Source organism: Rhodococcus sp. NPDC060086 (assembly GCF_042730275.1).
GTDB lineage: Bacteria > Actinomycetota > Actinomycetes > Mycobacteriales > Mycobacteriaceae > Rhodococcus.
The window spans coordinates 1-113,750 of sequence record NZ_JBHWWZ010000005.1 but is presented as its reverse complement, the minus strand read 5'-3'; the positions used below and the strand labels follow the sequence as shown (position 1 = coordinate 113,750).

Annotated in this window: 106 protein-coding genes; 53 read left to right on the top strand and 53 right to left on the bottom strand. The window is 66.5% G+C overall.

Going from position 1 to position 113,750, the window contains the following annotated elements; genetic code table 11:
- Positions 1-23: 23 nt before the first annotated feature.
- From ACFWB0_RS05405 to ACFWB0_RS05395, 3 genes are read left to right on the top strand one after another with little or no spacing between them, the layout of a single operon-like run.
- A complete protein-coding gene (locus ACFWB0_RS05405; protein WP_378489407.1) occupies positions 24-1,205 on the top strand; it encodes a PLP-dependent aminotransferase family protein in 1,182 nt (393 codons plus the stop codon).
- Positions 1,202-1,609 carry a DUF2628 domain-containing protein gene (locus tag ACFWB0_RS05400; RefSeq protein ID WP_378489406.1) on the top strand — a complete coding sequence of 136 codons (408 nt, stop codon included), beginning with the start codon at positions 1,202-1,204 and terminating at the stop codon, positions 1,607-1,609. Before ACFWB0_RS05405 ends, ACFWB0_RS05400 begins: the two co-directional genes overlap by 4 nt.
- Before the next feature lie 59 nt (positions 1,610-1,668).
- Positions 1,669-2,517: an ABC transporter permease gene (locus tag ACFWB0_RS05395; protein WP_378489405.1), complete on the top strand. Its 849-nt coding sequence runs from the start codon at positions 1,669-1,671 to the stop codon at positions 2,515-2,517.
- On the opposite strand, the gene ACFWB0_RS05390 is transcribed toward ACFWB0_RS05395, so the two are convergent.
- The 3 genes from ACFWB0_RS05390 to rfbB all read right to left on the bottom strand — a co-directional run bounded on the left by ACFWB0_RS05390 (position 2,505) and on the right by rfbB (position 7,140).
- Positions 2,505-4,028, bottom strand: coding sequence for a mannosyltransferase (locus ACFWB0_RS05390; protein WP_378489404.1), 1,524 nt, complete (start codon positions 4,026-4,028; stop codon positions 2,505-2,507). The genes ACFWB0_RS05395 and ACFWB0_RS05390 overlap by 13 nt on opposite strands.
- Positions 4,029-4,081: 53 nt before the next feature.
- Positions 4,082-5,986: a glycosyltransferase gene (locus ACFWB0_RS05385; protein WP_378489403.1), complete on the bottom strand. Its 1,905-nt coding sequence runs from the start codon at positions 5,984-5,986 to the stop codon at positions 4,082-4,084.
- A 146-nt stretch (positions 5,987-6,132) separates the two neighbouring features.
- The gene (gene rfbB, locus ACFWB0_RS05380; RefSeq protein WP_378489402.1) at positions 6,133-7,140 is read right to left on the bottom strand and encodes a dTDP-glucose 4,6-dehydratase; all 1,008 of its coding nucleotides are present in this window, start codon (positions 7,138-7,140) and stop codon (positions 6,133-6,135) included.
- 33 nt (positions 7,141-7,173) lie between these two features.
- Here rfbB and rfbA point away from each other — a divergent pair, with 33 nt between their 5' ends.
- From rfbA to ACFWB0_RS05365, 3 genes are all read left to right on the top strand, one after another.
- Positions 7,174-8,049, top strand: coding sequence for a glucose-1-phosphate thymidylyltransferase RfbA (gene rfbA, locus ACFWB0_RS05375; protein ID WP_378489401.1), 876 nt, complete (start codon positions 7,174-7,176; stop codon positions 8,047-8,049).
- Between the two features lie 5 nt (positions 8,050-8,054).
- Positions 8,055-8,636, top strand: a complete 582-nt coding sequence (locus ACFWB0_RS05370; protein WP_378489400.1) for a dTDP-4-dehydrorhamnose 3,5-epimerase family protein — start codon at positions 8,055-8,057, stop codon at positions 8,634-8,636.
- A 94-nt stretch (positions 8,637-8,730) separates the two neighbouring features.
- Positions 8,731-9,606: a DUF559 domain-containing protein gene (locus ACFWB0_RS05365; RefSeq protein WP_378489399.1), complete on the top strand. Its 876-nt coding sequence runs from the start codon at positions 8,731-8,733 to the stop codon at positions 9,604-9,606.
- A gap of 48 nt (positions 9,607-9,654) precedes the next feature.
- Here the strand turns inward: ACFWB0_RS05365 and ACFWB0_RS05360 are convergent, their stop codons facing one another.
- Complete coding sequence (locus tag ACFWB0_RS05360) at positions 9,655-10,134, bottom strand: GtrA family protein (protein WP_378489398.1); 480 nt, start codon at positions 10,132-10,134, stop codon at positions 9,655-9,657.
- Between the two features lie 128 nt (positions 10,135-10,262).
- Here ACFWB0_RS05360 and ACFWB0_RS05355 point away from each other — a divergent pair, with 128 nt between their 5' ends.
- The 3 genes from ACFWB0_RS05355 (at position 10,263) to ACFWB0_RS05345 (ending at position 14,427) form a co-directional block, all read left to right on the top strand.
- Positions 10,263-11,687 (top strand): FAD-binding protein, encoded by a 1,425-nt coding sequence (locus ACFWB0_RS05355; protein ID WP_378489397.1) that lies wholly within the window; start codon positions 10,263-10,265, stop codon positions 11,685-11,687.
- Positions 11,687-12,448: a decaprenylphospho-beta-D-erythro-pentofuranosid-2-ulose 2-reductase gene (locus tag ACFWB0_RS05350; protein WP_378489396.1), complete on the top strand. Its 762-nt coding sequence runs from the start codon at positions 11,687-11,689 to the stop codon at positions 12,446-12,448. The genes ACFWB0_RS05355 and ACFWB0_RS05350 overlap by 1 nt, the downstream gene beginning before the upstream one ends.
- A gap of 122 nt (positions 12,449-12,570) precedes the next feature.
- Positions 12,571-14,427: an arabinofuranosyltransferase gene (locus tag ACFWB0_RS05345; protein ID WP_378489459.1), complete on the top strand. Its 1,857-nt coding sequence runs from the start codon at positions 12,571-12,573 to the stop codon at positions 14,425-14,427.
- Here ACFWB0_RS05345 and ACFWB0_RS05340 read toward each other — a convergent pair.
- On the bottom strand, positions 14,405-14,839 hold the full coding sequence (locus tag ACFWB0_RS05340; protein ID WP_378489395.1) for a DoxX family protein: 435 nt from the start codon (positions 14,837-14,839) through the stop codon (positions 14,405-14,407). The two genes, ACFWB0_RS05345 and ACFWB0_RS05340, sit on opposite strands and share 23 nt — an antisense overlap.
- Before the next feature lie 125 nt (positions 14,840-14,964).
- Here ACFWB0_RS05340 and ACFWB0_RS05335 point away from each other — a divergent pair, with 125 nt between their 5' ends.
- The 5 genes from ACFWB0_RS05335 (at position 14,965) to ACFWB0_RS05315 (ending at position 18,044) form a co-directional block, all read left to right on the top strand.
- Positions 14,965-15,288: an SAV_915 family protein gene (locus ACFWB0_RS05335; RefSeq protein WP_378489394.1), complete on the top strand. Its 324-nt coding sequence runs from the start codon at positions 14,965-14,967 to the stop codon at positions 15,286-15,288.
- A complete protein-coding gene (locus ACFWB0_RS05330) occupies positions 15,285-15,560 on the top strand; it encodes a hypothetical protein (protein ID WP_378489393.1) in 276 nt (91 codons plus the stop codon). Before ACFWB0_RS05335 ends, ACFWB0_RS05330 begins: the two co-directional genes overlap by 4 nt.
- Positions 15,557-16,717 carry a hypothetical protein gene (locus ACFWB0_RS05325; protein ID WP_378489392.1) on the top strand — a complete coding sequence of 387 codons (1,161 nt, stop codon included), beginning with the start codon at positions 15,557-15,559 and terminating at the stop codon, positions 16,715-16,717. The genes ACFWB0_RS05330 and ACFWB0_RS05325 overlap by 4 nt, the downstream gene beginning before the upstream one ends.
- Before the next feature lie 161 nt (positions 16,718-16,878).
- Entirely contained in the window at positions 16,879-17,385 is a 507-nt protein-coding gene (locus tag ACFWB0_RS05320; protein WP_378489391.1) for a hypothetical protein, read from the top strand.
- Positions 17,386-17,534: 149 nt separating this feature from the next.
- Positions 17,535-18,044, top strand: coding sequence for a hypothetical protein (locus tag ACFWB0_RS05315; RefSeq protein ID WP_378489390.1), 510 nt, complete (start codon positions 17,535-17,537; stop codon positions 18,042-18,044).
- Between the two features lie 211 nt (positions 18,045-18,255).
- On the opposite strand, the gene ACFWB0_RS05310 is transcribed toward ACFWB0_RS05315, so the two are convergent.
- A complete protein-coding gene (locus tag ACFWB0_RS05310) occupies positions 18,256-21,033 on the bottom strand; it encodes an FAD-binding and (Fe-S)-binding domain-containing protein (protein ID WP_378489389.1) in 2,778 nt (925 codons plus the stop codon).
- An 82-nt stretch (positions 21,034-21,115) separates the two neighbouring features.
- Here ACFWB0_RS05310 and ACFWB0_RS05305 point away from each other — a divergent pair, with 82 nt between their 5' ends.
- The 3 genes from ACFWB0_RS05305 to ACFWB0_RS05295 all read left to right on the top strand — a co-directional run bounded on the left by ACFWB0_RS05305 (position 21,116) and on the right by ACFWB0_RS05295 (position 28,441).
- Positions 21,116-24,403, top strand: a complete 3,288-nt coding sequence (locus ACFWB0_RS05305; protein WP_378489388.1) for an arabinosyltransferase domain-containing protein — start codon at positions 21,116-21,118, stop codon at positions 24,401-24,403.
- Between the two features lie 167 nt (positions 24,404-24,570).
- The gene (locus ACFWB0_RS05300) at positions 24,571-27,759 is read left to right on the top strand and encodes an arabinosyltransferase domain-containing protein (RefSeq protein WP_378489458.1); all 3,189 of its coding nucleotides are present in this window, start codon (positions 24,571-24,573) and stop codon (positions 27,757-27,759) included.
- 40 nt (positions 27,760-27,799) lie between these two features.
- Complete coding sequence (locus ACFWB0_RS05295; protein WP_378489387.1) at positions 27,800-28,441, top strand: TetR/AcrR family transcriptional regulator; 642 nt, start codon at positions 27,800-27,802, stop codon at positions 28,439-28,441.
- Between the two features lie 4 nt (positions 28,442-28,445).
- On the opposite strand, the gene ACFWB0_RS05290 is transcribed toward ACFWB0_RS05295, so the two are convergent.
- The gene (locus tag ACFWB0_RS05290; protein ID WP_378489386.1) at positions 28,446-29,069 is read right to left on the bottom strand and encodes a TetR/AcrR family transcriptional regulator; all 624 of its coding nucleotides are present in this window, start codon (positions 29,067-29,069) and stop codon (positions 28,446-28,448) included.
- Between the two features lie 74 nt (positions 29,070-29,143).
- On the opposite strand from ACFWB0_RS05290, the gene ACFWB0_RS05285 reads away from it, so the two are divergent.
- A complete protein-coding gene (locus ACFWB0_RS05285; protein WP_378489385.1) occupies positions 29,144-29,554 on the top strand; it encodes a RidA family protein in 411 nt (136 codons plus the stop codon).
- Positions 29,555-29,637: 83 nt separating this feature from the next.
- Here the strand turns inward: ACFWB0_RS05285 and ACFWB0_RS05280 are convergent, their stop codons facing one another.
- The 14 genes from ACFWB0_RS05280 to ACFWB0_RS05215 all read right to left on the bottom strand — a co-directional run bounded on the left by ACFWB0_RS05280 (position 29,638) and on the right by ACFWB0_RS05215 (position 52,989).
- Positions 29,638-31,179, bottom strand: a complete 1,542-nt coding sequence (locus ACFWB0_RS05280; RefSeq protein WP_378489384.1) for an acyl-CoA carboxylase subunit beta — start codon at positions 31,177-31,179, stop codon at positions 29,638-29,640.
- 7 nt (positions 31,180-31,186) lie between these two features.
- Positions 31,187-36,130, bottom strand: coding sequence for a polyketide synthase Pks13 (gene pks13 / locus ACFWB0_RS05275; RefSeq protein ID WP_378489457.1), 4,944 nt, complete (start codon positions 36,128-36,130; stop codon positions 31,187-31,189).
- A gap of 50 nt (positions 36,131-36,180) precedes the next feature.
- Entirely contained in the window at positions 36,181-38,070 is a 1,890-nt protein-coding gene (gene fadD32 / locus ACFWB0_RS05270; RefSeq protein WP_378489456.1) for a long-chain-fatty-acid--AMP ligase FadD32, read from the bottom strand.
- A 536-nt stretch (positions 38,071-38,606) separates the two neighbouring features.
- Positions 38,607-39,563 carry a cutinase family protein gene (locus ACFWB0_RS05265; protein WP_378489383.1) on the bottom strand — a complete coding sequence of 319 codons (957 nt, stop codon included), beginning with the start codon at positions 39,561-39,563 and terminating at the stop codon, positions 38,607-38,609.
- Between the two features lie 31 nt (positions 39,564-39,594).
- A complete protein-coding gene (locus tag ACFWB0_RS05260; RefSeq protein WP_378489382.1) occupies positions 39,595-40,149 on the bottom strand; it encodes a DUF732 domain-containing protein in 555 nt (184 codons plus the stop codon).
- Positions 40,150-40,307: 158 nt separating this feature from the next.
- Positions 40,308-42,221, bottom strand: a complete 1,914-nt coding sequence (locus ACFWB0_RS05255) for an alpha/beta hydrolase-fold protein (protein ID WP_378489381.1) — start codon at positions 42,219-42,221, stop codon at positions 40,308-40,310.
- Positions 42,222-42,472: 251 nt separating this feature from the next.
- On the bottom strand, positions 42,473-43,483 hold the full coding sequence (locus ACFWB0_RS05250) for an alpha/beta hydrolase (RefSeq protein WP_378489380.1): 1,011 nt from the start codon (positions 43,481-43,483) through the stop codon (positions 42,473-42,475).
- 344 nt (positions 43,484-43,827) lie between these two features.
- The gene (zomB, locus tag ACFWB0_RS05245; protein ID WP_378489379.1) at positions 43,828-45,783 is read right to left on the bottom strand and encodes a flagellar motor control protein ZomB; all 1,956 of its coding nucleotides are present in this window, start codon (positions 45,781-45,783) and stop codon (positions 43,828-43,830) included.
- Positions 45,784-45,787: 4 nt separating this feature from the next.
- Positions 45,788-46,693: a decaprenyl-phosphate phosphoribosyltransferase gene (locus ACFWB0_RS05240; RefSeq protein ID WP_378489378.1), complete on the bottom strand. Its 906-nt coding sequence runs from the start codon at positions 46,691-46,693 to the stop codon at positions 45,788-45,790.
- Positions 46,690-47,181 carry a phosphatase PAP2 family protein gene (locus ACFWB0_RS05235; protein ID WP_378489455.1) on the bottom strand — a complete coding sequence of 164 codons (492 nt, stop codon included), beginning with the start codon at positions 47,179-47,181 and terminating at the stop codon, positions 46,690-46,692. The genes ACFWB0_RS05240 and ACFWB0_RS05235 overlap by 4 nt, the downstream gene beginning before the upstream one ends.
- 76 nt (positions 47,182-47,257) lie before the next feature.
- Positions 47,258-49,195 carry a glycosyltransferase gene (locus ACFWB0_RS05230; RefSeq protein WP_378489377.1) on the bottom strand — a complete coding sequence of 646 codons (1,938 nt, stop codon included), beginning with the start codon at positions 49,193-49,195 and terminating at the stop codon, positions 47,258-47,260.
- Entirely contained in the window at positions 49,192-50,412 is a 1,221-nt protein-coding gene (gene glf / locus ACFWB0_RS05225) for a UDP-galactopyranose mutase (protein ID WP_378489376.1), read from the bottom strand. Before glf ends, ACFWB0_RS05230 begins: the two co-directional genes overlap by 4 nt.
- Positions 50,413-50,486: 74 nt before the next feature.
- On the bottom strand, positions 50,487-51,242 hold the full coding sequence (locus tag ACFWB0_RS05220) for a MerR family transcriptional regulator (protein WP_378489375.1): 756 nt from the start codon (positions 51,240-51,242) through the stop codon (positions 50,487-50,489).
- A 190-nt stretch (positions 51,243-51,432) separates the two neighbouring features.
- The gene (locus ACFWB0_RS05215; RefSeq protein ID WP_378489374.1) at positions 51,433-52,989 is read right to left on the bottom strand and encodes a SpoIID/LytB domain-containing protein; all 1,557 of its coding nucleotides are present in this window, start codon (positions 52,987-52,989) and stop codon (positions 51,433-51,435) included.
- A 306-nt stretch (positions 52,990-53,295) separates the two neighbouring features.
- On the opposite strand from ACFWB0_RS05215, the gene ACFWB0_RS05210 reads away from it, so the two are divergent.
- Positions 53,296-55,353: an N-acetylmuramoyl-L-alanine amidase gene (locus ACFWB0_RS05210; protein WP_378489373.1), complete on the top strand. Its 2,058-nt coding sequence runs from the start codon at positions 53,296-53,298 to the stop codon at positions 55,351-55,353.
- 24 nt (positions 55,354-55,377) lie between these two features.
- Here ACFWB0_RS05210 and ACFWB0_RS05205 read toward each other — a convergent pair whose 3' ends face one another.
- A complete protein-coding gene (locus ACFWB0_RS05205) occupies positions 55,378-56,199 on the bottom strand; it encodes an HAD family hydrolase (protein ID WP_378489372.1) in 822 nt (273 codons plus the stop codon).
- Between the two features lie 4 nt (positions 56,200-56,203).
- Positions 56,204-57,019 (bottom strand): lysophospholipid acyltransferase family protein, encoded by an 816-nt coding sequence (locus ACFWB0_RS05200; RefSeq protein WP_378489371.1) that lies wholly within the window; start codon positions 57,017-57,019, stop codon positions 56,204-56,206.
- Between the two features lie 64 nt (positions 57,020-57,083).
- Here ACFWB0_RS05200 and ACFWB0_RS05195 point away from each other — a divergent pair, with 64 nt between their 5' ends.
- The 3 genes from ACFWB0_RS05195 (at position 57,084) to ACFWB0_RS05185 (ending at position 60,776) form a co-directional block, all read left to right on the top strand.
- Positions 57,084-57,902, top strand: coding sequence for a hypothetical protein (locus ACFWB0_RS05195; RefSeq protein ID WP_378489370.1), 819 nt, complete (start codon positions 57,084-57,086; stop codon positions 57,900-57,902).
- 54 nt (positions 57,903-57,956) lie between these two features.
- Positions 57,957-59,552, top strand: coding sequence for a Rieske 2Fe-2S domain-containing protein (locus tag ACFWB0_RS05190; RefSeq protein WP_378489369.1), 1,596 nt, complete (start codon positions 57,957-57,959; stop codon positions 59,550-59,552).
- 201 nt (positions 59,553-59,753) lie between these two features.
- Positions 59,754-60,776, top strand: coding sequence for an alpha/beta hydrolase-fold protein (locus tag ACFWB0_RS05185; RefSeq protein ID WP_378489368.1), 1,023 nt, complete (start codon positions 59,754-59,756; stop codon positions 60,774-60,776).
- 17 nt (positions 60,777-60,793) lie between these two features.
- Here the strand turns inward: ACFWB0_RS05185 and ACFWB0_RS05180 are convergent, their stop codons facing one another.
- Together ACFWB0_RS05180 and ACFWB0_RS05175 are read right to left on the bottom strand one after the other, a co-directional pair.
- Positions 60,794-61,756: a hypothetical protein gene (locus ACFWB0_RS05180; RefSeq protein ID WP_378489367.1), complete on the bottom strand. Its 963-nt coding sequence runs from the start codon at positions 61,754-61,756 to the stop codon at positions 60,794-60,796.
- Positions 61,757-61,780: 24 nt separating this feature from the next.
- Positions 61,781-62,965, bottom strand: coding sequence for an MFS transporter (locus ACFWB0_RS05175; protein WP_378489366.1), 1,185 nt, complete (start codon positions 62,963-62,965; stop codon positions 61,781-61,783).
- Between the two features lie 200 nt (positions 62,966-63,165).
- Here ACFWB0_RS05175 and ACFWB0_RS05170 point away from each other — a divergent pair, with 200 nt between their 5' ends.
- Positions 63,166-63,582: a PaaI family thioesterase gene (locus ACFWB0_RS05170; RefSeq protein WP_378489454.1), complete on the top strand. Its 417-nt coding sequence runs from the start codon at positions 63,166-63,168 to the stop codon at positions 63,580-63,582.
- Positions 63,583-63,601: 19 nt separating this feature from the next.
- Here the strand turns inward: ACFWB0_RS05170 and serS are convergent, their stop codons facing one another.
- Positions 63,602-64,864, bottom strand: a complete 1,263-nt coding sequence (gene serS / locus ACFWB0_RS05165) for a serine--tRNA ligase (protein WP_378489365.1) — start codon at positions 64,862-64,864, stop codon at positions 63,602-63,604.
- Between the two features lie 11 nt (positions 64,865-64,875).
- Positions 64,876-65,268: an ankyrin repeat domain-containing protein gene (locus ACFWB0_RS05160; RefSeq protein ID WP_378489364.1), complete on the bottom strand. Its 393-nt coding sequence runs from the start codon at positions 65,266-65,268 to the stop codon at positions 64,876-64,878.
- 47 nt (positions 65,269-65,315) lie between these two features.
- Between ACFWB0_RS05160 and ACFWB0_RS05155 the strand changes: the two genes are divergently transcribed.
- The gene (locus ACFWB0_RS05155) at positions 65,316-66,365 is read left to right on the top strand and encodes a septum formation family protein (RefSeq protein ID WP_378489363.1); all 1,050 of its coding nucleotides are present in this window, start codon (positions 65,316-65,318) and stop codon (positions 66,363-66,365) included.
- Positions 66,366-66,377: 12 nt separating this feature from the next.
- Positions 66,378-66,716 (top strand): metallopeptidase family protein, encoded by a 339-nt coding sequence (locus ACFWB0_RS05150; protein ID WP_378489362.1) that lies wholly within the window; start codon positions 66,378-66,380, stop codon positions 66,714-66,716.
- Between the two features lie 21 nt (positions 66,717-66,737).
- On the opposite strand, the gene ACFWB0_RS05145 is transcribed toward ACFWB0_RS05150, so the two are convergent.
- The 9 genes from ACFWB0_RS05145 to ACFWB0_RS05105 form a co-directional block, all read right to left on the bottom strand.
- Positions 66,738-66,899 (bottom strand): hypothetical protein, encoded by a 162-nt coding sequence (locus tag ACFWB0_RS05145; RefSeq protein WP_378489361.1) that lies wholly within the window; start codon positions 66,897-66,899, stop codon positions 66,738-66,740.
- 214 nt (positions 66,900-67,113) lie between these two features.
- A complete protein-coding gene (locus tag ACFWB0_RS05140) occupies positions 67,114-67,401 on the bottom strand; it encodes a putative quinol monooxygenase (protein WP_378489453.1) in 288 nt (95 codons plus the stop codon).
- Between the two features lie 86 nt (positions 67,402-67,487).
- A complete protein-coding gene (locus ACFWB0_RS05135) occupies positions 67,488-68,246 on the bottom strand; it encodes an SDR family NAD(P)-dependent oxidoreductase (protein WP_378489360.1) in 759 nt (252 codons plus the stop codon).
- Positions 68,247-68,269: 23 nt separating this feature from the next.
- Complete coding sequence (locus ACFWB0_RS05130; RefSeq protein ID WP_378489359.1) at positions 68,270-69,427, bottom strand: acyl-CoA dehydrogenase family protein; 1,158 nt, start codon at positions 69,425-69,427, stop codon at positions 68,270-68,272.
- Positions 69,428-69,453: 26 nt separating this feature from the next.
- Entirely contained in the window at positions 69,454-70,437 is a 984-nt protein-coding gene (locus tag ACFWB0_RS05125; RefSeq protein ID WP_378489358.1) for an NAD(P)H-dependent flavin oxidoreductase, read from the bottom strand.
- Positions 70,438-70,462: 25 nt separating this feature from the next.
- Entirely contained in the window at positions 70,463-71,086 is a 624-nt protein-coding gene (locus ACFWB0_RS05120) for a TetR/AcrR family transcriptional regulator (protein WP_378489357.1), read from the bottom strand.
- 35 nt (positions 71,087-71,121) lie between these two features.
- Positions 71,122-71,883, bottom strand: a complete 762-nt coding sequence (locus ACFWB0_RS05115; protein ID WP_378489356.1) for a 3-hydroxyacyl-CoA dehydrogenase — start codon at positions 71,881-71,883, stop codon at positions 71,122-71,124.
- A 28-nt stretch (positions 71,884-71,911) separates the two neighbouring features.
- Positions 71,912-73,105 carry a thiolase family protein gene (locus tag ACFWB0_RS05110; protein ID WP_378489355.1) on the bottom strand — a complete coding sequence of 398 codons (1,194 nt, stop codon included), beginning with the start codon at positions 73,103-73,105 and terminating at the stop codon, positions 71,912-71,914.
- Between the two features lie 115 nt (positions 73,106-73,220).
- Positions 73,221-74,021 (bottom strand): crotonase/enoyl-CoA hydratase family protein, encoded by an 801-nt coding sequence (locus ACFWB0_RS05105; RefSeq protein WP_378489354.1) that lies wholly within the window; start codon positions 74,019-74,021, stop codon positions 73,221-73,223.
- A gap of 172 nt (positions 74,022-74,193) precedes the next feature.
- Between ACFWB0_RS05105 and ACFWB0_RS05100 the strand changes: the two genes are divergently transcribed.
- Both ACFWB0_RS05100 and ACFWB0_RS05095 read left to right on the top strand, forming a co-directional pair.
- Positions 74,194-75,162: an NADPH:quinone oxidoreductase family protein gene (locus tag ACFWB0_RS05100; protein WP_378489353.1), complete on the top strand. Its 969-nt coding sequence runs from the start codon at positions 74,194-74,196 to the stop codon at positions 75,160-75,162.
- Between the two features lie 25 nt (positions 75,163-75,187).
- Entirely contained in the window at positions 75,188-75,982 is a 795-nt protein-coding gene (locus ACFWB0_RS05095; RefSeq protein ID WP_378489352.1) for an enoyl-CoA hydratase, read from the top strand.
- 54 nt (positions 75,983-76,036) lie between these two features.
- On the opposite strand, the gene ACFWB0_RS05090 is transcribed toward ACFWB0_RS05095, so the two are convergent.
- Together ACFWB0_RS05090 and ACFWB0_RS05085 are read right to left on the bottom strand one after the other, a co-directional pair.
- Positions 76,037-76,681 carry a TetR/AcrR family transcriptional regulator gene (locus ACFWB0_RS05090; protein WP_378489351.1) on the bottom strand — a complete coding sequence of 215 codons (645 nt, stop codon included), beginning with the start codon at positions 76,679-76,681 and terminating at the stop codon, positions 76,037-76,039.
- Positions 76,682-76,772: 91 nt separating this feature from the next.
- Positions 76,773-77,786, bottom strand: coding sequence for a LacI family DNA-binding transcriptional regulator (locus tag ACFWB0_RS05085; protein ID WP_378489350.1), 1,014 nt, complete (start codon positions 77,784-77,786; stop codon positions 76,773-76,775).
- Between the two features lie 106 nt (positions 77,787-77,892).
- On the opposite strand from ACFWB0_RS05085, the gene ACFWB0_RS05080 reads away from it, so the two are divergent.
- The 4 genes from ACFWB0_RS05080 to ACFWB0_RS05065 are packed head-to-tail and all read left to right on the top strand — an operon-like array spanning position 77,893 to position 82,439.
- Positions 77,893-79,251 carry an MFS transporter gene (locus tag ACFWB0_RS05080; RefSeq protein WP_378489349.1) on the top strand — a complete coding sequence of 453 codons (1,359 nt, stop codon included), beginning with the start codon at positions 77,893-77,895 and terminating at the stop codon, positions 79,249-79,251.
- Positions 79,248-79,718, top strand: coding sequence for a type II 3-dehydroquinate dehydratase (gene aroQ / locus ACFWB0_RS05075; protein ID WP_378489348.1), 471 nt, complete (start codon positions 79,248-79,250; stop codon positions 79,716-79,718). Before ACFWB0_RS05080 ends, aroQ begins: the two co-directional genes overlap by 4 nt.
- The gene (locus ACFWB0_RS05070; RefSeq protein WP_378489347.1) at positions 79,705-80,589 is read left to right on the top strand and encodes a shikimate dehydrogenase; all 885 of its coding nucleotides are present in this window, start codon (positions 79,705-79,707) and stop codon (positions 80,587-80,589) included. Before aroQ ends, ACFWB0_RS05070 begins: the two co-directional genes overlap by 14 nt.
- Positions 80,589-82,439: a bifunctional sugar phosphate isomerase/epimerase/4-hydroxyphenylpyruvate dioxygenase family protein gene (locus ACFWB0_RS05065; RefSeq protein WP_378489346.1), complete on the top strand. Its 1,851-nt coding sequence runs from the start codon at positions 80,589-80,591 to the stop codon at positions 82,437-82,439. The genes ACFWB0_RS05070 and ACFWB0_RS05065 overlap by 1 nt, the downstream gene beginning before the upstream one ends.
- Before the next feature lie 7 nt (positions 82,440-82,446).
- On the opposite strand, the gene ACFWB0_RS05060 is transcribed toward ACFWB0_RS05065, so the two are convergent.
- The gene (locus ACFWB0_RS05060; RefSeq protein WP_378489345.1) at positions 82,447-83,679 is read right to left on the bottom strand and encodes a CynX/NimT family MFS transporter; all 1,233 of its coding nucleotides are present in this window, start codon (positions 83,677-83,679) and stop codon (positions 82,447-82,449) included.
- A gap of 11 nt (positions 83,680-83,690) precedes the next feature.
- Here ACFWB0_RS05060 and ACFWB0_RS05055 point away from each other — a divergent pair, with 11 nt between their 5' ends.
- Both ACFWB0_RS05055 and ACFWB0_RS05050 read left to right on the top strand, forming a co-directional pair.
- Entirely contained in the window at positions 83,691-84,356 is a 666-nt protein-coding gene (locus tag ACFWB0_RS05055) for a FadR/GntR family transcriptional regulator (protein WP_378489344.1), read from the top strand.
- A gap of 33 nt (positions 84,357-84,389) precedes the next feature.
- Complete coding sequence (locus ACFWB0_RS05050; protein WP_378489343.1) at positions 84,390-84,872, top strand: Lrp/AsnC family transcriptional regulator; 483 nt, start codon at positions 84,390-84,392, stop codon at positions 84,870-84,872.
- A gap of 295 nt (positions 84,873-85,167) precedes the next feature.
- Here ACFWB0_RS05050 and ACFWB0_RS05045 read toward each other — a convergent pair whose 3' ends face one another.
- From ACFWB0_RS05045 to ACFWB0_RS05035, 3 genes are all read right to left on the bottom strand, one after another.
- A complete protein-coding gene (locus ACFWB0_RS05045) occupies positions 85,168-86,007 on the bottom strand; it encodes a mycofactocin-coupled SDR family oxidoreductase (RefSeq protein ID WP_378489342.1) in 840 nt (279 codons plus the stop codon).
- 92 nt (positions 86,008-86,099) lie between these two features.
- Positions 86,100-87,383 carry a cytochrome P450 gene (locus ACFWB0_RS05040; protein WP_378489341.1) on the bottom strand — a complete coding sequence of 428 codons (1,284 nt, stop codon included), beginning with the start codon at positions 87,381-87,383 and terminating at the stop codon, positions 86,100-86,102.
- Positions 87,384-87,387: 4 nt separating this feature from the next.
- Positions 87,388-87,630 carry a ferredoxin gene (locus ACFWB0_RS05035; protein WP_378489340.1) on the bottom strand — a complete coding sequence of 81 codons (243 nt, stop codon included), beginning with the start codon at positions 87,628-87,630 and terminating at the stop codon, positions 87,388-87,390.
- A gap of 136 nt (positions 87,631-87,766) precedes the next feature.
- On the opposite strand from ACFWB0_RS05035, the gene ACFWB0_RS05030 reads away from it, so the two are divergent.
- Both ACFWB0_RS05030 and ACFWB0_RS05025 read left to right on the top strand, forming a co-directional pair.
- A complete protein-coding gene (locus ACFWB0_RS05030) occupies positions 87,767-88,363 on the top strand; it encodes a TetR family transcriptional regulator (RefSeq protein ID WP_378489339.1) in 597 nt (198 codons plus the stop codon).
- Between the two features lie 144 nt (positions 88,364-88,507).
- Positions 88,508-88,711: a cold-shock protein gene (locus ACFWB0_RS05025; protein ID WP_132472693.1), complete on the top strand. Its 204-nt coding sequence runs from the start codon at positions 88,508-88,510 to the stop codon at positions 88,709-88,711.
- A 71-nt stretch (positions 88,712-88,782) separates the two neighbouring features.
- Here ACFWB0_RS05025 and ACFWB0_RS05020 read toward each other — a convergent pair whose 3' ends face one another.
- Genes ACFWB0_RS05020 through ACFWB0_RS05010 form a run of 3 tightly spaced genes read right to left on the bottom strand, consistent with a single transcriptional unit; the run spans position 88,783 to position 91,098 of the window.
- Positions 88,783-89,445 (bottom strand): histidine phosphatase family protein, encoded by a 663-nt coding sequence (locus tag ACFWB0_RS05020; RefSeq protein WP_378489338.1) that lies wholly within the window; start codon positions 89,443-89,445, stop codon positions 88,783-88,785.
- Positions 89,442-90,356, bottom strand: a complete 915-nt coding sequence (pheA, locus tag ACFWB0_RS05015; protein WP_378489337.1) for a prephenate dehydratase — start codon at positions 90,354-90,356, stop codon at positions 89,442-89,444. Before pheA ends, ACFWB0_RS05020 begins: the two co-directional genes overlap by 4 nt.
- Positions 90,357-90,411: 55 nt before the next feature.
- Positions 90,412-91,098 (bottom strand): hypothetical protein, encoded by a 687-nt coding sequence (locus ACFWB0_RS05010; RefSeq protein ID WP_378489336.1) that lies wholly within the window; start codon positions 91,096-91,098, stop codon positions 90,412-90,414.
- Between the two features lie 85 nt (positions 91,099-91,183).
- Between ACFWB0_RS05010 and ACFWB0_RS05005 the strand changes: the two genes are divergently transcribed.
- The 5 genes from ACFWB0_RS05005 (at position 91,184) to ACFWB0_RS04985 (ending at position 95,505) form a co-directional block, all read left to right on the top strand.
- The gene (locus ACFWB0_RS05005) at positions 91,184-91,951 is read left to right on the top strand and encodes a DUF2470 domain-containing protein (RefSeq protein WP_378489335.1); all 768 of its coding nucleotides are present in this window, start codon (positions 91,184-91,186) and stop codon (positions 91,949-91,951) included.
- A gap of 43 nt (positions 91,952-91,994) precedes the next feature.
- Complete coding sequence (locus tag ACFWB0_RS05000; RefSeq protein WP_378489334.1) at positions 91,995-92,801, top strand: CPBP family intramembrane glutamic endopeptidase; 807 nt, start codon at positions 91,995-91,997, stop codon at positions 92,799-92,801.
- Between the two features lie 37 nt (positions 92,802-92,838).
- On the top strand, positions 92,839-94,203 hold the full coding sequence (locus tag ACFWB0_RS04995; protein ID WP_378489333.1) for an LCP family protein: 1,365 nt from the start codon (positions 92,839-92,841) through the stop codon (positions 94,201-94,203).
- 32 nt (positions 94,204-94,235) lie between these two features.
- On the top strand, positions 94,236-94,781 hold the full coding sequence (locus ACFWB0_RS04990) for a ferritin (protein WP_378489332.1): 546 nt from the start codon (positions 94,236-94,238) through the stop codon (positions 94,779-94,781).
- Positions 94,782-94,950: 169 nt separating this feature from the next.
- Positions 94,951-95,505 (top strand): ferritin, encoded by a 555-nt coding sequence (locus tag ACFWB0_RS04985; protein ID WP_378489331.1) that lies wholly within the window; start codon positions 94,951-94,953, stop codon positions 95,503-95,505.
- Positions 95,506-95,589: 84 nt separating this feature from the next.
- On the opposite strand, the gene ACFWB0_RS04980 is transcribed toward ACFWB0_RS04985, so the two are convergent.
- The 3 genes from ACFWB0_RS04980 to ACFWB0_RS04970 are packed head-to-tail and all read right to left on the bottom strand — an operon-like array spanning position 95,590 to position 98,297.
- Entirely contained in the window at positions 95,590-96,504 is a 915-nt protein-coding gene (locus ACFWB0_RS04980) for a DUF5926 family protein (protein ID WP_378489330.1), read from the bottom strand.
- A gap of 9 nt (positions 96,505-96,513) precedes the next feature.
- Complete coding sequence (locus ACFWB0_RS04975) at positions 96,514-97,287, bottom strand: glycerophosphodiester phosphodiesterase (RefSeq protein WP_378489329.1); 774 nt, start codon at positions 97,285-97,287, stop codon at positions 96,514-96,516.
- The gene (locus ACFWB0_RS04970; protein WP_378489328.1) at positions 97,284-98,297 is read right to left on the bottom strand and encodes a DUF4328 domain-containing protein; all 1,014 of its coding nucleotides are present in this window, start codon (positions 98,295-98,297) and stop codon (positions 97,284-97,286) included. Before ACFWB0_RS04970 ends, ACFWB0_RS04975 begins: the two co-directional genes overlap by 4 nt.
- 273 nt (positions 98,298-98,570) lie before the next feature.
- On the opposite strand from ACFWB0_RS04970, the gene ACFWB0_RS04965 reads away from it, so the two are divergent.
- Positions 98,571-99,503: an LLM class F420-dependent oxidoreductase gene (locus tag ACFWB0_RS04965; protein WP_378489327.1), complete on the top strand. Its 933-nt coding sequence runs from the start codon at positions 98,571-98,573 to the stop codon at positions 99,501-99,503.
- A gap of 1 nt (position 99,504) precedes the next feature.
- Here ACFWB0_RS04965 and ACFWB0_RS04960 read toward each other — a convergent pair whose 3' ends face one another.
- The 3 genes from ACFWB0_RS04960 to ACFWB0_RS04950 all read right to left on the bottom strand — a co-directional run bounded on the left by ACFWB0_RS04960 (position 99,505) and on the right by ACFWB0_RS04950 (position 102,028).
- Positions 99,505-100,098 (bottom strand): hypothetical protein, encoded by a 594-nt coding sequence (locus ACFWB0_RS04960; RefSeq protein ID WP_378489326.1) that lies wholly within the window; start codon positions 100,096-100,098, stop codon positions 99,505-99,507.
- A gap of 118 nt (positions 100,099-100,216) precedes the next feature.
- The gene (msrA, locus tag ACFWB0_RS04955; protein WP_378489325.1) at positions 100,217-100,885 is read right to left on the bottom strand and encodes a peptide-methionine (S)-S-oxide reductase MsrA; all 669 of its coding nucleotides are present in this window, start codon (positions 100,883-100,885) and stop codon (positions 100,217-100,219) included.
- A 9-nt stretch (positions 100,886-100,894) separates the two neighbouring features.
- The gene (locus tag ACFWB0_RS04950) at positions 100,895-102,028 is read right to left on the bottom strand and encodes an acyltransferase family protein (protein WP_378489452.1); all 1,134 of its coding nucleotides are present in this window, start codon (positions 102,026-102,028) and stop codon (positions 100,895-100,897) included.
- A gap of 258 nt (positions 102,029-102,286) precedes the next feature.
- Here ACFWB0_RS04950 and ACFWB0_RS04945 point away from each other — a divergent pair, with 258 nt between their 5' ends.
- The 8 genes from ACFWB0_RS04945 (at position 102,287) to ACFWB0_RS04910 (ending at position 108,946) form a co-directional block, all read left to right on the top strand.
- Complete coding sequence (locus ACFWB0_RS04945; RefSeq protein WP_378489324.1) at positions 102,287-102,910, top strand: superoxide dismutase; 624 nt, start codon at positions 102,287-102,289, stop codon at positions 102,908-102,910.
- Positions 102,911-103,007: 97 nt separating this feature from the next.
- Positions 103,008-103,868 (top strand): SMP-30/gluconolactonase/LRE family protein, encoded by an 861-nt coding sequence (locus ACFWB0_RS04940; protein ID WP_378489323.1) that lies wholly within the window; start codon positions 103,008-103,010, stop codon positions 103,866-103,868.
- Positions 103,869-103,975: 107 nt separating this feature from the next.
- Positions 103,976-104,497, top strand: a complete 522-nt coding sequence (locus ACFWB0_RS04935) for a peptidase (protein WP_378489322.1) — start codon at positions 103,976-103,978, stop codon at positions 104,495-104,497.
- A 252-nt stretch (positions 104,498-104,749) separates the two neighbouring features.
- Positions 104,750-105,448, top strand: a complete 699-nt coding sequence (locus ACFWB0_RS04930; protein WP_378489321.1) for a TMEM165/GDT1 family protein — start codon at positions 104,750-104,752, stop codon at positions 105,446-105,448.
- Positions 105,449-105,556: 108 nt separating this feature from the next.
- Complete coding sequence (locus ACFWB0_RS04925) at positions 105,557-106,018, top strand: MarR family winged helix-turn-helix transcriptional regulator (protein ID WP_378489320.1); 462 nt, start codon at positions 105,557-105,559, stop codon at positions 106,016-106,018.
- A complete protein-coding gene (locus tag ACFWB0_RS04920) occupies positions 106,015-107,289 on the top strand; it encodes an MFS transporter (protein ID WP_378489319.1) in 1,275 nt (424 codons plus the stop codon). Before ACFWB0_RS04925 ends, ACFWB0_RS04920 begins: the two co-directional genes overlap by 4 nt.
- Before the next feature lie 2 nt (positions 107,290-107,291).
- Positions 107,292-108,059 (top strand): SDR family NAD(P)-dependent oxidoreductase, encoded by a 768-nt coding sequence (locus ACFWB0_RS04915; RefSeq protein ID WP_378489451.1) that lies wholly within the window; start codon positions 107,292-107,294, stop codon positions 108,057-108,059.
- Positions 108,060-108,133: 74 nt separating this feature from the next.
- A complete protein-coding gene (locus ACFWB0_RS04910; RefSeq protein WP_378489318.1) occupies positions 108,134-108,946 on the top strand; it encodes an alpha/beta hydrolase in 813 nt (270 codons plus the stop codon).
- 53 nt (positions 108,947-108,999) lie between these two features.
- Here the strand turns inward: ACFWB0_RS04910 and ACFWB0_RS04905 are convergent, their stop codons facing one another.
- Both ACFWB0_RS04905 and ACFWB0_RS04900 read right to left on the bottom strand, forming a co-directional pair.
- Positions 109,000-109,389 (bottom strand): hypothetical protein, encoded by a 390-nt coding sequence (locus ACFWB0_RS04905; RefSeq protein ID WP_378489317.1) that lies wholly within the window; start codon positions 109,387-109,389, stop codon positions 109,000-109,002.
- Between the two features lie 52 nt (positions 109,390-109,441).
- Positions 109,442-111,037 carry a TM0106 family RecB-like putative nuclease gene (locus tag ACFWB0_RS04900; protein ID WP_378489316.1) on the bottom strand — a complete coding sequence of 532 codons (1,596 nt, stop codon included), beginning with the start codon at positions 111,035-111,037 and terminating at the stop codon, positions 109,442-109,444.
- 112 nt (positions 111,038-111,149) lie between these two features.
- Between ACFWB0_RS04900 and ACFWB0_RS04895 the strand changes: the two genes are divergently transcribed.
- From ACFWB0_RS04895 to ACFWB0_RS04880, 4 genes are read left to right on the top strand one after another with little or no spacing between them, the layout of a single operon-like run.
- A complete protein-coding gene (locus ACFWB0_RS04895; protein WP_378489315.1) occupies positions 111,150-111,836 on the top strand; it encodes a DUF6474 family protein in 687 nt (228 codons plus the stop codon).
- Positions 111,837-111,843: 7 nt separating this feature from the next.
- On the top strand, positions 111,844-112,338 hold the full coding sequence (locus ACFWB0_RS04890) for a hypothetical protein (RefSeq protein WP_378489314.1): 495 nt from the start codon (positions 111,844-111,846) through the stop codon (positions 112,336-112,338).
- Between the two features lie 32 nt (positions 112,339-112,370).
- Positions 112,371-113,042 (top strand): YcnI family protein, encoded by a 672-nt coding sequence (locus tag ACFWB0_RS04885; protein ID WP_378489313.1) that lies wholly within the window; start codon positions 112,371-112,373, stop codon positions 113,040-113,042.
- Positions 113,039-113,563 (top strand): copper resistance protein CopC, encoded by a 525-nt coding sequence (locus tag ACFWB0_RS04880; protein ID WP_378489312.1) that lies wholly within the window; start codon positions 113,039-113,041, stop codon positions 113,561-113,563. Before ACFWB0_RS04885 ends, ACFWB0_RS04880 begins: the two co-directional genes overlap by 4 nt.
- The last annotated feature ends 187 nt before the right edge of the window (positions 113,564-113,750 follow it).

The following is a 113,750-nucleotide window of genomic DNA, read 5'->3' as shown; positions in this document are numbered from 1 at the left end:
GACCTATATGACGGGAATCGCTCATGTTCTCCCAGCGCATCGCCACACTTCGACCGTCACCGATCCGCGAGATCCTCTCCGTCATCGACCGGCCCGGCATGGTGTCGTTCGCGGGCGGTCTCCCCGCGCCGGAAATGCTTCCGCCCCTGACCCTCTCGGCCGCACCTACCTCCCTGCAGTACGGGCCGAGCGAAGGCGATCCCGAACTGCGAGCCGTCGTGTCCGAGCAACTACGTGCGCTCGGCATCGACGCACCGACCGAGCGCGTGATGATCTTGTCCGGCAGTCAGCAGGGCATCGACCTCGTCGCGAAACTCTTCGTCGACCCCGGCACACCCGTCGCCGTCGAATCACCCACCTACCTCGCGGCACTGCAGGTGTTCCGCCTGTACGGCGCCGACTTCACCGACCTGAGCTGGAGCGCCGCGCCGGCGGCGCCACTCGCCTACGTCGTGCCGACCTTCGCCAACCCCACCGGACGCTGCGCGACGGACCACGAACGCGACACCCTCGCCCGCGCCTGCCTCGACACCGGTACGACGCTGTTCGAGGACGACCCGTACCGCGAACTCGCGTACGGACCGTGCGACCGCGCGCCCGTCACCGCACGCATGCGAGGCGGATCCTGGGTCTACCAGGGCTCGTTCTCCAAGACCTTCGCGCCGGGGCTGCGCCTCGGGTTCCTCGCGGCGTCCGAGGACCTGTTCTCTCGACTGGTGATGCTCAAGCAGGCCGTCGACCTGCACAGCTCCACCCTGTCGCAACAGCTCGTGCGCAGCGCCCTCACCGACCCGAGCTGGTCGAGCCGCCTCGACGGGCTTGCCTCGTTCTACCGAAAGCGTCGCGACGCCTTCGACGCCGCGTTACGCCGTCATCTCGGTGGGCTCGCCGAGTGGGAGACGCCCGCCGGGGGCTTGTTCTTCTGGCTCCACCTCACCCGCCCGGTCGACACCCGCGCGCTTCTCGCCACCGCAATCGACCGCGGTGTCGCGTTCATGCCGGGCGAGGAGTTCTTCCCCGACAACCCAGAGCTCGGCACCATGCGGCTGAACTTCAGCCACGCCGACGCCGAGGACGCCGAGCGCGGCCTCCGCGTACTGGCACAGCTGCTCAGAGAAACCGCCGACGCACCCGCACCACCCGTCACGTGCATAATGCAGCGGACGGTTCAGGGGGAACGGTCGAGATCCTGGGGGGATCCATGACGAATATCAGCACGCCCAGCACCGAGAAGTACGACGGCCTGAGCGACACGTGGCGCTTCCGGTTCGAATTCTTCGACAAGCACGGCCTGCCGGGGATGGTGAAGACCTCCCCCGACTACACGGCCGCCTTCCGGGCACTGTCGTTCGGGCAACGCATCAAGCTCAACTTCAACTGGATCGGTGCATTGTTCGGCGTCTTCTACCTGCTGTATCTGCGGCTGTGGAAGAAGGCGATCGTTCTCGTTGCACTCAGCATCTCCATCGGCATCATCAGCGTGCTACTCGACCTGCCGGGCAGTATCGACCGGATGGTCGCCTTCGGATTCGCGTTCTTCATCGCCTCACGCGTCAACACCTACCACTACCAGCGTCGGGCACTGGGCCATCACACCTGGGGCCTGTGAACCGTCTCCGCGACCACACCGAATCAGGCACGATTTCGCCGCGGGTAGGCTCGGGACCCGTGTCTGATGCCCTCACCGTCGATGACGAGCCGATCGAATCGTCCTCCCGCACGTTCAAGCGTGCATTCGAGGATCTCCGCGATGGTTTCTCGCATCGTGAGCTGTGGTTCCACCTCGGGTGGCAGGACATCAAGCAGCGGTACAAGCGCTCGGTGCTCGGCCCGTTCTGGATCACCATCGCGACGGGTGTGTCCGCGATCGCGATGGGCATCCTCTACGGCACGCTGTTCAACCTCGACGTCCCGACGTTCCTCCCGTACGTCGCGCTCGGGTTCATCATCTGGAACCTGATCAGCGGTTCCATCCTCGAGGGCGCGGACGTGTTCATGTCCAACGAGGGCCTGATCAAACAGCTGCCGACGCCGCTGAGTGTGCACGTGTACCGCCTGGTGTGGCGTCAGATGATCTTGTTCGCCCACAACATCGTCATCTACGTCGGCATCCTCATCGTGTTTCCGCAGCCGCTGAAATGGACCGCCATCGCGGCGATTCCGGCACTGGCGTTGATCGCGATCAACGCGGTGTGGGTGTCGCTGGTGTTCGGCATCCTCTCGACCCGCTACCGCGACATCTCCCCACTGCTCGGCAGTATCGTGCAGTTGCTGTTCTTCATGACGCCGATCATCTGGACCGAGCAGACCCTCGTCGGCACGGGCAACGAGGGCCGCGCCAAGATCGCCGAGATCAACCCGCTCTACCACTTCCTCGACATCGTCCGCACCCCGCTGCTCGGCGGCGACCAGCAGCTCTACCACTGGGTCATCGTCCTGGTGATCACGGTGCTCGGCTGGGGGCTCGCCCTGCTGGCGATGCGCAACTACCGCGCACGCGTCGCCTACTGGGTCTGAGTCGGCACAAGAGTCTGGGCCGGCTCCCACCGGATCAGCTGCAATCGGTGGATCGGTTCGCGGCCCGTGATCTCGAAGCCCGCCGCGTCCAGTTCGCGGTACGTGGCGGTGTCGGTGAACCGGTACGGCTCGAACCGCCACCACACGTTGTTCGGATGCCACAACCTCCACGCTGTATCGCGGTCGCGGTCGGCGATCACCCACAGCACCTCGCATCGCGTGGAGGCGCGTTCGGCCAGTTCGGTCGGCGATGCGTCACTCGACCACAGGTTGGTCCGCTCGACCGCGCTGAGCTCGAGCCCGACGTCGTCGAGACCGTCCACCGCATCCGGTCGCGCATCCATGACCGCTCGCGGTGACGTCGGCGCCCACGACACGTCCGGTTCGAACGCCACGCAGTCGCCGGCCTCCGACACCTCGATGAGCCGGTCTGCCGCAGCGCTGTAGTCCATCCCACCGGCTTTGCCGAATGGTTGACGCTGCGCAACATACGCCGGGGACACAGCCACAATCAGCGCGACGAACAGGACGACCATCGTCCACCAACGGGTCGCGATCCGGGCCAGTGCCCAGCCGACCAGCAGTGCCATCGCCGGCACCGTGAACGACAGGTACCGGTCGAGGTACATATTCCGCGACACCAGTGAACCCACCAGCAGCACCGCCATCGGCACAGTGAACCCCGGGACTGCCACCCAGAGCAGCATCCGATCCCCCGGCGTCACGCCTCTCCGCACCGCGACGACCGCCCCCACAGCAACGATCACCCCGCACAGCGCTGCCGCCCACGGCGCCTGCGGGAACCACTGGTCGACGAGGATCGTGCGTACCACCGTGACGTCGAGCGGCGGAATCCACGACACCTGATGCACCTGCGACGCCGCGAGGACCACGAACGGGCCCGCCGATGCGAGCCCCACCACTGCGGCGACGACGAACCGCACCCGGTCGCGCTTGTGCACCAGGACCGTCACCGCGTGCGCGAGGAGCACGGTCGCGGAGTACACGAACATCACCGTCGACACCGTCACCAGCAGTGCATACGGCACCCACCATCGCGCCCTGCCCGTCGTCGTCGCAGCCACCAGCAGCAGAGTGAGCACTGCGACGCCGGCGATCGCGAAGGCGTAGGAACGCGCTTCGGTCGCCGCCCACGTCACCCGCGGGGTGATCATGAACAGAATTCCCGCCGCGAGCGCGACTCGCCTCCCGGCAAGGATCTGCCCGGTCGCGGTGACGGCGGCCGCACCGCCGCCGAGCGCCACCGCACCCGGGATACGGGCCGTGAACTCACTGATGCCGACGAGAGAGAACCACCAGTGCAGGAGGAGGTTGTGCAACCCGTGCACGGCGTCTCGCAGTGTGTGCAGCTCGAACAGCGCCGCGACGGAACGATCGGCCGCAGAGATCGTGGCGGCCTCGTCCCACCAGAACGACGGCACCCACGAAAAGGCCGCACCTACGAGCACGGCTGCTCCCCCGATGATCAGGGGAAGCAGCCATGCTTTCATGAGAGACCGGCGGTGCCGTCTACTCGGCGGTGGCGTCCGATCATCGGTGCTGTCTACTCATCGATGCCATAGAGACGCGCCCAGTTCTCGCGGCTGGTCAGCTTGGGCATGGCGTCGTGCCACACCTTCTTCATCTGCGGGGCCTCCTTGCGCAGTCGCCAGCACACCTTCGCGGCGTGCTTCGCGAGTTCGACGGCGGTGTCCTTGTCGCGGCGGCGCACCCGCACCGCGTTCTGCGACGCGTCGGTGACCACGGCCGTGTCGAACAACGACACGTGCCACCAGTTCGCGAAGTGTGCCGGAACCGTCACCTGCCTGCGATCGACCTTGCCCCGGAACTGCTGCACCGCCCGCTTGACGAGGACGAGACTCTCGCGCTTCTTGTCGGGCTCGAACTCCCACACCTTCATCTGGGTGTGCGGATCCGATTCCTTGCCCACCTGCGACGCGGGGAGCGGCTTCGTCTCGGGGTAGCGGTCGCGCAACTCGCGCAGTTCGCGCAGCACCGTCTGACCGCCGTCGTAGAGGAAGTCCGGCCCGGCGAGGAAGTCCTCGGCGGCCTTGATGAAAGTGGCGGCCAGCCCGTACTGCATCGACACGATCAGCTCGCTGATCTTGCGGAACAGGTACTTCGAGATGTCGTTGCCGTCGAACCGCCCGTACAGCGCGGACACGACGAGACCGTTGCGGATACTGAAATATCGCGCCCAGTCGTCGTAGTCCTTGAGGTGGAAGTCGGCGTGCCACACACCCGCATTGGGCAGCGTGACCGTCGGATGCCCGGCGAAGCGGGCGCGAATCCCGTACTCGATGTCGTCCCACTGGAAGAACAGTGGAATCGGCAGACCGCACTCGGCGATGATCTCGGCGGGCAGCAGGCACGTCCACCAGCCGTTCCAGCCGGCGTCGAAGCGGGCATCCTGCTTCTTCTTGACGAGGTCGATGCCCATCTTCGCGCCCGGGGTGAGCTCGCCGGCGGTGATCTCGTCGAGCACCTCTCGCTCGGCACCGACGTGCAGCATCTGCGGGTTGCTCAGCGACAGCATCTGCGCGCCGACGATCGTGGGCTCCACCGTCATGTTCGCGAAGGCGTTGAGCCGCAGTACGGATTCCGGCTCGCACAGGATGTCGTCGTCCATGACGATCACGTTGGCGTGCGCCGAGTTGGGTGAGCCGGTGATCTCGTACATTCCGCGGGAGAATCCGCCCGCGCCACCCAGGTTCGGCTGCGTGAGGTAGATCAGCTTCTTGCCGAGCTTCTCCTCGACCTCGGCGAACGCGGGACGCGAACGCACCTGGTCGGTGCCCTGGTCGACGATGACCACCGCATCGATGTCGGCCATCGCATCGTCGTCGGAGGCGAGGGTGTCGACCGTGATGGTGCAGTCGTCGGCGCGGTTGAACGTGCAGATGACGACCGCGGCCGGTCGTAGGTGCTCGGGAGCGGCGACCGTCCAGCGGGCATCGGAGATGAGCAACGAGCCGTTGTCGGACTCCACGGAGAACCACATCGCGCCACCGTCGACGAACCGCTCGATGGGAAGCTCGAGATCGAGGTCGTCCGAACCCGATACCTTCTCGACGGTGACGACGCGCTCGCGACCGCGGGCATCGGATGCCCACACCGTGAAGGTCGCGCTGCCCGACGAGGCGTAGGTGAGCTGAAGATTCACCGTCTTCACGGCGGTCCAGCGCTGCCAGAAGCTCGCGGCGAACCTTCCGAAGTAGGTGTTGGTGTGAGCGGTCGCGCCCTCGGCGAGCTGAAGTCCGTGCCGGTCGGCGGCGGCGTCGCCCTTGGTGACCACGTACATCTTCTCGGGTACACGCGACGAGAGGGACCCGAACAGTCCGCGTTGGACGATCAGCCGGTCGCGGCGTGTGGGCTCGACGAGAGCATCCTCCAGCGCGTCGACATTGCTTCCGTCTGTTGTCGTGTCGCCGGCAGGTGCCTGCTCCATCGAGTAACTCCCCGATCTCGTCGATCCTGTTGGTCCGGATGCGACATTAGCAGCGAGAACACCGCGGCCCGCCCGTCACGTGAGAGTTGCGACCGATTGGTGACGATCACGAAATATGCGTTGTTTGCCCATTAGGAGGCCTGCGCTCAGGATTCGAGGGTGCGCTCGGTTCGACCGTAGGCGGCTTCGGTCGCGTCCTTGGAAGGCCGCCACCACGCCTCGTTCGCGCGGTACCAGGCGATGGTCGCGTGCAGGCCGGAGCGGAAATCCTGGTAGACCGGCTGCCAGCCGAGTTCGGTCTTCAACCGGGTCGCGTCGATCGCGTAGCGCAGGTCGTGACCCGGCCGGTCGGTGACGAAATCGAACTCGCCCGGGTCCTTGCCGCACAGCTCGAGAACGGTCTCGACGACCGTGCGGTTGTCCGTTTCGCCGTCGGCACCTATGAGATAGGTCTCGCCGATCACTCCCTTGTCGATGATCGTCCACACCGCGCGGTTGTGGTCGTCGACGTGGATCCAGTCGCGCACATTGGTGCCGCTGCCGTACAGCCTGGGCCGCACTCCGGTGAGCACGTTCGTGATCTGGCGGGGGATGAACTTCTCCACGTGCTGGTACGGGCCGTAGTTGTTCGAGCAGTTCGAGATCGTGGCGCGTACCCCGAACGAACGGACCCAGGCGCGGACGAGCAGGTCGGAGCCCGCTTTGGTCGACGAGTACGGGCTCGACGGGTTGTAGGCGGTGGACTCGGTGAACTTCGCCGGGTCGTCGAGCGGGAGGTCGCCGTACACCTCGTCGGTGGAGATGTGGTGGTATCGCACGTCGTACTTGCGGACAGCTTCGAGCAGCGCGAATGTGCCGATGAGGTTGGTGTGCACGAACGGCGACGGGTCGTGCAGGGAGTTGTCGTTGTGGGATTCGGCGGCGAAGTGCACCACGAGGTCGGTGTCGGCGACGAGCCCGTCGACGAGGTCTGCGTCGGCGACGTCGCCGCGGATGAAGGTGATCTTGTTCTTCACCGGGTCGAGGGAATCGATGTTGCCGGCGTAGGTGAGCTTGTCGAGGACGGTGACGGCCACGTCGGGGCGGTCGGCGACGGTCTGGTGGACGAAGTTCGCGCCGATGAATCCGGCACCCCCGGTGACGAGCATCTTCATGGCGCCAACCCTACCCATGGGACACTGACCGGCATGCGCGGAATCATCCTGGCCGGCGGGACCGGTTCGCGGCTGCACCCCATCACCTTGGGCATCAGCAAGCAACTGACTCCCGTCTACGACGGGCCGATGATCTACTACCCCCTCTCGACGCTGATGCTCGCCGGAATCCGCGACATTCTCCTGATCACCACCCCGCACGACGCCGACCAGTTCCGGCATCTTCTCGGCGACGGATCGCAGTTCGGAATCGAGATCACCTACACCGTCCAGGAACAGCCCGACGGGCTCGCACAGGCATTCGTCCTGGGCGCCGACCACATCGGCACCGAACGTGTCGCGCTGGTGCTGGGCGACAACATCTTCTACGGCCCCCGGCTCGGTACGCAGCTCGAGCGATTCTCCGAGATCGACGGCGGAGCGGTGTTCGCCTACCGGGTTTCGGATCCGTCGGCCTACGGTGTGATCGAGTTCGATTCCGGCGGTCGCGCGCTGTCGCTGGAGGAGAAGCCCGTCGACCCGAAGTCCCACTACGCGGTGCCGGGCCTGTACTTCTACGACAACGATGTCGTTGAGATCGCTCGGTCGCTGAAGCCTTCCGCGCGTGGTGAATACGAGATCACCGACGTCAATCGCGCATACCTCGAGGCGGGCCGACTCCAGGTCGAGGTACTGCCTCGCGGGACCGCATGGCTCGATACCGGCACGTTCGATTCCCTGCTCGATGCGTCGAATTTCGTGCGCACCATCGAACAGCGGCAGGGTTTGAAGATCGGTGTGCCCGAGGAAGTTGCGTGGCGACGCGGGTTCATCACCGACGACGAGCTCGCTGCTCTGGCACATCCGCTGGTGAAGTCGGGTTACGGCACGTATCTGCTGGATCTTCTCGCGCAGGGAAAGGACCTCTGAACCAGATGGATTATCGCGAACTGAAGATCGCGGGCGCGTGGGAGATCACGCCGAAGCAGTTCGGTGACGACCGGGGCGTGTTCCTCGAATGGTTCAAGCAGGCCACGTTCGCCGAGGAGACGGGCCGGGAACTCGATCTCGCCCAGGCCAATTGCTCGGTGTCGGCGGCGGGAGTACTGCGCGGAATCCATTATGCGGACGTGCCGCCGGGGCAGGCGAAGTACGTGACGTGCGCGTCGGGGTCGGTGCTGGATGTCGTCGTCGATCTGCGGGTGGGGTCGCCGACGTTCGGGCAGTGGGATTCGGTGTTGCTCGACACTGTCGATCGTCGTGCGATCTTCCTGTCCGAAGGGTTGGGGCACGGGTTCCTGGCGTTGGAGGACCATTCGACGGTGATGTACCTGTGCTCGACGGGTTACGACCCGGCGCGTGAGCACGAGGTTCACCCGCTGGATCCGGCGATCGGGATCGAGTGGCCGACCGTCGGACACGGCGGTCGCCGGCTCGAGTACGAGTTGTCGGCGAAGGACCGTGTCGCACCGACGCTCGCCGAAGCGCGTGCTGCGGGGCGTCTCCCACATCTGTAACACCTTGGTGGGATTGTGCCCACTGAGCGGGCAAAAACCCACCAAAACTATGTACTGCAGGAACCGTTCGGTGCGCCACTGCGTCGAACAAGGTATGAGCCGCAAAGTAATCCACTCGATCATGTCTCGTCAGGACGGCGTCGTCACTCGCGTTCAGGCCCTCGAAAGCGGCATGAGTTCGTCTGCCGTAGCCCGACACGTCCAGTCCGGCGAGTGGTGCACGCTCGCTCCGGGTGTCTATATGCGCGCCGATAGGGAAGAAACTCCCTCGGTTCTGCTACGCGCAGCGGTGTACGGAGCCGGGTTCGACGCAGTCGCCTGGGGGCCGAGCGCTGCGTGGTGGCACGGTCTCCTCGACGAACCACCGACACGACACTATGTGACCGTCCCTCACCATCGGACGCGTCCTCGCCACCACAGTATCTGCATCCGCCGCCGTGATCTGCCGTGGAAAGACACTGTGGTGGTGCGAAACCTCCCCGTCACTGCCCTGGAATTGACCGTCCTCGAAGCCTCCGTCGAAATGCCCAACGGGTCCGTGCTCATGGACCGCGCACTACAACGGCATACGTCACTCCCCCGACTCGAGCGCGCCCATCGCAGAAACTCGCGGCGTCACGGCGCACGTGCGGCAGCGCGACTGCTGTGCTCTGCCGGCGACGGCGGGCACTCGGAAGCCGAACGGATCCTCCACCGCCTCCTGCGGGCTGCGGGCCTGATCGGGTGGCGCGCACACGTCCGGAGTTGCGGCTACGAGCTCGACGTGGCATTCGAGGCGGAACGTGTCGCTATCGAAATCGACGGCTGGGCCTGGCACCGCGACTCCAACCGCTTCCGGATGGACGCCGAGCGCCAGAACGTCCTCGTCAACGCGGGCTGGCACGTCTTACGCTTTACATGGCACGCACTGAACGACGATCCAGAGGGTGTGCTCAGGCAGATCGAACACGCTCTGATCCGCCGTGCCTGAGATCTTGGTGGGATTGTGCCCACTGAGCGGGCAAAAACCCACCGAAGTTCAGCGGATCCGGAAGATCACGACCCTTTGCACGACGAAGTTGATGACCGTCGCCACGCCCTGGGCTACGACGAAGGCGAACGGGGTGACCCACCACGCCTCGGCCAGCGACTCGTTGAGCACCCTGTTTATACCGACCTGAGCGGCGAAGGTCACCGCGTACAGGATCACGACAGCGACGAAGCGCACACGGCTCGGCTCGGCCTTGAAAGTCCAGCGCCGGTTGATGAGGTAGGCGGTGGTGGTGCCCGCGACGAAGGAGACGGCCTTCGCCGCGTCGCGCGTGACGCCCAGCGCCATGAGCAGCACGTACAGGCCGTAGTCGACGATCGCCGACAGTCCACCGGTGAGCACGAACCGCACCAACTGCGTCTTGAGGTCGAGCGCGTCGTCAGCGGTCGAGTCGGTCAGCGGCAACTCGGGAGCGAGCGGAGCGTGATGTTCCGGCAGCGGCTGCAGATGGTCGTGGGGTTCGGGCACGGAGTCGAGGGTAGCGCCCGTCCCGGCACAACCCGCACCGCCACAACATGGAGATTCTCACCAAAATACGACGAGTGACCTACGGCATCTTGCCGGGTAGTGAGCAAACGCGGGTAGCCTCTACCCCGATGTCTACGACAGCTGAAGAGCAGGCGAGCGAGCCTCTCACCACCCAGACACGCACCCTGACCGGATGGGGGCGCACCGCGCCGACCACCGCAGAGGTGCTCTCCACACCCGACGTCGAACTGATCGCGAAGGCCGTCGCGCAGGTCGCAGAGCAGAACGAGTCGAAGCCGACACATCTACGTCGCGGTGTCATCGCGCGCGGCCTCGGCCGTTCCTACGGCGACCCCGCACAGAACGCAGGTGGGCTCGTCGTCGACATGACGGCGCTGAACAAGATCCACAGCATCGACCGCGCCACCTGTCGCGTCGTGGTGGACGGCGGCGTCGATCTCGATCAGCTGATGCGCGCCGCGCTGCCGCTGGGCCTGTGGGTTCCCGTCCTGCCCGGCACACGCCAGGTCACGATCGGCGGTGCCATCGGGTCCGACATCCACGGCAAGAACCACCACAGCGCGGGCAGCTTCGGCAACCACGTGCGTTCGATCGACCTGCTCACCGCAGACGGTCAAGTCCGCACCTGCACGCCCACCGGGCGCAACGCCAAGCTGTTCTGGGCGACCGTCGGCGGTATGGGTCTGACCGGCATCATCCTGCGCGCGACCATCGAGATGACGCCCACCGAAACGGCGTACTTCATCGCCGACGGCGACGTCACCAGCGGCCTCGACGAAACCATCGCGTTCCACAGTGACGGCACCGAGAGCAACTACACGTACTCGTCGGCGTGGTTCGATGCGATCTCCGCCCCGCCGAAACTTGGCCGCGCCGCAATCTCCCGCGGCTCACTGGCAACGCTCGACCAGTTGCCCTCGAAGCTTCAGAAGAACCCGCTGAAGTTCGATGCACCACAGTTGCTGACGGTGCCGAACATGCTCCCCAACGGGCTCGCGAACAAGTACACCTTCGGGCCGATGACCGAGCTGTGGTATCGCAAGTCGGCGACGTACCGAGGAAAGACCCAGAATCTCACGCAGTTCTACCACCCGCTGGACATGCTCGGCGAGTGGAACCGCGCCTACGGTTCCAACGGCTTCCTCCAGTACCAGTTCGTGGTGCCACCCGAGGCCGTCGAGGAATTCAAGAAGATCATCATCGACATCCAGAAGTCGGGGCACTACTCGTTCCTCAACGTCTTCAAGCTGTTCGGTGAAGGCAACAAAGCACCCTTGAGTTTCCCGATTCCCGGCTGGAACATCTGCGTCGACTTCGCGATCAAGCCGGGGCTCAACGAGTTCGTGCGCGAACTCGACAAGCGCGTCCTCGAATTCGGCGGTCGCCTCTACACGGCGAAGGATTCGCGGACCGACGCGGAGACCTTCCATTCGATGTATCCGCGGATCGACGAGTGGCTCAAGGTGCGCCGCACGGTCGACCCCACCAACGTCTTCGCCTCCGATATGTCCAGAAGGTTGGAACTCCACTGATGATCAACGCCGTCGGTAACCCCCAGACCCTGCTGCTTCTCGGTGGCACCTCCGAGATCGGCCTGACGATCGTCGAGGAGTACCTGCGCAAGGCACCCGCCCGCGTCATCCTCGCGACGCTGCCCGGCGACCCGCTGCGCGACGCGTCCGTCGCCCAGGTGACCGCCGCGGGTGCGACGAAGGTCGACGTCGTCGACTTCGACGCGCTCGACACCGCAAGTCATCCGAAGGTCATCGACGAAGCCTGGCAGGGTGGCGATGTGGACGTCGCGATCGTCGCCTTCGGCCTCGACGGTGACTCCGAAGAACTGTGGCAGAACCAGGTCAAGGCAGTTCGGGTCGCGAACGTGAACTACACGGCGTCGGTGTCCGTCGGTGTGCTCATCGGCGAGAAGATGAAGGCGCAGGGATTCGGCCGGATCATCGCGATGTCGTCCGTCGCGGGTGAGCGCGTCAAGCGCGCCAACTTCATGTACGGCTCGTCCAAGGCCGGCCTCGACGGCTTCTACCTGGGTCTCGGTGAGGCGCTGCGTCCGTTCGGGCCGCGCGTGACCGTGGTCCGGCCCGGCCAGGTGCGCACCAAGTTCAGCGCGCACGTCGACGAAGCGCCGCTGACGGTGAACAAGGAAGATGTCGCCGCGCTCGCGGTTGCCGCGTCCGACAAGGGCAAGGAAATCGTGTGGGCACCGGGCCCGTTCCGGTTCGTGATGATCGTGCTGCGGCACATCCCGCGCGCCATCTTCCGCAAGCTTCCGATCTGACGGCACCGGCTTCACAACCGGAGCGCGCAGCTTCACTAGGCTCGGGTCCCGTGACAGTCGCCGCGAGTTCCACCGCCATCCCCGTCGCTCCGTTTCGGAAGATCGCGACGACCGCTGGTCGCATGGTTGCGGCCGTGGTCGTCGCGATCGTCGTTTCGGGGGTGGGGCTGTTCGCATTCGCGCGGGTTCAGTGGCCGGCCTTCAACTCGTCGAACGTCACGCAGGCCGTCACGACGGTCATGCAGTTCGTCGCACTGGCTGCGCTCGGATGTTCGATCTACCTGCTGCGTCGACGCAAGTGGGTGACGGGCGCGCGGGTGCTGTCGTGGGCGGCGCTGTCGGGTCTGGTCACGGCGACACTCGGTATGCCGTTGGCGGCGACCAAGCTGTATCTGCACGGAATCTCCGTGGACCAGGAGTTCCGCACCCAGTTCCTCACGCGACTGACCGACAGCGCCGCGCTGCGCGACATGAACTACGCCGACATGCCGCCGTTCTACCCGGCCGGATGGTTCTGGGTCGGTGGTCGTGTCGCGAACCTGCTGGGGATGGACGGCTGGGAGGCCTTCAAGCCGTACGCCATCGCTTCACTCGCGGTCGCGGCGGTCGTGGCGCTGGTGCTGTGGTCGGAACTCGTCCGATCGGACCTCGCGGTGCTGGTGGCGACGGCGTCGGCGGTGATCGTGCTGGCGTACGGGTCGCCGGAGCCGTACGGCGCGGTGATCGCACTGCTCATCGCGCCGGCGCTGGTGTTGGCCTGGGGCGCCCTCAACCCCGCGGGTAGCGGCACACGACAGGGGTGGGGAGCCGTCGTGGGTACCGGCCTGTTCCTGGGAGTCGCCGCGACGTTCTACACGCTGTACCTGGGCCTGGCCGCGTTCGCGGTGACGGTGATGGCGGTGGCCGCGGCGTTGCTCGCGAAGCGGGCCGGAGGGACGTGGCGCGATGCTGCGCCGGTGCTGGTGCGGTTCGTCACGATCGCGGCGATCGCGGCGATCGTCGCACTGATCGTGTGGGCACCGTTCCTGCTCGAGGTGCTCGGGGGTGGCTCGACCGCCGGATCAGGTTCCGCGACGCACTATCTGCCCGACACGGGAGCGAGCCTGCCGCTGCCGATGTTCCACCTGTCGCTGATCGGGTTGCTGTGCCTGCTGGCCAGTGTGTGGCTGATCGGGCGGGCAACGTCGTCGCGGCGCGCGCAAGCGCTCGGGCTCGGCGTCGTGTCGGTGTATCTGTGGTTCCTGGCATCTATGGCCTTCACCGCGATGGGCAACACGTTGCTCGCGTTCCGGCTCGAGGTGATCCTGCTGGTGTTGCTCGGTACAGCGGGTGCGTTCGCATTCGTCGACTTCTCGCGGTGGATCAGCCTCGCCTCCAGTGACAATCCGAATGTGCGGCGTGTGCTCGTCGCAGTGGGTGCACTCGGTGCGCTGGCATTCGCCCAGAGCATTCCGCAGGTCCTCGCAAACGAGATCACCGTCGCCTACACCGACACCGACGGCAACGGTGAGCGCGCCGACCAGCGCCCGCCGGGTGCTGCGTCGTACTACGCGGAGATCGACGAGACGTTGCGCTCGCAGCTCGGTGGTGAGCGCGACGACCACGTGGTCCTCACCGCCGACACCGCACTCCTCGCGTACTACCCCTATTTCGGTTTCCAGGCGTTGACGTCGCACTACGCGAATCCACTCGCGGACTTTGCGGGTCGTGCAGCGGCGATCGAGGAGTGGTCGGAGCTCGAATCCACCGACGACCTACTCGCCGCATGGGATTCGCTGCAGTGGCGAGCCCCCGACGCCGTCGTCTTCCGACAGGGCGCCGAGGGCTACACGCTTCGCTTGGCCGAGGATGTCTATCCGAACGACCCGAACGTTCGCCGATACACGGTCACCTTCCCCGAGAACCTGTTCGACGATCCGCGTTTCACGATCACAGAGGTGGGGCCGTTCGCGGTGGTCACGCGCGCCGAAGGGGCATGATGTTCCGAACTCCGTTGTCGCGCAGCCACAATCCTCCCCACACGAAGATCCCGGTGTAGATCGGGAACAGCGTGGTGCTGACGATCGGCTGCTCGGTCAGCAGGTTGGTCGCCACTGCTCCGCCGAGGTATCCGGTGAGCAGCACGGCGCCGAGGATCGCTGTCGTCGGCACGACGTAGAGCACTAGGCAGATGAGCAGCACGATGCCGAACACCCTGTTCAGGCTCGGATCGAAGCCGAGGTCGGCCATGGCTTCCTGCACCTGCGAGGTGTTCATGATGTGAATGACGGAGTCGAAGAGCAGGAACAGGACGACGAGGCCGCTCACGATCAGGCCGGCGATGTGCGCGCCCCGACCGGGCGTTTCGGCGTGGGTGCGAGTGTCGCGGTCGGTGGCGGAATGGGTGGTCATGATGATCTCCTGGATTCGATGCGCTGATGTCACCGATACCGACCCGGCGCCGCGCTGAAACTCATCGCCGCTGCGGTAAGGTCGCGGCGAGTCGTACGGGGGTGCGACAGGATCGGGGGGATTCGATGAGTGAAATTCTGTACGTGCCGACCAGGCGCCGCGACGGGTCGGGGCAGATTCGCCTGGAGATGCGTACTCTGCCCGACGGCCGGCTGGCGCTGCCCGCCTACACGTCACTGCAGGAACTGATTCGTTGCTGCGGACCGCGACAAGCATGGATGGGTGTCGACCGCACCGGACTTCAGGAAATCCACCGCGCCACCGGATACGACCTGGTCCTGCTCGACGCCGCACAGCCACCACCGCCACCACCACCTGCAGCCGAGGATGAATACGGTCGGTCTCGAAGCCGGCTGCAGAATCCGATCGGACGAGCAGGAACCCGGTGAGCATCGAAATCGGAGACCTCAACGCCGTCGCGCGCCGTCTGGCGACCGGAGCGATCGGGATCAACGACCTCGGATCCGACGCCGCCGATATACCCGATGCCGGTGCATCCACCGTCCTGCTCGTAGACACTCTCGGATCGATCGCATCCGCGTTGGACGTGGCGGTCCGGTCGCTGGCCAATTCAGCGGACATCACCCAGGACAGTCTGCGCGCCTACCAGGAAACCGATGATCACAACGCGCAGGAAGTCGCGAAGGCCGGTGAACAATGAGCCTCGACACCCATATCTTCGGCGACCCCGCCTCGTGCTACGCGTGCGCGGATTCGCTCGCCACCCTCGCAACCGGTGTGAACGATAAGCTGAAGTCGGCACGCGACGGCCGCGCAGAGTCCGAGTACGAGTTCAAAAGCACGGCAGGCGATGAGTTCCGGACAACGCTCGACCGCATCATCGCCGGAACCACCGAGGCCGCAGACCAGATCGACGTGGTTGCCGCTGCCCTGCGTGCATTCGCCGATGAGCTCGTCACCGCCCGAGCACGAATGTCGCAGGCCGAGACCGCAGCGTCGGAAGCAGGGATTCCCGTGGAGTTCGGTACCGGGATCGGCGATCCGATCGAGGTCGATCCGAACTCGTACGACGTTGCGCCCCAAATTTTTCGAGCAAAGCAGGTTGTGGCCTACGAAGCTGCGGCGGGCCTCGTCGCGGAAGGTCGAGGGATCGAGGTCGCAGCGCACAGCACGTTCGCGCAAGCACTGCGCGGGCCAACGACGATCCTGAAGGACGCGGAGTCCCAGTGGGGTTGGCTGGCCGCGTTCACAGTCACCGGATACGTCGGGACCGCATTTGCCGAGGTGGCAAAATGGGGCCCTGTCGCCGATAGTCGAGGGGCGAATCTGGCCCGGCTCCACGAACTCGCCGCGGAAGCAGCCCGGCTGGGCGACCCGTACCCGGAAGCCACCGCAGCCAGAGCTGTTCGGACCTTCCAAGGTGGAGCCGACGACGCAGCACGATTCGCTGCGGAGAACTCCCGGCTGCTCGCTGGGCTCGGTGACAACCGTGCAGTCCAGTTGCTCGGCCGCAACGTCGGCGACTATCTACCGGACGGATCGACGCTCTCCAAAGTCGGATCCAAGATACCTGTGGCCGGTCTCGTTTTGACCATCGGCCAAACCGGGTACGACGTGTACAACGCCGAGACCACCGGCGACGCAGTGAAGGCCGTTGCAAAGGACGTCGGCGGGTTTGTCGCGGGAACTGTTGCGACCGAATTGATCCTCGCCAGTGCTGCTGGCGGCCCAGTCACACTGCTCGCTGTCGGCGCCGGTGTTGGTGTCGCGTTCGGCGTCGGCGAAGTGATCGAACACTGGGATGACATCTCCGGTGCCGCCGGCTCAGCGACACGCTGGGTCGGAAACCTGTTCTGAGGAAAACGATGCACGCACCCGGCCTACCGCCAACTCCTGCCCCGGCCACCGGCGAACCTCGACCGCCACGCGCACCGCGTATCCATCGGGGAACCGAACACACACCGATGGACCGAGCCCCTCGAAACCGCCCAACACCACCGCCCGAACAGTTCGGGCCGATGCTCGAATGGAACCAGCCCACATTGCGCGACCAGTGCTTCGCCGCAGCGATGATGGCAAGCCTTTCCATCGCTCTTATTTCGGTACAAGCCGGATTCGAATGGGTCGGTTGGTGGTGGTATTGGGCGATCACGCTCGCCGGCGCCTGGGTCATGTTCCGCGCTACACAGAACCACTGGACCGCAGCGGGAGCCACCTGGGTGCAATGGCGCAGCAGCTGGGTCGACACCTACCACCTCACCCGCATCCGCTTCTCCGCCGACGGCACCAACCGCGTCCTACGACTGAAAGACGCCCACGGCAACGAAATCCACTCCTTCAAAATCAGCCAGATCCAAGGCAACCCCGACCTGTGGGACCTCGTCTACAACGGCATCCTCCACTCCATCGCATCAGGAAACTGCGACATCGATGCCAAAACCCGCCGCATCCTGAAAATCCCCTACGAACTCGGACCACGCCCGGTCAACGACAAACGCAGCAAAGGACGACGTCGCGGATGGTGAACGCCCTCGACCTACCGCCGATCCCCGACCCTGCCACCGGCGAATCTCGTCCGCCCCGCGCACCACGCATCCATCGGGGAACCGAACACACACCGACTGACCGTGAACCGCGGAACCTCCCCGAACCACCGCCCGACAACCTCGGACCAATGCTCGAATGGAGCCAACCGACCTTACGCACGCAATACGCCGTTGCCGCGTTGACCGCTGGAATACTCGCCACATTCGGAACAGTGAAGGCATGGGGTTTCGACTGGGTGCACGAATGGTGGGCATGGGGCCTGCTGATTATTTTCCCCTGGATGATGTTTCGTGCCACACAGAACACCTGGACCGCCGCCGGTGCCACCTGGGTGCAATGGCGCAGCAGCTGGGTCGACACCTACCACCTCACCCGCATCCGCTTCTCCGCCGACGGCACCAACCGCGTCCTACGACTGAAAGACGCCCACGGCAACGAAATCCACTCCTTCAAAATCAGCCAGATCCAAGGCAACCCCGACCTGTGGGACCTCGTCTACAACGGCATCCTCCACTCCATCGCCTCCGGAAACTGCGACATCGACGCCAAAACCCGCCGCATCCTGAAAATCCCCTACGAACTCGGACCACGCCCGGTCAACGACAAACGAAGCAAGGGACGACGCCGCGGATGGTGAACGCCCTCGACCTGTGGGGCCGGCCCACAACGTCATCCTCACTCGGTGGCTTCGGGGTTCAGCGAGGGATCGATATGGACAAATATGGCCACTTATTGGCACGTATGGAATTTTTCCCATACCTCTCCATGGATCTCCATAATTGCATGCGTTCTGCGGCAGAAGACCACATGCCGAACACGTCAGGCCTGGTAGTTCGGCCCCGCCAGTCCTACGACAACCGCGACGCCAGCAACTCCGCCAGGTGAGTGCCTCGGCGATCGGTGAGGTCACCGAGCTGGGTTCGGCACGAGTAGCCGTCGGCGAGCACCACGGTGTCTGCGGAGGCGGATTCGACGGCGGGGACGAGTTGATTGTTGGCGACCGCGACCGACACGTCGTAGTGGCCGCGCTCGACCCCGAAGTTGCCGGCGAGGCCGCAACAACCGCCGAGCCGGTTCACCTCCGCGCCCGCGCGTTTCAGGAGCGCAGCGTCGGCCTCCCACCCCATGATCGCGTGGTGGTGGCAGTGCGGCTGGGCGACGACGGTGGTACCGGCCAGCGATGGTGGTTCCCAGTCGCCGAGCAGTTCGGCGAGCGTGCGTGTGGACTCGGCCACGACTCTCGCCGGCTCGGATCCGAGCAGTTCGACGGTGTCGGAACGTAATACCGCCGTGCACGACGGCTCGATTCCGACAATCGGAGTCCCGGCTCGGAACAGTTCGGTGACGGTGCGGCCCAGAATTTTTCGCGCGTCGTCGAGCTGCCCAGTAGTGATCCAGGTCAGCGCGCAGCACTGTTGCTTCTCGGTCACGCGGATGCGATAGCCCGCGGCTTCGAGCACTTCCACTGCCGCCACACCGACCTCGGGTGTGAAATAGTCGGTGAAGGTGTCGACGAACAGCAGCACGGGTTCGCCTGTGCGGGAACGTTGTCCGGCGGTGTCGGCGAGCCATCGGCGGAAGGTGCGGGGCGCGAAGGCGGGCACGTTTCGGCGCTTGTCCATCCCTCCGAGCCGCAGTCCGACGGATGCTACACCGGGAAGTTTCGTGATCGCATTGGCGGCCTTCGGCATTCGGGAGGCGAGCGCCGCCCACTGTGGTAGCCGACCGAGGGTGTAGTGACTGATCGGGCGCCGCTTTCCGCGATAGGTCTGGTGCAGTACCTCCGACTTCCACGTCGCCATGTCGACACCGGTGGGGCAATCCGACGCGCAGCCCTTGCAGGACAGGCACAGGTCGAGGGTCTCGTGCACCTCCGGCGACGACCAACCGTCGGTGACCAGCGACCCGTTCAGCATTTCCTGCAGGGCACGGGCCCGGCCGCGGGTGGAGTCCTTCTCCTCGCGGGTGGCGAGATACGACGGGCACATCACCCCGCCGACGGCGGTGGTGTCGGCGCGACACTTCCCGACGCCGGTGCAGCGGTGCACGGCCTGGGTGAAGTTGCCGCCGTCCTCGCGGTATCGGAACGCGAGACCCGCGCGGAGTGCGGGCGCCGCGGTGACGCGCAGGTCGGCGTCGACGGGCCTGGGATCGACGAGGACGCCGGGGTTGAGGAGGTTCTCGGGATCGAACACCGACTTGACCGCCCCGAACAGGCGTAGCGCGTCGGCTGAGTACATCAGCGGTAGCAGTTCGCTGCGGGCCCGTCCGTCGCCGTGTTCCCCGGACATCGAACCACCGTAGGATGCCACCAATCGTCCTGCAGCGAAAAGGAATTCGCGGAAAAGTCCGGGCATCTCGAGTGGCACGTCGAGCCTGATGTGGATGCAGCCGTCGGCGAAGTGCCCGTACGGGTAGCCGGTGATGCCGTAGCTGTCGGTGAGCTGCTCGAAATCGCGCAGGTAGTCGCCCATGCGCTCCGGGGGGACCGCGGCGTCCTCCCACCCGGCGTGCGCAGGAAGCCCTCGCGGACTGCGCGCCGACAACCCCGACCCGTCTTCCCTGATTCGCCACAGCGCCGCGGCGCGTGCCTGATCGTCGATGTGCAGGGCGTCGATCGCTCCGGAGACGTCGACCATCGACACGGCGCGGTCGTGCACCTCGACGTAGTCGTCGCCGACGAGTTCGACGAACAGCCACGCCGCGCCCCGCGGCAGCGGCGGCACCGCGCCCGGCCCGCGGCGGGTGCGGACGATGTCGACGATGCGCGAATCGAGGCCCTCGCAGGCAGTCGGGCTGAAATGGAGCAGCGTGTGGGCGGCGTTTCCGGCGGCGACGATGTCGGGGTAGCCGAGGACCACCATGGTGCGCACCGGCGAATCGGCAACGAGCCGGATGGTCGCCTCGGTGAGCACGCCGAGGGTGCCTTCGCTACCGACGAACAGTTTGCGCACGTCGAAGCGGTTTTCGGGGAGTAGATGTTCGAGGCCGTATCCGGACACCTGCCGGCCGAAGCGGCCGAACTCGGTGCGGATCGTCGCGAGGTTCGCGGCGACGAGGTCGCGGAGCGGCTCGAGCATCGGATCACCGCCGGGTAGCGAGAGCGGATGCCCGGTTCCGGTGAGGACCTCGATGCCGACGACGTTGTCGGAGGTGCGGCCATAGCCGAGCGCACGCGCACCGCACGCGTTGTTGCCGATCATGCCGCCGATCGTGCAGCGGTTGTGGGTCGACGGGTCCGGTCCGAATCGAAGGCCGTGCGGTGCCGCGGCGCGCTGCACGGCGGCCTGCACCACGCCCGGTTGCACGCGGGCGGTGCGCTGCTCGGGATTGATCTCGAGCACGCGTCCCAGGTGCCGGGAGAAGTCGAGCACCACCCCGGTGCCGACGGCGTTGCCCGCAAGTGAGGTCCCCGCGCCGCGCGAGGTGAGCGGCACTCCTTCACTGCGGCACACGTCGAGGGTCGCGGCCACCTCGTCGATGCTTCGCGGCCGCACCACGACCTGCGGCGGCACCCGATACAGCGATGCGTCGGACGAGTACATCGCGCGGGTGGTGCTGTCGTCTCGGACATCGGAGATCCCCGATCGACGGAGGCGACTGCCGATCGCCGAGGAGATCTCCATGCTGACCGATGCTAACTGCGATGCGCCACTCTCCGGATCAGGTCGAGCAGAACGATTCACTACTCGCCTAGCATCGACCCCTGTGCCAGACGTTTCCCATTCGCCCGCTACGCCCGGTTCCTCCGTGACCGCGAGCGTCCGTACCGCGCGACTCATCGCTGTTGTCACAGGTCTGCTCGGGTTCGTCCTGGCTTTGACCATCCCGTTTCTCCCTGTGAAGCAGGAAGCCGCGACCGTCCAGTGGCCCCAGAGCGAGGGAACCCAAGGCAACAGCCTCGCCGACATCGAAGCGCCACTCATCACCTACACGCCGCTCACGTTGCGGGTGAGCGTGCCGTGTGCCGCGGCCGGTGCGCTCGGCGAGGACGGCGGCACGCTCGTGTCGACGGTGCCGCCCGGTGCGCCGGATGCGACCGGCAACGCACTCGTGATCCGGGTCGCCCCCGGTGAGGACGGCGCACCCGGCACCGTCGAGGCGGTACTGAGGAATTCCGTACTGGTCTCGGCCCCGCTCGACGAGCAGTGCACCGCCGTGACCGTGGCGTCCAACTCCGAGCGGACCGCGGCCGGAATCGTCGGCGCCGATCCTGCCGTCGACGTCACCATCGAGGGCGATGTCCGTCCCCAGATGGTAGGTGTCTTCTCCGATCTCGACGGCGCCGCGGCCACCGACACCGAGCGTTTATCGGTGCAGGCCGAACTGGACTCGCGGTTCACCTCCACTCCCACGGTGATCAAGCTGGTCGCGATGATCGTGTGCGCCCTGGCGACGCTGTCGTCGCTCGTCGCGCTGCACCGCATCGACGGCGTCGACCGCCGCCGGGCACGCAGGTTCCTGCCGTCGCACTGGTGGCGTTTCACGCTCACCGACGCCGTCGTTGTCGGGGTCCTGCTGCTGTGGCATGTGATCGGCGCGAACACCTCCGACGACGGCTACATCCTCAACATGGCCCGCGTGTCCACCGATGCGGGGTACATGGCGAACTACTTCCGGTGGTTCGGGGTGCCCGAGGCGCCGTTCGGCTGGTTCTACGACGTGCTGGTCGTGATGTCCGAGGTGTCGACGGCCAGCATGTGGATGCGCCTGCCCACGCTCGTCGCCGCGATCGTGTGCTGGATGGTCATCAGCCGCGAGGTGATTCCGCGTCTCGGTGTCGCCGTCCGGCACAGCACGATCGCATTGTGGACGGCGGGACTCGTGTTCCTCGCGTTCTGGCTGCCGTACAACAACGGTCTTCGTCCCGAACCGATCATCGCAGTCGGCGCGCTGCTCACATGGTGCTCGATCGAACGCGCCATCGCGACCGGCCGCATGTTGCCCGCGGCGATCGGCGTGCTCATCGCCGCGTTCTCACTCGCCGCAGGCCCCACCGGCCTGATCTGCGTGGCCGCGCTGCTCGCCGGGGCGCGCCCGGTCACGAAACTGCTCGTCGCACGACGGCCGCTCGTCGGGGTCCTCCCGCAGCTCGCCCCGGTCCTCGCGTCGGGCACCGTCGTCATGATCGCCGTGTTCGCCGATCAGACGCTCGCGTCGGTGCTCGAGGCCACTCGGGTGCGGTCCGCGGTCGGACCGAACGTGCCGTGGTTCGACGAGCGTCTGCGCTGGGACGCACTGCTCACCGTGGCACCGGACGGGTCGCTGGCCCGCCGGTTCGGGGTGCTCGTCATGCTGCTGTGCCTCGTGGTGTGCGTGATGCTGATCCTCCGCAAGGGCCGCATCCCCGGTACCGCGATCGGGCCGTCGCGGCGCATCCTCGGCATCGTCTTCGCCTCCATGCTGCTGATGATGCTCACCCCCACGAAGTGGACCCACCACTTCGGTGTGTACGCGGGCCTCGCAGCGGCGGTCGCGGCACTCGCGGCAGTCGGGGTGGGGGCCGCCGGGATCCGGTCGGCCCGCAACCGTGCCCTGTTCACCGCGGGTGTGCTGTTCGTCCTCACGATGTCGTTCACCGGGTCCAACGGCTGGTGGTACGTGTCCAGCTACGGCGTCCCCTGGTGGGACAAGCCACCGTCCATCTCCGGATACGCGTTCTCGACGGCACTGCTCGTCCTCACGGCTCTTGCGCTGGCGGTGGCGGCATGGTTCCACCTCCGCGAACCGTTCGCGAAGCAGAAGCCCGTGCGGAGCGGCAGGGCTCGCGCGCTCGCTTCTGCTCCGCTGACCGTCGTCGCAGCGGGGGTCGTCGTGTTCGAAGTGCTCTCCCTCGTCAAGGGCGCCGTGTCGCAGTACCCTGCCTACTCCATCGCGCGATCGAACATCGCCGCGTTCACCGGCGACGGGTGCGGTCTCGCCGACCACGTCCTCGTCGAGACCGACCCGAACGCCACCATGCTCGCTCCGCTGAGCGGTTCGGTCGCCGACGCTCTCGGCGCCGGCCGCGCGCAAGGATTCACACCCGACGGTGTCGCGCTGGACCTCACCGCCGACGCGGAGATCTCCACCTCCGGTGGCGCGAATTCCGTCGAGGCCGACGAAGGCGGCACCACCACCTCGACGACGGCAGGTACCGGCGGCGGACGCCGCGGCGACGCCGGGATCAACGACAGCACCGTGCGGCTCCCGTTCGGTCTCGACCCCGCGCGCACCCCGGTGCTCGGCAGTTACCGGGGCGGCGTTCAGCACGCCGCAGAGCTCGAATCCGGGTGGTATGCGCTGCCCGAACGCACCGAGGACACACCACTGCTCGTCGTCACCGCTGCTGGTCGCGTGCAGTACGTCGACCCCGACGGAGTCATCACCCCCGGCCAGGAGGTACTCCTCGAGTTCGGCGTCACCGCAGGTGAGAGTGTCGAGGAGATCGGGCGGGTCGCGCCGATCGACATCGGACCGTCTCCGTCGTGGCGCAATCTGCGGGTGCCGAGCGACGCGATTCCCTCGGAGGCCGACGCCGTGCGGCTCGTCGTCGACGACGGCAACCTGTCGCCGGACCAGTGGGTCGCGGTGACGCCTCCGCGGATGCCGCAGCTCGACACCCTGCAGGACGTCGTCGGCTCCGATGCCCCCGGTCTGATCGACTGGTCGGTCGGGCTCGCGTTCCCGTGCCAGCGCCCGTTCGGGCACCGCTACGGGGTCGCGGAAGTTCCGGAGTACCGGATCCTCCCCGACCGGGTGGGGGCCGATGCGACCAACGGGTGGCAGGACTCCATCGGCGGCGGACCCCTCGGGTGGATCCCGCTGTTGCTCACCGCCGAGACCGTGCCCACCTACCTGGATCACGACTGGGGTCGCGACTGGGGGTCGCTCGAACGGTATCGCCGGATCGACCCGGACGCGCAGACCGCGACCGTCCGCGTCGAGGAGATCACCCGCTCCGGGCTGTGGAGTCCGGGATCGATCCGTGATGGAGTACCCGATCTGCTCGAGTGAGGGTGAGTGTTCCCGCTGCTCGCCGCCCGATACCATCGACTCCCGTGCCCGACGATGCGAGAATCGACTCCTCCCCGACCGTGACCGCCACCCGGCCGGTCGGCGAGGATCTACGAACGCAGTACCGAACCGCGCGGCTCATCGCAGTCGTCACCGGCATCATCGGGATGCTGCTCGCGCTCGCGACACCGTTCCTGCCCGTGAAGGTCACCGAGGCCACCGTGTCGTGGCCGCAGAACGGCTCGATGACGGACGTCGAGGCACCGCTCATGTCGCAGGTGCCGCTGCAGCTGAGCGCGACCGTGCCGTGCGCCGCGATCGCGCAGATGCCCGACAGCGGCGGGATGCTCCTCGCGACCGCGCCCGCAGGCGGACAGGACGCCGCGCTCAACGCGATGTTCGTCCGGGTCGGGGCGGAGAACGTCGACGTTCTCGATCGCAACGTCGTGGTCGCGAGCGCCCCGCGCACCGAGGTCGCATCCGGCGCCTGCACCGAGATCCGCATCTTCTCCGACATCGAACGCACCACCGCGGAGTTCGTCGGCCTCACCGACGACAACGGCAATCCACGTGCCGGTGAGCTGACCGGCGACCTGCGGCCCCTCGTCGTCGGTGTGTTCAGCGACCTGAGCACCGACGTCCCCGGCCTCGACGTGCTCATCGATGTGGACTCGCGGTTCTCGTCGTCGCCGACGCTCGTGAAGTCCCTCGCGATGATCCTCGCGGTGCTGTCGACGGCATTGGCGCTGGGCGCGCTCGCGAAACTCGACGGCACCGACGGCCGTGGGCACCGACGGTTCTTCCCGTCGCACTGGTGGAAGTTCCGCGGTATCGACTTCGTGGTGGTCGGCACGCTGATCGGGTGGCACTTCTTCGGTGCCAACACCTCCGACGACGGCTATCTGCTCACCATGGCCAGGGTGTCCGATCACGCCGGGTACATGGCCAACTACTTCCGCTGGTTCGGTGTCCCCGAGGCGCCGTTCGGCTGGTACTACGACGTGCTGGCTGCGTTCGCGAAGATTTCGACGGCAAGCCCCTGGATGCGCCTGCCCGCGTTGATCGCCGGGATCCTGTGCTGGATGGTGATCAGCCGCGAGGTCGTACCGCGTCTCGGACGGGCGGTGCGGCACAACCAGATCGCGCTGTGGACCGGCGGACTCGTGTTCCTCGCGTTCTGGCTGCCCTACAACAACGGCCTGCGTCCCGAACCGATCGTGGCCCTCGGCGCACTGCTCACGTGGTGCTCCATCGAACGTTCCATCGCCACCGGACGATTGCTCCCCGCCGCCATGGCCGTGTTCATCGGCGCATTCACACTCGCGGCCGCCCCGACCGGCCTGATGTGTATCGCCGCGTTGATCGCCGGTATCCGGCCGATGACGCGCATCATCGTCCGCAAGCACCGCGAGGTCGGCACCGCGGCGCTGCTCGCCCCGATCGGGGCCGCCGGCCTGCTGGTCCTCGTCGTGGTGTTCTCCGACCAGACGCTCTCCGCGGTGCTCGAAGCCACCCGCGTGCGCACCATCATCGGTCCCAACGAGGAGTGGTGGAACGACTTCCTCCGCTACTACTACCTCATGGTGCAGACCGTCGACGGGTCGCTGCCGCGCCGCTTCGCGTTCCTCGTCATGATCCTGTGCCTGTTCACGACGCTGCTCGTGCTGCTGCGCCGTCGCCGCATCCCCGGTATCGCGGTGAGCCCGTCGTGGCGCCTGATCGGCATCGTGTTCGGAACGATCTTCTTCATGATGTTCAACCCCACGAAGTGGACCCACCACTTCGGGGCGTACGCGGGCATCGCCGGATCCCTTGCCGCGTTGACCGCCGTGGTCGTGTCGGCGCAGGCGCTGCGGTCGCGGCGTAACCGCACGATCTTCCTCGCCGGACTGCTGTTCGTCCTCGCCGTCTCGTTCGCGGGTATCAACGGCTGGTGGTACGTGTCGAGCTACGGTGTGCCGTGGTTCGACAAGACCGTGTCGCTCTCGGGTTACCAGTCGAGCAGCCTGTTGCTGATTCTGTTCGCTCTCGCCCTCGCTCTCGTCGCCTGGCAGTACCTGCGCGAAGGGTATGCGCCGCCCCCGGAGAAGCCCACGTCGGAGAAGGGGCGTCGGATCCGTGCGTTCGCGGCGGCACCGTTGACCGTCGTCGCGGCAGCGATGGTGTTGTTCGAGGTGCTGTCGCTCGTCAAGGGCGCCGTGTCGCAGTACCCGGCGTACTCGCTGGCGCGCTCGAACATCGACGCCCTGACGGGTTCATCGTGCGGCCTCGCCAACGACGTGCTCGTCGAGAGCGATCCGAATTCCGGGCGCCTCGAACCGATCATCGACGCCGCTAATCCGCCGGCCGATGGTGATGCCCTCGCCGGAGGCGAACCCGTCGGGTTCTCCCCCAACGGCGTCCCGCGCGATCTGACGGCCGACTACGTCGAAGTCAAACCCGGGCAGGGCAATACCGACACCCAGAGCATCGGCCCCACCTTCGAGACCGGCGCGGGCGGTGGCACCACCGGCGGTTCGGGTGCCGAAACGATCAACGGCAGCACCGTGAAGCTGCCGTTCGGCCTCGATCCGGCCGTGACACCGATCCTCGGCAGCTACCAGGACGGCATCCAGGAACCCGCGCGGCTCACCTCGAGCTGGTACCGGCTGCCCGAACGCAGCGACAATACTCCGCTGATCGTCATCTCCGCGGCCGGTCGCATCTGGTCGTACGACGACACCGGCGCACTGACCTACGGACAGTCACTCCTGCTCGAGTACGGCACCAGCAATCCCGACGGGACCTTCGAAGCGAAGGGCAGCTACCTGCCCCGCGACATCGGTCCCGCGCCGTCGTGGCGCAACCTGCGCATCCCGGTCGCGGACCTCCCCGAGGACACCGACGTCGTCCGCATCGTCGCGAACGATCCCAACCTCACCGGCGACCAGTGGCTCGCGTTCACCCCGCCCCGCATGCCCGAACTCGACACGCTCGACTCGGTGATCGGCTCCGAACAGCCGGTGCTGCTGGACTGGGCAGTGGGCCTGCAGTTCCCGTGTCAGCGGCCGTTCGACCACCGCTACGGGGTCGCGGAGATGCCGAACTACCGCATCCTGCCCGATCGCCCGCTGGCCGTGTCGTCCACCGATACCTGGCAGGCCGCCGAATTCGGTGGACCGCTCGGCTTCACCGAGGTCCTCGCGCGTGCCGAAGCGATTCCGACGTATCTCGACGGGGACTGGGCCCGCGACTGGGGGTCGCTCGAACGCTATGTGCGTTACTACCCGAACGCCGAGCCCGCCGATGTCGCGACCGAGCAGGTCACCCGGTCGGGCCTGTGGAACCCGGGCACGCTGCGGGTCTACGAGCGGTAGGGCGCACAGAATTCGGTTCCGACTCTCTAGAATGGCAAGGGTGACCACCGAAGACATCGCCGGCACCAACTCTATGTCGGCCCGCGCCACCGAAGCAGTACAGCGCAGCCTCACACCACGACAGGAGGCGGCGAGCCGCGACGTCGACCGCCTGATCAAGGCAGGCCGCGAACTGCTGACCGCAGGCTCCCCCGCGCGCGTCGCCGACATCGTGGCGGCCGCCGGGCTGTCGAACGACGCATTCTACCGGTATTTCCGCAGCAAGGGCGACTTCGTCGATGCCGTGGTAGAAGAGGGCGGACACCGCCTGGTCAGTCATCTGCGCAGGAAGATCGATGCCGCCGAGACGCCGGAAGCGGCGCTCCGCGCGGGCGCGACCGTGATCCTGAAGCAGGGCGTCGACCCCGAGATCGCCGCCGCGACACGCAACGTCGTCGGCGGAGGTGGACGCAGCCACGCTCCGAAGGTGCGGGAGGAACTCGAGCTCACCCTCGCCCGCATTCTCGCGGGGCCGATCACCGATCTAGGGTCCACCGACCCGGAGCGTGATTCGATCACGACGGCGATCCTGCTGCTGGCCTCGATGGAACACCTGCTGTGGAAGGACACCGAGGGGTTCGACGCTGAGAAGGAGGTCGAGCACATCCTCGGCTACATCCGGGGCGCTCTCCACACCGCCTGACCTCCTACATTTCGCGGGGCACCCGCTGCGCCCACCCCCTCTCCACTGATGCGCGACACCGGTCGGGCTCATCGCCCGCATGGACGAACAACGCAGTGAGCATAGGTACACAATGCTCGAGGGTGCTGTGCGGTAGCGGCCCGTTCGCCACGAGCGACACGAGTCCGTGGTCGATGGCCCAGCTCTGGATCGCCAGTTCGAGCGGGTCGACGTCGGCGCGGAAGCGTCCCTCGTCCTGCGCCCGCCGCACAGCCTGGACCAGGTACTCCAGGGTGGCGTCTGCCGCCTCGAGGTCTTCCAGGTCGACGCTCGCGTCGAACATGACCCGGTACAGGTCAGGGTGGTCGAGGGCGTTATCGACGTAGGACGCGGACAACGCCGCAAGGTCTCTTACCGCATCACTCGATGTCTCCACCGTGTGGAATCCGGACCCGAGACGCGTGAACCCTTCCTGCCGCAGAGCTTTCCACAAGCCGTCCATGCCACCGAAGTAGGTATAGACGGCCATCGTCGACACTCCTGTGCCTGCCACCAGCGAGCGCAGGGTGAGGGGCTCGCGGGCCCGCAGCATCTGCGCTGCGCGCTCGACGAGGAGGGTACGCACCGCCGGATCCTTCGTCCTCGCCATGCACCCACTTTACATAGCATTGCACTGTTATAGTTTGAAGGTCCGCTCGGACCCCGACCACCCCAGGAGAACTCATGGCCGTCACCCTCGTGAATCCCGCAGGACTACCGCAGGTCGACATGTACCGGCAGGTGTCGATCGCCACCGGAACGAAATTGGTCTTCATCGCCGGCCAGGTGGCGCGCGACGCTGCTGGCAACCGAATCGGCGAAGGAGACCTCGCCGCGCAGACCGCGCAGTGCTATCTCAACATCACGACCGCACTGAAGGAAGTCGGCGCCACCTGGAACGACGTCGCCAAGATAACCGCATACATCGTCGACTGGACCCCGGAGAAGATGGGCCCGATCGGTGAGGGCATCGGCCGCGCGACCGCCCAACTCGGTATCGACGCCTCATTGGCACCACTCACCGGCATCGGAGTCTCGGCGCTGGCCGAGCCCGATCTCCTGGTCGAGGTCGAAGCCACCGTCGTCCTCGACTGATTCGGAACCGACTGAATCAGAAACGCGAAAGTCCCACCGGCACAGCCGTGTCGACGGGCCGGTGGGACTTCTCGGTCGAACTCTCAGAGCGGAAGCAGGTGGTGCTTGCGCGGGTTCTTGAACACCTTCTTGTCGCGGAGAAGCGTCAGCGCCTTCCGGATTTCGAGGCGCGTGGTCTTCGGCTCGATCACCGCATCGATGTAGCCGCGCTCGGCCGCGATATACGGCGTCGCGACATGCTCGTTGTAGAAATTGATGAGCTGCTGACGCACCACCGGAGCGTTGTCACCGGCTTCGGCGATCTGCTTGCGGCCGATCACCGCGACCGCGGACTCCGCACCCATCACCGCGATACGCGCCGTCGGCCACGCGAAGTTGATGTCGGCGCCGAGCTGCTTCGAACCCATCACCGCATAGCCACCGCCGTACGACTTACGTACCACCACCGTGACTTTCGGAACCGATGCTTCGACGTAGGAGAACAGGAACCGGCCGCCACGCTTGATGACGCCGATCTTCTCCTGCTCCACACCGGGCAGGAAGCCCGGGGTGTCGACGACGAAGACGAGCGGAATGTCGTAGGCATCGCACACACGCACGAAATGCGCGGCCTTGTCGGCAGCGGCAGCGTCGAGCGCACCCGACAGATACAGCGGCTGGTTCGCCACCACACCGACGGGGCGTCCGTCGACGCGCGAATAACCGGTGATGATGTTCGGTGCCGTCTGTGAACGCACCTCGAAGAAATCGCCGTCGTCGAAGATCTTGAGCAGGACGTCGTGCATGTCGTAACCGGAGTTGTCGGCGTCGGGCATGAACGAGTCGAGTTCGATGTCGTCGGGCGTGATCTCGGGCTCGAGGCCCGGGTTGATCACGGGAGGCTTCTCCTGCGCATTCGACGGCATGTAGCTCAGGTACTGACGCACCCAGTCGAAGGCCGCCTTCTCGTCGGAAGCGACGTGGTGCACGTTGCCGTATTCGGCCTGCTTACGCGCGCTGCCGAGCTCCTCGAGACTGACGTCCTCGCCCGTGACCGCCTTGATGACGTCCGGACCGGTGACGAACATGTACGCCTCTTCGGTGGCGACGACGACGTCGGTGTTGATCGGCGCGTACACCGCACCACCGGCGCACTTGCCGACGATGACCGAGATCTGCGGGACCAGCCCGGACAGCGGCTCGGTCCGCTTGCCGATCTCGCCGTACCAGGCGAGCGAAGTCACCGCATCCTGGACGCGGGCTCCGCCGGAGTCGTTGATACCGACGACCGGGCAGCCGATCTTCAAGGCATGTTCCAGAACGGCAGACACCTTGCGGCCGAACATCTCACCGACACTGCCGCCCAGGACGGTCTGATCGTGCGAGAACACCGCGACGGGCCGGCCGTCGACCAGTCCGTGCCCGACGACGACCGCGTCGCCGTAGAAAGCGTTCGGGTTCCCGGGCGTCCGCATCAGGGCGCCGATCTCGACGAAGGTGCCCTTGTCGAGAAGCATGTCGATGCGCTCCCGAGCGCTGGGAATGCCCTTCTGGGCGCGTTTGGCGATCGCGACTTCCCCTGCGGGTTCGTTCGCGATCTTCAGTTTTGCGCGCAGCTCGGCCAGCTTCTCTGCCGTGGTGGTCACTACTTGCTCAGCTCCTCGAGGCTTCGATGTCGGCCAGCTTGCGGGTCAGGTCGGCCCCCACCTTTGAGATGTACGGCTCGTCGACGATCTGGATGTGATCGCCACCGACGTGGACGATCTCCAGATTCGCGACCACATCGCCCCACCCGCCGTCGGGCTGCCGGGTAGCGTACGCCGGCTCCAGGTCGATTGCGTCGTCCTGATACTTGTCGGCCATGTACAGCACCACATCGCCGTCGTACCGTTCGAGCTTCGCGGTCTGGATCGCCCGGTTGTCGAGCCACGACGTGCGCTGATGCTCGATGATGCCGCCGGGGATCTCTGCGCCGCTCATCTCGAGCAAGCTCAGGAGGATCTTGATCTGCTCTTCGTCGCTGCCTGCCTCTGCGAGCAGGTCGTACGGGAGCGGCGCCTCGATACCGTAGGTCTTCTTCGCGAAGGCCGAGTACCGCTGCCAGCGCTTGCGGATCTCCTCGGGAGTGTCCTCGACCTGCTCACCGGGCATGACCGTGTCGAGAAGACCGATGACCCGCACGTCCTTACCCTCGGCCCGCAGCAGACGACCGACCGCGTAGGCCAGCACCCCACCGAGCGACCAGCCGTACAGCACATACGGACCGTCGCCCTGGATCTCCTTGATCAGCGGCAGATAGACCTTGGCACGTTCGTCGATCGGGCCCTCGGTGCGCTCGAAGCCGTACATCGGAGTGTCGGCAGGCAGGCGGCGCAGCAGCGGCTCGTACGCGACGGTCGAGCCACCCGCGGGATGGAACACGAACACCGGCACCGCCGACGACCCCTCGGGACGGGACCGCAGCGCCCGAACTATTCCGTCGATCTTGTCGGATGACTCGAGATACTGCCGGACGGTCTCCGCGAGCTGTTCGATCGTGGATGCGCCGCGCACGTCGTCGACGGTGATCTCCCCGCCGGACCGCTCGGTGAGCCGTGCCGCAAGACGCTCGGCCGCGGCGGCGTCGAGGGTCGGCAGCGTGTTGAAGATGCCCTTGGCGGATCTACCGGTGATCACGGCCCACGACGCGAAAGTCAGGCGTTCAGCGGCGTCGCGCGGCGGAACATCCGGACCGGACGATTCTGTGCCGGATTCACTCAGGCCGGATTCACTCAGGCCGGATTCTTCCGGAGCAGCAGCCTGCGCTTCCGCAGCCGCCGCAAGGACCTGCTCGGCCTCGCCGACCACCGTGGTGTCCTCGACCGGCGACAGCGACGCTTCCGTCCCAGCGCGCTCGGCTGTCTTCTCCGCGGACTGCTGCTCGGCGAGCTGCGCGACCTCTTCGCGGTTCTCGACCGCGTAGTGCAGGTACTTCGCGACATCCTGCAGAGACGCGTCCTTGACCGCGGACAACTGCAGCTGCGGGATGTCGAATTCGTACTCGACGCGGTTCTTGATGCGCACCGCCATCAGCGAGTCGAGGCCCAGCTCCATGAGCGGGATCTCGGCGGGCAGATCCTCGGGTGCGTACCCCATGGATTCGGCGACGATCAAGGTCAGGCGAGCTTCGAGGGTCTGCGATCCTTCGGGATCCCACTTGTCGCCGAAGGTTTCGACGGTCTCGGGCAGTTCCTCGACGTCGTCGGACGGACGAGCCGGAGTGGCGATCACCGGGGTGGCCAGCGGCTCGCCGGAGGTGACGACACCCTCGTGCACGAGGGTGAAACCGCTCTCGGTGCGGGCGTGCACCTGCACCGAGGCACCGCCCGGATGCGGGGTGAGGGTGGTGGTCACCGTGGCTGCAGCGGGCAGCTCGGCATGCCGGATGGATGCGGTGAGAGCGACATCGGCGAGGACCTGCGACGCGGCGGTGGTGACGAGCTCCGCGGGATCGGTGACCGCCGACGCCTGCACCTCCCACACGTGCCGGCCGTCGGGCAACGCGACGTGCGCGCCGGGGACCCGGCCGTGGCCGCCGCTACCGCCGATGCGGGCGTCGACCCAGTACGGCTTGCGCAGGAATGCGGTGCGCGGAATGTCGGCGTAGTCGCCCTCCGGCAGCAGACTGCGCAGATCCACCTGGTGCCCGTGGACGTAGAGCTGCGCGAGCGCGGTGAGCACACCGAGCGACTCGTCTTCCTTACGCTTGAGCGTCTGGATGAACACGCCGTCCTGCACACCGGCGTCGAACGCGGTGGCAGCGACCGACATCAGCGTCGCGGGGTTGGCGTTGAGTTCGACGAACGTCGTGTACCCGTCGGTGAGCGCCTTTCGGACCGCCTGGGTGAAGTACACGCTGTGCCGCATGCCCTTCGTCCAGTACTCGACCGGGTGGATACCCTCGTGACCTGCGCGGTACAGCGTCTCCTGGTCGACGGACGAGTACACGTCCACCTTCAGTCGCTGCGGCTCCATGCCTGCGAGCTCGGCGGCGAGCTCACCCAGGATCGGATCGACCTGAGAGGTGTGGCTCGCACCCTTGGTCTGGAGGACGCGAGCGAACTTCTCCTCCGCCTCGGCGCGCGCGACGATGGCATTGACCTGCTCCTGCGGCCCACCGATCACGGTGTGGGTAGGCGCCGCGTACACGCACACCTCGAGCTGCGGGAAGTCGGGCAGGACCGAAGTGATCTCCTCGGAGGTGTATTCGACGAGCGCCATCAGGCGGATGTCGTCGCCCTCGAGGCCGCTCTCGGCCTCACCCATCAGACGCGACCGGGCACAGATCACGCGCACGGCTTCCTCGAGAGACAGACCTCCCGAGATGTACGCGCCTGCGGCCTCCCCCATCGAATGGCCGACGATCGCTGCAGGCTCCGCACCGTGATGCCGCAGCACCGCGGCGAGTCCGAGCTGAATGGTGAAGATACCGACCTGTGCGGTCTCGACGTCGTAGTCCTGGGCATCGTCGAGGAACTTCTCCTTCATGGAAAAGCCCGACTCGTCGAAGATGAACTCGTCGACCTCGTCGACCGCGGCGGCGAACACCGGGTTCTCCAGATACAGCTGCTTGGCCATCTTGCGGTGCTGCGCACCGAATCCGGAGAGCACCCACACCGGGCCGTTCGGGGACGGGCTGTCGGCGGTGAAGACGTTCTGCGCGGGCTTGCCTGCCGCGACAGCCCGCAGCCCGGCGATCGCGTCGGCGCGGTCGCTCGCGATGACGACGGCGCGGGACCGACCGTGGTTGCGACGCGACAGCGTGCGCGCCACATCGGCCAGCGCAGTGGTGCTGCCCACCTCGGTTTCGAGCCAGTCGGCGAGATCCGCCGCCGCACGGCGACGGCGTGACGGCATCGGTGCAGACACCGCGAGCACGACGGGCAACTCGCGTGCGGGCTCCGACGGAGAAGCATGCTCGGCGGCCTCGGCGCTGTCGGGCAGGACCTCGACCTCGGCCTCGGAGTCGCTCTGGCCTTCCGAGCCGGTGTACTCGTGCACGACGACGTGCGCGTTGGTGCCGCCGAACCCGAAACCGGAGATGCCCGCGACAGCGCGACCCGAGTAGCGCGGCCACTCGGCGCCTTCCGGGATCACCCGGAGGTTGGCCTTGTCGAACGGGATGTACGGATTGGGCGCGGTGTAGTTGAGCGTGGCAGGAAGCGCGTTCTCCTGCATCGCGAGAACGACCTTGATCAGGCCCGCGGCGCCTGCGGCGGCCTCGAGGTGCCCGAAGTTCGTCTTCGCGGAACCGAGCAGCGCCGGCTTGTCTGCGTCTCGACCGCGGCCGATGACACGGCCCAGGGCGTCCGCCTCGATCGGGTCGCCGAGCACCGTGCCGGTGCCGTGCGCCTCGATGTAGTCGACACCCGACGGCAGGATCTGCGCGTCGCGGTAGGCGCGACGCAGCACGTCCGCCTGCGCGTCCGGGTTGGGCGCGACCAGTCCGTTGGAGCGTCCGTCCTGGTTGACGGCCGATCCGGCGATCACGGCGAGGATGTCGTCGCCGTCGCGTTCGGCGTCCTCGAGCCGCTTGAGGACGACGAGTCCGCCACCCTCCGCCCGGACGATGCCGTTCGCGTCGGCCGAGAATGCCTTGATCTTGCCGTCGCCGGTGAGCATTCCGGTTTCGTCGAAACCGAGCGTCCCGGCGGGGGCGAGCAGCATGTTGATGCCACCGGCGATCGCGACGTTCGCTTCACCACCGCGCAGCGCACGTACCGCCTGGTGGACCGCAACGAGCGACGACGAGCACGCCGTGTCGATGCTGATCGACGGGCCGCGGAAGTCGAAGAAGTACGAGACGCGGTTCGACACGATCGACGTGGACGTGCCGGTGATCGCATATGGGTCGGCCACCGACGGGTCGGACGCCGTGATGAGCATGTAGTCGTTCGCGGACGAGCCGATGAACACACCGACCGAGCCGCCCTTGAGGTCGCTCGCCGGGATGTGGGCGTGCTCGAGTGCCTCCCACGTCAGTTCCAGCGCGAGACGCTGCTGCGGGTCGACCATCTTGACCTCGCGCGGTGACATCGCGAAGAACTCGGCGTCGAAACCCTTGACGTCGTCGAGGTAGCCGCCGCGGGTGTTCGCGTTCGCGATGGCCTCGGAGACGAGCGGATCGCCGTCGTACTCCGACCAGCGGCCCTCGGGCAGATCCGTGATGCCGTCTCGCCCGGACGCGAGCAGATCCCACATATCGGCCGGGGTGTGGACGTTCCCGGGAAGGCGCGTCGACATACCGACGATCGCGACATCCTTGGAACCGAGGCCGCCACCGGCGACATAGAACGCGTCGTCGGTATCTTCCGGCACCTCCGGTTCGCCCTCGATGATGCGAGTCGCCAGCGAGGCGATCGTCGGGTGCTGGTACGCGACCGTCGCCGTCAGCGTGACACCGAGGAGATCCTCGATGTCGCCGCTGAGTGCGACGGCATCTCGCGACGCCAGCCCGAACTCCTCCATCGGACGATCGTCCGAGATCTGGGAGACCGGCTGGCCGGTTGCGTCGGCAATCCAGTTCCGCAGCCATTCGCGCAGCTGCGCAACGGTCATTTCAGTGTCAGCCATCAACCCACCACGCTACCCGGACAGAGGACAATTTCTTACACGCTGTCGGGGAACGCCTGCTGCTGGTACCCACCACGCAGCGTTCCCTCGATGTAGGCGGCCTTGCAGGCCCGCCGCGCAATCTTCCCACTCGATGTACGAGGAATGGACCCGGCCGGTACGAGAAGCACATCGCGCGCGGTCACACCGTGTCGCGCGGAGATCGCGGCGCGCACGGCGTCGGCGATCGGCTGCGGGTCGGCCTTGCCTGCACCCGGAGCGCGCTCGGCGACAACCACGAGTTGTTCCGACGAATCGTCGAGGTCGAACTGCAGGCCCGACGCCGAGTTGTCGAACACGACCCTCGGCAGCTGGTTCGCCGGTACCGCGAACGCGGCCACGAAGCCCGGACGCAGCGCAGAGCTCGCTTCCTGGGCGGAGAACTCGAGGTCTTGCGGATAGTGATTGCGGCCGTCGACGATCACGAGGTCCTTGACGCGACCCGTGATGTACAGCTCGCCGTCGACGTAGACGCCGTAGTCGCCTGTGCGCAGCCAGTTGGCGTCCTCTGGGGTGCCCTCGGCCTGGCTTCCCTCGGCGACACGCTTCGTGATCTTGTTGTGGAAGGTCTCGGCCGTCTCGTCCTTGCGGCCCCAGTAACCGATTCCGATGTTGTCGCCGTGCAGCCAGATCTCGCCGACTCGGCCTTCCGGGGCCTCCGCACCGGTCTCCGCGTCGACGATCGCAGCCCACTGGCTGCGTGCGACGTAGCCGCACGACACCTGTGGGATGGCGCCCGGCGCATCGCGGTCGACCAGCACGATCCGACCGGCGTTGAGCTCGTTCCGGTCCACGTAGAGGACCTTGGCTTCTTCGGAGTTCCTGGTCGACGACACGAACAGCGTGGCCTCGGCCATGCCGTAGGACGGCTTGATCGCGGTCTTCGGCAGCCCGTAGGGCGCGAACGCCTCGTTGAACTTACGCATGGACGACGTCGTCACCGGCTCGCTGCCGTTGATCAGACCGATCACGTTGCTCAGGTCGAGCGTCTCGTCGCCCTTGGGCAGGCCGCGCGCGGCGGCATGCTCGAACGCGAAGTTCGGCGCTGCTGCGAAGGTGCCTGCTCCGTCGGAGACGGCGGCGAGTTCACGGATCCACCGGCCCGGTCGCTGCACGAAGGCACGGGGACTCATGATCGTGATGTATTTGCCACCGATCGCCGGGAGGATGACGGTGAGCAGGCCCATGTCATGGAACAGCGGCAACCAGGTGACGCCCCGCGAGTGCTCGTTGAGCTCCATCGAGTCGGCCATCTGGACCACGTTGGTGAGCACCGACCGGTGGGTGATCTCCACACCGGCGGGCACACGCGTCGAACCGGACGTGTACTGGAGGTAGGCAATGTCGTCGCTGGTGGCGACGGGACGCTTCCAGGAGTCGGCAACGGCGTCGGGGATCGCGTCGACGGCAATCACTCGGGGTCGTTGCGCAGCGGGGAGTGGCCGGAAGAACTGACGCACACCTGCGGCGGACGAGGTGGCCGTGAGGATCGCGCTGGGCGTGCAGTCGCCGAGGACGGCGTGCAGGCGATCCGTGTGACCCGGCTCGTCCGGGTCGAACAGCGGAACCGCGATGGCACCCGCGTAGATCGCCGCGAAGAACGACACCACGTAGTCGAGGCCCTGGGGCGCAAGGATCGCAACACGGTCGCCGGGATTGGTGACCTGCTGCAATCGAGCAGCGATCGCACGGAGCCGCACGCCGAACTGTGCCCAGGTGAGCTCGTCCACATCGCCGTCACGGTTACGCGAGTAATCGATGTACCGGTAGGCCAGCTCGTCACCGTTGGAAGCAGTGTGCTGCTCGAGGTGATCGAGCAACGTACTGCCCTCCGGCAGTTTGATCTGCCCGCTCTCATCGATGAACTCTTCGAACCCGACGCTCAATTCCTTCTCCCTGTCGAAGCGATCCCACAACCACTCGACATGGTTGCGCTCCATTTTCGTTGTTCGCGCTACCGGATCGTGGTGCCTGCACGGCACCGACAGCCTCGGCAATCAACCCGCCAGTACTGTCCATCGATCCGAGATCACGAATATGTTACAGATCGGCTCAGCTCGCTCCCCCGCGAGCAGCGGTTCCTGTGGCACGAACCCTTCCGTCCGAGATGGGAAGCATCAAAGATACGACACCGGGACCGTCATCCGCGAAACACGGTCTCGTTCGGCGATCTGCGCACACCCCGCCGTGACGAGGATCATTCCGATCGGCCCCGCGGTTTCCCGAGGCTTCGGCCGCTGACGACACACACATCCATCCCCTTCGGTCACTACGGTAGAACTGCCCCGCCGTCTCCCCCCCCGGCCCCACGAGCATCACTCACGGGCTGTCCCGTGGGCGGCAGTCGGTAGATTGTACCGGTTACGTGAGCACGGACACTACCGCCGAGTAACCGAAATTTGTCACTCTTCCTGAGGATTTGTCACTCTTCCGGAGGATGTGGTGCGGACTCGATCTTCTCGGCCGCCCACCCCGCGACCCACTGTGTCGCAGTCGTGCCCGATTCGTCTACTACGAACGTGTTGTAGAGGGCGTGGATCGGGTTGTTGACGTACTCGAGAAGCCGTGGCGCAGCGGTCATCCAGTTGGTCGGGTTGAGCGCATCCGGCGGCGCATCGCAGATGCTGTCGGACGGTGCGCAGATCTGGAACGTGCGATCGTCGAGCGTGCCGAATCCACCGGGACGTTCGCCGGTCATCGTGATGCCGGGAAGTCTGAGACCGGCGAGCGAGAGTTCGGCTCCGACCCCGATGACGGGCGGGCCGATGTCGACGCCCGTCACACCGTCGCGACGGCCGTCGCTGATCAACGCGACACCGAAGACCCGATCCGCGGGGACCGGCCCGGTGCCCGCGCCGATCTGGGACGCGACGTCGCCTGCGATGACGGCGCCCTGGGAGAACCCGGCGAGGATGTACCCGGTGAGCGGGCACTCCGCCGACCGTCCCGCGAGGAACTCGGTCATCGCGGCCGTACCGGCGCTACGGCTGTTGTTGTACGACTGCTGGCCGTCCGGCGGGAGCGCGACCGGATTGGAGAACTGAGCGACGTACGGGACCGTGTAGACGTCCGCACGCTGCGGGTCGAACTGTTCCTGCAGCGGCCGCGTCACGTTCAGCATCAGCGACGCCGGGTTGGCCGTCGGGTTGTACGGATCGTCTCCGACTGCAGACTCCCACGTGCCCGGCACCGCAACCACCTGGACGTCGGGGCACGACGCAGGCTGCGACTGCGGTTCGTCCGGCCCGGGGGGTGTGATCGGTCCGGGAACGTCCAAACGCCCCGCCAGCATGTACCAGAGCGCCAGCACCAGGACCAGAAGGAGCAGCGCCCCGAGTACCACGATCTTGCGTCCGCGACGCCGCTTCGTCCTGGCCATGAAGTGCTTCTCCCTCTACCTGCCGTACCGGTCAGCTGCAGTACGTGTCGTGAGCGACCGAGATGTAGGTGTCGGCGGTCGTGGATGCGTCCTCTTCGGTGATTTCCTCACCGGCGGCGACGGATCCGCTGCCCACGAGGGCGGTCACCATCGTCTTGATCTCGTCGGGAGCACCGCCCTGTGCTTCGGCGCCGCAGATGTAGTCCGCGATCGCAATCGAGCTCGCCTCGTCCGACGGCTCGACGCCCGCGTCGCGCAGCGCGGCGAGGAACGCCTCACCGCTCTCGCTGGGGGCCGGCTGCGAGCCCGGCGGCGGCGCGGTCGCTGCTTCGCCCGGGCTCGTCGGGGCAGCATCCGTGGTGGTGTCCTCGGTGCCGGACGCATCCGAGGTGGTGTCGCCGGGCGCCGTCTCCTCCGAGCCGGTCGCCTCGGCGGAGGTCGTCGCGGAAGTGGTCGTCGTGACGTCGGGAGTGTTCGTGGCAGTCGAGTCGTCGCTACCGCACGCGGCCAGGACGGCCGCGGAGGTCAATGCTGCGGCGATCGCACCGAGGACGCGGGTCGAGCGCGAGCGGGTCCGTGCAGGCATCTTGGGTGTCCTCACATCCGGAAATCGAGTCGATCTGAGCTGAGCTCGGTCCAGGCTACAGAGCGCAGACGGTGCCGGCCGGAGCGCCTGCTCCGACCGGCACCGCGTGAGCTGTGGGCTCAGCCGTTGAACGGCATCACGGGTGAATCAGTACGGCATCACGGGTGAACCGTGGGGACATCACCGACGACGGTGACGGACCCGTGCTGGAACTTCTGCTCGATTCCACCCTCGATCGGCGTCTCGTCGCCGATCGGGTAACCGAGCCTGCCGTTCTCTGCGTCCTCGGCCACCCAGGCCTCGAGCACACGGCCGCGCACCGGCCACGCACCGGTCTGGTGTGTCCAGTAGACGGCGCCGTGCTCGAACTCGGTGAATCGCCCGTCGCCGGTGATCACATGCTCGCTCGAGGTCGGATAACCGAGCACTCCGGTCTCGTAACCGAGCTCGCCGTACTTGGCCAGAATCTTCCCCAGCACGCCGTTCGCGCCGGTCGCCTCCGTCCAGTACATCGCACCGATCTCGAATGCCTGGACGGTGCCGCGCTGGTCGGGGGTGCCGACCTCGTCGAGCACCGGATATCCGAGCGGACCGGCTTCCCAGCCCTGCTCCTTCCATTCCTCGAAGATCGCGCCCTGCACTGTGCGTGCGCCGTGCTCGGGAGTCCAGTAGACGGCTCCGTGCTGGAAATGGTTGAAGCGGCCGCGGCCGTCCGCGGTTCCCCGTTCCTCGGTCGTCGGGTAGCCGAGCCGGCCTGCGGGTCCACCGGCGCTCTGGTACTTGCCGCCGATCGCTCCCGCAACAGGCACCGCGGTGCCGCCGGACGAGAACACCCGACCATGGCGGAAGTCCTGCACGGAACCACCCGCGACGGCGTACTCGCGTGTCACGCAGTCGCCGAGCCACGGATTCGCGGCCGCGACCCCGCCGAACGCTCCGAGTGGAGCGCACTCGGGCTTCTGGATCTCGACACCGAGGGTGTTGGCGAGTTGCGGCCACAGCTGATGCAGTTCGAACTCCCAGTACGGCCACGAATGCGTACCCGACGGCCGGTACACGATCTGCGCGGGGATACCGAGTTTGTTGACCTTCGTCGCGAACGCCTGCGAGGTCAGGCGGGACAGGATCTCGAGCCCCATACCCGCATAGTTGGTACTCACGCCGGGGACCGTGGTCGGCTGGTCGTACGGACCGGTGCTGCCGCTACCGCTCGAGACGTACATGCTCACGCCGCGGAGTTTGTCGGCGAGGAGGTACGGATCGTGCGACTCCCAACTCTCACTGCCCGGCTCGCCCCACATCGCATCGACGTCGAAACCACCGGCGTCCTGCATCGCATAGCGGATGGCCTCGGGCATACCCAGGGTCGTGGTGGTGAGGATCCCCGACAGCGATCCCGCGAACTGGAAGAAACCCTGGTTGCGGGCCGCGAGGAACATCGCCGCAGTGCCACCCATCGACAGCCCGACCACACCGCGCTTGTCGGTGGTACGCCAGTCCTGCTCGAGGATGGTCGGGAGCTCCTTCGTCAGGAAGGTCTCCCATTTGTAGTTCTGCCCGTTGTTCTGGTCCACCCAGTCTGCGTAGAAACTCGACTGGCCTCCGACCGGAAGCACCACGTTGACGTTCTTGTCTGCGAAGAACTGCTCGGCGTCGGTCTCGAGGGTCCAGCCGTTCTCGTCGTCGCGAGCGCGCAGACCGTCGAGCATGAACACCGAGGGGAACCGCGCCTCCGGTGTGAGGTTCCAATCCCGCGCGAGCAGCAGCTGAACCTGGATGGGTGTACCCATCGACGGCGAATCGATCCAGAGCGCGACCCGGCGATCGGTGAGCCAGTCGACCTGACGCACGGTCGCGCCGGACGAGTCCTGCGTCGCCGCCGGGCCGGACTCGGTAACAGACGGCTGTGCCGTCGCCACCGCGACGGTCGTCAGTCCCACTCCGACCGGCGCCACGAGCGCCGCGGCGAGGAGCCCGAGCAGTCGTCGCTTCGCTCTCCCGACCGGCCGTGGCACTCGCCGTACGGCTTTCTCGTTCGGCCTCCCCCGATGGCCACCATGCACAGTTCGCATCGACTCGCTCACTTCCTGCATTGCGGTATTACAAAGTCGTCCGCCGAGCGGACTCGGTATCGCGGGAGCCGTTCCGTCGACCGGATCGACCACGCCCGAGTCCTGTTTCTACACGTCGAACGACGTGATGTGAGGGAGCCTCGCTGTGACAGGTGGGGAAATTGTTACCGAATGCACGAAGCCGCCCGGTTACTCCGTGAGGAGCAACCGGGCGGCGACGTCAGAACAGTGTGCTTGGCCAGGCAGTCAGATCAGTGCGCGTTGAGGGCGTCCAGGATCTGCGGGCGAGCCTTCCACAGCTCGTCCTCCCAGTACTTCCACGCGTGAGTTCCGCGGGCCGGGAAGTCGAAGGTGGCCGGAATGCCCAGAGTCGCGAGCTTCACCTGGAAGGCGCGGGTCTGGACGAGGGACAGTGCCTCGAGGCCCATGGCGTTGGCCGTGTTGTAGAAGCCGACCAGGCCCTTCGGGTTGTCGTGCTCACCGGGCAGGCCACTGGCCGCCGAGATGTACATGGACAGGCCCTCGAGCTTCGGGGCGAACACGAACGGGTCGTTGCGCAGCCATGCCGGGTTCCACGGCGGGCCCCACATCGAGTCGACGTTGAAGCGGCCTGCGTCGAGCATTGCGATACGGATGGCCTCACGCATGCCGGGAGCCGACAGGTTCAGGTAGCCCGACAGCGACGACGCGAACTGGAACTGGTCGCGGTGGTATGCGGCCAGGGTCAGTGCAGCGGAACCGCCCATCGACAGACCCAGGATGCCGTTGTTGGTACGCGAGACACCGCGGGTCTCGAGGTAGGACGGGAGCTGCTCGGTCAGGAACGTCTCCCACTTGTAGGTGATGTCCTGGCCGTTGAAGTTGCTCGGCGAGTACCAGTCGGTGTAGAAGCTCGCCTGGCCACCGACGGGCATGATCAGGCTGAGATTATCGTTCGCGAACTGATGCAGCGCGTTGGTGTCGAAGGACCATGCGTTCGCGTCGTCGCGGGCACGCAGGCCGTCGAGCATGTAGAGAGCGGCGTCGCCACCGCGTGCGGCCCACTGGATCTGGACCTTGATCGGACCCATGTCGGATTCGACGAAAACCTCTTCGAAACCTCCGGCGGGCGCACGGTGCGAGACCGGCGCGGCCTGAGCCGGTGCGGCGAGAGCCGCCGTCGTGCCGGCAACACCTGCAGCAACAGGAATTACCAGCGCTGCGGCGGCGGTGCCGAGCAGGCGCCTGCGAAGGCCCTGCGACAACCTAGGGGCAAAACGCATGAACAATGCTCACTTTCTCGATCTGCGGCGTCCGCGTCTGCGTCCCCCGACGGATTTCGGCGGCGGCAACCGGGTGAAGGTCGCCTTCAAGTCACACTGCGGTCAAGACTGTAAAGGACAGCGTGATCTCTGACAAACCCCGATTCCCAAGGTCTTGAGCTTGTCTTGACCACTTCGTCGCATCGCAGGGGTCCGAACGTTACATATCCGTTATCCGGCGTGATCTTAGCGAGACCTCGACGAGGGCCACCTGCCGGGTCGCCCGAATCCCCTCACAACAAGAATGTCGCATTCATCCAGGTCAACTGCATGAATGCGACATTCTTCCGAAAACAGGCGGCATCCTAGCCGCGAGGGGCCGGCATTTCCAGATCGCAGCGCGCAATCTCATACTTCGGGACCCGCTCGATGCGGTACCCGGAATATTCGAACGCGTTGCGCAGATTCCGCTTGAACAGAGGCCACGTGAGCTCCGCACTCGACGATGCGAGCAGTTCCTGTGTTTCAGGACACGTCAACGCCACCTGAGCCATGGCAACCCAGTCCTCGTCGAGGTATGCGGGCATCCACGGATGGACGTCGACCATCCCCGAGTCCGCGACCACCCAGTCGGGGTACAGGATCTTGTCGTGCCCGATCCGGCCGTCCTCGAGTCGTTCGGTGTGTGCAGCGAGCGGATAGGCCAGGCCCATCTGATCGATCACTCGCACATCAAGGCCGACGTTCATGCTCGTCATCCCCAGATTCAGAAAGTAGACCGTGTGCCCGGCACCGCCCGGAGGAATCGGCAGCGGCGGCGGCACGACGTCCCACACGTCATACGAGGGGGACGAGAGCAGCAGCCCACCGTCCGGAGTGTTCGCGATGGCCTCGACCATCGCGCGCATACGGGGGTAGTCCAGGTAGTCGGTCGCGAGGATCGGATGCTGATGACCGGTGTTGAGCACGTAGAACGCACGCTCGTCGACGATCCCCGACCGGCCCACCACCGCGCCCTCGGGCATGCCCGTGGTGTTCGAGGCAAAGAACGCCCAGATCACCGTCCCGATCCACAGCAGCGCCATACCTCCCGCCATGCGGGTGGCCTTGTTGTTGCCGATCTCCGACCGCGCGGGCACCCGCAGGGGCACGACAGCGACGGGAAGCAGCAAGCAGAACAGCGGCGGCAACAGCACGCGGCCGTGCATGAAGTCGCCGCCGACGCGCATCGAATAGAGCATCAACAGCAGACCGGCGCCGAGCGCGAAGAAGACGACCGCCGTCGGGGTGCGCAGCGCACGCTGCCCCCGCAGAGCCCACGCCCGAAGGTCGGTTCCACTCTCGGTTGACACAGCTTCGGGTGACACAGCACCGTCGCGGGCCGGGGTCCGCGTGGTCCACAGCACCACCGCGGCGACCACCGCCAGAAACAGCACCGGCAACCACAGCAGGTACGGACTCACGAGATTGCCGAGGTATTCGAACCCCTGAGACCACTTCGCTCCACCCGCGTCCTTGGACACGGCGGTGTTCGGGTACGGCAGAGCGTAGTAGCCCATCCGCCAGATCTGATACGCCACCGGCACCAGCCCTGCCACCGCGACCATCGCTACCCGCACCCGCCACGTCAGCCCCTGCGCGAGGAACAGCATGGCCAGCGCCCCGGCCGCCAGAATGGCGAGTTCGGGCCGTACGAGCGGACCGAGCCCCGCAACGAACGCGGTGACGAGGATCTGTGCAGTCCCCGGCAGGTTCTCCTGCTTCGAGTCGGGGGTCGCCCACCGCACGAGCAGCAGCCACAGCAGCGCGATCCAGCAGATCACCAGGCAGGTCTCGAGCCCGGACGTCGCGAAGTCGCGCGCGGGCGGCACGGCGATGTAGACCAGCACTCCCGCCGGCAGGAGCAGAACAGTGCCCGTGGTGCCCCGCAGGCGCCACCGGTACATCCGCGCGGCGGCGAGCATGGCCAGCACGATTGCGCCGGTCGACAACATCAGGGCGATCGTGAGCACCACGTATTCGAGGCGAATTCCGCTCAGCTCTCCCACCGCGTAGACGATGTACGTCCACAGGGTGGAAGTGTTGGCCTCGACCCGCTCACCGATGTTGAACACCGGACCGTTGCCTGCCATCAGGTTGCGCACCGTGCGCAACACGATCAGACCGTCGTCGGCGATCCAGCGGCGTTCCCACGCCCCCAGGAACATCAGCAGTGCCGAGATCACGACACCGCCGGCGAACACCCCCGCCGCGAGGCGACCCGACCGAGCGGGCCGGCCGGTGACCGGCCTGCCCACCACGCTGTCATCGACGCCGTCCACGACGTCAGAAGAGGTAGACAGCACCGCCGACCACCACGATCCACACCACCGCAAGGAGCTGCAGCACCCGGTCGCCCAGAGCGATCTCCTCGGGCTCACCGGCATCGCCACCGTCGACATCCACCGCATACCGCAAGATCGCGACGACGAACGGAATCATCGAGATCGCGTACCAGTTGGAACCGGCGATCGTGTCCTGCTCGAACGCCCACAGGCCGTAACAGATCACGACGGCCGTGGCCGCGAGTGTCCACACGAACCGCAGATACGTCTCGGTGTAGTACTCGAGCGACTTACGGATCTTCGCACCGGTCCGCGCCGCGAGCCGCAGCTCCGCGTACCGCTTACCGGCCGCCATGAACAGCGACCCGAACGCCATGATCAGCAGGAACCACTGCGACAGCGGGATCCCGGCGGCCACACCGCCTGCGATCGCACGGATCAAGAAACCCGACGAGACGATGCAGATGTCGAGCACTGCCTGGTGCTTGAGGCCGAAACAGTATGCGAGCTGGATGACGATGTAGACGGCGATCACCACCGCCAGCTGCCAGTTCGCGAGGAACGACAGGGCGATCGACGCTACGAGCAGGCCGACAGCCATGATGTACGCGAGCTGTAGCGGCAGCATCCCTGCCGCGATCGGCCGGAACCGCTTGGTCGGGTGTGCCCGGTCGGCCTCGACATCCAGCGCGTCGTTGACGAGGTAGATCCCGGACGCCGCCATGCAGAACACCACGAACGCGAGCGCAACCGGCAGCAGCACGGAGGATTCGGTGACGGACCCCGCCGCCATCGGCGCCGCGAGCACCAGCACGTTCTTGACCCACTGCCGTGGGCGCACTGCCTTGACGATGGCCGCCGGAAGGCTCTTCGGGGCCTCCGAAACGGCGGTCGGTTCCTCGCTCATCGCTCTCCAAACTTCTTCTCTGCCCGCGCCACCACAGCAGCGGACGCCGCCCCGAGCGCGGCACCGGCCAGGACATCCGTCGGATAGTGCACACCGAGAACGAGACGCGACAGCAGCATCGGCGGCACGAGCATCGCCGGAAAGGGTAGCCCGGTGGTGCGCGCCATCAGCACGGCCGCTGCCGTCGTGGATGTCGCATGCGACGACGGGAAACTCAGCCGACTCGGCGTCGACACGTTGACCTGCACGGACGGATGGTCCGGGCGACGGCGACGGACGACGCGCTTGATGACGATCGATGCGGCGTGCGCTCCGACCGCCCCGACGGCGACACCCGCCCACTGCGTGCGTCGTTTCGGATCCACGAGAGCGCCCACTGCGCCGATCGCGATCCAGCCGAGGGCGTGCTCCCCGAAGTGCGACATGCCGCGCGCGACCGAGGTCGCTCCGGGCAGGGCGCCGACGGTGCCCTGCACTGCGTGCAGCATCCGCACCTCGACGGGCGCCCGGTCGAGGTCGACGCGCACGTCTGCGGCGGCGCCGTCGCCGGCCGGGACTGTGACGCTATCCGTCGATGCCGAAGACACGTTCCCACTCCTCTTTGCTGGTCAGGGCGGGAACCGCATCTCGGTAACGTTGCTTCAGTTCCGGGAAACGCTGTGCGAGTTCGCGCCGCAACCGCAGCGCCTCGGTCAGCAGGGCCTGTGCCTGCGCGCGGTCGCGCTTACGGTAGACGACGCCCCGGCCGTCCGCGGTGGTGACCGTCACACCATCGACCTGCGACAGCAAGAACCAGCGGGCATCGATCGTCGGCACGTTGAGCTGCGGACGGGTGTGATGCTCGGGGTTCTCGGCGCGCACGCTGTGCAGTACGCCCTTCGCGAGCCGTTTGATCTTCCCGATCGGGCCGCCAGGCATTCCGACGGCACCCACTTCCGCGCCCGACGGCAACGGCAGTTCGGTCGACGACGGGAGCACGCGGGCGTCCGAGAAGTTCTTCCGCAGCGCATGCACGTCGCCGAGCGACGTGGGCAGTAGGTCGAACAGGTTCTCGGGGCCTGCGAGGAAGTCCTCGATGGCCTTGTTCTGGATCGCGACCGTCGAGTACTCGAGGCACACCAGATGCTTGATGGTGGCCTTGACCGTGTCGAGGACCATGCCCTTCCCGTCGCCCGGCATGTGCAGGGCAGCGACGACCAGACGATTGCGCAGGTGGAAGTACGCCTGCCAGTCGATGGCGTCGTCCTTGTCGCTCCACGCCATGTGCCAGATCGCGGCACCGGGCATGGTCACCGTGGAGTAGCCGGCGGCGCGAGCACGCAGTCCGTACTCGGCGTCGTCCCACTTGATGAACAGCGGCAGCGGCTGCCCGATCTCCTCCGCGACGACGCGCGGGATCATGCACATCCACCAGCCGTTGAAGTCGACGTCGATGCGCCGGTGCAGCAGCTTCGAATTCTCGCGGTCGCGCAGCGGATACGCGGAGAAATCGTGGTCGTATTCGACGTTCGGCGCGGCCGACCACATGAAGATCGACCGGTCGACGACCTCGCCCATCGTGTGGAGGTGGCTGCGTTCCTGCAGGTTGAGCATCTGTCCGCCGACGAGGGTCGGGGATTTGGCGAATCGCGAGAACGCGAGTGCGCGCAGGATCGAGTCGGGTTCGATCTCGATGTCGTCGTCCATGAACAGGATGTACGGCGCATCAGTGGTTTTCAGCGCCTCGTACATGATGCGGCTGTAGCCACCGGAACCGCCCAGGTTGGCCTGGTCGTGGATGACGAGGCGGTCGCCGAACGGCGCCGCTGCGTCCTCGAAGCCGTCCTGGTCGCGGACCTTGCGGGTGCCCTGGTCGGGGATGATCATCGCGTCGATGACGTCCATGACCAGCGGGTCCGATGCGAGTGCGCGCAGCGCCGCGACACAGTCGGCCGGCCGGTTGAACGTGGGGATACCCACCGCAACGGACGCCTTGCCCGGTGCCTCGACGGGCGCGAACCAGCCCGCGGCGTGAACGGTGACGTCGGTGTCGGTGGTGACGTCGAACCAGACCCACCCGCCGTCCTCGAACGGGCCGAGATCGGTCTCGAGTTCGAGGACGATGCCCGAACCGTCGAATTCACGGCCCTGTACGTGGATACGACTCGAATCCGCCTTGCTTCGGTAGATGTCGATACGCCCGTGACCGGTGAGTTCGAGTCGCAGCACCACCGAGTTCAGCGTGCTCCAGCGACGCCAGTAGCTCGCCGGGAACGCGTTGAAGTAGGTGCACAGCGACACCTCGGATTCTCCGCCGATATTCAGCTCGGTGCGGCTCGAAGCATGCGCTCGCCGCGCGTTGGTGGCCGATTCCTCGATGTAGAGGGTCCGGACGTCGAGGGGTTCGCCGGGGCGCGGCAGGATGATCCGCTGGAGCAGCGCCTTGCCGAGTGATTCGTCTGCAGTCGCATCGGGTGCGGGCGCGACGGTGGTGGTGGTGGTGGTGGCGGCGGACCTGCTCATGAGACGTCCCCTGCAATCGGTGCGCCCGACTCGAAGTGCGGCGCCACCGTGTTGTCGAACATGGTCAACGCGCTCGCGATGGCCATGTGCATGTCGAGGTACTGGTAGGTGCCGAGACGGCCGCCGAACAGCACCTTGTTCTCGATGGCTTCGTTCTTGACGAGCTCGCGGTAGGCGTTGACCTTCGCGCGGTCGTCGGCCGTGTTGATCGGGTAGTACGGCTCGTCCTCGTCCTCCGCGAAACGGGAGAACTCACGCATGATGACGGTCTTGTCCGCCGGATACGTGTCGCGTTCGGGGTGGAAGTGCCGGAACTCGTGGATGCGGGTGAAGGGCACATCGGCGTCGTTGTAGTTCATGACCGGGGTGCCCTGGAAATCACCGGTGGGCAGAACCTCGGTCTCGAAGTCGAGAGTGCGCCAGCCGAGCTTGCCTTCGGAGTAGTCGAAGTAGCGGTCGAGCGGACCGGTGTAGACGACGGGTGCGTCGGGGCTCGCGCCACGGATCTCGTCGCGCACCTCGAACCAGTCGGTGTCGAGCCGGATCTCGATCTTCGGGTCCTTCGCCATGTTCTCGAGCCACGCGGTGTAGCCGTCGACGGGCAGACCCTCGTAGGTGTCGTTGAAGTAGCGGTTGTCGAACGTGTACCGCACGGGAAGGCGGGCGATGTTGCCTGCGGGCAGTTCCTTGGGGTCGGTCTGCCACTGCTTGGCGGTGTAGTCGCGGATGAACGCCTCGTACAGAGGACGGCCGATCAGAGAGATCGCCTTCTCCTCGAGGTTCTGAGCATCGGCGGTCGAGATCTCGGCGGACTGTTCCTTGATCAGTTCTCGCGCCTCGTCCGGGCTGTAGTAGCGCCCGAAGAACTGGGCGATCAGGCCGAGGCCCATGGGGAACTGGTAGGCCTGGCCGCCATGCTTCGCGAACACGCGATGTTGGTAGCCGGTGAAGTCGGTGAACTGGGTGACGTAATCCCAGACTCTTTTGTTCGACGTGTGGAACAGATGGGCTCCGTACTTGTGGACCTCGATCCCGGTCTCCGGTTCGGGTTCGGAGTACGCGTTGCCACCGAGATGGTGGCGGCGTTCGACCACGAGGACCCGCTTCCCGAGCTGCGTGGCCGCGCGCTCGGCAATCGTCAGTCCGAAGAATCCGGAGCCGACGACGATCAGGTCGTACTCACCGGGAGAGGGCTGGGGCGCTGATGCAGCAGTCACGGAGAACCAGGGTAACGACCTTGTCACCCCGATGCCCTTTCGGTCCGTCGGCGGGTCCCGAAAGGGCCGGGTGATCAGAGGTAATGCTGCAGGGCAGCGCGCACGAACTCGGCGCCGGCGGTACCGCCGTAGTTGGCGGCGAACCGGTCGTCGTCGACGTACATGTCGGCGAGACCGAGCACGTAATCGCGCAGGTTGCAGGCGCCCTCCCCGTGGGCAGGTGTTCCGGGCACGGACCTCAACCACTCGACGTGACGCCGTGCGAGTACCTGGGCCTGTTCTCCCTGCGGGTCGAGACCTGCCTGCGCCGCGGCGGTCCAGTCGGCACCGAGCTGGTCGACGTGCGCCTTCCAGTCGCCACGTTCGAGCTCGCTCATCCCGCGCCACCAGCGGTCGCCGGTGGCATACGCCTGTTCACCCCAGCGCTCCGTCACTTCGTCGCGGTACTGAGTGTGGTCGAACCCGTCGAACACTTCGTTCGCCATCAGATCTTCTCCTTTCTCTGTTTTCTCGAGGGTCGTGCGAACCGCCCGGATCCGGCGTTCGAGTCGGGTTCGCTCGTGTTCGAGCAGTTCGAGGTGGGTACGCAGCGCACCCGCGGTGTCGTGGCGGTCGTCGAGGACCTCACGGATCGCGGGTAGTCCGAGACCGAGGTCGCGCAGCAGCAGGATCCGCTGCAGCCGGACCAGCGCGCCCGAGCCGTAGAAGCGCATCCCGTTACGCCCTGTACGGCTCGGTGCAAGCACCCCGACGTCGTCGTAGTGCCGCAGGGTGCGGCTGGTGACGCCTGCGGCCCGGGCGAGCTCCTGGATCGACCATTCGCGCCGCATGGTTTCCGCCCCCGTTCTGCTCGATATACAGCTCTGCTCGATATCCAGCGTGCATCTTGACGTTGCGTCAATGTCAACGCTGCGGCATTACACAACGCTGCGGCATTACACAACGCTGCGGCATTACACACAGCAATGCCGCCCACGGACTCCGTGGACGGCATTGCTCACTGTGCCGGGCGGTCGAGCTCTACTCGGCGCTGCCGGTGCTCGGGAACCAGTCGCGCAGGAAGCTCGAGTCGATGATCTGGGCGCCGACCTCGGGAGTCCACACGATCGCGCCACCGGTGAAGATCCGGAACTTGCCTCGCTCGTCCGGAAGCATCAGTTCGGGTCCGACGGGCGAACCGAGGATGCTCTCGACCCCGCCGAGTTCCAGATACGCCCTCTGGATTTCCGAGCTGTCGCCGGTTTCGAACCGAAGAGCTCCCACTTCCGTGTCGATCTCCGGTGCCGGGGTGGGCGGCGGCGCCGCCGCTTCGGTGCCTTCCTGCACGGTGAACCAGTCGGACCGCAGTCCGAGCTTGGCACGTGCCTCGGCACCCGTGGTCTCGATGGTCCGATCGGAGCCGATCACGCGGACCTGGGTTGCGCGGCCTCCCGCGTCGCCGAGGTTGTTGCGGGCGATGACCTCGATGTTCTGGAGTTCGCCCACACCGAATGCCGTGCCGATCTCACCGGCGGTGACGGTCTTGGCCCACTGCCGGTTGGGTGCGACCGTGTCGCCGAGGTCTTCGACGGGCGGGAAGGTGCCGCCGGCGCTGTATCCACCGGTCGAGGCCGAGAACTCGCTGCGGATGACCGCGCCGTCCTTCATCAGCGCCACTCCACGGGTGGTGCGGACGGCGTCATCGGTACGGGGATCCTCCGTTCCCGACCCTCCGTACACCTGGCAGTTCGTCGTGTCGCAGGTCTGCCACTGTTCGCTGCGCTTCTCCGCGAGGGCGTAGGAACGGGCCGCAATGGCCTGGGCCCGCAATGCCTCGGCTCCACCTGTGTCGGCCCAACCGGGCAGGGACTCGGCGGGGACGACGCTGCGCAGGTAGTCCTCGACGTTCAGGCGGTTGACGGTGCGTGCGGCCTCGCCTTCGAGGACCACGCCGATCGCGCCGCGGTAGGTGGTGTCGCCCGAGCACAGCTTCAGGTGCTCTTCCTTGGGGCGATCCTCACCGAGATCGACCGGGTCGACCCACGGCAGATCCGTGGCACCCTGCCACAGCACGTCACCGCTGCATCCGGCGGTCACCACGACGTTCGCGCCCCCGTCTGCGTTCGGGGTGAGGTGGGCGGCCTCGCCGGGGCCGACCTGCCTGCCCGCGACGGTGAGTCCGGCATCGGAGTAGACGTCGAGGCTGTGGTCGTCGAGGCCTGTGAGACGCACGGCGATCATGGAGTCTTCGACAGTGCCCAGGGTGGTGCCACCGTAGTAGTGGCCGACGATGCGCTCGGCCGTCCAGCCGTCCTGCGCGTAGCCGTAGGCACCCCACTGGCCCATACCGCGACCGTGGCCGTGACCTTGACCGTTGAAGGTGAAGGGGGTGTCGGCGGAGACCGCCTGCCTCACCTCTGGGCCGTCCGATCCGCCGCTCACGAGAACGCCGACGACCGCCCCGGCGAGCAATGCGGGCGCAATACCGATAGCAGCCGCACGTGTCGCGGCCGGTCGCCATCCGTTGCGTAGCGGTCGGCCGAGGACGACACGCCGTCTGCGAATTTTTCCTTTGCGACGAATCGACTGTGGTGCCATGCGCTCTGCTCCCTTGTTCTCGCATTTCCGCTGGTTGCGCGAACGGTCGTCCACGTCATCGCCCGCTCTCACGGATCGGACATCTCGAGACGCGATGCTCAAGCTCAGGTTGAGGGTTATGGTTTGCTGTGTCTAGTGTGGCAAGAGTGGCGAGGTATCGCAACAAATGTCACAACAGCAACAATGGCATCACAAGTTGCCTTCATCCACGGCTCTTTCCGGCACGGAACAGGCTCGAGGATGTTGGATTCCGACAAGTGATACCGCCTGTCCGAACCCGCGCACACCAACAGGGAGTAGCAAACAGTGCCGCATCGCCGCCCGAAGCCGTCGATCGTCCTGGGTGCCGTCGCCGCCCTGGCCGTCGCAACACCTTTCGCGGTGTCCGGCTTCACCAGTGACCAGACCGAGATCCGACAGACCAGCGATTCCGTCGAGGCCGTTGCACCTACGATCGCCGAGGTCGTGCTCGCATCGGTACCCGACCTCGTGATCCCCCTCGAAGAACTGACCGGGCTCAACCTTCCCGACATGAGCCTCAAAGAGATCGTCCAGGGAATCCCTGAGGTCAGGACAGCACCCGACCCCAACGGTGGACCGATCGGACATGTGGGCGCCGTCGTCAAGGAACTCACCCGCGACACGCCCTTCAGCCTCGTCGCCCTCACTGCGAGCGACGTCGCCGACACCGATGCGATGATCCGCGCGCAGAACGAGGACGGCACGTGGGGTGCCTGGTCGGTGACCGAACCCCTCGAGACTGCCCGCAACGACTCCTCCCCCGATACGCGCAGAGGCACCGAGGCGATCTTCGTCGGCGCGACCAACGCCGTGCAGGTCCTGCTGACACCGCGACCGGGTCCGGAGCCGAATCTCGCCGGTGCCGAGGCGCCGCCGGAAGCGGCGCCTGCACCGCCGGCACCAGAGGCTCCCGCTGCGCCCGAGGCTCCCGCACCGGCTGAAGCGCCTGCACCTGCCGAAGCACCCGTGCCCGCCGAAGCACCCGTGCCTGCCGAAGCACCGGCCCCCGTTGCGGCACCCGTAGAGGGCGCACCCGAACTCGGGTACGTCCCCGCGTCGTCGTCACGCCCGCTGCACGTCCAGGATCCCGCCCAGGCCCTCGCCGACAGCGTCAGTGCCGTACTCATCGACCCGGGCACCAGCCCCGCCGATGCCACCCTCTCGGACATCGCGGGCCCGGTGGGCTCCTCCGACCTCAAGGTCATCACCCGCTCACAGTGGGGCGCCGACGAATCGATCCGATGCGACGAGCCCACCTACGACGACTCGCTGGGTGGGGCCACGGTGCACCACACTGCGGGCAGCAACGACTACTCGAAAGCAGAATCCGCGGAGATCGTGCGCGCGATCTACGCCTACCACGCGCAGACACTCGGCTGGTGCGACGTCGGATACAACGTCCTCGTCGACAAGTACGGCCAGATCTTCGAGGGTCGCGCGGGCGGCCTCGATCGCAACGTGCAGGGCGCCCACTCCGGCGGCTTCAACGAGAACACGATGGGTATCGCCATGATGGGCGACTTCTCGTCGGCGACACCCCCCGACGCCACCGTCGACTCGGTGGGCAAGTTCCTCGGCTGGCGGCTCGCGAAGGCCGGACTCGACCCCAAGGGGCGCACCACGATGTACTCCGAGGGCACCTCGTTCACCCCGTACCCCCGCGGTGCGGCCGTCGACCTGCCGATCATCTTCGCGCACCGCGACGTGGGCAGCACCAGCTGCCCCGGCGACGGCGGATACGCCCAGATGGACAAGATCCGCAACATCGCCGCGGAGGCCGCGAAGGGCACGAGCCCGAGCACCGATCTCGCGACGGACAACCCTCCGCCCGCGCGCGGTGCGGTACCCGACAGCAGTGCAGGGGCGCCGGCCACCGGATCGGCCGACAACGTGCAGAACCTCGTGCAGGAACTGATTCGGCTCGCCGACAATCACCCGCTGGCCCAGAAGTGGATCGCCGAAGGCGGCGAGGCCGGACGTCTGGGTACGGCATTGACATCGATCCTCCCCGTCAAGGGTGGATTCGAGAGCGCCCAGTTCGTCAACGGGGCCATCTACACCTCACCCAACGGCGGTGTGTGGACGGTGCTCGGTGAGATCTACCAGGCGTGGCAGAAGTCCGGGCTCGACGCTGGTGAGCTGGGGTTGCCCACCAGCGACGAGTACCGGGTGCCGGACGGTTGGCGATCGGACTTCGAGTTCGGTTCGCTGATCTTCAACGAGGTCACCGGTGTCGTCACGAAGGTGCTCCGCGCCTACAACGACGCCTACGAGGAGTCGATGCAGGCACCTGCACCGGCACCGGAAGCCGCGCCGGCACCTGAACCGGTGCCCGCGGGCTGACCTACGGTCACCGGCAGATACGAGTCACTGCCACCAGCGTTCGAGGATGCGGGCAACCCCGTCCTCGACGTTGGTGGCAGTGACTTCGTCTGCCACCGATTTGGCCTCGGGGTGCGCGTTCTCCATCGCGACACCGTGACGCGCCATCGACAGCATCGGGATGTCGTTGGGCATGTCGCCGAATGCGACGAGATGTTCGGCCGTCACCCCGAGATGCCGAGCGGCCTCCTGCAGCCCCGACGCCTTCGTGATCCCCGCCGCAGAGATTTCGATGAGGCCGTTGTCGGTCGAGTACGTCAGGTCGACGAGGCCGCGGAGCTCCGGAAGGAGTATCGCGGCCATCTCGGCACTGGTCGCACCCGGCTGCCGGATCAACAGCTTGATGGCGGGCTCGGCGATCACGTCGTGCTCGGCGAGTTCGGTGTTGTCCGGATTGAGCCACGCATGCTCGTATCCCGGTGAACTCACGAATTGGGGTGTCGCGGCATCGTGTGCGCTGGCCCCGATCCGTTCGGCCGCGAGCCCGCTCCCCGGCAGGACGGCGACCGCGAGCTCGGCGAGCCACGACAATTCGTCCGTGCCGAGCAGCGCGGCGCTGAGTATCCGGTCGGAGGCGCTGTCGTAGAGGACCGCGCCGTTGGCGCACACCGCGAGCGGCGCATACCGGAGTTGGTCGACCACCGGCGCGATCCACCGCGGCGGGCGGCCGGTCGCGAGGACGAACGGAGTTCCGGAATCGATCACCGCATGTACTGCGCTGCGGGTGCGATCGGAAATCCTCTCCGAGTCGTCGATCAGGGTGCCGTCGACATCTGTCGCGACAAGGCTCGGACGCTGAGGGCTCACTCCGTCATTGTGCCGAAGGGCCGTTTCCCGTCGCGCCCGGCTCTCCCCCAGCGTCGTCACCGGCCTCGCGACCGGTGCGTTCCGCCTCTTTGCGGGCACGACGTTCGGCCGCGACCCGCGCGTCCTCGGCGTTCGCTTCCTCGGGCGTCGGGGCCGAACCGCCGAGCCGCTTCGGCACCCAGTAGGCGCCCGGCTCGTGGCGATAGTCCTTCTGCGCTTCCTGCAGCATCCGCTCCATGGTGGTGTGCAGCTGCGCGGTCATCTCTGTGACAGGCTCGTACGGCTCGATCGGCGCCCCGACGATGATGGTGATGGGCGTGTTCGTCCGGCCGAGTCGCTTCGGGTGTCCTTTGGTCCACACCCGCTGCGACCCCCACAGCACCATCGGGACGACGGGCACACCGGCTTCGAGGGCCATCCGGGCCGCACCGGACCTGAATTCCTTGAGTTCGAAACTGCGGCTGATCGTCTCCTCGGGGAACACACCGACGAGTTCGCCTCTGCGTAGCGCCTCGACCGCAAGTCGATACGCTTCGCCGGCGCCTCCGCGGTCGACGGGGATGTGCTTCATGGCGCGCATCATCGGCCCGGAGATCTTGTTGTCGAAGACTTCCTTCTTCGCCATGAACCGGATGTACCGCTTGGTCTCACGTGCAGGTATGCCCGCGTAGGTGAAGTCCATGTAGCCCGTGTGGTTCATCGCGATGACCGCTCCCCCGGTCGCCGGGATCTGTTTCGCCCCGGAGATCCTGAATTTCAGGCCCTGCGCTGCGAACAGTGTGCGTGCCACGCCGATGATGGTCCGGTAGAAGGGTTCCACGTCGGTTAGCGTAGCCGGGTCCACGGCAGCAGACCGATCGCGATCGACGTCAGAGGCGACAGTAATGAGCACCACCACCCGAAAGTCCCGCCTGCTCGCGCTCACCGGCGCAAGCGTCGTAGTGGCCTTGACCACGGTGGGATGCGCGGGCGACGGGCAGTCCGGCATCCCCACCGAGAGCCCCGGACCACCCGCCGCTACGGAGACCGTCACTGCTTCACCCGCGACGACGGAAGCGCCCGCGGTACCGGTCGGTGACGTGCCGGGCAACGCCGCGGCGGCCGAGGCGCTGCAGGCGTGGGTGAACGACCTGGTGTCGGGGAACGACGTGACCGCCGAGTGCTGGACGATCGCCCCCGACCGGGCCGAGGCCATGTATTCGGACGTCGACGCGATCACTGCCGCAGTGCAGCGACCCGGGCAGGACGGCCAGTACGCGGTGACGTGGTCCGCCGACGGCACCGACGTGTCGGTGCTGCGCAGCGAGATCGCATCCGGATACGCGTGCCCGTACGTGCACCCGGCCGGCGGCGACATCTACACGGGTCGCGACGCCGTCTACGCGGTGGAACGGTTCCTCGGACGTGCCACAGGCGATCCGGTCCACTCCGACGACACCGAGGAGAACTACCCGCTGATCTGCCCGGGGAGGGAGATCTGGGATCCGTGGGGCACCGGCAGTCCGGGAGCACCGCCACTGTCGATGGTTCCGGATGCCCTCGGCGACGTGACGACATTCGACGCGGAATCGGGGACCTTCTCACCTCTCGACGAGGTCTACGGAAGTGTGACGATTCCGGTCGTCGAGGCAGGAACGGCTCGTGACCTGGTTGTCTACGTCACAACCGCATCGAACGGATACTGCCTGGGCGCAGTGGACTGAGCGGCTCCGCCTACCCTGGTGGTCACGTCGGCCAGCCCGTCAGGAGGCAACGAAGTGCAGATCACCAGCGTCGGACACGCCGGTTTCCACATCCAGACCGAAGCCGGGTCCATCCTGTGCGACCCGTGGGTCAACCCTGCCTATTTCGCGTCGTGGGTGCCGTTCCCGGACAACACAGCGCTGGATTGGGACGCGCTCGGTGACGTCGATTACCTGTACGTGTCGCACCTGCACAAGGATCACTTCGATCCGGGCACGCTGAGCAAGTACGTCAGCAAGGACGCGAGGGTGCTGCTGCCGGACTATCCGGTGCCGGAGCTGCGGCGTGAACTCGAGGCACTGGGCTTCACCAAGTTCCTCGAGACCACCGACTCCGTCAAGCATCGGATCACCACGGCCGGAATCGAGGTCGCTCCGCAGGCTCCGCTCGAGCCGGGCGAGCTCGACATCATGATCATCGCGCTCCGGGCGCCCGCCGACGGACCGATCGGCGACTCCGGTCTCGTCGTCTCCGACGGCGCAACCACGGTGTTCAACATGAACGATGCGCGTCCGATCGACATGGATCCGATGCACGACGCATTCGGCCGCATCGACATCCACCTACTGCAGTACTCGGGTGCCATCTGGTACCCGATGGTCTACGACATCCCGAAGAAGACCAAGGCAAACTTCGGCAAGCAGAAACGCCAGCGCGGCATGGACCGCTGCCGCAGCTACATCGAGCAGGTCGGCGCCACCTGGATCGTGCCGTCGGCCGGACCGCCGGTGTTCCTCGACGACGATCTGCGCGACCTCAACGACGACCACGGCGACGAGGGGAACATCTTCCCCGACCAGCACGTGTTCCTCGAGCAGCTGCGCATCCACGGGCGCGACGGCGGCCTGCTGATGATCCCGGGATCGACCGTGGATCTGGTCGGCAAGGATCGGATGACCCTCACTCACCCGATCCCGGACGAGCAGGTCGATGCGATCTTCACCGACAAGGCCGCCTATATCGAGGACATGGCGCAGCGGTTCGCGCCGATCATCGCGGCGGAGAAGGCCACATGGGCTCCCGCGGAGGGCGAGCCGTTACTGCACGCCCTGAAGGCGAAGTTCGAGCCGATCATGGCGCAGTCCGACCTGATCTGCGACGGCATCGGCTACCCCGTGGGTCTGGTGATGGGCTCGGGAGACGACGCCGAAACCGTCGTGCTGGACTTCCCGAAGCGGATCGTGCGCGAGCCCGTCGAGGGAGAAGGCAAGTACCGCTACGGGTTCCGCATCGCGCCGGAGCTGGTACGGACGGTCCTGCGCGACGACGAACCCGACTGGGTCAACACGATCTTCCTGTCCACCCGCTTCACCGCGTGGCGGATCGGCGGATACAACGAGTTCCTGTACACGTTCTTCAAGTGCCTCACCGACGAGCGGATCGCCTACGCGGACGGCTGGTTCTCCGAGGCCCACGACGACACGGCGTCGATCGAGCTGGGCGGCTACGAGATTCAGCGTCGCTGCCCGCACCTGAAGGCCGACCTGTCGAAGTTCGGCGTGGTCGACGGCACCACGCTCACCTGCAACCTCCACGGCTGGCAGTGGGATCTCGAGTCCGGTCGCTGCAAGACGTCGAAGGGTCACGAGCTGCGCAGCAGCAAACTCTGACGCATCGATGCGTGGTTCCGGTAGCTCCGGCTACCGGAACCACCCACGACTCCCACAGGTTAGGGTCTGCTCACACTTGTGGCAGTCGGCGGAGAGGCGTGATCCAACTTGACCAAGAGCACCACCGTTCCCGCACCCTCTCCGAGGAAGCGTCGACCGGCCCCCGATCGCTCGGTTCCCACTCCGCCTACCGCCCGGGCCATGTTGCCGGGTGACGGAACGCCGGTCTTCACCTCCGACGGCAGCGACTGGATCGCGACGTTCGCCGTGGGCGACGCCGCGCTGCCGTCCTCGACAACCGCGGTCTTCCTCGACGTCAACTGCGTCACCGACCGCAGCCTGATCGCCGAGGGCACCATGCACCGCGACACGGACTCACGGTCGTGGGTCCTCTCCGTGCGGGTTCCGGCCGGCTGGCGCGGCGCGTACACGTTCATTCCGTCGAACACACCGCTCACGGTTCCGGACGGCGACGAGGACCAGCGGAACTGGTGGATCGCCTTCCGCCGGGGCGCCATCGGGACATTCGAGGGCGCTGCCCCCGATGCCGAACCGCAGCGACTCCGGACGGGCGCACATCCGGAGGGCATCCTCACGACCGACACGGTGGAGCTCGACGGAATCCCTCGGCGCGTCGGCACCTACGTACCGCCGGTGCCGGGTCGCGGCACCGTGGTGTTGTTCGACGGCGACGAGATCCGCCGTCACCGGGTGCTCGCGGCGTTCGACCATCCCGAGAACGCCCCCGCGCGGGTGCTCGTCGTCGACCACATCAGTGCCGACGGCCAGGGACGCAACGTGCGGGCGTCCGATCTGACCGCCAATCCGCGCTTCCGCGACGACGTTCTCGCGTTCGCGGGCGAGCCCGTGACGGTGGGCGGCTGCTCGTACGGCGGACTCGCGTCGATGTTCTTCGCATTGACCCGGCCCGATGCCGTGCGCGGTGCCGCCTGCCTGTCACCGTCGATGTGGTGGCACGACGAGCAGGGCCGAGACGTACCGACCCTTGCAGATGCCGATGAGGGCGGCGAGGTACCCATCCTCAGCGAGGTGGGCTCACTCGAGTGGATGATGCTCGACGAGGTCACCGCAGCAGCAGCGCGGCTGGCCGCGGCCGGACATCCGATCCGTTCGAAGACCTTCGCGGGTGGTCACGACTGGGTGCAGTGGCGCGAGCGGCTGCCCGCGCTGATCACCGAACTGCTGATCACACAGAATTCCTGATCACACAGAATTGCTGATCACACGGTCTGGTCGCTCCGGATCGGCTTGACCGCGGGCCTCGGTGCGAAGACCGGCACGAGCAACAGCACCGCGCCGCCCGCGATCAACGCGAAGGGCCACCACTGACGGTCCGCGGTCGCCACGGTGGGTTCGGCAGCCTGCGCGGCGCCGCCCTTGGGCAGTGCTTCCGTCGCTTCCCGAACGTTGCCCGAGATGCTCTCGACGACGTTGCTGACCGGTCCGACGCCCGCGACGAGCTGACCGGTGCCGTCGGTCAGTTGCCTGCCACCGTCGTCGAGCAGGACCAGGCCGTCGAGCAGCTGCTGGGACCCGTCGGCGGCCTGGGACATACCCGCGACGAACTGCGCGTCCGGGTCGGTGAGTTCGTAGGCGAGCTGCTGCGCTCCGCCGCGCAGCTGCGCGAGCTGGTCCATCGTGTCCGGTCCGAGGCCCTGATTGTTCAGCATGCCGACCAGCTCCCGGATCTCCCCGGACGCCGAGCGCGACACCGGGTCACCGGACAGGTCGAGGGTATCGGCGACGGTCGTCAGCTTCGCGGTGACGCTGCCCTGCATCTCGCCGAATCCGGTGAGCCGGGTGACCACTTCGTCAACACCGCCGCTGACCTGGGATGCCCCGTCACCGAGCAGACCGACACCGCCCTGGAGTTGATCGAGCCCACCCGCGAGTTGTTCTCCGCCTGCCCTTGCCTGCCCGAGGCCGTCGGCGAGTTGCTTTGCGCCGTCGTCGAGTTGACGGCTGCCGTCGGTGAGCTGGCCGACTCCACCGCCGAGAATCGAGAGGGGAAGGCTGGCCTGCTGCAATGTGCTGCGGGCATCGGAGACGCCCTCGCCCCCGGCTTCCTGTTCTGCAACGGTGACGGTGGTGTCGGGTGAATCCAGATAGGCGAAGGTCGATCCGGCGCCCACGAGGGCGAGCCCGGACACGGCGGTGATCATGGTGAGCAGACGTGCACGCATGTGCGTCGACGCTAGAGCGTCCGGCTAAGAGCTTGCTGAGCAGCCCCGGGTAGGCAGCCATCGGCCGGCTACGAGGCCCACGACGAGCAGCGGCAATACCGTCGCGACGACCAGCCCGGACAGTGGAATCCATGTCGAGCCCACCGCGAACCCCGCGAACACACCGACCGACAGGATCTCACTCGTCAGGCCCACGACCGAGGTCACCGTCGCACGGGTGCGGCCCGACATCGTGTCCTGCAACCGGGCCTCGGCAACGACAGCGGTGTTGTGCAGCGCGCCGTATCCGAGCCCGATCGCGACGAACCCGCCGACACCGCCCGCGAGGGCGCCGACTGCGAGGGCGCCGACTGCGAGGAGCACTGCCCCCGCCATCACCACCGCGCCCATCACCCGACCACTCATCGACGCGGTCCGGCCCGCCGTCGCGGCACCGATCACCTGACCGACCACCGTCAGCGCCACCAGGACCGGCACCTGCTCGATGCTCGCACCACCTTCCCGTGCGAGCAGACCGAAGTACTCGTCGAAGGCAAGGCCTGCGAGCAGAGCGGCAGCGAGGATCACCGCGCGGCGCACCACCTTGTCGGTGCGCACTTCGGTCGTGCCCTCACGCAGTGCCCCGACGTAGCGGGCGAGCAACGTGTCGCGGGTGCCGTCGACCTCGTCGGCATCCATGACCCGGGGCGCGGACGGCAAGGTCAGAACCAGTGCCGCATTCGCGATGGTGATCGCCACGGACAACCATCCGACGAGCGCGTAACCACCGAGTTCGAACAGCGGCGCCGCCGACAGGATCGCGACGAAGACACACACCATCTCGCCGGCGTTCGCATATCCCGTCACGGCGGCGTACCTGCGCTCGGCGCCGAGCGCCGCGAGTTCGTCGTAGAGGAGCGCCTCGAAGGTGCCCGACTTCAGGGATTCACTGACGCCCCACAGCACGAAACCGGTCGCGAAACCCCAGACCGTCGGCCACAGCATCCAGATCGTGAAGGTCGCAGTGAACAGGGCGCCACTGCAAAGCAGCAGACCACGGCGCGACACCGTGTCCGCCCACGCGCCCGATGGAACCTCCGTCACGAACGCGACAACCGACCACAGCACGAACAGCAGCGAAATGCTCCCGGTGCTCAGCCCGCGGTCTTCGAACAGCAGCGCGTAGAGACCGTAGAGCGGCACCAGTTCGCGGGTGGCCGCATAGGCCACCGCCCGGACGGACAGCGAGGTCGAGGGGTCGAATCAACATCGTCGGCGCATGACTACAGCATGGCACTGCAGTTCGCTCGTGTCACGGACGACGTGTACGTCCGATACCGTCGTCGATTGTGAGCGAGGACAACGAACTGCACCGGCAACGCACCTACACGTGGGACGATCCGGCACCGACGTCGGCCGCCAATCGCGACATGAAGGGACTCGAGTTCCTGCGCGGGCTGATGGACGGCAGCATCCCCCATCACCCCACGTCACGGACATTGGGTTTCACCGTCACCGACGCGCGGGAAGGGTTCGTCGAAGTGACGTTGGAGGTGCAGGAGTTCCACGCCAACGCCGTCGGCAGTGTGCACGGCGGGGTGCTCGCCACGCTGTTCGACACGGCGATGGGATTCTCGGTGTCGAGCACGCTCGACGCGGGTGTCGGCTACACGACCCTCGACCTACAGGTGCGCTACCTCCGCGGGGTACAACCCGGCCACATCCTGCGCGTGCAGGGATTCTGCGAGCACGCCGGTCGCCGCACCGCGACCGCACGCGGAGAAGCGCGCGACGAGCAGGGCCGGTTGGTGGCGACCGGCTCCACGAGTTGCCTCATCCTGAGCTGACGTTCGGCAGCACCGGCGGTCAGCCGGTGGGCTCGAGCACCTCACGCCCGACGAACGGCACCAGCGCTGCGGGGACCTTGACGGTGCCGTCGGCCTGCTGGTGGTTCTCGAGCAGTGCCACGAGCCACCGCGTCGTCGCCAACGTCCCGTTGAGGGTCGCGGCGGTCTGCGGCTTGCCGTTCTCGTCGCGGTAGCGGACGCCGAGACGACGCCCCTGGAAAGTGGTGCAGTTCGACGTCGACGTCAGTTCGCGGTACCGCTGCTGCGTCGGCACCCATGCCTCGCAGTCGAACTTGCGGGCGGCCGAAGAACCGAGGTCGCCGCCGGCAACATCGATGACCCGGTACGGAACGTCGATCGCAGCGAGCATCTCGCGTTCCCACGCCAGGAGCCGCTGATGCTCTGCAGTGGCCTCCTCGGGCTTGCAGTAGACGAACATCTCGACCTTGTCGAACTGGTGCACGCGGATGATGCCGCGGGTGTCCTTGCCGTAGCTGCCTGCCTCGCGGCGGAAGCACGACGACCAGCCCGCGTATCGTTTCGGTCCGCCGGACAGGTCGAGGATCTCGCCCGAGTGGTAGCCCGCGAGCGGCACCTCGGACGTGCCGACCAGGTACAGGTCGTCGTCCTCGAGGTGATACACCTCGTCGGCGTGCTGACCCAGGAAGCCGGTGCCACGCATGATCTCGGGGCGCACCAGCACCGGCGGGATCATCATCGTGAAGCCGTTGGCCGTGGCCTTCTGCGCAGCGAGCTGGAGCAGACCGAGCTGCAGCAGCGCGCCGTAGCCGGTGAGGAAGTAGAAGCGCGCACCGGAGACCTTGGCGCCGCGCTCCATGTCCATCAGGCCCAGCGACTCACCGAGGGTGAGGTGATCCTTCGGCTCGAAATCGAACGTGGGCAGCTCACCGACCGTCTCGAGGGTGACGAAATCGTCCTCGCCGCCTGCCGGAGCGCCCTCCTGGACGATGTTGGAGATCGCCATGTGTGCCCGCTCGAGCGCGTCCTGCGCAGCAGTCTGCTCGGCCTCGAGTTCCTTGACCTTGGCCGCGAGCTCCTTCGAGCCGTCGAGCAGTGCGGGACGCTCCTCCGGGGACGCCTTGCCGACCTTCTTACCCAGCGCCTTCTGCTCGGCGCGGGCGTTGTCGCCCGCCAGCACAGCGGCGCGGCGGGAAGCATCCGCATCGAGCAGCGCGTCGACGAGACCGGGGTCCTCGCCTCGGGTGCGCTGCGAGGCGCGAACGGTGTCGGGATTCTCGCGGAGGAACTTGAGGTCGATCACGAAGAGGAAGCCTACCTTTGCCAGAGCTGCAGGTAGTCCTCGCGCCCGAACATCTGCGCCGCGTCCACCGCAGTGGGATGCCCGCCCAGCGGATCGGCGCCCGCCTCGGTGAGCATGCGCACGACCTCTTCCTCACCCTTGAAGACGGCACCGGCGAGCGGAGTCTGACCGCGGTCGTTCGCGCGATTCACGTCTGCGCCCTTGTCGATGAGGACGCGTACGACCGCAGCGTTCCCGCGGTACGCGGCGAGCATGACGAGGGTGTCGCCCGCACCGTTCGTCAGATTCGCAGGGACACCCGCCTCGATGTACGTCGCCAAGGTCTCACTGTCGCCTGCGCGCGCTGCGTCGAAACAACTCTGGGCGATCTCTTGGATCCGGGGATCGATCTGGTCGTCGGCCATGAACCGACGTTACCCGGACGCGCCCCTCCAGGGCATGATGGGAGGCGATGGCCGAAGACAAGAAGAAGAAGCCGGTACGGCGTCCGCCGTCAGCAGAGCTGACGCGACGCGCGTTGGTGTTCGTGGCCGCGGGCGCGATCCTCGCCGCGATCGCGACGTTCGTCGTCGCGGGCTTCGAGGGAACCGATACCACCGACGGAAACACCAGCGGTGCGTCCCCGTCGACCGGCGCCGTCGCCGGTGATGCGTTCGGTACCTCCACCAGCGGCGACTGCCTGACCTGGACGGCGCTCGATGCGAGCGACCTCGCGAAGGTGGAGTGCGATCAGACCCACCTGTTCGAGGTGGTCGAAGATATCGATCTGAGTGCGTTCCCCGGATCCGAGTGGGGACCGGGGTCACGCTTCCCGTCGGTCCTCCGGTTCACCGAACTCCGCGACGAGATGTGTGCACCTGCCGCGATGGACTATCTGGGCGGCCGCTTCGATCCGCACGGCAAGTTCAGCATCGGACTGATCAACCCCGGCGAAGCCGGCTGGGCGGCAGGCGAACGCACGTTGCGCTGCGGACTGCAGTTCTCGTCGACCACCGGAAATCTGCTGCCGATCAATGGCAGGGTCGCCGACCAGGACCAGTCCCGCGCGTGGGACGTCGGCCTGTGCATCGGCATCAACAACGGGGTCCCGGCCGATCCCGTCGAATGCTCGAAGCCGCATGCTTTCGAGGTGGTGGCGACGGTGGACCTGTCCGAGAACTTCCCGGGCGGACTGCCGGGCGTGGAGGATCAGGACGCCTACCTCGAGCGGACCTGCACGGATCGGGTCAACGAATACCTGGGCAACCCCGACGCGCTGCGGAACAAGACGCTGACCCTGTTCTGGGACAACCTGAACTTCGACAGCTGGCTCGCGGGCAGCCGCAAGGTCAACTGCTCTGTCGGTAAGCAGGTCGAGGGCGGCGGCTTCGCCTCCATCACGGGCAGTGCGAAGGGCGACATCCTCATCGACGGTCAGCCTCCGGTCGCGCCGCCGCCGCAGCCCGACGGCCGGTCGCTGCCCATCCCACTCCCCGGGGCCGCTCCCCTGCCGGGGTCCTGACCGATGGTGGAGATGAGCGACGAACGCTTCGAGGGACTCGTCTCGGATGCGCTCGACGAGATTCCCGCGGCACTCACGCGAGCGATCGACAACGTAGTGGTCCTGGTCGAGCCGCGGCACGAGGACGAACCGGACCTGCTGGGCCTCTACCAGGGAATCGCGCTCACCGAACGCGACAGCCATTACGCCGGGTCGCTACCCGACACGATCACGATCTATCGCGACGCGATCCTCGACATCTGCCACACCGACGACGATGTGGTGCACGAGGTCGCGGTGACCGTCGTGCACGAGATCGCACACTATTTCGGAATCGAAGAGGAGCGCCTCCACCAGCTGGGCTGGGGATAGGCGCTCAGAACTCTTACGGGATCAGACGCGTGCGGGAGTGTTCCGCTCGACCTCTGCGTTCTTCTTGTCGGAAGCCAGAAGGAAGTGGGGGCCAACCGTCGATGCCACGAGCAGCAGCAGGCAGCAGGCGCTGACGACGACCGCGCACGCGACCACGATGATCATGCCGATCAGTTCCAACATGCCCGAATACCTCCACGCTCGACGCAACATCGGAGTGCAGGGATATCGCACTCCACGGAAGTGCAGTGGACACGACACTCCGAGGTTCACCTTAACCGGCCGCCCGGCCCCGGCGAAGACCGGCGTCCCTCTGCGACTCTCCGCAACCATGAAAATGTGGGGTCGAGCCTGTATTCCGGGCTCGACCCCACATTTTCGTTCTTCGACAGGCCGCTCAGAGCCCTGTGTAGTGCGTCAGCTTCGGCGCACCGGCGAGCAGGGGTCCGAGGTCGGTGATCGCGCCGTCGCCCGCGCGGAACTTGCGGTACGCGGTGTCGTGCTCCTGCGACTGCCACTTCTCGACGACGACCCAGCGTGCCTCGTTCTTCTGGTCCACGAGGATCTCGATGCCGACGCAGCCGTCGAACGCACGGGTCTCGTCGAGGACCCGAGTCATGACCGTCTTCGCGTCGTCGAGCGCGTCGGCCTTGAACTCGAGCTCCAGCAGTGCGGTGAGCGCCATGTTCTCCCTTTCGTAGAATGCCATTTTCACGCTCTACATTTCCCGATCGCTCCGGGCCGCGCAATAGGCCGGTCCCGGGGGGAGAACTAGAACATGCTGTATCCGCCGTCGATCAGTGTCGTGCTCCCGGTCTGGAAACGCGACGCGTCGCTCGCGAGGTACACCGCGATGCCTTCGAAGTCCTCGGGCGTGCCCCAGCGACCGAGCGGCACCCGAGAGATGACGTTGCTGTTGAACACCTCGGATTCCTGCAACTGCCCGGTGAGGTCGGTTGCGATCCAGCCGGGAAGGACGCTGTTGACGCGGATACCGAACCGCGCGAACTCGACGGCGCACCCGTTGGCCATGGCCAGCACCGCGGCCTTGGTCGCGCCGTACGCCTGATTGCGGCCGGCGCCCTGGAGCGCGCCGAGGCTCGACGTCACGATCATCGAACCACCGGTGCCTTGTGCGACGAGAACCTTCGACGATTCCCGCAACGTGAAGTACGCACCGTCGAGATTGGTCGCCATCACTTTCCGGTACTGCTCCGTCGACGATTCCGGGAATTTCTGCAGGGGGCCGGTGATACCCGCGTTGACGACGACGATGTCGAGGCCGCCGAGAGCGTCGGCAGCGTCGACGACGCCGTCGATCACCGCCTGCTCGTCGGCCACGTCGACCGACCGCGTGATCACCTTCGTGCCGAAGCCGGCGAGTTCGGTTGCCGCGACCTCGAGCTTGTCGGTACTGCGACCCCACAGCGCCACGTCGGCGCCTGCGCGCGCGAGTCCGCGCGCCATGCCGAGCCCGAGACCGGCCGATCCGCCGGTCACCAGGGCCCGCTTACCGGTCAGATCGAACATGCCGCTCACCATGTATGACCTCGCTACTTGAACTCGGCAGCGATGTCGCGGCCGATGATTTCCTTCATGACCTCCGTCGTGCCACCGTAAATCGTCTGGATCCGCGCGTCCCGGTACGCGCGACCGATCGCGTACTCCATCATGTAGCCGTAGCCGCCGTGCAACTGCACACCCCGGTCGACGACACGCTTCTGAAGTTCGCTGGCCCACCACTTGGCCTTCGATGCATCGACCGCGGTCAGTTCCCCGGCATTGAGCGCGAGAATGCACCGGTCGACATGCGACTCGGTCACCTCGATCTCGGTGAGCATCTCGGCGAGCACGAAACGGGTGTTCTGCAGATCGCCGATCGGCTTGCCGAATGCCTTGCGCTCGAACACGTACTGCTTCGTCCACTCGTACGCCGCGCGCGCAGAGGTGATCGCACTGACGGCGATGCCGATCCGCTCGAGCGGCAGGTTCTCCATGAGATGGACGAACCCGCGGCCTTCGGTGCCGAGCAGATTCTCGGCGGGCACGCGTGCGTCCTCGAACACCAGCTCTGCGGTGTCCTGCGCGGCGAGGCCGACCTTGTCGAGTTTGCGTCCGCGGCTGAAGCCGGGGGTGTCGCGCTCGACGACGATGAGCGAGAAGCCCTTCGATCCGGCACTCGGATCGGTGCGACACACCACGATCACGAGATCGGAGTGAATACCGTTGGTGATGAACGTCTTCTGGCCGTTGATGACCCAGTCGTCACCGTCGCGCACCGCGGTGGTCTTGACGCCCTGCAGGTCGGAGCCGGCGCCCGGCTCGGTCATCGCGATGGCGCCGATGATCTCGCCGGAGGCCATGCGCGGCAGCCAGCGGGCCTTCTGCTCCTCGGTTCCGAGGTGCAGAAGGTACGGGATGGCGATGTCGTCCTGAAGTGCCAGGGTCGCACCGAACGACGTGGTGTTGGTGCGGGCCGTCTCCTCCTGGACGATCTGACGGAACCGGTAGTCGGTGACACCGGATCCACCGAACTCTTCGGGGACGCCGAGGCCCAGGATCCCGGCCTTGCCCGCCGCGAGGTACACGGACCGGTCGATGAGCCGTTCCTCTTCCCATCGTTCGTAGTTCGGTTTGACCTCGCGGGCGCAGAACTCGCGCACCGTTTCCCGGTACGCCTCGTGATCACTCTCGAAATGGGTGCGCTTCATGGGTGTCTCCTGGGAGTGGGCGTGTATCAGGCGTTCACGCGGTCGATCAGACCTGCGAGACGCTCCGAGATCAGGGATTCTGCGTCGGCGACGATGCGCGCGACGAGCTCACCTGCGGTGGGGATGTCGTGGATGATGCCCTGGACGGTGCCGACGGTCCAGATTCCGGCCTCCGGGTCGCCGTTCTCGTACACGAGTCGCCCGCGCGCACCGGCGACGAGTTCCTGCACGTCGGGGAACTGCCCACCCCGCTCGAGGATCTCGACGACCTCGCGGCTGACGGAGTTGCTGGCCACGCGCGCGGTGTTGCGCAGCGTGCGGAAGATCAGTTCGGTGTCGGTTTCCTTCGCCTCGACGATCGCTTCCTTGATCTTCTGGTGGATGGGCGATTCGACGGTGCACATGAAGCGGGTGCCCATGTTGATGCCGTCGGCACCGAGTGCGAGTGCGGCGACGAGGCCGCGTCCGTCACCGAATCCGCCCGAGGCGACCATCGGGATGGTGATCTGCTCTGCTGCCGCGGCGATCAGGACGAGGCCGGGGATGTCGTCTTCACCGGGGTGTCCTGCGCATTCGAATCCGTCGATGCTGATGCCGTCGACACCGATATCCTGCGCCTTGACGGCGTGGCGGACACTGGTGCACTTGTGCAGCACCTTGATTCCGGCGGCGTGGAAGTCCGGCAGGTGCGGCGCGGGGTTGGATCCTGCGGTCTCGACGATCTTGATGCCGGAATCGATGATGACCTGACGGTATTCGTCGTACGGCGGCGGTGTGATCGACGGCAGGATCGTGAGGTTGACACCGAACGGCTGGTCGGTGAGCTCGCGGGTGCGGGCGATCTCCTTCTCGAGATCCTCGGGGGTGGGCTGGGTGAGCGCAGTGATCATGCCGAGTGCACCGGCATTGGCGACGGCGGCGACCAGTTCGGCGCGGCCGACCCACTGCATACCGCCCTGCACGATGGGGTGACGAACTCCGAAGGTTTCGGTGAAAGCGGTGGACAGCACGAAAGAGCTCCTCGCGGTGAGACGTTCAGGTGGTGGCGTGGTTGCCCACGATACGCAGGGCGATCACGATGTAGCGGTCGGCGACCTGCGCCGGGGTGAGTGGTCCGTCGAGTTGGTACCAGCGGGCGATGGATTGGAGCATGCCGAGCATGGCCCGGACGGTCTCCTCGGCATCGTCGACGTCGAAGACCCCTGCCTCGACACCGTCACGGACGAGGTCGAGCATGATGAGTTCGAGACGCTTTCGCGTAGCAGCGTAAGTACGGCGGTTTTCGAACGAGACGTGGCGCAGTTCGGAATCCAGCCCGGAACGCATGGCGCGGTACGTCATGTTGAGCACGATCGCCTCGACGGCATTGGAGAATCGGTCCACCGGGTCGGCGCCGCCGTCCCCGACCGAGGCCAGGACACGGTCGATGAGGTCGAGGACGGCGGCGTCGAGCAAGGTGACGAGAACGGCTTCCTTGTTCTCGAAGTGGTAGTACAGCGCAGGCACCGTCACACCGACCCGGCGGGCCAGGTCGCGCACGGTGGTGCCGTGGAAGCCGTTCTCGCTGAAGGCTTCCAATGCATGTTCGAGGATGGGGTCGTACCGCAACGGTTCGAAAACCCGCCAATCCGTGGACCTCGTCTCGGGCTGTGCGGTCATCGACCCCCTCCTCTCGCGTGTGCGTGCTGCGGTGTCTAGCGCGGTGCCATGCGGATGGCGCCGTCGAGACGGATGACCTCACCGTTGAGCATCGCGTTGGACACGATGTGCGCAGCGAGCGAACCGTATTCGGCGGGATCACCGAGGCGGGCCGGGTGCGGAACCTGCTGGCCGAGCGAGGCCTGGGCCTCTTCCGGCAGCGAGCCGAGCAGCGGGGTCTTGAACAGGCCCGGAGCGATGGTCACGACACGGATGAGCAGCGAGGCGAGATCACGGGCGATCGGCAGGGTCATGCCGACGACGCCACCCTTCGACGCCGAGTACGCGGCCTGCCCGATCTGGCCGTCGAACGCGGCGACGGAGGCGGTGTTGATGATGACGCCGCGCTCGCCGTCGATCGGCTCGGTCTTCGAAATACGCTCGGCTGCCAGTCGGATCACGTTGAACGTGCCGATCAGGTTGACGTCGATGACCTTCTTGAAGCCGTCGAGCGGGAAGGCGCCCTTCTTGCTGACGGTCTTCATGGCGTTGCCGATGCCGGCGCAGTTCACCGCGACGCGCAGCGGGCCGAGGGACTCGGCGAGGTCCAGTGCCGCCACGACGGCAGCCTCGTCCGTGACGTCGGCGGGCGCGAAGCGCGCACGGTCGCCGAGCTCCTTGGCGACGGCCTCACCGTTGGACGACGGGAGGTCGATGATGACGACGGTGGCGCCGTCGGCGATCAGTGCCTTGGTGGTGGCCAGGCCGAGGCCCGAGGCACCGCCGGTGACGACGGCGACGCTGTCGTTGACGATCATGAAATACCCCTTCGAATGGTGTTGTGTATCAGATACGTTCGATGATGGTGGCGTTGGCCATGCCCGCGCCCTCACACATCGTCTGCAGGCCGTAGCGGCCGCCCGTCGACTCGAGATGGTTGACGAGTGTGCTCAGCAGGCGGGTGCCCGACGAGCCGAGTGCGTGGCCGAGCGAGATCGCGCCGCCCCACGGGTTGAGCTTGGCCGGGTCGGCACCGAACTCGTGCGCCCATGCGAGCGGCACGGGCGCGAATGCCTCGTTGACCTCGTATGCGTCGATGTCGTCGATGCTCAGGCCCGACTTGGCGAGGATCTTCCGTGTGGCCGGGATCGGCGCGGTGAGCATGAAGACCGGGTCGTCACCTGCGACGGCGAACGAGTGGAAGCGGGCGCGCGGGGTGAGACCGAGCTTGTTCGCCAGCTCCTCGCTCATGATCAGCGCTGCGGATGCACCGTCGGTGAGGGGCGAGGAGTTACCGGGGGTGATGACCCACTGCGCCTCGGGAAAACGCGCAGCGTATTCCTCGGTATAGAACGACGGCTTCAGACCGGAGAGCCCCTCGGGTGTGGTTGCGGCGCGCACGGTCTCGTCGACGGTGTGCTGCACCTGCTCTCCTGCCGCGTTGGCGACCTCGATCGGCACGATCTCCTTGTCGAAGTGGCCTGCGGCGATCGCAGCAGCGGCGCGCTGGTGCGACTGCGCGGAGAACGCATCGAGGGCGTCGCGGTCGAACTTCCACTTGGCGGAGATCAGCTCTGCGGAGATGCCCTGGTTGACCAGACCCTCGGGGTAGCGGGCGCGGATGCTCGGACCGTGGGTGTCCTTGCCCATCGACGAGGTGCCCATCGGGATACGGCTCATCGATTCGACGCCGCATGCGATGACCATGTCGTAGGCACCTGCGATGACGCCCTGTGCCGCGAAGTGCGCGGCCTGCTGGCTGGACCCGCACTGGCGGTCGATGGTGGTGGCGGGAACGGACTCGGGGAATCCGGCCGCGAGCAGCGCGGTACGAGAGATGTTGAGCGACTGCTCGGAGGCCTGGTTCACGCACCCGCCGATGACATCGTCGACCTGCGCGGGGTCGATGCCATTGCGCTCGACGAGCGAGCGCAGCACGTGCGCGAGCAATTCGACGGGGTGGGTTCCCGAGAGTGCGCCTCCGGGCTTGCCTTTGCCGACCGCGGTGCGGACGACGTCGACGATGACTGCGTTGGTCATGGTGACTCCTGAATTCGAGCGGGTTGGCTTGGTACGGCCCGGTGGCGTGGGAATCGTCGCCGCGCCACCGGGCCGAGCTGTCGGGGCCGAGCCTGTCGGGGCTACAGCCTCGAAGTCAGCGGCCCTTCCACACGGGCTGCCGCTTCTGCGCGAACGCAGTGGGGCCCTCGATGGCGTCCTCGCTGGTGAAGACGACCTTCAAAGCTTCGACATTGGCGTTCCACGCCGCGTCTTCCCAGTCGGGAAGGTTCGCCGTACGGTAGATCATCGACTTCGATTCGCGGACCGACAGCGGCGCGTTGGCAGCGATCGTCTCGGCGATCTCGAGTGCGACGTCGAGGGCGGTGCCGGCAGGTGCGACGCGATTGACGAGACCGTATTCCTTGCCCTGCGCAGCGGAGATCGGTTCGCCGGTGAGGGCGATCTCGAGGGCGATCTTGCGTGGGATCTGCTGCTGGAGGCGGATCACGCCGCCTGCCGCAGCGAACAGGCCACGCTTGACTTCGGGCAATCCGAGTTTGGCTTCCTCGTCGACCACGGCGAGGTCGCTGGCGAGGACGAGTTCGGTTCCGCCGCCGAGCGCGAAGCCGTTGACGGCCGCGATGGTGGGCTTGCTGATCCAGTGCTGCGCGTATCCGGCGAAGCCCCATTCGGGGTGACCGGCAGCCGAGGTGTCCTCGCCTGAGGCGATGGCCTTGAGGTCGGCGCCCGCGCAGAACGCACGGCCGGAACCGGTGATCACGATGACACGGACGTCACCGTCGTTCTCGGCCTGTTCGAGGAAGGCGCCCACTGCGGTCGACAGCGCGCCGTTGACGGCGTTGAGCGCCTTCGGCCGGTTCAGCGTGATGATCGCGACCCCACCGCGTACTTCGTACAGCGCAGCAGCGTCGGTTGCCGTCGTATCGTCGGCCATTTCGTGCCCTCCCAAGTCCGGACCCTCTACTTATCGATCGCTAAAGAACTACCACGGAACGATCGCTCGGTCAATGGCTACGTTCTATCTAGCGCCCGATCAGTTACGCGTGGTAATGATTGCGAGGGCGATCGGCACGAGACCGATGCGTCCCACACACGGCGGGAGAACAATGCAGGCAGCACATCTGACCGAGAACATCGGACCCGACGGCATACACACCGTCGACATCCCCGAACCGACCCCCGGCCCGGACCACGTCGTCGTCGACCTGCACGCAGCAGGCGTCTCGTTCCCCGACCTACTCCAGACCAGCGCCGGCTACCAGGTGGTTCGCCCACTTCCCTGCGTTCTCGGCTCCGAAGGCGCAGGCATCGTCCGCTCCGCACCCGCAGGCAGCGGGTTCACCCCCGGCCAGCGGGTTGCCGTGCTCGCACACGGCGGCGCGTGGCAGCAGACGGTCGCCGTCGACCCCCGGTCGGTGTTCGCGCTCCCCGACCACGTGTCGCTCACGGCAGCGGCCGGTATGCCACTGAACTACCTGACGGCTCACTTCGCCCTCGACGAACGCGCACGTTACCGCCCCGGAGAGACGGTGCTCGTCCACGGCGCCGCAGGCGGTGTCGGCGTCGCCGCGCTCAATGTCGCTGCGGCACTCGGCCTCGAGACGATCGCCGTCGTGAGCACCGACGACAAGGCCGAGGTGGCCGGAGCCAACGGAGCGACCCACGTCATCCGTGTCGACGGATTCAAGGACAGAGTCCTCGAACTCACCGGCGGACGAGGCGTCGACATCGTGCTCGACCCCGTCGGCGGCGACCGGTTCACCGACAGCCTCCGCAGCCTCGCGCCGGGTGGTCGCGCCGTGGTACTCGGCTTCACCGGCGGCGAGATCCCGATCGTGAAGGTCAACCGCCTTCTGCTCAAAAATATCTCGGTGGTCGGCGCGGGCTGGGGCGAACACATCCGAATGCTTCCCGAGTACCCCGCGGAGCAGTGGAACACGCTCGAACCCCTGCTGCGGTCGGGCGCCCTACGGGTCCCCGAACCCACCGTCCACCCCCTGACCGAGGCCGCGGACGCGCTGAACTCACTCGCAACCCGTTCCGCCACAGGAAAAGTCGCACTCTCACTTCGATAGCGACACCGAACCCGAAGGACACCGCATGACCGAGAACCCCACCAACGATCTGCCCGGCGTCGACGTCGAGGTCACCGACGGCATCCTGCGCGTGACGATCAACCGCCCCGCGCGCATGAACGCCGTTCAGGCGGTTACGCTCACCGCCATCGGCGACGCTTTCGAGAAGTACGCGGACGACGACTCCATCCGCGTCGCCGTCCTCACCGGTACCGGACGGGCCTTCTGTTCGGGCGCCGATATTGCCGGCCGCGATCTGTCGGTACCGCCGAGCAGCGAGACCATCGATGCCGGAAACCGGGTGGCCGCACTGCTCCGCACCTTCCCCCGACCCGTCATCGGCGCTGTGAACGGTGCCGCAGCCGGAATCGGTGTGTCGCTGGCACTTTCGTGCGACCTCACCGTCGCGAAGGAGTCCACGTACTTCCTTCTCGCGTTCACCAAGATCGGCCTGATGCCCGACGGCGGCGCCACCGCCCTGGTCGCCGCGTCGGTCGGACGCGCCCGCGCCCTGAAGCTGGCGCTGCTCGCCGAGCGTCTCCCGGCTCCCGAGGCGCTCGCGGCAGGGTTGATCGCCGAGACCTACCCGGACGACGAATTCGACACAAAGGTCGAGGAACTCGCGAAGCGACTCGCGGACGGCCCGACTCCCGCCTTCGCGTCCACCAAGCATGCGATCAACGACGCGACGCTCACCGAACTCGACAATGCCTTCACCCGCGAGTGGGACGGGCAGATGAAGCTGCTCGCCGGGCCGGACTTCAAGGAAGGGGTCAGCGCTTTCCAGGAGAAGCGGCCCGCGAACTTCCGCGCGAACTGATCACGCAACCGGTCGGGGCACGTCACCTGCAGGGCGCTGTCCGTGCAGGCACTGTCACGCAGGAGGATGGGCCCCGACCGTCTTGAGCGCGATCGCCACGTACTTCTTCGCGACCTCCGGCGGGCTGAGCGTTCCCTCCGCGTGGTACCAGCGGGGAATCGACTGGCACATCCCGAGCAGAGCACGCGTGGTCTCGGCGGAATCGTCGACGTCGAACGCTCCCGAGGCGGTACCTTCTTCGACGATCTGCCGCACGATCTGCTCGATTCCCTTACGTACCGCACGGTAACGCTGGCGGTTCTCGGGGCTCAGGTACCGCGCCTCACCTTCGAGCGCCGCGAGTCGCGCGCGCATCGTCATCCGCAGCACGATCGCTTCGATGACATTCGACAGGCGCTGCACGGGATCGGTGCCGCCGTCGGCGTCGGCCGCGTGCGAGCGTGAGAGCACATCGCTCGTCGACAGCTCGAGCAAGGCGATGAGCAGGCCTTCTTTGTTCTCGTGGTGGTAGTAGAGCGCGGGCACCGTGACCCCGACCCGCCGCGCGATCTCACGCACGGACGTGCCGTGGAAGCCTGTTTCGTAGAACGCGTCGAGACTCGCCGACAGGATCGGGGTGAGCTCCATCGGTTCGAGGGTGCGCCAGTCCGGAGCAACGGCCTCTGCCGCGGCGACTGTGTCGTCGGTCGAACTCCCCATGAACTCATCCAACCTATCGATCGCTATACCCGGACGGCTCGAGGATACCTGTGCAGGTACCCGGATAGACCGGACCGTCGCTGTCGGCACTTCAGCCGGCATGGCCGGTCGATTCGCGCACCACGAGCTGGGTGGGCAACACGAGCGACCCCGGTTCGGCGACCCGCTCGTAGGCGAGACGACCCAGCATCTCGATCGCCTGCGCTCCGGCGTCCTCGGTGCGCTCCGCGAGCGTGGTCAGGGAGGGCGTGCAGATCGCCGACCCGAACATGTCGTCGAACCCGACGACGCTCATCTGCTCCGGCACCGAGATTCCCCGTTCCCGCAATCTCCGCAGGACACCGATCGCGAGCATGTCGTTGTGGCAGACGACTGCGGTGGCGCCCGCGGCGACGGCGGCATCTGCCGCCGCCGGTCCGCTCCCCAAAGTTGGCGAGTACGGCCCGAATCGACGAACCTGTATGTCGTGCAGTTCAGCCGCGGCCTGCAGACCTGCCCAGCGTCGCGCACCCGACCACGATTCCGGCGGTCCGCCGAGTACAAGGAGCGCCCGGTGGCCGAGTGAGGCGAGGTGGTCGACGATCTGGCGAGTACCCGAGTCGTAGTCGGCGACGACGCACGAGACGCCACGGGTCGCACGGTTGACCAGCGTGACCGCATTCAGTTCGGCCACCGAGCGCAGGTCGTCGTCGGGTAACCGTGACGCGCTGAGGACGAAGCCGTCGACGGCCGGGCCGAGCCGCGACACCAGCTGCCGTTCCGTTGCGGCACTCTCCTTGGTGTTGCCGAGAACGAGCGTGCGGCCCGCCGCGGCGGCAGCGCGTTCCGCACCGTTGATGATGCCCGCGAAATACGGGTTCGTGATGTCGGGAACCAGCAGAGCGAAGGTGTTGGTGCGTCCCGACTCGAGTGCCCGCGCCATCGGGTTCGGGGTGTACCCGAGTTCGGTGGCGATCCCGAGGACGTGTTCGCGAGTGGTGATGTTGACCCGGTCCGGATTGGTGAACGAACGGGACACGGTGGATGTGGCCACGCCTGCGGCACGTGCGACGTCGGTGAGGGTCGCTCGTTTACGGGGCGGCACACGCTGGTGTTCAGGGGGCATGAAGACCAGTATGGCAAAAAATGGCAAGCGATTGCCGTGTGATGCCCGCCACCCTTACCGTCGAGAACACCGACAATCGATGTAGCAATCCCGAAGGGGCTATCCCATGACAGAAACGACCACCGTGCAGCGCACGCCGCGCAAGGCGGCGTTGGCAGCGTGGAGTGGCAGTGCGCTCGAGTACTACGACCTCGCGATCTACGGCACCGCCGCCGCACTCGTCTTTCCCACCATCTTCTTCCCCGAAGGCAACCAGGCCGTCGCCACCGTCGCGTCCCTCGCCACCTTCGGTGTTGCATACGTCGCCCGGCCGTTCGGCTCGTTCCTGATGGGCCACATCGGCGACCGCTTCGGCCGCAAGCAGATCCTCATCGGCACCCTTCTGCTGATGGGCGTCTCGACGTTCCTCATCGGCTGCCTGCCCACCTACGACCAGGTCGGCATGCTCGCACCGATCCTGCTGGTCACGCTCCGACTGCTCCAAGGCCTCTCGGCCGCGGGCGAACAGGCAGGCGCCAACTCGATGTCGTTCGAGCATGCCCCCGACGACCGGCGCGGATTCTTCACCAGCTGGACGCTCAGCGGCACCCAGGGCGGCCAGGTATTGGCGCCGCTGGTGTTCCTGCCCATCATCGCCCTGCTGTCGGAAGAACAGCTGCACGCATGGGGCTGGCGTATCCCCTTCTGGATCAGCGCTCTGCTCTTGGTCGTCGGGTTCATCATCCGCCGCACCCTCGACGAAACCCCCGAGTTCCACTCCGAGAAGAAGCACGCCGAGGTGCCGCCCGCTCCCCTGGCACTGCTGTTCCGGCACCACTGGCGCGGAGTGCTGCGCGTCTTCTTCGCCTCGTTCATCGCGATGGTCAACACCGTGTTCCAGGTCTTCGCCCTGAACTTCGCGACCTCCGACGAATACGGCATCGGAATCAGCTCGACCACCATGCTGTGGCTCGCGATCGTCGCGAACGTCATCGCGGTGGGCACGATCCCGGTCTGGGCCTCACTGTCCGACCGGGTCGGCCGCAAACCCGTATTCGTCTCCGGGCTCATCGGCACCGCGGTGATGGCCACCGTGTTCCTGTGGTCGATCTCCCTCGGCAATGTCACCCTCGTGCTGATCACCGGCATCCTGCTCGCCGGAATCATCTACAGCATGCCCAACGCGGTGTGGCCCGCCACCTACGCCGAGTACTTCCCCACCAGCGTCCGGCTCTCCGGAATGGCGATCGGCACTCAGTTCGGGTTCGCGCTCGCCGGATTCACTCCCGCCATCGCAGGCGCACTGATGGGCGGCGACGCCGACAACTGGTACCGCGTGGCCCTGTTCGCACTGGGCGCCGTCGTCATCTCGCTGATCGCGGTCCTGTCCGGCCCGAAGGCCACCCACACGGTACTCACTCGCGATCTCGGACAGCGACCCACCGCCGACGCGGGCACCCGCATCCCGGCCGGAGTCGCGGGATGACCGGCCGGCCCATCCTCGCAGTGCTGGGCGGCCCCAACCTCAATCTGCTGGGGCAACGCGAACCCGCGCTCTACGGCACCGCGACCCTCGCAGACCTGGAAGCACTCTGCACCCGGGTGGCCGACGAACTCGGCTACGACATCGACTTCCGGCAGTCCAATCACGAGGGCGACCTGGTCGACTTCGTCCACGAAATCCGCGACACGGCCTCCGGACTCGTGGTCAATGCCGCGGCCTACACCCACACATCGATCGCACTACACGATGCGCTGGTCACCGTGGCCGCGCCGGTCATCGAAGTCCATCTGACCAATGTCCATGCGCGAGAGGAATTCCGACACGTGTCCTACGTCGCTCCTGTCGCGGCCGCCGTCATCGCCGGATTCGGTGCCGCCGGCTACGACTTCGCCCTCCGCCACCTCGCCTCGCTCGACACCCACCGGGAGATCCACCGTGTCCACCAGTAACACCGTGTCCACCAGTAACCCCGACCGCACCTCGTTCCTCCTCGGGCTGGTGGGCGCCGGAATCGGCGGATCGCTCACCCCCGCCATGCAGGAACGAGAAGGACTCGAATCCGGTTTCAACCTGACCTACCGCCTGATCGACGCCGAGAAGATCGGATTCGACGCTACCGATCTTCCCGAAATCCTCTCCTGGGCACAGCGCCTGGGATTCGACGGGCTCAATATCACTCATCCGTTCAAGCAGCACATCATCCCGCTCCTGGACGAACTCTCCGACGATGCCCATGATCTCGGCGCGGTCAACACCGTCGTCTTCCGCGACGGCAAGGCACTCGGCAGGAACACCGATTGGTCCGGCTGGGGGCGCGCATTCCGCCGCAGGCTGCCCAACGCCGTCACCGATCGAGCAGTTCTCGTGGGTGCAGGCGGCGCCGGTGCTGCCGTCGGCTACGCACTCCTCGACCACGGCGCCGCGCATGTGTCGATCATCGACACCGATACGCAGAAGGCCCAGGAGTGCGCGACCCGCCTGGCCAAGCGGTTCGGTGACGACCGGGTCTGCGCAACCGGCGACCTCGCCGGGGCACTCGGCGACGCACAGGGACTCGTCAACGCGACGCCGATCGGCATGACCGGCCACACCGGACTCCCCGTCCCAGCCGACCTCGTACGCGACGACCTGTGGGTATCCGACGTCGTGTACTTCCCACTCGAAACCGAACTCGTCCGGCTCGCGCGGTCACGCGGCTGCCGCGTCGTCCCCGGCGGCGGCATGGCAGTGTTCCAGGCGGTCGGAGCCTTCGAATACTTCACCGGCCGCACACCGGACGCCGAGCGGATGGTGCGTCATTTCGAGGAGCTGAGCCGCTGATGCACAGCAGTCGTATCAGAAAGGGCAGTCGAATCCGAAAGGGCATCGCAACCGTTTCGCTGTCCGGAGTCCTCGACGACAAACTCGATGCCATCGCCGCCGCGGGCTTCGACGGCATCGAAATCTTCGACAACGACCTCGTCGCCTCACCGCTCTCACCACGCGAGGTGGCTCGACGCTGCGCAGATCTCGGACTGTCGATAGACCTGTTCCAGCCGGTACGCGACATCGAAGCCGTTGCCCCCGAGCGCTTCCCTGCGGTCTTGCATCGCGTGCGGCGCAAGCTGGAAGTGATGACCGAGCTCGGGGCAACCGTGTTCCTCGCCTGCTCCAACGCGCTGCCCGACGCCGTCGGCGACGTCGATCTGTCGGCCGAACAGCTGCACGCCGTCGGAGAACTCGCCGCGTCCTTCGGCGTCACCGTCGCCTTCGAGGCGCTGGCATGGGGCCGGCACATCAACCGGGTCGGGCAGGCCTGGACGGCGGTCGAACGTGCCGGCCACCCGGCGATCACACTGGCTGTCGACACGTTCCACATGCTGGCAAGGGGTGACGACGCTGCAGCGCTCACCGGCATCCCCGGCGACCGGATCGGATTCCTGCAGGTTGCGGATGCGCCTGTGCTCGACATGAACGTGCTCGAATGGAGCAGGCATTTCCGGTGCTTCCCGGGGCAGGGCACCCTCGATGTCGCCGGCGTCGTCGCCGCGGTCCTCGAATCCGGGTACACCGGCCCGGTGTCACTGGAGATCTTCAGTGATGTCGTTCGTGAGGCAGACCCGTTCGTGACCGCGCGCGACGGCATGCGGTCGCTCGTCTTCCTCGAAGATCAGCTCGGTGCCCGCCTGTCCGGCGCGCTCCGTGAGACGCTCACCGCCGCTCCGCCCGCGCCGCAGCGCACCGATGTCGCCTTCGTCGAACTCGCAGCGCCCGCCGGCTCCGCCTATGCCGAACTGCTGACGGGTCTCGGCTTTCACATCGAGGGACGGCATCGCAGCAAGCCGGTGGTCCGATGGCGCAACGGCGGCGCAGACGTGGTGCTCAACGAACAACCCGCGGCCGGACCGGCCGCGACCGCGCTGGGGCTCGTCGCACCTCCGGTGTCGGATGTCGCCGAGCGCGCCGCCGCCCTGCTGTGGCCTGCGGTCGACCGCACCCGCGGTGCAGGCGAAGCCGATCTGCCCGGCATCACGTCGCCGTCCGGGTTGCACGTGTTCGTCAGTTCGGAACCCGGAGACGCCGACGATTGGCGCACCGATTTCGTCCCGTCGACCGAGGCTGCGCCGGAGCACGGCTGGCTGGGCCTCGACCACCTCGACGTGACCGTCCCCTCCGATGTACTCAATCAGGAATTGTCCTTCTTCCGAACCCTGTTCGGGCTCGAACCGGAGACTCCCGAGGAGTACATCCAGCCGCAGGGGCGGCTGCGGATCCGCGCGCTCCGAGCGAAGAAGGGAGACCTGCGGGTCGCCCTCAACGTTTCGGAGACCGGAGCGGACGTTCCGCAGCGGCACGGTATCCCGCAGCAGCACGGTATCTCGCAGCTGGCGTTTGCGACGGCCGATGTGGTCGCCGAGGTGAGGCGCGCCCGCGCGAACGGTGTCGAATTCCTGCGGCCGCCGGAGAACTATTACGTCGACCTCGACGCACGGTTCGCCCTCGACACCGCGCTACTCGCCACGTTGCGCGAGCACGGTCTGCTGTACGACCGGGTCGGCGACGGCGAACTGCTGCACGCCTACACGCTTCCCGTGCAGGGTGGATTCCAGGTCGAACTGCTCGAACGGCGCGGTGGTTACGACGGATACGGAGCATCCAACACGCATGTGCGGTTGGCCGCACCGCGGTAAGTCACTGTCAGCGGGGCGCGAGGTCTTCCCCGCACGCTTTTTGCCAACTGTCCTCGAGCACGCGCGGCTTACAGGCCTGGTATCCGCCGGTCACCAGTACGACAACCGCGACGATCAGGAGAGCGAACGACGCCGTCCACCCTGTCGTGGCGTCGTGCAGGATGCCGAACAGTAGCGGGCCGAGGCATGCGACGGCATAGCCCACGCCCTGCGTGAATCCCGACAGCGCGGAGGATCCCGCCTGCGTGCGGGTACGGAGATTGATCAGGGTCAGCGCCATCGGGAAGGTGCTGGGCCCGAGGCCGAGCAGCACGATCCACAGGATGGGCACGCTCATGGGCGCCAGCCACAGCCCTGCGAATCCGACGAGCATGCAGGCCGCACATGCCAGCACAACGGGAAACGGGTTGTACATCCGAGCGCACAGCGTCGGGCCGCCGAATGCACCGACGAGCCCCATCAGCGAGAACAACCCGACCATGGCACCACCGAAAGCGGGGCTCGCGCCCGCGTCGCCGAGGATGTCGGGAATCCACGTGAACATCGAGTAGGTGACCAGTGAGGTCATGCCGAACATTCCGGCCATCCCCCATCCCACCGGCGAACGCCAGACCTGGCCGTGTGTCTGGGGGGTGACCGACGATCGATCTTCCTGTGCGGCGGCCCCGCGGCGTCGGAGCAGGACGACGATCCAGGGCAGTGCCGCAGCGAATCCCATGGCCGCCCAGACACCGAGCGACACGCGCCAGCCGTACGCGTCGGAGAGCGGCACCGCGACGAATGCGGGTGCGATGGTGCCGAGTTGGACGCCGACGATATACACCGAACTCACCACGGCCAGGCGATCCGAGAAGTACCGCTTCACCAGTGGCGGGATGACCACGTTGCCGATACCCATTCCGCCCAGCGCGAGCGCCGACAATGCGAGCAGGACCCACGTGTCGGACACGAGGGCACGCGTCGCCATGCCGACACCGGCCATGAGCATTGCGACCAGCGCCGTCGCTTCGAGACCCCACCGTCGTGCGAGGAACGGGGTGGCGAATCCGAAGAGCGCGAACATCGCGGTCGGCATCATCCCGAACACGCCGACGAGAGTGGACGAGAAGCCCAGTTCGTCGCTGATCGCGGAGGCCAGCGGGCTGAAGGAGGTGACGGCGAGCCGGAGCACGAGTGCGGACATGACGATGGCACAGAAGACGAGCAGACGGCCGCGTAGAAGACTCACTCGACAAATCATAGGATGATGGGATGACATTCGGAGAACCCGTTCGCCGCTCCAGCCTGATCTCGCAGGTCACCGAACATCTGCGCAGCGAAATCTGCAGCGGACGCTGGGCCGTCGGGGAGCGCATTCCCACCGAACCCGAACTTTGTGCACTCACCGGAACGGGCCGCAACACCGTCCGCGAAGCAGTGCAGTCACTCGTGCACACCGGCCTTCTCGAACGCCGTCAGGGTTCCGGCACGTACGTCGTCGCGACCTCCGACATCGGCGGCACTCTCGGCAAGTACTTCGCGACCGCACACGAACGTGACGTGCTCGAACTGCGGCAGACCCTCGACGTCACCGCCGCCGTTCTCGCCGCGCGCAGGCGCACCTCCGACGACGTCGCGCGGCTCGAGAAGCTGCTGGCCGAACGCAACGCCCGATTCGCCGACTCCGACACCGATGCCGCTGTCGAAGCAGACGTCACGCTCCACCGCGCCATTGTCGAGGCCAGCCACAACGCCGTGTACCTCGAGTTCTACGACTCCCTGTTGCCGTCGATCCGGCAGACCGTGGACCGGCATGTCCACGCGACCGGAAACGGCTTCCACGACGAGCACACCGCATTGGTCACCGCTGTGATCGAGGGCGACGAGACCTCCGCGACCACAGCTGCACGGGCCCTTTTCGCCGAAGTGATGAAATGAGGAGTCCATCCGCGTCCACTGGAGGCTGACAGAATGCCGAGCAAAACCGTCGTCGATCCGATCGACGCAAAGATCCTGACTGCGCTCACCGCGGAACCTCGGGCCACTGTCATCGCCCTGGCCGACGCAACCGGGCTGTCTCGAAATACCGTCCAGGCCCGCCTGAGCAAGCTCGAACAGCGGGGCGTTCTTCATTCGTTCGAACGTCGCATCGATCCCTCCGCGCTCGGTTACCCGCTGACGGCCTATATCCTCACCAACGTCGCCCAGCGCAAACTCTCACAGATCGCAGCGGCGCTCGACGGGGTTCCCGAGGTCGTCGAGGTACACGGACTCAGCGGTGTCACAGACCTTCTCGTCCATGTTGTCGCTCGCGATGCCGACGATCTCTACCGCATCGCCGGGCGCATCCTCGACATCGACGGCGTCGAACAGACCACCACATCGCTCGTGATGCGACAATTGCTCGACTACCGGTTGACTCCCCTCTTGGCGCAGATCACCAAAAGCCCCTGAGCCAGGGCCGGATTGGCATTATGCTCACGCCGATCACACCTTCCGCCCTCCTCGCGTGCAGAATGCTGAACTCCTGCTGTGCGGATTGCCGGGCGCCCGAACCGATGTTTGAATCTGTACGCGCGCATCCACCTTCGACCTCGGTGCGGCTTCGGTAGCGACGAAACGCTCCGGCGAGTCTTCGCGCGCCACCTCGGCATCACACCGACGACGTTCCGCCAACGATTCACCACGGCAGGCACCGGGGCCTGACATCCCGCCGAAGCGCGAGCAGGACCCGGCGCCGATTCGGGCGTTACTTGAGTGCGCTTCCCGCGTCGACCGACAGGGTGAGCCCTGTGACGTAACGGGATTCGTCGGACGCCAAGAACAACACCGCATTGCTGATGTCCTCGGGCTCCACCCAGCCGATCGGCAGCACGTGCATGAGCTGCGCAACCACCTTCATATCCTCCGGGCCCGGATTCTCGAGGTCGGGGCGGAACATCTTCATCGCGCCCTCGTTCATGAACATCGGCGTGTTCACGTTCGTGGGGTGAACGGTGTTGACGCGAATGAAGTGCTGTCCCAGTTCGACAGCGAACGAGCGCATCAATCCGACGACGCCGTGCTTCGCGGCGATGTACGGCCCCATATTGGGATGGGCCTTCAATCCGCCCACCGAACTCGTCAGGATGATCGAACCGCCTTGCCCTCCTGCGATCATTTGGGGCACACCGGCTTTCACCGACTTCCACACCCCCGAGAGGTTGATGTCCTGCATTTCCTGCCAGTCGAACTCGTCGGTCTCGTGCAGGGGTGTACCGCCGGTTCCGATTCCGGCGTTGGCCACGATGATGTCGAGTCGACCCAACTGCTCGACGCCTGCGTTCACCGCGGCCTTCACGGCGTCGAAGTCACGGACGTCGGTTTCGAGCGTCACGATCCGACGGTTGAAACCCTTGACCAGCTCGACCGTTTCGGCCATGTCTTCCGGTGTCGCCGGGGCGATCTGCGCGTTCTCCCTGATCGGACCGCAGATATCGAGTGCGATGATGTCCGCGCCTTCCTGCGCGAGCCTCACCGCGTGACTCCGCCCCTGACCACGCGCTGCCCCCGTGACGAGCGCGACCTTTCCTTCAACTCTCCCTGCCATGATCCACCTCTCGCGTTGCGCAACGAGCGTCTGCTCGATGCAGTGTTTCCGCACTGTCCCTATGCTTTTCGCATTACCCCGAGAGGGCCCACCTATTTCAGGATCCGCTCGAACTCGATGTGCAACTCGACTAGACCGCGCAGCAGGAAGGTGGGCTCGTATACGAAGCTCCGGTCGTCCGTCGCCCCGTGCCGGCTCTCGCTGATCCTGATGTCGTCCATCCTGTCGAGAAGTCGGTTCAGGGTTACCTGACCTTCTATCCGAGCGAGCGGTGCACCCGCACACGTGTGCAATCCACGCCCGAACGCGATGTGATCGTGCGAGTTTCTGCGGTCGAGTCTGAACTCGTTCGGATTCTCGAACTTTCGGGGATCTCGGTTCGCTCCGGCGAGGCTCAGCATGACGATCGTTCCCGCAGGGATGTCGACGCCGCCGAGTGTCGTGGTTTTCCGGGCGAGGCGGAAGTCGATCTTCGTCGGGCTGTCGAAACGGAGTGATTCCTCCATGAACGGTTTGATGAGACTGCGGTCCTCGCGCAGCATGTGCTGATACTCTGGCCGTTCACCGAGCACCCGCAGCGCCGAGCTGAGGAGTTTCGTGACCGTTTCCTGGCCGGCGGCAAACAGGAAGGTCGCGGGTCGCACCACCTCGATGAGCTCCGGAGTCGAGCCGTCCGGATACGTCGCTGCAGCCAGACCGCTGAGTATGTCTCCGCGAGGATCACGCCGCCGATCAGCGAGGTAGCCACTGAATCGCTCGTCGAGATACTCCAACGGGTTGATGCCCACCGGCTCGTGATCGAGCGACCCCACCCGGGTGCCGGGACGTTCGCCGGCCCCCAGCGCTCGGCGAAACTCTTCACGGTCCCCCTCCGGAACCCCGAGCAGATCCGTGATGGCCAACGTCGCAAAGGGTTTGGCGTACTCGCCGAGAAACTCACAGCTCCCGTTGTCGATGAATTCGTCGAGCTGCTGATCTGCGAGAGTCCACAGGTACTCCTCGTTCTGCTTCAGCCGCTTCGGAGTGAGGAGTCGACCCAGCAGAGACCGGGCCCGTGTGTGATCGGGGGGATCCATCACCACCATGTGTTCGGAGATCGGAAACAGGTGGCGGTGCGCTTCGATCTGCTCGGTGATGTCGTCGCCTTCAGGCTCGAACGGCAACGGCGGAAACGGACCGCCGATGGCGTTGACCGCCGAGAGCGCGTCGGAGTTCTTGAATCCTTCGACAACCTCCTGATAGCCGGTGACGACCACCACGCCGTAGTTCGGCTCACGGAAGACCGGATTCCGACTTCGGAGGTCGTCGAAATATTCGAAGGGATTCTGCGCAAGCTCTCCGTCGGAGAAGTAGTCGGCTGAGGCGAGATCGGTCATCGGGTCACTGACCTTTCGGTGAACGAGGTGACGCACCACGCGCGCCCTCGGTGATACTGATGGCCTGGCGCGGGCACGCGCCGGCTGCGGAGTGCGCTTTGGACCACAGCGCTTCCGGTGGGTGTTCGTCGCAGGTTGCGACGTCGTCGTCCGGGAGATCGAAGATCTCCGGGGCGATCTCGATACACAGAGCATGGGCTTCGCACATCTCGCGATCGATGCGCAGTCGCTTCGTCGATCCCGTCATCGGGCACTCCCCAGGAATGAGGTCGGGTTCAGACGGCACAACGGACCGCGTCCGCGCGCCGGGGGTAGGCTGAGTAACAACGTTACTGACGAGACGATAACCCCGTTATCCCCATACGGCAAGGAAATTCACGAACATGGAGAACACCGATTCGCCCGGCGCGGTCGATCCGACCCGAGAGCGACTTCTCGTCACCGTCGTCGACCTCCTCGAGAACGAGGGCTACGACGCGGTGCAGCTGCGCGAAGTGGCGCGTCGGGCCCGCACCTCGTTGTCGACCATCTACAAGCGATACGCCACGCGGGAAGAGTTGATCCTCGCCGCGATCGAACACTGGATGAACACGAACTACTCCGGGATCGTCACTCAGAGCCGCGATCCGAACGAGCCCCTGCACCCGGCGATGATGCGGGTGATCCGTGCAATCTTCGAGCCGTGGGAACAGCACCCGGAGATGCTCTTCGCATATTTCCGCGTGCGGTCCGCACCGGGGGGCGACAGCCTGGCCGTGCACGGCTTCGACTCTGTCGTGCCCGTCGGCATGGCAGTTCTGTCCGACGTGGACCCGACATTCGTCGCGGAGGCGACATCGATTCTGTCGAGCGTCATCTACGGTTCGGTGGGACGCTGCCGCGAAGGGCACATCGAGATCACCGACATCGTGCCCACGATCGATCGCACCGTCTACTGGCTCACGACCGGCTATCAGTCGCAACTTCGCGACGAAACCTGAGCCGACTCCACCTCCTCTTTCGGCCCCCGAAGGCCACAAAATACGGTGCGGGGTGTCGCGATCCCGTCAGGGATGGGAGAATGACCTCATCGAGATCGGAACCTCGATGTGAGGGTCCGGATCGAGTGTGTAGGGAGTATCGGTATGGCACAGGGCATCGTCAAGTGGTTCAACGGCGAAAAGGGCTTCGGATTCATCGCACCCGACGACGGAACCCCCGACGTTTTCGTCCACTTCTCCGAGATCGCGGGCAGCGGCTTCAAGTCGCTCGATGAGAATCAGCGCGTGGAGTTCGAGGTCGGCCAGGGTCAGAAGGGCCCGCAGGCCACCAACGTCCGCACTGTCTGACCAGTGTGACGTCAGGGGCCGTATCCAGTGGATACGGCCCCATGCTTTTCCTCACGTCGTAGCGCTCCGGCTCACCCCATCGGGTCGTCGGCTCCCGCACGGGCGGTGTCGCGGAACGGTGCGTGCACCGCCGCCCACCGCACGCACTCCCACCCGCCGCCGGGTATCGGCACCAGTTCGACGGTGTCGGTGTTGGCCAGGTGGTTACCACTCGCGAAGCCACCGGGCACCTTGCCGAGGTACGACGCGACCAGACGGATCGCAGCGCCGTGGCTGACCACCACGATGTCGCCCGACCCGGCCTCGAGGTAGTCGGCGCGCAGCTCGTCGAGCACCGGCACGAACCGGTCGAGGACATCGAATGCGGTCTCACCGCCGGGCACCCGCGCACGTAGATCGCCGTCGTGCCATGCCTGGTAGACCTTCACGAACATGGCGTGCGACTCGTCGTCGACGCGGTCCTCGAGTTCGCCGACCTGCACCTCGTGCAGCCCGTCACGCACCGACGCCTGCAGGCCCACCGGATCCTGCGCGTGCTGCGCGGTCTGCTTGGCGCGAATGGCCTGCGACGACACGAGCAGCGTCGGCGCGCGCTCGATGAGGTTCTTCCCGAGCGTCTGTGCCTGCGCGACACCCAGTTCGGTCAGTTCCGCGCCGGGCAGCTTCGTGTCGAGCCGCTTCTCCACATTCGCCACCGTCTGGCCGTGCCGGGCCAGAATCAATCTCCCGTTCAACTGCTTTCCTCTCCGCGCCGCAACCGCTCCAGCCACTGTGCATCGTCGTCGTCCGACACCGGGGCGACGCCCGGCTCGGACACTGCCGCCCACGAACCGAGGAACCGCACCTGGGCGAAACGGTGAAGTGCCTTGAGGGCTTCCGCGACGAGTGCGTCGTCGATGTGCCCCACACAGTCCAAATGGAAGAAATAGGTGCCGTATTCCATACGAGTGGGGCGCGACTCGATCCGGGTGAGGTCGATGCCCCGGGTCGCGAACTCCGTCATCGCCCGAACCAGCGACCCCGGCTCGTGAGGGAGCTGCAGGATCACCGACGTGCGATCGCGACCGGTGCGCTTCGGAACCGAGACCGGGCGGGTGACGAGGACGAAACGTGTGCGGGCTCCGGCAAAGTCCGCGACACCGTCCGCCAAGACCTCGAGCCCCAGCCGTTCACCGGCGAGCGCGGTCGACACTCCGGCGTCGACTTTGCCCGCCTCCACATCCTCGGCGGCACCCGCATTGGACGATGCCGCCACGATCGTTGCGTTCGGCAGCGTGTCGCCGATCCACTGCCGGACCTGTGCCGCCGCCACCGGATATGCGCCGATCGTCGCGATCGTGTCGATCGTCACCCCGGAGCGCACCACCACCGTGAACGCGATGTCGAGCTCGGTCTCGGCCACGATCTGCAGGCGAGGCCCGAGTGCGAGCGCATCCATCGTCGGAGGCACCGACCCTTCGACGGAACTCTCGATGGGAACGACCGCGGCGTCCACCTCACCGTCGCGCAGCAACTGCAGCGTGGCGGGCGGACTTGCGGCAGCAACACGCTCGACTGGCGCGTCGAAGGCACCGAGGTCCTCGAAACGGGCCAGGGCCATTTCGGTGAAAGTTCCGGTCGGGCCGAAATACGCGATACGGGGCACGGCTCCCAGGTTACGCATCGCCCGTTGCCGGAATGCGTCGGAAAAGTGAACCGTCTCAGTTCACGGCGAGGCCCAGCTCTCGCAGCCCGTCGATCACGGCGGCAGTGTCGTCGACCTCGACGGCAAGGAGAATTTCGCGCAATGCTTCAGCGGCCTCGGGGATCAATCGGCCGAGGCGGCCGGCGTCGGGTTCGGCCATGGCGTCTCGTACGTCGAATCCGCTCAGCGCTGCTGCCGTGCCGGAGAGCAGTGCAAGCACATCGGACGCTGTGTCGGCACGGGCGACGAACCCGGTCTCGGAGTGCGCGAGCACGGCGAGGAAATCGGCCACGGCGCCCGGACCGTGACCGGTCGGCAGCCCGGGAATGTGTCCGGCTTCGGTGAGCGCGCGGGCCGTGTCGGCGAGAGCCGGGTCGTCGACCTGCACATAGACCGCCAGCGGCGCGGGAGCGGTGAAAGCAAGTACGTCGTCCAGGTCGTCGAGGTCGCAGTCGAGCTGGTAGCGAACGGGTCGCCAGCCGGCGGCCGACGGCGCTGCGGCAGAGGCGTCGAGTTCGACGACGACGTCGCGACCGGGTGCCTCCGTGACCGCGGCCGCGGGGACGATCGGCGCTGCCAGTGCCTTTCCGGATGCGGCGAGCGCGGGACCCACGACCTCGTACCGACGGGAGAGCAGCGCGTCGAGCAGACCGCGTGGCTCGTTCCGCGAGGGCGGCATTCCGAGGGGCAGTGGGATGGACACGTCTTCCAGGCTAACGCTGGTACCCCTTGCGACCAGCGTCACAATGACTTAGGTTTGCCTCACCTACATGAGAAGGAGGGTCCGCATGCAGACCACCACGACCGACATCCCGGCGCCGACCACGGCGGAACGCGTGCGTACCGCTCTCATCCGCGCCGACACCACCTGCCTGGCAATCGACGGTTGCGACCCGCTCTCGACGACCGTCCACTTCCTGCAGGAGGACGACACCATCGCGATCGTCGTGCCCGCCGAGACCGCAGCGGTCGCACTCGCTTGGCAGTCCGGAGCCGCAGGCCTCCCCGCCATGCTCGAGCTGACCGACCACTCGCCCCTGAATCTGCGCAACCCCGTCCGGTCGCTGATCTGGCTCAGCGGAAACCTGTTCCCCGTCGACGAACCACGACAGATCGCCGCCGACGTCGCCGAGATCCTTCCGCACCCCGAGCTCCTCGACGTCGGCCACGGCTCCGAGCTGCTGATCCTGCGACTCACCTCCGTGGTCGCCGCCGACACCACCGGCGCCGAATCCGTCGACCTTCCGGACGTCTTCGACGCCGCCCCCGACCCCTTCGCGACCTACGAGACCGCGTGGCTCGAACACCTCGAACAGGATCACGCCGACATCGTCGCCCGCATCGCACGGCGGATTCCGGCGTCCGCACGCACCGGCCGAATCCGGCCGCTCGGCCTCGACCGGTACGGGCTGCGCCTGCGCATCGAATCCGGCGACGGCGACCACGACGTCCGCATCCCGTTCCACGAACCGGTCGAGGAACCGTCCGGATTGGGCAAGGCACTGCGCCTGCTCGTCGGATGCCCATTCATGAACGGAATGCGCGCCACGCACTGATCGCACGACCGGCTTCACAGAGCGCTCGGGCACAATCGCTCCGGTGACGACGATCCGCACCTGGCTCACTCCACCCCGCCAGAATCCCCGCACACCGCTCGACGCCGCCGAACGACGGGCACTGTGGATCGAGATAGCGATCGTCCTGCTCGTCACCTTCGGGCTCAGCGGAGTGTCGTCGATCCTGTCGCTGCTCGAAGCTGCCCTCGCACCGGAGCCACTGTCCGATCAGACGGTCGCGCTGAATGCCCCGCGGTCGTCGCAGGAGTTCATCGACCTCTCGCGTCAACTCCTCGGCGTCATCCGTCTGTTCGCCTGGGCCGGACTCGGCCTCTATCTCCTGTGGCGCAGCGGCTACGGACCGAAGATCGTCGGCTTCGCGCGTCCACTGTTCCGGCGCGACTGGTTGCCTGGCGCCGGGCTCGCCGCGCTCATCGGATTACCGGGCCTCGGGCTGTACCTCGTGGCGCGTGCCGTCGGACTCAACCTCAACGTGGCGCCGAGCATCCTCGCCGACTACTGGTGGCGCCTGCCCACCGAGGTGCTGTGGGCCATCGCCAATTCCGGTGCCGAAGAAATACTCGTGGTGGCCTATCTGATCACGCGGCTGCGGCAACTCGGGTGGTCGGAGAACGGCTCGCTGTGGGCGTCGGCACTGCTCCGCGGCAGCTACCACCTCTACCAGGGCCTCGGGGGCGGCTTCGGCAACGTCATCATGGGCCTGGTGTTCGGCCGGTACTGGCAACGCACCTCGAAACTGTGGCCCCTCGTGATTGCGCACGCGCTGATCGACTGCGTCGCGTTCATCGGATACCAAGCGCTGGGGGGGCACGTCTCGTGGTTACCGTGAACATGCAGTCGACTGCACTGAACGTACAGTTGCTCGGGTGAACGGCGACCAACCCGATCCTCGGAACCGGCCGCGCCCACCCCAGGGGCCGCCACCGCGCCGGCAACCGCCGATGCGCCCACCCGTTCCACCTCGCGCCGCGCCCCCACCTCCGGAAGGTAATCAGATCATCCGGCGCAACCCGGCCGCGCCGCCGCGGGCGTGGTCGCAGACACCCGGGCCCGAGCAGCGCGTCGCGCCTGCACCGACCCGCAGGCAACCACCTCCACAGCAGCCACCACCGAGCAGGCAGCCCCGCCGGCAACCGCCGCCGCAACAGCACCAGCCGCGGCAGCGACCCGAGCCCGTCGTCGAGAAGCGACGTACCGCGACTGCGCCACCCCCCGCTCCCCCGCGTCGTCGCCGGCCGCCGGTCGCCGAACCCGAACCGCGTCGCAGACGACCCGGCGGAGTCCGACGGGCAATGCGCCGCGTGGGCGCGCTGCTCGCCGTCCTGCTGATCGCCGCGGTCGCGGGTGTCGTCTACTTCGACGGCAAACTCGACCGGATCGACGCGCTCGCCGACTACGAGGGCCGTGTCGGCGACACTCCCGGAACCAATTTCTTGCTGGTCGGCTCCGACAGCCGCATCGGGCTGACCCCCGAACAGGAACAGGAACTCGCCACCGGCGGCGACGTCGGCCCCGATCGCACCGACACGATCCTGCTCGTCCACGTCCCCAGCGGGGGTGGCGCGACCACGATGGTGAGCCTGCCCCGCGACTCGTACGTCCCCGTTCCCGGCTTCGGACAGGACAAGCTCAACGCTTCGTTCGCGCTCGGTGGGCCGCAACTACTCGTCCAAACGGTCGAAGGAGCGACGGGAATCCACATCGATCACTACACCGAGATCGGCTTCAGTGGATTCGCGTCGATAGTCGATGCGGTCGGTGGTGTCGACATCTGCGTCCCGTACCCGATCGACGACCCCCTCGCAGGTCTGAACCTCGAGGCGGGCTGCCAGGAACTGAACGGGGCGCAGTCGCTCGGGTTCGTGCGCACCCGAGCGACACCGCTTGCCGACCTCGACCGGATGAACAACCAGCGGTTGTTCATGTCGGCGTTGCTGGGCAAGGCGACCAGCCCCACCACCTTCCTCAATCCGTTCCGGCTGTGGCCGCTCGTATCGGGGGCGGCGGGCTCGGTGCGCGTCGACGAAGGCGATCATCTGTGGGACCTCGGCCGGCTCGCGTGGGCGATGCGCGGCCAGACAGTGACCGCGACAGTCCCGGTCGGTGGATTCGAGGACGTTTACGGGGTCGGTAATGTGCTGCTGTGGGATCGGGAGCGCGCACTCCAGTTCTTCGGCGCGCTCGAACAGGACCAGCAGATCCCGGCAGAGCTTCTCGCACCCGCGCCCTGACCGTTTTCCCGGCCACCGTCTAACGTGTGATCATGGGCACATCCGAACGACCCACGACTCGTTTTCACATCCTGTTGCAGAGCGAGATCGGGAATTTCTTCGACGTGTCGTACCAGCACATGGCGATCGCCGTACATTTCGACAACCTCGATCTGCCCCATCTGGCCGCCCATTTCTACTCGGAGGCGAAAGAGAAACATCGCAATGCGCTGATGGTGATCCGCTATTTCGTCGACCGGAACATATCGGTGGAACTACCTGCGGTCGGTGCCGCCGTGTCGGGATTCAGCGACGTCCACGCACCCATCTCGCTCGCGCTCGAGAACGAGAAGCGGCTCACAGACGAGATCGTCGAGCTTGCCCGGACGGCCCGCGAAGAGGGCGACTACCTGGGAGAACAGTTCGTGCAGTGGTTCCTGCAGGAGCAGGTGGACGAGGTCGCGACGATGAACACCCTCGCAACCACCGCACGCCGGGCCGGCGACAACCTCTTCCAGCTCGAGACGTTCGTGGAGCGCGAACTCAGCGAGGCGCCGGAGAGGGCGGGCGCCCCTCCACTGCCCCACGGAATGGTCTAGATTCCTCTTACAGTGGTCGTCGAAAAACCATCGAATTCGATGCCCCGGTCACCCCGGATGATCTTGGGTTAGCCAATCCTCAAATGGCCCAGCTTAGGCAATACTCCGATAAATCAGTCTAGCCAAAGCTTGGATGTAATTAACCTTGACCTGCATTAACGTCGTCGACATGACAACAATGGGCGAATCACGCAGCACCAAATTCCATTCGCTTCTGCACGACCAGATTCGCAACGAATTCAATGCATCGCATCAGTACATCGCGATCGCGATCTTCTACGACAACGCTGATCTCCCGCAGCTCGCGAAGCACTTCTACGCGCAGGCGGTCGAAGAACGCAACCACGCCATGATGATCGTCCAGTACTTCCTCGACCGCGACATCGCCGTCGACCTCACCGGTGTCGACGCCTGCCAGTCGATGTTCGAGAGCGCCCGCGAGCCGATCGCACTGGCCCTCGAACAGGAGAAGGCCGTGACCGAGCAGATCGTCGAGCTCGCCCGCACCGCGCGCGATGAAGGTGACTACCTGGGCGAGCAGTTCATGCAGTGGTTCCTGCAGGAGCAGGTCGAGGAGGTCGCGACCGTGACCACGCTGCTGACTGTCGCCGATCGTGCAGGCGAGAACCTCTTCAACCTCGAGGACTTCGTCGCACGCGAGTTCAACTCGAAGACCGAGGCGCGGGGCGGAAACGCTCCGCTGGCCGCAGGCGGCAGCATCTAGCCAGCCCCGCTGCCCCCGAGCGAATGGCACACCGGCTCGCCTCAGGCGATCGGGTGTGCCATTCGCTTGTCAGAAGGTGGCCGGTCAGCGCAGAGTGACCTGGCGGCTGCGCAGGCCGTCGCGGGAGCCTCGCTCGGCGACGGTGAGCGGCGACTCGTCGGCCAGCGCCGCATCGAGTCGGGCGCCGAGTTCGCGGGTCGCCGCGACCCATTCGTCGGGATGCTTCTCACGATCGAGGTCGAACACGGGCACCAGCAGGCCGTGCGTGCGGAACGAGCCCGCGAACCGCGACCCCTCACCGAGGTGCAGTCCACCGGCAGCGTGCACGCGCGACAGCGCCGTCATCAGTGCGTCCTCGTCCTCCGGACGAATCCAGCGCAGGTGCGCCTTCTCTCCGGTATCGACCCACCACGCCGCAACCAGATTCTCGCCGTCGAGACGAGCCGAGGGCATCACGGCAGCGTTGGCCTGCTGCAGCGTCTGCGCGACATCGGGCGCGGCCTCGACACCTTCCGGGATCCACCACTGGAAATCCTGGTGCACGGTGATCGAGGGAAGCTCGTCGGCTACGAGCAGATCCTGTAGGCGTGGCGAGTCCGCGGTCGGCTCCGACACCTTCAACGACGTCCCGGGCTCCGCGGTGAGGGCCCATTCGACTGCCGCGCCGAGTTCCCCGGCGGGATCGGGACCGAAGGTCGCCAATTGCAGCCCGACGTATCCGACGACCTCGTCGCCTTCCTCGCGCGCGAGTGCCGCGACACCGCCCGGGAGGATGGTCGCGCCGACCACTCGGCGTCCGCCACCCGCGACCGGAAGGTCGACGAGCGCGGACGGCACGAACTCCCGCAACGCCACGAGGTCGAGTTCGAGAGCGAGGCCCTCGAACGGTCGGGACGACGCGCCGGACGCCGCTTCCCGTTCGAGCCTGCGCTGCTCGAGCTTGGCCGCGCGATTGCTGCCGGGCTTGGGTCCGCTGTTTCTCTTGCTCTTCTTCGCCACGGCGCAAAACTACACGCCGGGCACTGCGTCGAGTTGAGCCTTGGTACGCCCGGGGTGATTGGTGGCCACCCAGCCGACACCAAGTGTGCGGCACAACTCGATGTCCGCGGGCTCGTCGACCGTCCAGCAGTACGTCGCCCGACCAGCAAGGGCGGCCTTGTCGACGAGATCCCGATGCTCACGCAACGTCGCGACGGAGGGGCCGATCGCGGTGGCGCCGACGGTGGTGGCTGCGCTCCCACCGAGGTAGCGGGATGTTTCTCCCAGCAAGACCGTGGGCAGTAGCGGTGCCTGCCTGCGGATCCGCCAGACAGCGGACGCCGCGAACGACATCACCACAACCCGGGAGAAGTCCGCCGACGGGGGCGTCGCCAATCCGAACCTCGAAAGTTCGGCAAGCAGCTTCGTCTCGACCAGCGCGCCGTACCGCACCGGGTGCTTGGTTTCGACGAACAACTTCACCGGCACAGTCGTGAAGTCCATCATCAGTTCGATCAGTTGACGCAGGGTGAGCAGACTCGCAGGCTCTCCCGGCCTCCCGTAGTCGAATTCGGACAGTTCCGCGAGCGTCATCTCGCTCACGACACCGGTCCCCGTCGAGGTCCGGTCGATCGTGCGGTCGTGAACGCACACGAGGTGACCATCCCGGGTCAGACGCACGTCGCATTCGAGACCGTCGGCGCCTTCCTCGAGCGCAAGTTCGTACGCGGCGAGAGTGTGTTCCGCCTTGGCTGCGGACGAACCGCGGTGGGCGACGACGCGGGGCACGGCGAACTCGGTCACGATGTCACCGCCGGAGTCCGTTCCGCGTCGGTCTCCCGTTCCTCCTGAACAGGCTCGGCTTTCGGCACGGGCACGATCTCGGCGATCGGTGCATACGCGGGCCCGGTGGCCGTGGTGTACCTGGGGTGTTCGAGGGGCCGGCCCCACAGGTCGGTGCCGTCGAACAAGCGCAGGATGTGCAGTGTCGCCACAGCGACCACCGCGGCGAGGGCGGCGACGGCAGCGGTCAACAGCACCGCGTCGGCCTTGGCCTGGAGCGCGTCTCGCTGACGCCAGAACAGGACGAACACGAACAGCACCGCATTCGAGACGATCAGCAGCCACCAGATCCGGACCGCTCGCAGGATCCGCGGGTTGTCGTCGGCGATCTCGGTGAGAAACACGCCGGGCAGAGCAAGATTGACGCCGGGCACCACCGCGCCGAACAAGACCGATCCCGGTGAGCGCGGATCGGAGGTGCCTCGCTCGGCGAACACGTGCCGACGGACCTCGATCAGGCGTAGACCCGACGCGACCGCGGCAGCGAGCGCGACGAGCGGACCGACGATCTGAGTGGCCCACACAGCCGAGTCGGACAGGGCAAGGACGATCGGTTCGATCAGCCGCGTGCGGTTGACGAGAAGCACTACATACCGGACCAGTTCGGCGACGGCTGCGAGCCCGAACACGGCCGCGGTTCCGGCCAGCAGCGTGGGAGCCAAGCCGGCGAGAGTCTCCGCTCGGGTCGGTTCCTCGTCGTGCGATCGCGGGCGGTCGAGCAGTCCCCACCGCGGCATCTCGGCGTACTCGGGGGTCGCCGTGGACTGCGGGGCGCGGGGCGCCGGGCCGTTCTCGGGATCGCGCTGCGGTGATCGGACGACCCACCGGAAGTTCCGTCTGTTCGGAGGAACCGCCACGTGGGAGTCGACGGGTGAGAGCAGCAACCCGCGGCACGACGGGCACCACTGTCGTGCCTGGTACGACACCGGCCAGCGACTCTCGCAACGAACGCAGATCTGATATGCGGTCATCAAAAGATCTCTGCCGGGTCGTTGCCGTACGCCCCGGCGGGAACCTCGTCCACCGACACGGTGGGCACATCGGAAGAACTCACGATTCCAATAGTGGCACGCGCCGATATGCGATGCAGCCGCATGGCAGGCCGTACTGAATATCCACAATGCCTACGCGCAGGAGTTATCCACAGTTTCCACAGGTTTATCCCCAGGGACAGCGGGGCCTCGAATTCACCGCTCGAGACGGCTCACAATTCGAGACGGGTGGGTTCCTGAAACAATCGAGAAATGGAATTACGGATCTTCACCGAACCTCAGCAGGGCGCGACGTACGACGAATTGCTCGCGGTCGCGCAGACCGCCGAACGACTCGGCTACGGCGCTTTCTTCCGCTCCGACCACTACCTCGCCATGAACGCCGAGGGCCTGCCCGGCCCCACCGACGCGTGGATCACGCTCGCCGGCCTTGCCCGCGACACCTCGACGATCCGGCTCGGCACTCTCGTGACCTCGGCGACCTTCCGTTATCCCGGCCCGCTCGCGATCTCGGTCGCGCAGGTCGACGCGATGAGTTCCGGTCGCGTCGAGTTCGGTCTCGGCGCCGGCTGGTTCGAGGAGGAGCACTCCGCATACGGCATTCCGTTCCCGTCGTTGAAGGAACGCTTCGATCGACTCGAGGACGCCCTCGCCATCACCACAGGCCTGTGGGAGACGCCCGTGGGCGAAAAATTCTCGTACGACGGCACGCACACCCGGATCGTGGATTCACCGGCTCTGCCGAAGCCTTTCCAGCAGAAGATCCCGGTGGTCATCGGCGGCGCGGGAAAGAAGCGGACACCGGCGTTGGCGGCCCGCTACGCGAGCGAATTCAACGTTCCCTTCAATTCGGTGGAAGCGTCGGAGACCCTGTTCGACCGGGTGCGGCAGGCGTGCCGCGACGCACACCGCGACCCCGCGGAGCTGACGCTCTCGAACGCGCTGGTGCTGTGCTGCGGGCGAGACGAGGCGGAGATCGCCCGTCGTGCGGCGCGCATCGGCCGTGAGGTCGACGAACTTCGCGAGAACGGGCTTGCGGGGACCCCCGAGGAGGTCGTGGAGAAGATCCGCACCTACGCCAACATCGGAACTCAGCGGATCTATCTGCAGATTCTCGACCTGGCCGATCTCGACCACCTGGAACTGGTTGCGCAGGAGGTCTTGCCCGAAGTGCGCACGCTGTAGATCAGTGGCTGCTGGTGGAGCCGAGGAAAGCTTCGATGTCCCGGCTCCACTCGCGGCTGCGGGCACGCTCGATGCTCCACTGGGCCAAGGCGAACACGCCGCCGGCGATCATCAACGCAAAGATGTACAGCGCGACACCGGCCAGCACCGCCGAGAACTCGGCGGCGGACACGCTCATCGGCTGCAAAGTCACAGCGCCTGCGCGGTCGACCCACACCTGCACTTCGTCACCTGCGACCTCGGAACCGGTGATCTGCACGTCGCCGTGGTGTTCAACTCCGCGGAACTCCCAGGTGGCGGGAGCAGTCGACGGTGCGATGTAGGCGTACTCGCCCCAGCCCGCGTCGGCCATCATGGGGTCTGCATCGAGTGTGGCGGTGACCATGGTGCGTTCGGCGAGTTGCTGCTGCGCCATCGCGACCTGCGTGCTCTGGACGTTCGCGATGACGATGCCGGCAACGGGGACCATGATGAGCATCGCGGCGACGAGCAGCGAGAAGATGCGGGCTTCGACACGGTCGGTGCCGCGGACGAGGGGACTTCGCCCACGCAGACTCCGGCGTGTGCGCCGTAGAAACCCTGCTGTGGACGTCATCTCGGTACCCCGATCCATTCCCCCGGCCGACACTCTTGCACTCCACAATGCTCGCCGGCCGGGCGAATTTCAAGGAATACCAACCCATCTCACACTGTGCGGTGACGCACAGCGCTGCTTACGCTCCGAGCCCGACCGGGCAACTCACGCCGGTCGCGTGCACCGGGCAGTAGCCGTTGGGGTTCTTTGCGAGGTACTGCTGGTGGTAGCCCTCCGCGTAGTAGAACTGGGTGAGCGGCGCGATCTCCGTGGTGATCTCGCCGAATCCCGCGGCTTCGAGGCGCCCGGCGAAGGATTCTGCGGTGGCCTCGGCCACCTCGATCTGCGATTCGTCGAACGTGTAGATGGCGGAGCGGTACTGAGTTCCTTGATCGTTGCCCTGTCGCATGCCCTGCGTGGGGTCGTGGTTCTCCCAGAACTGCTTCAGGATCCCCCCGAAGTCGATAACTGCGGGGTCGAAGACGACCAGCACGGCTTCGGTGTGCCCGGTACGACCCGAACACACTTCTTCGTAGGTGGGGTTGGGGGTGTACCCGCCGGCGTATCCCGCAGCGGTCGAGTACACGCCGGCGAGCTCCCAGAACTCCTTCTCTGCACCCCAGAAACACCCCATACCGACCACCGCGGTGGCGAGGCCTTCGGGGAAGGGCGGGACGATGCGATGACCGTTGACGTGATGCGTCTCCGGGACCGGCATGGCGTCCGGTCGTCCGGGCAGCGCTTCTTCCGCTGCGACCATCTGGGACTTCGAGCCGGCATGGGCGAGGATGTCGTCGAACCAGGACATGACCCGATGCTACGCGTGAATGCGTGCGATGCCCTTTTCCGCGACGGCGGGCCGCTTCGACCGGAGCCACCTGTTGCTGATCCAGCGGGCCGCAGGCACTTCGACGCCGCGATACACGAGCTCGGACACCAGCCCGACGCCGATGAGCAGACAGATCACGGCGCCCGTCATTCCGACGAATCCGACGGTGTTCTCGTAGATCCGGTACATGACGAGGGTGTGTACGAGATAGATCGCGTAGCTACGGGTCGAGACCCAGCGCACGACACGCAGTCGACCGAGCCTGCCGTCGTATCGGGAGAGCAGGACCACGACCGCGAACACCACGCTGATCGTCCACAGATAGTGGCTTCCTGCCCAGTACACCTGCATGTCGGTGGCGAGAACGATCACCTGGACCTGGGCGATCAGGGCCACCATCAGGCCGCGGACGGAGATCAGCCGCGCCCACGCAAGGTAGGCGATCTGCCCGAGGAACACGGTGGGCAGCGTCGCGGCGATCTTCGACAGGAACGGCACCGTGTACGGCTCCGGCATGTACAGGTTGTAGATGATCACGAGCATGCACAGGGCCGCCCCGAGCAGTGGCATGGCGATGGGCTTGGCACGCAGCAGCGACCGGCCGCTCACGCAGAACAGATAGAACACGATCTGCACGGCGAGGGTCCACGCTACGCCGAGTACCGCGACCTGCGGTTTCAGGAAGAACGCACCGAGGAAGAAACTGAGTGCGGCCTCACCGTCGGTGACGGTGGTGTGGCCGCTGAACATGCCGTTGATGCCGAAGCGGACCAGCAGGATCGCCGCGAGGATGCACACCCAGAAGGCCGGGACGAGCCGCGCCGCACGAGCGATCAGGAATTGCCCTCGCGGCTGGCGTATCGCCGAGCGCGTGATGAGCAGCCCCGTGAGCATCATGAACGTCGCGACACCGACGAACGACAGATGCATATTGAGGCCTGCGCCCCGGGTCAGCACGATGTGGACGACGTCGATGAACCACCAACCGGTGCCCAGGTCGTCGATCAGATAGAAGCAGATGTGCGAGTACACGACCGCGATCGCGGCGAAGAATCTCAGTAGGTCGAGCCCAGGCAGCTGGACACGTGGTGCCTCGGCTCCGCGTGTCGGAACGTCGAACACCGGCCGAGACACCCCGCAATGTTAAGGTCCCGTTCACCTTTCCCTCCAATCGCGCACCCGTTCGGCCGAGTCGGTGCAGGTAGGAGCGATGCGAGTCGGTTTTTTGCGCATGCCGGTTCCGCCAGGCCGTCGGTGGGGCCCGGCGTCCCGCCCGAGCCCGAATGTTGCGCAGCGTGTAGTTATGGGTTTGGGTGGATACCCATATAGGCACGGAAAAAATCGAACGGGCCCACCAGGCCCGCAAAGAAGGGAACCTTCGTGGCTGAGTACACGCTTCCGGAACTGCCCTACGACTACGCGGCACTCGAGCCGCACATTTCGGCGAAGATCATGGAGCTCCACCACGACAAGCACCACGCGACCTACGTCGCGGGCGCGAACACCGCTCTCGAGAAGCTGGCCGAGGCCCGCGAGAACGGCACCATGGCGGCCCAGGCCACCAAGCTCGAGAAGGACCTGGCGTTCCACCTCGGTGGCCACACCAACCACTCGGTGTTCTGGCAGAACCTCTCTCCCGAGGGTGGCGACAAGCCGACGGGTGATCTCGGAGCAGCGATCGACGACGCATTCGGCTCGTTCGACAAGTTCCGCGAGCACTTCTCCGCGAACGCGAACTCCATCCAGGGCTCCGGCTGGTCGATCCTGGCATGGGATTCGATCGGACAGCGTCTGATCATCGTCCAGCTCTACGATCAGCAGGGCAACATCTCCATCGGCCTGACCCCGCTGCTCATGCTCGACATGTGGGAGCACGCGTTCTACCTGCAGTACCAGAACGTGAAGGCCGACTACGTCAAGGCGTTCTGGAACATCGTCAACTGGGCCGACGTGCAGGCTCGCTTCGAGCGCGCACGCACCCAGACCGCCGGCCTGATCGTCTAGTCACCGGCACCATGCGGACGAGGGCCACCCAGTGGGGTGGCCCTCGTCGGCGTTTCGGGACGCCATCCCTTCCCGCCGACCGTTAACCTGTGCGGGCATGACCACTCCGCTCGACACCGTGTGCTCCGGCCTGGCTTTTCCCGAATGTCCACGCTGGCACGACGGCAGCCTGTGGTTCTCCGATGTGTACGCGAACGACGTGTATCGCCTCGACCCGGCCACCGGGTCGTCCGAGGTCGTCGCCCACATCGACGGGCATCCCGCAGGGCTCGGTTTCCTTCCCGACGGGCGCCTGCTCATCGCCGTCGGACACACCCGCACGGTGATGCGGCGCGAATCCGACGGCACACTCACACCGCACGCGGATCTGTCCGGCCTCGCGACCTGGCACCTCAACGACATGTACGTCGACGGTGCCGGCCGCGCGTACGTGGGCAACTACGGCGACTCCAGCGCGCCACCCGACCCGATCACTCCCGCGGTGCTCACCCTCGTCGAACCGGATGGAACCGTGCGGGCGGTCGCCGACGACCTGTTGTTCGCGAACGGGATGGTCGCGACGGCCGACGGCGGCACACTCGTCGTCGCCGAGACCCGCGCGAATCCGGGAAGGCTCACCGCGTTCACGGTGGGCGACGACGGCTCCCTCACCGACCGTCGCACGCTGATCGAGTTCGATCGGTCGGTGTTCCCGGACGGGCTCGCCATCGACCGCGACGACGCCGTCTGGGTCGCGTCGCCGTTCGGCAACGAGGTGATCCGGGTGTCGCAGGCGGGAACGATCACCGACCGTATCGCCGTCGCCAATCCGTACGCGGTGGCACTCGGTGGAGACGACGGCCGCGACCTGTTCGTCTGCACCGCGGAGAACTGGCAGCCCGAGATCGCGGCGCGTGAACGCACCGGGGCCGTCGTGCGGCTGCGTGTGACGGTGCCGGGCGTGAGTGTCCCAGTGTGAGTGTGCAGCGGGACTGACGAACACACCTGGCACTCGGCGCCTCTTGTGTGCCAGCCGGAAAAACGGGCATTCTTCCCTCATCGCCCCCGAGTGATCGGAGAGACGCCATGAGGGATCAGGTCGGGATTGCCGCGTTTCATTCCGGTGGGTCGCTACGCGGGTTCGTGGTGACCGGACGGTGGCCCTCGACAACCCGCGAATGGACGCAGTTGCTCGCGCTGACCGTGCGGGTGGCGTCGCTGCCGGGTCTGCTGCCGACCTCAACGGTGTTCGGGGTCCGCGAGGACCAGCCGGACGATCCGGAACCGGGAACCGTCGGTCTCGTCCTCGCGGTCGGGCCGGTACTCGGGGAGACTGCGGTGGAGCCTGGGTGCTTCGCACAGCATCAGCCCCCGGCACTGATCATGCTGCATCCCCCGTCGGAGACGACGCCGTCGCTGCCCGAGAACGCGGGCGCCGCGTCGGGGTGTGTGCTGTTGCCCGGGTTGCCGTATCTCGGGCTCGACCATCGCGCCGCGTGGGTGGAGGCCGAAGCCGACGGGACCGTGACGTCGCTGGTCAGTAAGGTGAACGTGGATCCCGGCAGCGATCCCGACACCGCAATTCTGGCCATGCTGCTTGCGGCATGACGCTATGCCGTAAATGAGAGTTCGGTTCTACTAAACTTAGCATTACCTTTACAGCGGCGGCTCGAGCACGCTAACGTCGAGTACGCGAAGGGGAGTAGCCCCCAATCGCCCTGTCGACACACTGGCCGCCATCGGCCCGGCACGGCGAACCGGATGACCTCCGGTGGGCGAGACCTTCGGTCGCCGACGCACCACGCGTCCGGCGTCCGGAGGAAGCCCATTTCCTCCACACGTAGAGGAGGAGAGCCGCTGATGTGGTCCGCAGTCGTCCTGAGTTTCGCAGTCATCTTCATCGCCGAACTCGGCGACAAATCTCAACTGATGGCCATGACGTTCGCGCTGCGCTACCGCTGGTGGGTGGTGCTCTCGGGCATCCTGTTCGCCACCACCGCTGTGCACCTCGCCTCGGTCGCAGTCGGCCACTATCTCGGTGTCGCAATTCCGACGGTAGCGATCTCGATCATCGGCGGCGTCGCATTCCTTCTGTTCGGCGCATGGACCTTGCGCGGAGACTCTCTCGACGACAACGAGGAGTCCAAGGCAGGCCGCGTCACACGATCGGCATTCCTGGCCGTCACCTCGGCGTTCTTCCTCGCCGAACTCGGCGACAAGACGATGCTCGCAACCATCACGCTCTCGACCGACAACGACTGGGTCGGCGTCTGGATCGGGTCGACGGTCGGCATGGTCGCTGCCGACGCACTCGCGATCATCGCAGGCGTCGTCCTCGGTCGACACCTGCCGGAGAACGCGATCCGCTTCGGCGCCTCGGCACTGTTCTTCGCATTCGGCGCATGGATGCTCGGGTCCGGGATCGCTCCCGACGCACCCGCGGTCGGCCCCGTCGCCGGTGGCCTCACCCTCGTGATCACGGCGGTGGCCATGTTCCTGTTCACGCGTCGCACCCGGAAGACCGACAGCACCGAACCCGCCCCTGCTTCCCACGTGTGACTGCTTCCCACGTGTGACTGCTTCCCACGTCTGACCTTCCGCGCAGACCCGCACCCGTTTGCATCGGTATATGCTTGCCGATAGGCAAACACTTGGAGGCGTGAACCGATGAGCGGAGATTCATTCGATTCCGACGAGGTGAACCGACTCCGCATCGCGCTCGGCCGCATCGCACGCCGCGTCTCCCGGCCTGCCGGCGACGGCAGTCTGACACCGTCACAGGCATCCCTGCTCAGCACGGTCGCGCGACGGAAGACGGTCGGGGTACGCGAACTCGCCGACCTCGAAGGCCTGAATCCCACGATGTGCTCACGCATGCTCGGCAAGCTCGAAGACGCCGGGCTCGTGTCACGTTCCGCCGACGCCGACGACAAGCGCGTCGTTCTCGCCTACATCACCACCGACGGTGCAGCCCTCGCCGAGACACTCCGGATCCGACGTACCGCCCTGTTCACCGAACACCTCACCGAGCTGAGCGAGCACCACGTCGACGCCCTGTACGACGCGCTCCCCGCACTCGAGGCCCTCGCCGACAGCATGGGATGCGGCAGAAACGAGGCGCGCACGTGACCGTGCTCGCCGATATCCGTGGAACCACATTCGCCGCGATGCGCGGCCCCAATTTTCGCCGCTACATCACCGGCCAGGCGATTTCCCTCGTCGGCACGTGGATGCAGATCGTCGCGCAATCGTGGCTCGTCCTGCAACTGACCGGATCGGCCACCGCGATCGGCATCGTACTGGCCCTGCAAACCGTCCCCATGCTGCTGCTCGGCCCGTACGGCGGGGTCGTCGCCGACCGATCCGACAAGCGCAGACTCATGATCGGTCTGCAGTCGATGATGGGCCTGCTCGCGCTGATCCTCGGACTGCTCGTCATCACCGACGCCGTGCAGCTGTGGCACGTCTACGTCCTTGCCCTCACACTCGGCCTCAACCAGTGCTTCGAGAATCCGGCGCGGCAGTCGTTCATGCTCGAGATGGTCGGGCCCGAGGACCTGCGCAACGCGGTGAGCCTGCAGTCCACCCTGGCCGCGTGTTCCCGCATGATCGGCCCCGCGGTGGCCGGTCTCGTCATCGCCGCGGGCGGCATCGGAATCTGTTTCCTGCTCAACGCCGCCAGCTTCGTCGCCGTGGTGACCTCGCTGCTCACCCTCGACGTGTCGAAGCTGCGCCCCTCTCCCCCGACCGCGCGAGCCCGCGGCCAGTTGCGCGAAGGGCTCGCGTACGTGCGCCGCACGCCGGACCTGGCAGTGCCGTTGACGATGATGGCGCTCGTCGGCTGTCTCGCCTACGAATTCCAGGTGGTACTGCCCGTCCTCGCAGACCAGACCTTCGAGGCGGGCGCCGGTGCGTACGGCTTCCTCACCGCCGCGATGGGCGCCGGCTCCGTGGTGGGCGGCCTCGTCGTCGCCACGTGGGGTCGCACCGGCATCAAGCCGCTCGTGTTCGCTGCCCTCGCCTTCGGTGTCGCCATGGCCGTCGCAGCCGCGGCACCGTCCCTGCCGGTCCTGATCGCACTCATGGTGATCGTCGGCGGCCTGAGCGTCACATTCACCACGAGCGCGAACAGCTCCCTGCAACTCGCCGCCTCCCCGCAGATGCGCGGGCGTGTGATGGCGCTGTGGGCGGTCGCGTTCCTCGGTTCCACCGCGATCGGCGGTCCCATCGCCGGTTGGGTCGTCGAACAGTGGGGTGGGCGCGCCGGGTTGCTGCTCGGCGCCGGTGCCTGTGTGGCAGCCGCACTGATCGGCACTGCGGTGCTGCGGCGCAAGCGATCCGGGCAGTTCTCGCGCTATCGTTCGACTCGATACGTGTGTCCCCCGGAACAGGAGTCATGACTGTGGAAATTCAAGGTTCTGCCGCGCTGGTCACCGGTGCCGCATCGGGTCTCGGTGCCGCCACCGCCCGCCGCCTCACCGACGCCGGGGCGACGGTGTTCGGACTCGATCTCGAGCAGTCCATCGAACGGGTCGGCGACACCGCACCCACCGGCGTCACGCTCATTCCCACCGATGTCACCAGCGGTGACGAGGTGGCAGCCGCCGTCGCCCGCATCACCGAATCCGGAGTGCCGCTGCGCATCGTCGTCAACTGCGCCGGTGTCGGCTGGGCCGGGCGGATCCTGTCCAAGAACGGTCCGCACGAGCTCGAACTGTTCCGCACCGTCATCACGGTGAACCTGCTCGGCACGTTCAACGTCATGCGCCTTGCCGCCGACGCGATCTCCAAGACCGACACCGTCGACGACTCCGGCCAGCGCGGCGTCATCATCAACACCGCATCCGTCGCCGCGTTCGAAGGGCAGATCGGGCAGATCGCGTACTCCGCATCGAAGGGCGGCGTACACGGCATGACGGTGCCCGCCGCACGCGACCTCGCGCAGTTCGGGATCCGCGTCAACACCATCGCCCCCGGCATCGTCGACACCCCGATGCTCGCCGGCGTCACCGAGGACTACCGCAAGGGCCTCGAAGCCGGTGTGCCGTTCCCGTCGCGGCTCGCGCAGCCCGCCGAGTACGCACAGCTCGCGCAGATGATCGTCGAGCACGACTATCTCAACGGCGAGACCATCCGCATGGACGGCGCGCTGCGCATGGCACCGCGATAGGCAGCTTCGCCGCCGGTGCGCGGTTTCGGTAGTACCCACTACCGCAACCGCGCACGATCGGTTACACAGAGGTTGTGCGGATCGCTCCCGTCGTCGTACTGGTCGCCGTGATCGCCGGTGTCGCGGTGTGGGCGCTGCAACGTCGGTTGATCTTCCTGCCCGACGCATCACCCCCACCCGCCGCCGCGACGCTGCTGCCCGGTGCCGAAGACGTGGTTCTGACGACGTCGGACGGCCTCGAGCTCGGAGCGTGGTTCGTCCCCGGCCGCAACCCGTCCGGGCCGGGCGCCGACTTCACGGTTCTTCTCGCTCCGGGTAATGGCGGGAACCGGCTCGGGCGCGCACAGACCGCCGCCGACCTCGCCGCCTCGGGATTCTCGACACTGCTCGTCGATTACCGCGGGTACGGCGGCAATCCCGGTCGTCCGTCGGAGGACGGAGTAATCCGCGATGCGCGCGCCGCGCTGCAGTACCTGAGCGGCCGAGACGACGTCGATCCGGATCGACTGCTGTACTTCGGGGAAAGTCTGGGCTGCGCCGTCGTGACTGCGCTCGCCGCCGAATCACCGCCGGCCGGAATGCTTCTACGCTCGCCCTTCACGGACCTCGGATCGGTCGCGCGCCACCACTACCGGATCGTGCCGACCTTCGTCCTGAAGGACAGGTTCGAGGTCGCCGGGACCCTCGCACAGCTCGATGTCCCCATCACCGTCGTCTACGGCACCTCCGACAGCATCGTGCCGGCCCAGCAGAGCGCAGCGGTTGCGGACAGTGCACGGAACCTCGTCGAACGCGTCGAACTTCATGGGCTCGAACACAACGATCCAGCGATGTTCGGAACACCCGTCATCGACGCGCTGGGCAGACTCGCCGACGCCCTACGCTAGGCGCGTCCACCTGTCGTGACCACGACGGATGTCGCCCGGCCCGTGCTGCGGGATCAGGCCGGCCGGAGGCGCAGAAAGGATCGGACGTCGTCGAGGCCGTCGAGCGCACGACCGTCCACGTCCGCCGGATTCATCTCAGCGCGCGCCGACAGGGCTCGTGCCAGTGCAAGTGCCTCATCGCTGAGTTGTCCGAACCGCCGAGCGGTGTGCCCCAGGCACAGGCCCGCCAGTCCCAGCAGCGGGCTGCCGGACACTGCCCGCGTTCCGACCTGCATGCACCAGTACTCGACAAACTCTCGATCGTCGTCATACAAGGCAGTCCCGACCATGACGTCCGCTGCCTCGGGCTCGTGCACCCGGTCCTCGAGCGCCCGCTCCAACGTCTCGACTACTACCTCGTGCGACAGGGCCGGAGGGTTATGGAAGATCAGATGTGAATGCATGACGCGAGACTACGAGCTCGACGATCGCCGCAAAAGGGATCGTTTCCACGGGTCAGAGATCATCGATGTGCGGAATATCCAGCACCGCACGGTCACTCATCCACTCACGCAGCACCTTGGTGGCGATCACGTCGTCCTCGTTGTACTCGAGCAACCGCGTGCGCTCGAACAGAACCGGCTCGCCCCCGTCGTAACCGACGGCCTCCCGGTACCAGGCCATCGATGCTTCCCCGCCGGCTTCGTCGTCGCGCCAGTGATGGCCCGCGATCGGCGCGATCTTCTTCAAACCCTTGCCGTTCGGGCACACGAACTGGTCGGTCACCGCCTGGTAGATGTCCACCCACTGCGGCGACGAAATGAACTCCTTGACCTCAGCTTCCGACGGCACCCCCGGGTACCCGTAAAAACGCCGCGCCGACGACAACAACCACTTGTCCTCTGCCGACCTCGAATAGCAGTAGGCAGCAAAGGTTTTCCCGCGACGCTCCGCCGCGCGCCGCTCAGCCGACAGCCACGTCCAGAACTCGCCGAACGAACGGGCCTCATCGGTCGTGGGTACCGGCTGCCACGTCGAGAACGGCCGGTACACCGACTGCACGTCCGTGTTGAGCAGCGTCCCCCACAGATATGCGCCATGTTCGTGATAGCTCTCCATGTCGACGTCGATCTCGACGTCGGCACGCGCGACGTGCACCTGGCGGTACCGCCGCACCAGCGGCGCCCCCGCGAGCCACGCCTTCGCGATCACCACCGCATCCTCGAACGGCCCCTGCGGCCACACCTCGGGTTGCGCACCGGTCCAGCCGGCGAGCCCGTCGATGGTGGTGACACCGAGTTCACGCAGCACGTCGGCGCGCTGCCCCGGCGCGACCAGCGACACGTCGTGCCGCTCGGCCAACTCCGAACTGCACCGCTCCCACCACGGGCAGGTACGGCACTCCCCGATCTGCGACGGCACGGTCGGCACGTTGCCGCGCGCGATCTCGAGACGGTCGGCGAGCCGCGCGTCGTAGTCGTCGAGGACGGCGCTCAGATCGTGGACGAGGATGCAGTCGGCGTTGTATCCGATCGCCCCCGCCACCTGCGCGGGACTGGCCAGCCCATGCCGTTCGAGCATCCGGTACAGATGGGCGACACGCATCTGATCGCTCGAGTGTGCCCGTACCTTGCGGTTCTCGTCGACCGCGGGCGCCCACCGGAACAGGTCGGTGGTGGTCGCGCCTCGGCCCGGGTCGGTGACTTTGTGGTTGACGACGATCACGGGGATGTAGCCGCCGCGCTGCGCATCGCGCAGCAGGATCTCGGATCGGCCCCGGCGGCCGGTATCGGGTTCGACGGGCAGGACCGCACCCCAGATGCGGTCGGCGCCGGACCGGCACGCCTCGAGGGTCCGGTCAGCGCGCTGCGACATGGTCCCTTCCGGAGCGATGTGCACCCACCCGTCCGGGTCGGCGTCGAACATCCGCTGCCGGATCGCGTCGCGGTGCGCCGCGGCGGCTTCCTGACGTTGCGCAGCGCCCGGATTCTTGGGTGCCCCGGACAACTCCTCGGGGAACGTGGCATCGAGAAACACCCGGTGGCGGCACCGCGTCAACGCGCTCGCCTCGATCGAGACGGGCCTGCGTCGCTGCTTACCTGTCGCCTCCACAACTGTCCAGCGTATTCGCTCGACGTGCAGCGCCTCGAAGCAGCACCGTCACGTTAGGCTTGCCGACGAGCGCGGGCGCGCTGCGGTCGTACCGAATGGAGGGTGCTGTTCGATGGGGTTGTTCACACGGCGGAAGCGGCGTGCCACCCGCAAGGCGGAGGCAAAGGCACTCAAGCACAAGGCGGAGCTCGAAGCCAGGCTCGGAGCAAAGAACCAGTTCAAGAGCGATCGGCGCACAGCGAAGTCCCAGGAAAAGCTCGCGAAGAAACTCGCGAAATCGCAGACCAAACTCGACCACGAGCTTGTGAAGTCGCAGGCCAAGGTTGAAAGAGAGCAGATCGCCACGCTCAAGGCGCAGAAGAAGGCTGCGGAGAACCAGGGGCTGACTGCGGCGAAGATCCGCCGCTACCTCGGGGTCGCGCGCCTGCTCATACCTGTGCTCGCTCCCCTCGTCTACCAGGCGGCGACGGCGGTGCGCGGACAACTCGATGTCCGCCGCGCCCAGAAACTCGGTGTCGGCGTCGAACAGCTCGGCCAGTTCACCGGTCACGGTGCGCGGCTCAGCGCACGCATCGCGGCGGCCGAGCAGTCGGTCACGAAGACCGTGGAACTGCATCCCAAGGACGCCGAGACGAAGAAGTTCGCGGAGGCCATCCGCGGGCGTCTCACCGACCTGACCGCGGCGGTGTCCGCTGCCGAACAGATGCCTGCCGCGCGCCGCAAGGCCGCACACGCCTCCATCGGCCACGAGCTCGACGGAATCGAGGCGGATCTGCTTGCCCGCCTCGGTGTGCGCTGACACACCGATGAAAACGAATCCGACCCTGCTCGGCGGCACCGCGGGGGTTTCCACCGCGGCGCTCGCCGTCGCAGCGCACGGCGCGGCCGGAGGTTCGATACCGACGAACCCGGCCGTGGCGTTGCTGACGGCCGTTGCCGTCGGGGTCGGCATCGTGGGTGCCGGGCGTCCGGGGACGTCGCCGGTCGCGTTGCTTGCCGCAGGCCAGCTCGGCACCCACATCGTCCTGTCCACATTGACGGACGGACACCTGCACATCTCCGCGTCGATGCTGGTCGCGCATACCGTCGCCGTCGTCGGATGCGCCCTGTTGATCGGCATCGCCGACCGCCTCTACACCGCGTGTACCTCGGTGGTGCGGCGTATCCGGCCGTGGCGTCCCACGGTTCCCGCACCCGCGTTCCTCATCCCGGCTGTCGATACCGATCCGTACATCCTGAGGCCCCTCCCATCCAGCATTTCTCGACGAGGCCCACCGGCAGCACCGCCGGCCGTGTCCTGATTCCTACTGCTCGAGAAAGCACCTACATCTTCATGAAGAACACCCTCACCCGGGTCCTCGTCGGCTCCGGCGCCACCGCGGCGCTGCTGCTGACCGGTTCCGGCATTGCCGCTGCGCACGTCTCCGTGGTGGCGCCGGGCGCCGAGCAGGGCGGCTACTCCGTCCTGACGTTCCGCGTCCCCACCGAATCCGAGACCGCCGGTACCACGGCTCTCACCGTCGAACTGCCCGGTCTGCGGTCCGCTCGCACGGAGCCGCTGCCCGGCTGGACGGCGACCGTCGAGACGAATCCCGAATCCCAGCTCGCAACCTCGGTCACCTGGACCGCCGACCCCGGCATCGAGGTGGGTCCCGGCCAGTTCCAGCAGTTCGTGCTCTCCGCCGGGCCGCTCCCGGAGGAAGAGGAAGTCGCGTTCCCCGCCACCCAGACCTACGGCGACGGCGAGGTCGTCGCGTGGGATCAGATCGCGACCGGTGACGAGGAACCGGAGAAGCCCGCACCCACCCTCACTCTCGCTGCGAGCAGCGGCGACGGGCACGGGCACGGCGCGAGTGCCGAGACGGTGACCGACACCGAATTAGCGGCCGAGTCGGGCAGCACCACCGACAACACGGCACGCTGGCTCGGCGGCATCGGCCTGGTCCTCGGCGCGCTCGGAGCCGCACTCGGGCTCGGCGCAGTGATCCGGGGACGGCGAGCATGAAGCGTCTCGTCACCGTTCTCCTGACCCTCGCCGGCGCCCTGATGCTCGCGTCGGGCCCCGCCGCGGCGCACTCCGTCGTCATCGGCAGCACTCCCGAACAGGGCGAACAGATCGCGGAGGCACCCGAGCGGGTCGACGTGACATTCAACGAAGCGCTGCAGGAGCAGTTCGCAGCGATCACCGTGGTCGGTCCCGACGGCAACCTGTGGTCCACGGGCGACCCGATGGTCGACGGATCGACCGTCAGCGTCGGACTCGACGGACTCGGCCCGGTCGGCGAGTACACGATCGCCTACCGCGTGACGTCCGCCGACGGGCATCCCGTCAGCGGGACCCGCACGTTCACCCTCACCCAGGAGGGCACCGGTACGCCCGGTGAGGCCGCGGCCGGCGACACCGCGCCGGCATCGGACGGCACCACCGACAACGGCGGTGGCCCCGCCATCTGGTGGTTCGTCGTAGCGGGTGTGGTCCTGGTCGCGGCTGCGTTGTGGTTCGTGTTGCGCAAGCCGAAGGCCTGACAACCGTGCAGAAAGTGCGCCTCTCCGGACTGCGGGAGCGGTTCCGGCGCGGTGGCGGAGACCGTACCGGTACCTGTGCCGAACGGGCCGGCAGCGCGCCTCCCCCCTGACCGGCCCACCGGCTCACCCCGCCGGACGCGGCCCGCTGGCGGACTCCCCCCACCGCCCGGAGGCTCGACGGAGCAAC

What these genes read in the sequence shown, in the direction of transcription:
- ACFWB0_RS05405 (WP_378489407.1), top strand. Translation starts at nt 24, where the DNA reads ATGTTCTCCCAGCGCATCGCCACACTTCGACCGTCACCGATCCGCGAG.
- ACFWB0_RS05400 (WP_378489406.1), top strand. Translation starts at nt 1,202, where the DNA reads ATGACGAATATCAGCACGCCCAGCACCGAGAAGTACGACGGCCTGAGC.
- ACFWB0_RS05390 (WP_378489404.1), bottom strand. Translation starts at nt 4,028, where the DNA reads ATGAAAGCATGGCTGCTTCCCCTGATCATCGGGGGAGCAGCCGTGCTC.
- ACFWB0_RS05385 (WP_378489403.1), bottom strand. Translation starts at nt 5,986, where the DNA reads ATGGAGCAGGCACCTGCCGGCGACACGACAACAGACGGAAGCAATGTC.
- rfbB (WP_378489402.1), bottom strand. Translation starts at nt 7,140, where the DNA reads ATGAAGATGCTCGTCACCGGGGGTGCCGGATTCATCGGCGCGAACTTC.
- rfbA (WP_378489401.1), top strand. Translation starts at nt 7,174, where the DNA reads ATGCGCGGAATCATCCTGGCCGGCGGGACCGGTTCGCGGCTGCACCCC.
- ACFWB0_RS05370 (WP_378489400.1), top strand. Translation starts at nt 8,055, where the DNA reads ATGGATTATCGCGAACTGAAGATCGCGGGCGCGTGGGAGATCACGCCG.
- ACFWB0_RS05365 (WP_378489399.1), top strand. Translation starts at nt 8,731, where the DNA reads ATGAGCCGCAAAGTAATCCACTCGATCATGTCTCGTCAGGACGGCGTC.
- ACFWB0_RS05355 (WP_378489397.1), top strand. Translation starts at nt 10,263, where the DNA reads ATGTCTACGACAGCTGAAGAGCAGGCGAGCGAGCCTCTCACCACCCAG.
- ACFWB0_RS05350 (WP_378489396.1), top strand. Translation starts at nt 11,687, where the DNA reads ATGATCAACGCCGTCGGTAACCCCCAGACCCTGCTGCTTCTCGGTGGC.
- ACFWB0_RS05345 (WP_378489459.1), top strand. Translation starts at nt 12,571, where the DNA reads ATGGTTGCGGCCGTGGTCGTCGCGATCGTCGTTTCGGGGGTGGGGCTG.
- ACFWB0_RS05340 (WP_378489395.1), bottom strand. Translation starts at nt 14,839, where the DNA reads ATGACCACCCATTCCGCCACCGACCGCGACACTCGCACCCACGCCGAA.
- ACFWB0_RS05335 (WP_378489394.1), top strand. Translation starts at nt 14,965, where the DNA reads ATGAGTGAAATTCTGTACGTGCCGACCAGGCGCCGCGACGGGTCGGGG.
- ACFWB0_RS05325 (WP_378489392.1), top strand. Translation starts at nt 15,557, where the DNA reads ATGAGCCTCGACACCCATATCTTCGGCGACCCCGCCTCGTGCTACGCG.
- ACFWB0_RS05320 (WP_378489391.1), top strand. Translation starts at nt 16,879, where the DNA reads ATGCTCGAATGGAACCAGCCCACATTGCGCGACCAGTGCTTCGCCGCA.
- ACFWB0_RS05315 (WP_378489390.1), top strand. Translation starts at nt 17,535, where the DNA reads ATGCTCGAATGGAGCCAACCGACCTTACGCACGCAATACGCCGTTGCC.
- ACFWB0_RS05310 (WP_378489389.1), bottom strand. Translation starts at nt 21,033, where the DNA reads ATGGAGATCTCCTCGGCGATCGGCAGTCGCCTCCGTCGATCGGGGATC.
- ACFWB0_RS05300 (WP_378489458.1), top strand. Translation starts at nt 24,571, where the DNA reads ATGCTGCTCGCGCTCGCGACACCGTTCCTGCCCGTGAAGGTCACCGAG.
- ACFWB0_RS05290 (WP_378489386.1), bottom strand. Translation starts at nt 29,069, where the DNA reads ATGGCGAGGACGAAGGATCCGGCGGTGCGTACCCTCCTCGTCGAGCGC.
- ACFWB0_RS05285 (WP_378489385.1), top strand. Translation starts at nt 29,144, where the DNA reads ATGGCCGTCACCCTCGTGAATCCCGCAGGACTACCGCAGGTCGACATG.
- pks13 (WP_378489457.1), bottom strand. Translation starts at nt 36,130, where the DNA reads ATGACCGTTGCGCAGCTGCGCGAATGGCTGCGGAACTGGATTGCCGAC.
- ACFWB0_RS05265 (WP_378489383.1), bottom strand. Translation starts at nt 39,563, where the DNA reads ATGGCCAGGACGAAGCGGCGTCGCGGACGCAAGATCGTGGTACTCGGG.
- ACFWB0_RS05260 (WP_378489382.1), bottom strand. Translation starts at nt 40,149, where the DNA reads ATGCCTGCACGGACCCGCTCGCGCTCGACCCGCGTCCTCGGTGCGATC.
- ACFWB0_RS05255 (WP_378489381.1), bottom strand. Translation starts at nt 42,221, where the DNA reads ATGCGAACTGTGCATGGTGGCCATCGGGGGAGGCCGAACGAGAAAGCC.
- ACFWB0_RS05250 (WP_378489380.1), bottom strand. Translation starts at nt 43,483, where the DNA reads ATGCGTTTTGCCCCTAGGTTGTCGCAGGGCCTTCGCAGGCGCCTGCTC.
- ACFWB0_RS05240 (WP_378489378.1), bottom strand. Translation starts at nt 46,693, where the DNA reads ATGAGCGAGGAACCGACCGCCGTTTCGGAGGCCCCGAAGAGCCTTCCG.
- ACFWB0_RS05235 (WP_378489455.1), bottom strand. Translation starts at nt 47,181, where the DNA reads ATGCTGCACGCAGTGCAGGGCACCGTCGGCGCCCTGCCCGGAGCGACC.
- ACFWB0_RS05230 (WP_378489377.1), bottom strand. Translation starts at nt 49,195, where the DNA reads ATGAGCAGGTCCGCCGCCACCACCACCACCACCACCGTCGCGCCCGCA.
- ACFWB0_RS05220 (WP_378489375.1), bottom strand. Translation starts at nt 51,242, where the DNA reads ATGCGGCGCGAATGGTCGATCCAGGAGCTCGCCCGGGCCGCAGGCGTC.
- ACFWB0_RS05215 (WP_378489374.1), bottom strand. Translation starts at nt 52,989, where the DNA reads ATGGCACCACAGTCGATTCGTCGCAAAGGAAAAATTCGCAGACGGCGT.
- ACFWB0_RS05195 (WP_378489370.1), top strand. Translation starts at nt 57,084, where the DNA reads ATGAGCACCACCACCCGAAAGTCCCGCCTGCTCGCGCTCACCGGCGCA.
- ACFWB0_RS05185 (WP_378489368.1), top strand. Translation starts at nt 59,754, where the DNA reads ATGTTGCCGGGTGACGGAACGCCGGTCTTCACCTCCGACGGCAGCGAC.
- ACFWB0_RS05180 (WP_378489367.1), bottom strand. Translation starts at nt 61,756, where the DNA reads ATGCGTGCACGTCTGCTCACCATGATCACCGCCGTGTCCGGGCTCGCC.
- ACFWB0_RS05170 (WP_378489454.1), top strand. Translation starts at nt 63,166, where the DNA reads ATGAAGGGACTCGAGTTCCTGCGCGGGCTGATGGACGGCAGCATCCCC.
- ACFWB0_RS05160 (WP_378489364.1), bottom strand. Translation starts at nt 65,268, where the DNA reads ATGGCCGACGACCAGATCGATCCCCGGATCCAAGAGATCGCCCAGAGT.
- ACFWB0_RS05155 (WP_378489363.1), top strand. Translation starts at nt 65,316, where the DNA reads ATGGCCGAAGACAAGAAGAAGAAGCCGGTACGGCGTCCGCCGTCAGCA.
- ACFWB0_RS05150 (WP_378489362.1), top strand. Translation starts at nt 66,378, where the DNA reads ATGAGCGACGAACGCTTCGAGGGACTCGTCTCGGATGCGCTCGACGAG.
- ACFWB0_RS05145 (WP_378489361.1), bottom strand. Translation starts at nt 66,899, where the DNA reads ATGTTGGAACTGATCGGCATGATCATCGTGGTCGCGTGCGCGGTCGTC.
- ACFWB0_RS05140 (WP_378489453.1), bottom strand. Translation starts at nt 67,401, where the DNA reads ATGGCGCTCACCGCACTGCTGGAGCTCGAGTTCAAGGCCGACGCGCTC.
- ACFWB0_RS05135 (WP_378489360.1), bottom strand. Translation starts at nt 68,246, where the DNA reads ATGTTCGATCTGACCGGTAAGCGGGCCCTGGTGACCGGCGGATCGGCC.
- ACFWB0_RS05130 (WP_378489359.1), bottom strand. Translation starts at nt 69,427, where the DNA reads ATGAAGCGCACCCATTTCGAGAGTGATCACGAGGCGTACCGGGAAACG.
- ACFWB0_RS05120 (WP_378489357.1), bottom strand. Translation starts at nt 71,086, where the DNA reads ATGACCGCACAGCCCGAGACGAGGTCCACGGATTGGCGGGTTTTCGAA.
- ACFWB0_RS05115 (WP_378489356.1), bottom strand. Translation starts at nt 71,883, where the DNA reads ATGATCGTCAACGACAGCGTCGCCGTCGTCACCGGCGGTGCCTCGGGC.
- ACFWB0_RS05110 (WP_378489355.1), bottom strand. Translation starts at nt 73,105, where the DNA reads ATGACCAACGCAGTCATCGTCGACGTCGTCCGCACCGCGGTCGGCAAA.
- ACFWB0_RS05105 (WP_378489354.1), bottom strand. Translation starts at nt 74,021, where the DNA reads ATGGCCGACGATACGACGGCAACCGACGCTGCTGCGCTGTACGAAGTA.
- ACFWB0_RS05100 (WP_378489353.1), top strand. Translation starts at nt 74,194, where the DNA reads ATGCAGGCAGCACATCTGACCGAGAACATCGGACCCGACGGCATACAC.
- ACFWB0_RS05095 (WP_378489352.1), top strand. Translation starts at nt 75,188, where the DNA reads ATGACCGAGAACCCCACCAACGATCTGCCCGGCGTCGACGTCGAGGTC.
- ACFWB0_RS05090 (WP_378489351.1), bottom strand. Translation starts at nt 76,681, where the DNA reads ATGGGGAGTTCGACCGACGACACAGTCGCCGCGGCAGAGGCCGTTGCT.
- ACFWB0_RS05085 (WP_378489350.1), bottom strand. Translation starts at nt 77,786, where the DNA reads ATGCCCCCTGAACACCAGCGTGTGCCGCCCCGTAAACGAGCGACCCTC.
- ACFWB0_RS05080 (WP_378489349.1), top strand. Translation starts at nt 77,893, where the DNA reads ATGACAGAAACGACCACCGTGCAGCGCACGCCGCGCAAGGCGGCGTTG.
- aroQ (WP_378489348.1), top strand. Translation starts at nt 79,248, where the DNA reads ATGACCGGCCGGCCCATCCTCGCAGTGCTGGGCGGCCCCAACCTCAAT.
- ACFWB0_RS05065 (WP_378489346.1), top strand. Translation starts at nt 80,589, where the DNA reads ATGCACAGCAGTCGTATCAGAAAGGGCAGTCGAATCCGAAAGGGCATC.
- ACFWB0_RS05060 (WP_378489345.1), bottom strand. Translation starts at nt 83,679, where the DNA reads ATGATTTGTCGAGTGAGTCTTCTACGCGGCCGTCTGCTCGTCTTCTGT.
- ACFWB0_RS05055 (WP_378489344.1), top strand. Translation starts at nt 83,691, where the DNA reads ATGACATTCGGAGAACCCGTTCGCCGCTCCAGCCTGATCTCGCAGGTC.
- ACFWB0_RS05050 (WP_378489343.1), top strand. Translation starts at nt 84,390, where the DNA reads ATGCCGAGCAAAACCGTCGTCGATCCGATCGACGCAAAGATCCTGACT.
- ACFWB0_RS05045 (WP_378489342.1), bottom strand. Translation starts at nt 86,007, where the DNA reads ATGGCAGGGAGAGTTGAAGGAAAGGTCGCGCTCGTCACGGGGGCAGCG.
- ACFWB0_RS05040 (WP_378489341.1), bottom strand. Translation starts at nt 87,383, where the DNA reads ATGACCGATCTCGCCTCAGCCGACTACTTCTCCGACGGAGAGCTTGCG.
- ACFWB0_RS05035 (WP_378489340.1), bottom strand. Translation starts at nt 87,630, where the DNA reads ATGACGGGATCGACGAAGCGACTGCGCATCGATCGCGAGATGTGCGAA.
- ACFWB0_RS05030 (WP_378489339.1), top strand. Translation starts at nt 87,767, where the DNA reads ATGGAGAACACCGATTCGCCCGGCGCGGTCGATCCGACCCGAGAGCGA.
- ACFWB0_RS05025 (WP_132472693.1), top strand. Translation starts at nt 88,508, where the DNA reads ATGGCACAGGGCATCGTCAAGTGGTTCAACGGCGAAAAGGGCTTCGGA.
- ACFWB0_RS05005 (WP_378489335.1), top strand. Translation starts at nt 91,184, where the DNA reads ATGCAGACCACCACGACCGACATCCCGGCGCCGACCACGGCGGAACGC.
- ACFWB0_RS04990 (WP_378489332.1), top strand. Translation starts at nt 94,236, where the DNA reads ATGGGCACATCCGAACGACCCACGACTCGTTTTCACATCCTGTTGCAG.
- ACFWB0_RS04985 (WP_378489331.1), top strand. Translation starts at nt 94,951, where the DNA reads ATGACAACAATGGGCGAATCACGCAGCACCAAATTCCATTCGCTTCTG.
- ACFWB0_RS04970 (WP_378489328.1), bottom strand. Translation starts at nt 98,297, where the DNA reads ATGACCGCATATCAGATCTGCGTTCGTTGCGAGAGTCGCTGGCCGGTG.
- ACFWB0_RS04965 (WP_378489327.1), top strand. Translation starts at nt 98,571, where the DNA reads ATGGAATTACGGATCTTCACCGAACCTCAGCAGGGCGCGACGTACGAC.
- ACFWB0_RS04960 (WP_378489326.1), bottom strand. Translation starts at nt 100,098, where the DNA reads ATGACGTCCACAGCAGGGTTTCTACGGCGCACACGCCGGAGTCTGCGT.
- msrA (WP_378489325.1), bottom strand. Translation starts at nt 100,885, where the DNA reads ATGTCCTGGTTCGACGACATCCTCGCCCATGCCGGCTCGAAGTCCCAG.
- ACFWB0_RS04940 (WP_378489323.1), top strand. Translation starts at nt 103,008, where the DNA reads ATGACCACTCCGCTCGACACCGTGTGCTCCGGCCTGGCTTTTCCCGAA.
- ACFWB0_RS04935 (WP_378489322.1), top strand. Translation starts at nt 103,976, where the DNA reads ATGAGGGATCAGGTCGGGATTGCCGCGTTTCATTCCGGTGGGTCGCTA.
- ACFWB0_RS04930 (WP_378489321.1), top strand. Translation starts at nt 104,750, where the DNA reads ATGTGGTCCGCAGTCGTCCTGAGTTTCGCAGTCATCTTCATCGCCGAA.
- ACFWB0_RS04925 (WP_378489320.1), top strand. Translation starts at nt 105,557, where the DNA reads ATGAGCGGAGATTCATTCGATTCCGACGAGGTGAACCGACTCCGCATC.
- ACFWB0_RS04905 (WP_378489317.1), bottom strand. Translation starts at nt 109,389, where the DNA reads ATGCATTCACATCTGATCTTCCATAACCCTCCGGCCCTGTCGCACGAG.
- ACFWB0_RS04895 (WP_378489315.1), top strand. Translation starts at nt 111,150, where the DNA reads ATGGGGTTGTTCACACGGCGGAAGCGGCGTGCCACCCGCAAGGCGGAG.
- ACFWB0_RS04890 (WP_378489314.1), top strand. Translation starts at nt 111,844, where the DNA reads ATGAAAACGAATCCGACCCTGCTCGGCGGCACCGCGGGGGTTTCCACC.
- ACFWB0_RS04885 (WP_378489313.1), top strand. Translation starts at nt 112,371, where the DNA reads ATGAAGAACACCCTCACCCGGGTCCTCGTCGGCTCCGGCGCCACCGCG.
- ACFWB0_RS04880 (WP_378489312.1), top strand. Translation starts at nt 113,039, where the DNA reads ATGAAGCGTCTCGTCACCGTTCTCCTGACCCTCGCCGGCGCCCTGATG.